The 112,067-nt window shown below is 62.2% G+C and carries 112 protein-coding genes and 1 pseudogene (2 of these 113 cut by a window edge); 57 read left to right on the forward strand and 56 right to left on the reverse strand.

The genetic code is table 11. The features are described 5' to 3' along the window. On the reverse strand, positions 1-1,409 hold the 5' portion of the coding sequence (gene hrpB / locus J3D60_RS17385; protein ID WP_253492163.1) for an ATP-dependent helicase HrpB. 1,102 nt of this gene lie to the left of the window's left edge; the window shows 1,409 of its 2,511 coding nt (coding positions 1-1,409); its start codon is at positions 1,407-1,409; the stop codon falls past the left edge of the window. A 110-nt stretch (positions 1,410-1,519) separates the two neighbouring features. Here hrpB and J3D60_RS17390 point away from each other — a divergent pair, with 110 nt between their 5' ends. Together J3D60_RS17390 and J3D60_RS17395 are read left to right on the forward strand one after the other, a co-directional pair. Next, entirely contained in the window at positions 1,520-1,939 is a 420-nt protein-coding gene (locus J3D60_RS17390) for a polyribonucleotide nucleotidyltransferase (protein WP_065938349.1), read from the forward strand. A 9-nt stretch (positions 1,940-1,948) separates the two neighbouring features. Continuing rightward, positions 1,949-2,842, forward strand: a complete 894-nt coding sequence (locus tag J3D60_RS17395) for a cation diffusion facilitator family transporter (protein WP_253492165.1) — start codon at positions 1,949-1,951, stop codon at positions 2,840-2,842. Here the strand turns inward: J3D60_RS17395 and J3D60_RS17400 are convergent. Then, entirely contained in the window at positions 2,839-3,900 is a 1,062-nt protein-coding gene (locus tag J3D60_RS17400; RefSeq protein WP_141156084.1) for a DUF6515 family protein, read from the reverse strand. The genes J3D60_RS17395 and J3D60_RS17400 overlap by 4 nt on opposite strands. Before the next feature lie 431 nt (positions 3,901-4,331). Here J3D60_RS17400 and J3D60_RS17405 point away from each other — a divergent pair, with 431 nt between their 5' ends. Together J3D60_RS17405 and J3D60_RS17410 are read left to right on the forward strand one after the other, a co-directional pair. Further along, a complete protein-coding gene (locus tag J3D60_RS17405; RefSeq protein ID WP_003194418.1) occupies positions 4,332-4,811 on the forward strand; it encodes an Lrp/AsnC family transcriptional regulator in 480 nt (159 codons plus the stop codon). Between the two features lie 227 nt (positions 4,812-5,038). Further along, a complete protein-coding gene (locus tag J3D60_RS17410; RefSeq protein ID WP_025999909.1) occupies positions 5,039-5,248 on the forward strand; it encodes a DUF2788 domain-containing protein in 210 nt (69 codons plus the stop codon). Here J3D60_RS17410 and J3D60_RS17415 read toward each other — a convergent pair. The 4 genes from J3D60_RS17415 to J3D60_RS17430 form a co-directional block, all read right to left on the reverse strand. Next, a complete protein-coding gene (locus tag J3D60_RS17415; protein ID WP_027605265.1) occupies positions 5,243-5,878 on the reverse strand; it encodes a pseudouridine synthase in 636 nt (211 codons plus the stop codon). The two genes, J3D60_RS17410 and J3D60_RS17415, sit on opposite strands and share 6 nt — an antisense overlap. A 71-nt stretch (positions 5,879-5,949) precedes the next feature. Further along, positions 5,950-7,422, reverse strand: coding sequence for an AMP nucleosidase (amn, locus tag J3D60_RS17420; RefSeq protein ID WP_024077553.1), 1,473 nt, complete (start codon positions 7,420-7,422; stop codon positions 5,950-5,952). Positions 7,423-7,617: 195 nt separating this feature from the next. Continuing rightward, complete coding sequence (locus J3D60_RS17425) at positions 7,618-9,273, reverse strand: acyl-CoA dehydrogenase family protein (protein WP_253492167.1); 1,656 nt, start codon at positions 9,271-9,273, stop codon at positions 7,618-7,620. A gap of 103 nt (positions 9,274-9,376) precedes the next feature. After that, complete coding sequence (locus tag J3D60_RS17430) at positions 9,377-11,767, reverse strand: hybrid sensor histidine kinase/response regulator (RefSeq protein WP_253492169.1); 2,391 nt, start codon at positions 11,765-11,767, stop codon at positions 9,377-9,379. Positions 11,768-12,044: 277 nt separating this feature from the next. Here J3D60_RS17430 and J3D60_RS17435 point away from each other — a divergent pair, with 277 nt between their 5' ends. The 4 genes from J3D60_RS17435 to J3D60_RS17450 all read left to right on the forward strand — a co-directional run bounded on the left by J3D60_RS17435 (position 12,045) and on the right by J3D60_RS17450 (position 15,581). Beyond that, positions 12,045-12,842, forward strand: a complete 798-nt coding sequence (locus J3D60_RS17435) for a hydroxymethylpyrimidine/phosphomethylpyrimidine kinase (RefSeq protein WP_027605261.1) — start codon at positions 12,045-12,047, stop codon at positions 12,840-12,842. Positions 12,843-12,874: 32 nt separating this feature from the next. Next, complete coding sequence (gene thiE / locus J3D60_RS17440) at positions 12,875-13,498, forward strand: thiamine phosphate synthase (protein ID WP_065938355.1); 624 nt, start codon at positions 12,875-12,877, stop codon at positions 13,496-13,498. 18 nt (positions 13,499-13,516) lie between these two features. Continuing rightward, complete coding sequence (gene hemL, locus J3D60_RS17445; RefSeq protein WP_108574253.1) at positions 13,517-14,800, forward strand: glutamate-1-semialdehyde 2,1-aminomutase; 1,284 nt, start codon at positions 13,517-13,519, stop codon at positions 14,798-14,800. Positions 14,801-15,026: 226 nt separating this feature from the next. Further along, the gene (locus J3D60_RS17450) at positions 15,027-15,581 is read left to right on the forward strand and encodes a tetratricopeptide repeat protein (RefSeq protein WP_065924979.1); all 555 of its coding nucleotides are present in this window, start codon (positions 15,027-15,029) and stop codon (positions 15,579-15,581) included. Between the two features lie 8 nt (positions 15,582-15,589). Here J3D60_RS17450 and J3D60_RS17455 read toward each other — a convergent pair whose 3' ends face one another. Next, positions 15,590-15,916 carry a DUF1820 family protein gene (locus J3D60_RS17455; RefSeq protein ID WP_003215457.1) on the reverse strand — a complete coding sequence of 109 codons (327 nt, stop codon included), beginning with the start codon at positions 15,914-15,916 and terminating at the stop codon, positions 15,590-15,592. 131 nt (positions 15,917-16,047) lie between these two features. On the opposite strand from J3D60_RS17455, the gene miaB reads away from it, so the two are divergent. After that, positions 16,048-17,376 (forward strand): tRNA (N6-isopentenyl adenosine(37)-C2)-methylthiotransferase MiaB, encoded by a 1,329-nt coding sequence (gene miaB, locus J3D60_RS17460; RefSeq protein WP_027605252.1) that lies wholly within the window; start codon positions 16,048-16,050, stop codon positions 17,374-17,376. 10 nt (positions 17,377-17,386) lie between these two features. Here miaB and J3D60_RS17465 read toward each other — a convergent pair. Continuing rightward, a pseudogene (locus tag J3D60_RS17465) lies at positions 17,387-17,473 on the reverse strand (outer membrane lipoprotein carrier protein LolA); the annotation flags it as partial. A gap of 117 nt (positions 17,474-17,590) precedes the next feature. Between J3D60_RS17465 and J3D60_RS17470 the strand changes: the two are divergent. Genes J3D60_RS17470 through lnt form a run of 4 tightly spaced genes read left to right on the forward strand, consistent with a single transcriptional unit; the run spans position 17,591 to position 21,460 of the window. Beyond that, the gene (locus J3D60_RS17470) at positions 17,591-18,595 is read left to right on the forward strand and encodes a PhoH family protein (RefSeq protein ID WP_053138073.1); all 1,005 of its coding nucleotides are present in this window, start codon (positions 17,591-17,593) and stop codon (positions 18,593-18,595) included. Next, the gene (ybeY, locus tag J3D60_RS17475; RefSeq protein WP_253492171.1) at positions 18,588-19,046 is read left to right on the forward strand and encodes an rRNA maturation RNase YbeY; all 459 of its coding nucleotides are present in this window, start codon (positions 18,588-18,590) and stop codon (positions 19,044-19,046) included. The genes J3D60_RS17470 and ybeY overlap by 8 nt, the downstream gene beginning before the upstream one ends. Before the next feature lie 42 nt (positions 19,047-19,088). After that, the gene (locus tag J3D60_RS17480) at positions 19,089-19,928 is read left to right on the forward strand and encodes an HlyC/CorC family transporter (RefSeq protein WP_005791724.1); all 840 of its coding nucleotides are present in this window, start codon (positions 19,089-19,091) and stop codon (positions 19,926-19,928) included. Between the two features lie 8 nt (positions 19,929-19,936). Then, a complete protein-coding gene (gene lnt / locus J3D60_RS17485; protein WP_253492172.1) occupies positions 19,937-21,460 on the forward strand; it encodes an apolipoprotein N-acyltransferase in 1,524 nt (507 codons plus the stop codon). A 62-nt stretch (positions 21,461-21,522) separates the two neighbouring features. Here the strand turns inward: lnt and J3D60_RS17490 are convergent, their stop codons facing one another. Then, complete coding sequence (locus J3D60_RS17490) at positions 21,523-22,284, reverse strand: YdcF family protein (RefSeq protein ID WP_141156094.1); 762 nt, start codon at positions 22,282-22,284, stop codon at positions 21,523-21,525. A gap of 97 nt (positions 22,285-22,381) precedes the next feature. Further along, entirely contained in the window at positions 22,382-22,699 is a 318-nt protein-coding gene (locus J3D60_RS17495; RefSeq protein ID WP_065924874.1) for a hypothetical protein, read from the reverse strand. 261 nt (positions 22,700-22,960) lie between these two features. Between J3D60_RS17495 and leuS the strand changes: the two genes are divergently transcribed. The 5 genes from leuS to J3D60_RS17520 all read left to right on the forward strand — a co-directional run bounded on the left by leuS (position 22,961) and on the right by J3D60_RS17520 (position 29,100). Continuing rightward, on the forward strand, positions 22,961-25,567 hold the full coding sequence (gene leuS / locus J3D60_RS17500) for a leucine--tRNA ligase (RefSeq protein WP_065938360.1): 2,607 nt from the start codon (positions 22,961-22,963) through the stop codon (positions 25,565-25,567). A gap of 88 nt (positions 25,568-25,655) precedes the next feature. Continuing rightward, complete coding sequence (gene lptE, locus J3D60_RS17505; RefSeq protein ID WP_065938361.1) at positions 25,656-26,261, forward strand: LPS assembly lipoprotein LptE; 606 nt, start codon at positions 25,656-25,658, stop codon at positions 26,259-26,261. Positions 26,262-26,300: 39 nt separating this feature from the next. Further along, positions 26,301-27,338, forward strand: coding sequence for a DNA polymerase III subunit delta (holA, locus tag J3D60_RS17510; RefSeq protein ID WP_065938362.1), 1,038 nt, complete (start codon positions 26,301-26,303; stop codon positions 27,336-27,338). Between the two features lie 210 nt (positions 27,339-27,548). Continuing rightward, entirely contained in the window at positions 27,549-27,713 is a 165-nt protein-coding gene (arfA, locus tag J3D60_RS17515; RefSeq protein WP_003176285.1) for an alternative ribosome rescue factor ArfA, read from the forward strand. A gap of 61 nt (positions 27,714-27,774) precedes the next feature. Continuing rightward, complete coding sequence (locus tag J3D60_RS17520) at positions 27,775-29,100, forward strand: lytic murein transglycosylase (RefSeq protein ID WP_065938363.1); 1,326 nt, start codon at positions 27,775-27,777, stop codon at positions 29,098-29,100. A gap of 66 nt (positions 29,101-29,166) precedes the next feature. Here the strand turns inward: J3D60_RS17520 and J3D60_RS17525 are convergent, their stop codons facing one another. The 13 genes from J3D60_RS17525 to J3D60_RS17585 form a co-directional block, all read right to left on the reverse strand. Further along, a complete protein-coding gene (locus J3D60_RS17525; RefSeq protein ID WP_065938364.1) occupies positions 29,167-30,087 on the reverse strand; it encodes an LD-carboxypeptidase in 921 nt (306 codons plus the stop codon). Between the two features lie 139 nt (positions 30,088-30,226). Further along, the gene (gene lipA, locus J3D60_RS17530) at positions 30,227-31,228 is read right to left on the reverse strand and encodes a lipoyl synthase (RefSeq protein ID WP_057444888.1); all 1,002 of its coding nucleotides are present in this window, start codon (positions 31,226-31,228) and stop codon (positions 30,227-30,229) included. A gap of 26 nt (positions 31,229-31,254) precedes the next feature. Continuing rightward, complete coding sequence (lipB, locus tag J3D60_RS17535) at positions 31,255-31,902, reverse strand: lipoyl(octanoyl) transferase LipB (protein ID WP_027605241.1); 648 nt, start codon at positions 31,900-31,902, stop codon at positions 31,255-31,257. Beyond that, positions 31,902-32,177 (reverse strand): DUF493 domain-containing protein, encoded by a 276-nt coding sequence (locus J3D60_RS17540; protein ID WP_027605240.1) that lies wholly within the window; start codon positions 32,175-32,177, stop codon positions 31,902-31,904. The genes lipB and J3D60_RS17540 overlap by 1 nt, the downstream gene beginning before the upstream one ends. 84 nt (positions 32,178-32,261) lie before the next feature. Then, positions 32,262-33,419: a D-alanyl-D-alanine carboxypeptidase family protein gene (locus J3D60_RS17545; protein ID WP_253492173.1), complete on the reverse strand. Its 1,158-nt coding sequence runs from the start codon at positions 33,417-33,419 to the stop codon at positions 32,262-32,264. 176 nt (positions 33,420-33,595) lie between these two features. Continuing rightward, entirely contained in the window at positions 33,596-34,594 is a 999-nt protein-coding gene (locus J3D60_RS17550; protein WP_027605238.1) for a septal ring lytic transglycosylase RlpA family protein, read from the reverse strand. Beyond that, a complete protein-coding gene (gene mltB, locus J3D60_RS17555) occupies positions 34,594-35,604 on the reverse strand; it encodes a lytic murein transglycosylase B (RefSeq protein WP_253492174.1) in 1,011 nt (336 codons plus the stop codon). Before mltB ends, J3D60_RS17550 begins: the two co-directional genes overlap by 1 nt. A gap of 17 nt (positions 35,605-35,621) precedes the next feature. Beyond that, entirely contained in the window at positions 35,622-36,725 is a 1,104-nt protein-coding gene (gene rodA / locus J3D60_RS17560) for a rod shape-determining protein RodA (protein WP_051429342.1), read from the reverse strand. A gap of 31 nt (positions 36,726-36,756) precedes the next feature. Continuing rightward, positions 36,757-38,655: a penicillin-binding protein 2 gene (gene mrdA, locus J3D60_RS17565; protein ID WP_027605235.1), complete on the reverse strand. Its 1,899-nt coding sequence runs from the start codon at positions 38,653-38,655 to the stop codon at positions 36,757-36,759. A 15-nt stretch (positions 38,656-38,670) separates the two neighbouring features. Continuing rightward, on the reverse strand, positions 38,671-39,138 hold the full coding sequence (gene rlmH, locus J3D60_RS17570; protein WP_003176297.1) for a 23S rRNA (pseudouridine(1915)-N(3))-methyltransferase RlmH: 468 nt from the start codon (positions 39,136-39,138) through the stop codon (positions 38,671-38,673). A gap of 9 nt (positions 39,139-39,147) precedes the next feature. Beyond that, the gene (gene rsfS, locus J3D60_RS17575; protein ID WP_065924878.1) at positions 39,148-39,642 is read right to left on the reverse strand and encodes a ribosome silencing factor; all 495 of its coding nucleotides are present in this window, start codon (positions 39,640-39,642) and stop codon (positions 39,148-39,150) included. 69 nt (positions 39,643-39,711) lie between these two features. Then, positions 39,712-40,356 (reverse strand): nicotinate-nucleotide adenylyltransferase, encoded by a 645-nt coding sequence (gene nadD / locus J3D60_RS17580; protein ID WP_065910068.1) that lies wholly within the window; start codon positions 40,354-40,356, stop codon positions 39,712-39,714. Next, positions 40,356-41,621: a glutamate-5-semialdehyde dehydrogenase gene (locus J3D60_RS17585; RefSeq protein ID WP_065938368.1), complete on the reverse strand. Its 1,266-nt coding sequence runs from the start codon at positions 41,619-41,621 to the stop codon at positions 40,356-40,358. Before J3D60_RS17585 ends, nadD begins: the two co-directional genes overlap by 1 nt. Positions 41,622-41,796: 175 nt before the next feature. Between J3D60_RS17585 and J3D60_RS17590 the strand changes: the two genes are divergently transcribed. Together J3D60_RS17590 and J3D60_RS17595 are read left to right on the forward strand one after the other, a co-directional pair. After that, on the forward strand, positions 41,797-42,480 hold the full coding sequence (locus J3D60_RS17590; RefSeq protein WP_065938369.1) for a DNA-3-methyladenine glycosylase: 684 nt from the start codon (positions 41,797-41,799) through the stop codon (positions 42,478-42,480). Positions 42,481-42,505: 25 nt separating this feature from the next. Further along, positions 42,506-43,822, forward strand: a complete 1,317-nt coding sequence (locus J3D60_RS17595; protein ID WP_253492175.1) for a bifunctional DedA family/phosphatase PAP2 family protein — start codon at positions 42,506-42,508, stop codon at positions 43,820-43,822. On the opposite strand, the gene J3D60_RS17600 is transcribed toward J3D60_RS17595, so the two are convergent. The 4 genes from J3D60_RS17600 to J3D60_RS17615 all read right to left on the reverse strand — a co-directional run bounded on the left by J3D60_RS17600 (position 43,816) and on the right by J3D60_RS17615 (position 45,810). Beyond that, on the reverse strand, positions 43,816-44,031 hold the full coding sequence (locus J3D60_RS17600) for a hypothetical protein (RefSeq protein ID WP_065938395.1): 216 nt from the start codon (positions 44,029-44,031) through the stop codon (positions 43,816-43,818). The two genes, J3D60_RS17595 and J3D60_RS17600, sit on opposite strands and share 7 nt — an antisense overlap. Before the next feature lie 100 nt (positions 44,032-44,131). Then, the gene (locus tag J3D60_RS17605; RefSeq protein ID WP_065938371.1) at positions 44,132-44,722 is read right to left on the reverse strand and encodes an LON peptidase substrate-binding domain-containing protein; all 591 of its coding nucleotides are present in this window, start codon (positions 44,720-44,722) and stop codon (positions 44,132-44,134) included. 21 nt (positions 44,723-44,743) lie between these two features. Beyond that, entirely contained in the window at positions 44,744-45,460 is a 717-nt protein-coding gene (locus J3D60_RS17610) for an LrgB family protein (protein ID WP_027605228.1), read from the reverse strand. Then, a complete protein-coding gene (locus J3D60_RS17615) occupies positions 45,457-45,810 on the reverse strand; it encodes a CidA/LrgA family protein (protein ID WP_253492178.1) in 354 nt (117 codons plus the stop codon). The genes J3D60_RS17610 and J3D60_RS17615 overlap by 4 nt, the downstream gene beginning before the upstream one ends. A gap of 165 nt (positions 45,811-45,975) precedes the next feature. Between J3D60_RS17615 and J3D60_RS17620 the strand changes: the two genes are divergently transcribed. The 3 genes from J3D60_RS17620 (at position 45,976) to J3D60_RS17630 (ending at position 48,926) form a co-directional block, all read left to right on the forward strand. Continuing rightward, positions 45,976-46,431: a MaoC family dehydratase gene (locus tag J3D60_RS17620; RefSeq protein ID WP_027605226.1), complete on the forward strand. Its 456-nt coding sequence runs from the start codon at positions 45,976-45,978 to the stop codon at positions 46,429-46,431. 105 nt (positions 46,432-46,536) lie between these two features. Beyond that, the gene (locus J3D60_RS17625; protein WP_065938372.1) at positions 46,537-48,255 is read left to right on the forward strand and encodes a C13 family peptidase; all 1,719 of its coding nucleotides are present in this window, start codon (positions 46,537-46,539) and stop codon (positions 48,253-48,255) included. 29 nt (positions 48,256-48,284) lie between these two features. After that, complete coding sequence (locus tag J3D60_RS17630; RefSeq protein WP_027605224.1) at positions 48,285-48,926, forward strand: oxidoreductase; 642 nt, start codon at positions 48,285-48,287, stop codon at positions 48,924-48,926. A 37-nt stretch (positions 48,927-48,963) separates the two neighbouring features. On the opposite strand, the gene J3D60_RS17635 is transcribed toward J3D60_RS17630, so the two are convergent. The 4 genes from J3D60_RS17635 to J3D60_RS17650 all read right to left on the reverse strand — a co-directional run bounded on the left by J3D60_RS17635 (position 48,964) and on the right by J3D60_RS17650 (position 53,185). Further along, positions 48,964-49,248 carry a YceK/YidQ family lipoprotein gene (locus J3D60_RS17635; protein ID WP_027605223.1) on the reverse strand — a complete coding sequence of 95 codons (285 nt, stop codon included), beginning with the start codon at positions 49,246-49,248 and terminating at the stop codon, positions 48,964-48,966. Then, positions 49,241-49,870 (reverse strand): flavin prenyltransferase UbiX, encoded by a 630-nt coding sequence (gene ubiX / locus J3D60_RS17640; RefSeq protein ID WP_027605222.1) that lies wholly within the window; start codon positions 49,868-49,870, stop codon positions 49,241-49,243. Before ubiX ends, J3D60_RS17635 begins: the two co-directional genes overlap by 8 nt. After that, positions 49,867-51,216, reverse strand: a complete 1,350-nt coding sequence (gene mpl / locus J3D60_RS17645; protein WP_253492180.1) for a UDP-N-acetylmuramate:L-alanyl-gamma-D-glutamyl-meso-diaminopimelate ligase — start codon at positions 51,214-51,216, stop codon at positions 49,867-49,869. Before mpl ends, ubiX begins: the two co-directional genes overlap by 4 nt. Positions 51,217-51,289: 73 nt before the next feature. Then, positions 51,290-53,185: a sigma-54-dependent Fis family transcriptional regulator gene (locus J3D60_RS17650; protein ID WP_253492182.1), complete on the reverse strand. Its 1,896-nt coding sequence runs from the start codon at positions 53,183-53,185 to the stop codon at positions 51,290-51,292. Between the two features lie 272 nt (positions 53,186-53,457). Between J3D60_RS17650 and J3D60_RS17655 the strand changes: the two genes are divergently transcribed. From J3D60_RS17655 to J3D60_RS17695, 9 genes are all read left to right on the forward strand, one after another. Next, positions 53,458-54,978, forward strand: coding sequence for an aldehyde dehydrogenase family protein (locus tag J3D60_RS17655; RefSeq protein WP_253492184.1), 1,521 nt, complete (start codon positions 53,458-53,460; stop codon positions 54,976-54,978). A 147-nt stretch (positions 54,979-55,125) separates the two neighbouring features. Then, positions 55,126-56,559, forward strand: a complete 1,434-nt coding sequence (eat, locus tag J3D60_RS17660; protein ID WP_024077594.1) for an ethanolamine permease — start codon at positions 55,126-55,128, stop codon at positions 56,557-56,559. A 57-nt stretch (positions 56,560-56,616) separates the two neighbouring features. After that, a complete protein-coding gene (locus tag J3D60_RS17665) occupies positions 56,617-58,011 on the forward strand; it encodes an ethanolamine ammonia-lyase subunit EutB (protein ID WP_253492186.1) in 1,395 nt (464 codons plus the stop codon). After that, positions 58,008-58,841 (forward strand): ethanolamine ammonia-lyase subunit EutC, encoded by an 834-nt coding sequence (gene eutC / locus J3D60_RS17670; protein WP_253492187.1) that lies wholly within the window; start codon positions 58,008-58,010, stop codon positions 58,839-58,841. The genes J3D60_RS17665 and eutC overlap by 4 nt, the downstream gene beginning before the upstream one ends. 92 nt (positions 58,842-58,933) lie before the next feature. Next, positions 58,934-59,392, forward strand: a complete 459-nt coding sequence (locus J3D60_RS17675) for an N-acetyltransferase (protein WP_053138152.1) — start codon at positions 58,934-58,936, stop codon at positions 59,390-59,392. Between the two features lie 301 nt (positions 59,393-59,693). Then, a complete protein-coding gene (locus J3D60_RS17680) occupies positions 59,694-60,350 on the forward strand; it encodes a DedA family protein (protein ID WP_027605215.1) in 657 nt (218 codons plus the stop codon). A 6-nt stretch (positions 60,351-60,356) separates the two neighbouring features. Beyond that, complete coding sequence (locus tag J3D60_RS17685; protein ID WP_253492188.1) at positions 60,357-61,172, forward strand: zinc-dependent peptidase; 816 nt, start codon at positions 60,357-60,359, stop codon at positions 61,170-61,172. Positions 61,173-61,280: 108 nt separating this feature from the next. Then, on the forward strand, positions 61,281-61,808 hold the full coding sequence (gene ppa / locus J3D60_RS17690; RefSeq protein ID WP_065924892.1) for an inorganic diphosphatase: 528 nt from the start codon (positions 61,281-61,283) through the stop codon (positions 61,806-61,808). A gap of 214 nt (positions 61,809-62,022) precedes the next feature. Then, entirely contained in the window at positions 62,023-62,796 is a 774-nt protein-coding gene (locus tag J3D60_RS17695) for a S24 family peptidase (RefSeq protein ID WP_065938378.1), read from the forward strand. Positions 62,797-63,091: 295 nt separating this feature from the next. Here J3D60_RS17695 and J3D60_RS17700 read toward each other — a convergent pair whose 3' ends face one another. After that, on the reverse strand, positions 63,092-63,319 hold the full coding sequence (locus J3D60_RS17700) for a hypothetical protein (RefSeq protein ID WP_253492189.1): 228 nt from the start codon (positions 63,317-63,319) through the stop codon (positions 63,092-63,094). A gap of 644 nt (positions 63,320-63,963) precedes the next feature. Here J3D60_RS17700 and J3D60_RS17705 point away from each other — a divergent pair. The 6 genes from J3D60_RS17705 (at position 63,964) to J3D60_RS17730 (ending at position 71,045) form a co-directional block, all read left to right on the forward strand. Further along, the gene (locus J3D60_RS17705; protein WP_253492190.1) at positions 63,964-65,295 is read left to right on the forward strand and encodes an amino acid permease; all 1,332 of its coding nucleotides are present in this window, start codon (positions 63,964-63,966) and stop codon (positions 65,293-65,295) included. Continuing rightward, positions 65,279-66,574, forward strand: coding sequence for an aspartate aminotransferase family protein (locus tag J3D60_RS17710; protein WP_253492191.1), 1,296 nt, complete (start codon positions 65,279-65,281; stop codon positions 66,572-66,574). Before J3D60_RS17705 ends, J3D60_RS17710 begins: the two co-directional genes overlap by 17 nt. Positions 66,575-66,649: 75 nt before the next feature. Further along, positions 66,650-67,378: a TetR/AcrR family transcriptional regulator C-terminal domain-containing protein gene (locus tag J3D60_RS17715; RefSeq protein ID WP_065938382.1), complete on the forward strand. Its 729-nt coding sequence runs from the start codon at positions 66,650-66,652 to the stop codon at positions 67,376-67,378. A gap of 118 nt (positions 67,379-67,496) precedes the next feature. Beyond that, positions 67,497-69,494 carry an acetoacetate--CoA ligase gene (locus J3D60_RS17720; protein ID WP_253492194.1) on the forward strand — a complete coding sequence of 666 codons (1,998 nt, stop codon included), beginning with the start codon at positions 67,497-67,499 and terminating at the stop codon, positions 69,492-69,494. Next, positions 69,491-70,669, forward strand: a complete 1,179-nt coding sequence (locus J3D60_RS17725; protein ID WP_065938383.1) for a thiolase domain-containing protein — start codon at positions 69,491-69,493, stop codon at positions 70,667-70,669. Before J3D60_RS17720 ends, J3D60_RS17725 begins: the two co-directional genes overlap by 4 nt. Position 70,670: 1 nt before the next feature. After that, positions 70,671-71,045 carry a Zn-ribbon domain-containing OB-fold protein gene (locus J3D60_RS17730; RefSeq protein WP_065938384.1) on the forward strand — a complete coding sequence of 125 codons (375 nt, stop codon included), beginning with the start codon at positions 70,671-70,673 and terminating at the stop codon, positions 71,043-71,045. A gap of 176 nt (positions 71,046-71,221) precedes the next feature. On the opposite strand, the gene J3D60_RS17735 is transcribed toward J3D60_RS17730, so the two are convergent. From J3D60_RS17735 to J3D60_RS17775, 9 genes are all read right to left on the reverse strand, one after another. After that, positions 71,222-72,379, reverse strand: coding sequence for a glutathionylspermidine synthase family protein (locus tag J3D60_RS17735; RefSeq protein ID WP_065924894.1), 1,158 nt, complete (start codon positions 72,377-72,379; stop codon positions 71,222-71,224). Between the two features lie 12 nt (positions 72,380-72,391). Further along, positions 72,392-73,102: a DUF1190 domain-containing protein gene (locus tag J3D60_RS17740; RefSeq protein WP_253492196.1), complete on the reverse strand. Its 711-nt coding sequence runs from the start codon at positions 73,100-73,102 to the stop codon at positions 72,392-72,394. Between the two features lie 18 nt (positions 73,103-73,120). Beyond that, entirely contained in the window at positions 73,121-73,549 is a 429-nt protein-coding gene (locus tag J3D60_RS17745; RefSeq protein WP_027605210.1) for a DUF350 domain-containing protein, read from the reverse strand. Positions 73,550-73,564: 15 nt separating this feature from the next. Further along, positions 73,565-74,236, reverse strand: a complete 672-nt coding sequence (locus J3D60_RS17750; RefSeq protein ID WP_108574246.1) for a DUF2491 family protein — start codon at positions 74,234-74,236, stop codon at positions 73,565-73,567. Then, complete coding sequence (locus J3D60_RS17755; RefSeq protein ID WP_065924897.1) at positions 74,223-75,257, reverse strand: ion channel; 1,035 nt, start codon at positions 75,255-75,257, stop codon at positions 74,223-74,225. The genes J3D60_RS17750 and J3D60_RS17755 overlap by 14 nt, the downstream gene beginning before the upstream one ends. Before the next feature lie 33 nt (positions 75,258-75,290). Continuing rightward, positions 75,291-75,851, reverse strand: a complete 561-nt coding sequence (locus tag J3D60_RS17760) for a rhomboid family intramembrane serine protease (protein ID WP_253492198.1) — start codon at positions 75,849-75,851, stop codon at positions 75,291-75,293. 56 nt (positions 75,852-75,907) lie between these two features. Then, complete coding sequence (locus J3D60_RS17765) at positions 75,908-76,606, reverse strand: PspA/IM30 family protein (RefSeq protein ID WP_027605206.1); 699 nt, start codon at positions 76,604-76,606, stop codon at positions 75,908-75,910. 17 nt (positions 76,607-76,623) lie between these two features. After that, positions 76,624-77,205, reverse strand: coding sequence for a YjfI family protein (locus tag J3D60_RS17770; RefSeq protein WP_027605205.1), 582 nt, complete (start codon positions 77,203-77,205; stop codon positions 76,624-76,626). 170 nt (positions 77,206-77,375) lie between these two features. After that, the gene (locus J3D60_RS17775; protein ID WP_141696507.1) at positions 77,376-77,576 is read right to left on the reverse strand and encodes a hypothetical protein; all 201 of its coding nucleotides are present in this window, start codon (positions 77,574-77,576) and stop codon (positions 77,376-77,378) included. Between J3D60_RS17775 and ycaC the strand changes: the two genes are divergently transcribed. The 6 genes from ycaC (at position 77,575) to J3D60_RS17805 (ending at position 84,886) form a co-directional block, all read left to right on the forward strand. Beyond that, positions 77,575-78,207, forward strand: coding sequence for an isochorismate family cysteine hydrolase YcaC (gene ycaC, locus J3D60_RS17780; RefSeq protein ID WP_027605204.1), 633 nt, complete (start codon positions 77,575-77,577; stop codon positions 78,205-78,207). The genes J3D60_RS17775 and ycaC overlap by 2 nt on opposite strands. A 352-nt stretch (positions 78,208-78,559) precedes the next feature. Continuing rightward, positions 78,560-79,699 carry a Fic family protein gene (locus J3D60_RS17785; RefSeq protein WP_253492200.1) on the forward strand — a complete coding sequence of 380 codons (1,140 nt, stop codon included), beginning with the start codon at positions 78,560-78,562 and terminating at the stop codon, positions 79,697-79,699. An 86-nt stretch (positions 79,700-79,785) separates the two neighbouring features. Further along, the gene (locus tag J3D60_RS17790; protein ID WP_003176346.1) at positions 79,786-80,028 is read left to right on the forward strand and encodes an exodeoxyribonuclease VII small subunit; all 243 of its coding nucleotides are present in this window, start codon (positions 79,786-79,788) and stop codon (positions 80,026-80,028) included. After that, complete coding sequence (gene ispA, locus J3D60_RS17795; RefSeq protein WP_027605202.1) at positions 80,025-80,912, forward strand: (2E,6E)-farnesyl diphosphate synthase; 888 nt, start codon at positions 80,025-80,027, stop codon at positions 80,910-80,912. The genes J3D60_RS17790 and ispA overlap by 4 nt, the downstream gene beginning before the upstream one ends. Before the next feature lie 110 nt (positions 80,913-81,022). Beyond that, entirely contained in the window at positions 81,023-82,921 is a 1,899-nt protein-coding gene (dxs, locus tag J3D60_RS17800) for a 1-deoxy-D-xylulose-5-phosphate synthase (protein WP_253492202.1), read from the forward strand. Positions 82,922-82,996: 75 nt separating this feature from the next. Further along, positions 82,997-84,886, forward strand: a complete 1,890-nt coding sequence (locus J3D60_RS17805; RefSeq protein ID WP_253492204.1) for a TonB-dependent receptor — start codon at positions 82,997-82,999, stop codon at positions 84,884-84,886. Positions 84,887-84,904: 18 nt separating this feature from the next. On the opposite strand, the gene J3D60_RS17810 is transcribed toward J3D60_RS17805, so the two are convergent. From J3D60_RS17810 to nrdR, 11 genes are all read right to left on the reverse strand, one after another. Beyond that, complete coding sequence (locus tag J3D60_RS17810; protein ID WP_253492207.1) at positions 84,905-85,693, reverse strand: cobalamin-binding protein; 789 nt, start codon at positions 85,691-85,693, stop codon at positions 84,905-84,907. After that, the gene (locus tag J3D60_RS17815; RefSeq protein ID WP_027605198.1) at positions 85,690-86,109 is read right to left on the reverse strand and encodes a hypothetical protein; all 420 of its coding nucleotides are present in this window, start codon (positions 86,107-86,109) and stop codon (positions 85,690-85,692) included. Before J3D60_RS17815 ends, J3D60_RS17810 begins: the two co-directional genes overlap by 4 nt. After that, positions 86,106-86,723, reverse strand: coding sequence for a GTP cyclohydrolase II (gene ribA / locus J3D60_RS17820; RefSeq protein ID WP_065924905.1), 618 nt, complete (start codon positions 86,721-86,723; stop codon positions 86,106-86,108). Before ribA ends, J3D60_RS17815 begins: the two co-directional genes overlap by 4 nt. 129 nt (positions 86,724-86,852) lie before the next feature. Then, entirely contained in the window at positions 86,853-87,581 is a 729-nt protein-coding gene (locus J3D60_RS17825) for an ABC transporter substrate-binding protein (protein ID WP_253492209.1), read from the reverse strand. Positions 87,582-87,645: 64 nt separating this feature from the next. Beyond that, positions 87,646-88,611, reverse strand: a complete 966-nt coding sequence (thiL, locus tag J3D60_RS17830) for a thiamine-phosphate kinase (protein WP_253492211.1) — start codon at positions 88,609-88,611, stop codon at positions 87,646-87,648. 18 nt (positions 88,612-88,629) lie between these two features. Next, positions 88,630-89,130 carry a transcription antitermination factor NusB gene (gene nusB, locus J3D60_RS17835; RefSeq protein ID WP_027605194.1) on the reverse strand — a complete coding sequence of 167 codons (501 nt, stop codon included), beginning with the start codon at positions 89,128-89,130 and terminating at the stop codon, positions 88,630-88,632. After that, a complete protein-coding gene (gene ribE, locus J3D60_RS17840) occupies positions 89,127-89,603 on the reverse strand; it encodes a 6,7-dimethyl-8-ribityllumazine synthase (RefSeq protein WP_065942242.1) in 477 nt (158 codons plus the stop codon). Before ribE ends, nusB begins: the two co-directional genes overlap by 4 nt. An 88-nt stretch (positions 89,604-89,691) precedes the next feature. Next, complete coding sequence (ribBA, locus tag J3D60_RS17845) at positions 89,692-90,783, reverse strand: bifunctional 3,4-dihydroxy-2-butanone-4-phosphate synthase/GTP cyclohydrolase II (RefSeq protein ID WP_003176357.1); 1,092 nt, start codon at positions 90,781-90,783, stop codon at positions 89,692-89,694. A gap of 15 nt (positions 90,784-90,798) precedes the next feature. Beyond that, positions 90,799-91,461: a riboflavin synthase gene (locus tag J3D60_RS17850; RefSeq protein WP_027605192.1), complete on the reverse strand. Its 663-nt coding sequence runs from the start codon at positions 91,459-91,461 to the stop codon at positions 90,799-90,801. Positions 91,462-91,509: 48 nt separating this feature from the next. Next, entirely contained in the window at positions 91,510-92,646 is a 1,137-nt protein-coding gene (ribD, locus tag J3D60_RS17855) for a bifunctional diaminohydroxyphosphoribosylaminopyrimidine deaminase/5-amino-6-(5-phosphoribosylamino)uracil reductase RibD (protein ID WP_065942243.1), read from the reverse strand. Continuing rightward, positions 92,643-93,113 (reverse strand): transcriptional regulator NrdR, encoded by a 471-nt coding sequence (gene nrdR, locus J3D60_RS17860; RefSeq protein ID WP_027605190.1) that lies wholly within the window; start codon positions 93,111-93,113, stop codon positions 92,643-92,645. Before nrdR ends, ribD begins: the two co-directional genes overlap by 4 nt. A gap of 140 nt (positions 93,114-93,253) precedes the next feature. Here nrdR and J3D60_RS17865 point away from each other — a divergent pair, with 140 nt between their 5' ends. The 3 genes from J3D60_RS17865 to trxA are packed head-to-tail and all read left to right on the forward strand — an operon-like array spanning position 93,254 to position 95,273. Then, positions 93,254-93,709: a YbaY family lipoprotein gene (locus J3D60_RS17865; RefSeq protein ID WP_253492213.1), complete on the forward strand. Its 456-nt coding sequence runs from the start codon at positions 93,254-93,256 to the stop codon at positions 93,707-93,709. Then, positions 93,706-94,368: a methyltransferase gene (locus J3D60_RS17870; RefSeq protein WP_253492215.1), complete on the forward strand. Its 663-nt coding sequence runs from the start codon at positions 93,706-93,708 to the stop codon at positions 94,366-94,368. The genes J3D60_RS17865 and J3D60_RS17870 overlap by 4 nt, the downstream gene beginning before the upstream one ends. Positions 94,369-94,400: 32 nt before the next feature. After that, the gene (gene trxA / locus J3D60_RS17875) at positions 94,401-95,273 is read left to right on the forward strand and encodes a thioredoxin (RefSeq protein WP_253492217.1); all 873 of its coding nucleotides are present in this window, start codon (positions 94,401-94,403) and stop codon (positions 95,271-95,273) included. A 101-nt stretch (positions 95,274-95,374) separates the two neighbouring features. Here the strand turns inward: trxA and J3D60_RS17880 are convergent, their stop codons facing one another. After that, positions 95,375-95,725 (reverse strand): hypothetical protein, encoded by a 351-nt coding sequence (locus J3D60_RS17880; RefSeq protein ID WP_253492220.1) that lies wholly within the window; start codon positions 95,723-95,725, stop codon positions 95,375-95,377. Between the two features lie 132 nt (positions 95,726-95,857). On the opposite strand from J3D60_RS17880, the gene J3D60_RS17885 reads away from it, so the two are divergent. The 5 genes from J3D60_RS17885 (at position 95,858) to J3D60_RS17905 (ending at position 99,770) form a co-directional block, all read left to right on the forward strand. Next, positions 95,858-96,460: a DUF2796 domain-containing protein gene (locus J3D60_RS17885; protein ID WP_253492222.1), complete on the forward strand. Its 603-nt coding sequence runs from the start codon at positions 95,858-95,860 to the stop codon at positions 96,458-96,460. Between the two features lie 6 nt (positions 96,461-96,466). Next, positions 96,467-97,177: an ABC transporter ATP-binding protein gene (locus tag J3D60_RS17890; RefSeq protein WP_253492225.1), complete on the forward strand. Its 711-nt coding sequence runs from the start codon at positions 96,467-96,469 to the stop codon at positions 97,175-97,177. A gap of 1 nt (position 97,178) precedes the next feature. Continuing rightward, a complete protein-coding gene (locus J3D60_RS17895) occupies positions 97,179-98,444 on the forward strand; it encodes an ABC transporter permease (RefSeq protein ID WP_027605183.1) in 1,266 nt (421 codons plus the stop codon). Positions 98,445-98,455: 11 nt separating this feature from the next. Further along, positions 98,456-98,977 carry a DUF3299 domain-containing protein gene (locus J3D60_RS17900; RefSeq protein WP_253492228.1) on the forward strand — a complete coding sequence of 174 codons (522 nt, stop codon included), beginning with the start codon at positions 98,456-98,458 and terminating at the stop codon, positions 98,975-98,977. Positions 98,978-99,071: 94 nt separating this feature from the next. Continuing rightward, the gene (locus J3D60_RS17905) at positions 99,072-99,770 is read left to right on the forward strand and encodes an OmpW family protein (protein ID WP_027605181.1); all 699 of its coding nucleotides are present in this window, start codon (positions 99,072-99,074) and stop codon (positions 99,768-99,770) included. A 99-nt stretch (positions 99,771-99,869) separates the two neighbouring features. Here the strand turns inward: J3D60_RS17905 and J3D60_RS17910 are convergent, their stop codons facing one another. Further along, on the reverse strand, positions 99,870-100,754 hold the full coding sequence (locus J3D60_RS17910; RefSeq protein WP_027605180.1) for a sugar nucleotide-binding protein: 885 nt from the start codon (positions 100,752-100,754) through the stop codon (positions 99,870-99,872). Between the two features lie 166 nt (positions 100,755-100,920). Between J3D60_RS17910 and J3D60_RS17915 the strand changes: the two genes are divergently transcribed. Continuing rightward, complete coding sequence (locus J3D60_RS17915; protein ID WP_253492230.1) at positions 100,921-105,168, forward strand: DEAD/DEAH box helicase; 4,248 nt, start codon at positions 100,921-100,923, stop codon at positions 105,166-105,168. 11 nt (positions 105,169-105,179) lie between these two features. Here the strand turns inward: J3D60_RS17915 and J3D60_RS17920 are convergent, their stop codons facing one another. Continuing rightward, on the reverse strand, positions 105,180-107,285 hold the full coding sequence (locus J3D60_RS17920) for a mechanosensitive ion channel family protein (RefSeq protein WP_253492232.1): 2,106 nt from the start codon (positions 107,283-107,285) through the stop codon (positions 105,180-105,182). A 242-nt stretch (positions 107,286-107,527) separates the two neighbouring features. Here J3D60_RS17920 and J3D60_RS17925 point away from each other — a divergent pair, with 242 nt between their 5' ends. From J3D60_RS17925 to J3D60_RS17940, 4 genes are read left to right on the forward strand one after another with little or no spacing between them, the layout of a single operon-like run. Next, positions 107,528-108,454 carry a DUF72 domain-containing protein gene (locus J3D60_RS17925; protein ID WP_253492234.1) on the forward strand — a complete coding sequence of 309 codons (927 nt, stop codon included), beginning with the start codon at positions 107,528-107,530 and terminating at the stop codon, positions 108,452-108,454. Further along, positions 108,451-109,227, forward strand: coding sequence for an endonuclease/exonuclease/phosphatase family protein (locus J3D60_RS17930; RefSeq protein ID WP_027605176.1), 777 nt, complete (start codon positions 108,451-108,453; stop codon positions 109,225-109,227). The genes J3D60_RS17925 and J3D60_RS17930 overlap by 4 nt, the downstream gene beginning before the upstream one ends. Continuing rightward, a complete protein-coding gene (clsB, locus tag J3D60_RS17935; protein WP_253492236.1) occupies positions 109,224-110,486 on the forward strand; it encodes a cardiolipin synthase ClsB in 1,263 nt (420 codons plus the stop codon). The genes J3D60_RS17930 and clsB overlap by 4 nt, the downstream gene beginning before the upstream one ends. Continuing rightward, complete coding sequence (locus J3D60_RS17940; protein ID WP_065942256.1) at positions 110,476-111,432, forward strand: lysylphosphatidylglycerol synthase domain-containing protein; 957 nt, start codon at positions 110,476-110,478, stop codon at positions 111,430-111,432. Before clsB ends, J3D60_RS17940 begins: the two co-directional genes overlap by 11 nt. Before the next feature lie 5 nt (positions 111,433-111,437). On the opposite strand, the gene J3D60_RS17945 is transcribed toward J3D60_RS17940, so the two are convergent. Further along, a protein-coding gene (locus J3D60_RS17945) for a S9 family peptidase (RefSeq protein ID WP_027605173.1) crosses the window boundary here: on the reverse strand, positions 111,438-112,067 show its 3' portion. It continues 126 nt past the right edge of the window; 630 of the gene's 756 nt are visible here — the last part of the coding sequence; its start codon lies off the right edge, out of view; the stop codon is at positions 111,438-111,440.

Here is a 112,067-nt window from a genome sequence, read left to right on the forward strand (position 1 = left end):
CCGGACATCAGCGCCAGGCGGCTGTGCAAATCCGCGCCGCCACCGCGCAAAATATCGCGCTCACCCAACAGTGCCGCGACATCACAGGCCGTGGCCGCCAGCCCCAGGTCCTGCCCGCGCAGCAACAAATGGGCGATACGTGGATGGGCCGGCAGCTCGGCCATCTTCTGGCCATGTGCCGTGAGTTTTTCGTCAGTCAAGGCCCCGAGGCGCACCAGCAAATCCTGGGCCTGGGCATAGGCGGCGGTGGGTGGCACATCGAGCCAGACGAGCTGCGTGGGCGTGACGCCCCAGCGCGCCAGCTGCAAGGCCAGGCCGGCGAGGTCTGCGGCGAGGATTTCCGCACTGCCGTATGCGGCCAGCCCTTCATGCTGGTCTTCGGACCACAACCGATAACACACCCCTGGCTCCAAGCGCCCGGCCCGGCCCGCGCGCTGGGTGGCGCTGGCGCGGGAGATGCGCTGAGTGTCGAGGCGGGTCATGCCGCTGCCGGGGTCGAAACGCGGCACCCGCGCCAACCCGGCATCGATCACCACACGCACGCCGTTGATGGTCAGGCTGGTCTCGGCGATGTTGGTGGCGAGCACCACTTTGCGTTTACCGGCCGGTGCCGGATCGATGGCCGCGCGCTGGGCGTTGAGGTCCAGCTCGCCATGCAGCGGGCAGAGCAACACGTCAGGGCTGTGCCCCAGGGCGTCGGCCAGTTGCTGGTTGATCCGGCGAATTTCCGCCTGGCCCGGCAGGAACACCAGCACGCTGCCGGTCTCATCGTGCAGGGCTTCGAGAATGGTTTGCACCACGCGCGGCTCGATGAATTCACCGGCGTGGTACGGCCGCCCCCAGCGCATCTGCACCGGGAACATGCGCCCCTCGCTGCGCAGGATCGGCGCATCGTCCAGCAGGCTGGCCAGGCGCTCGCCTTCAAGGGTGGCGGACATCAGCAGGATTTTCAGCGGTTGCTCGTCGCGAAATAGGTCGCGGCCGTTCAGGCTCAGGGCCAGCGCCAGGTCAGCGTCGAGGCTGCGCTCGTGGAATTCGTCGAAGATCAGCAGGCCGACACCGTCCAGTGCCGGATCGTCCTGCAAACGACGGGTGAGGATGCCTTCGGTGACCACTTCGATGCGCGTGTTGGGTCCGACCTTGCTGTCGAGACGGATGCGATAGCCGACGGTTTCACCGACTTTCTCCCCCAGTTCGCTGGCCAGGCGTTCCGCGGCGGCGCGGGCGGCCAGGCGCCGGGGTTCGAGCATCAGGATGGTCTGCCCGGCCAGCCAGGGCTCATTCAACAAGGCCAAGGGCACGCGGGTGGTTTTACCGGCGCCGGGCGGCGCTTCCAGCACGGCTTCATGGCGATTCGCCAAGGCGTCACGCAGGGCGGGTAAAACATCATCGATCGGCAACGAATTCATACTGGCTCCAAAGCAGAGCGGCGAGTATAACGGCGAACTGCCGGATGCCGACGCTGGTCTCAATGGCAGTGCTATATAGTCCCGTATCAACCGTGTTCAGGAGAGTCTCCATGCGTATCGCTTCCCGTGTCATCGGCGGTGTCCTCGCCGTCACCCTGCTGAGCCAACTCACCGCCTGCGGGTCGATTTTCTACCCCGACCGCCGTGGCCAGATCGATGGCAAGATCGACCCGACCATTGCCGTGCTCGATGCCGTGGGCCTGTTGTTCTACGTGATCCCTGGCCTGATCGCGTTCGGCGTCGACTTCGCCACGGGCGCGATCTATTTCGAACCCGGCAAGACTGCCCAGGTCGACCCGGAAAAACTCCACGAAGCCATCGGCGCCGACGGCAAGGTCGACAACGCCAAGCTGCAAAGCATCATCCAGAAGGAAACCGGCCGCACCCTGCCGCTGGACGACCCACGCATGATCCAGTTCAAGGGCAGCGTGCAACAACTTGCGCTCCTGGGCCTGAAACCCGCCGCCTAAGGAACGTTTATGACCAGCAGTCCCGAACACGCCCGGCTGTTGCGCCTGGCCACCCGCGCCTCGGTGGGCGTGGCCTGTGCGTTGATCGTCACCAAGGCGATTGCCTGGTGGCTCAGCGGCTCGGTGAGCATGCTCGCCGGGTTGACCGACTCACTGCTCGATGGCGTGACCTCGCTGCTGAACCTGCTGGCCGTGCATTACGCCCTGCGCCCGGCCGATGACGATCACCGTTACGGCCATGGCAAGGCGGAGTCGCTGGCGGGCATGGCCCAGGCGTTGTTCATTGGTGGCAGTGCGGTGTTGATCGCCTTGCAGGCCTACGAGCGCCTGCAGCATCCGGAACCGGTCGGCGCGCCGTGGCTGAGCATCGGGGTGATTGTATTTTCCCTGGTACTGACCGTGGCGCTGCTGATGCTGCAACACCGGGTTGTGCGCGAAACCGGTTCCAATGCCGTGCGGGCAGACTCGTTGCACTACCGCTCGGACCTGCTGCTCAACGGCAGCATCCTGGTGGCGCTGGTGCTGGCGGGCATGGGCTTTCATCAAGTCGACGCCTGGTTCGGCCTGGGCATCGCTGCCTACATTTTGTGGAACGCGATCCAGATCGCCAGGGAAAGCTTTGCGGTGTTGATGGACGAGGAACTGCCGCCGGACGTCAGCCAGCACATGCTGGAACTGGCGCGAGGCGTACCGGGGGTGTTGGGTGCCCATGACCTGCGCACGCGCATCTCCGGCAACCATTGGTTCGTGCAGTTGCACCTGGAACTGCCGGGGGAGTTGACGCTGTCAGTGGCCCACGGCATCAGCGACCAGGCCGCCGATGCCATTCACGCAGCCTACCCGCGGGCCGAAGTGCTGGTGCACGCCGACCCACGGGAAGTGGTCACGGGCGCCAAGGCCTAGTACTGCACCTGATACCCGCGACTGCTCAGGCAGTTGCCCTGGGCCTGGCGGTAGGTTTGCACCACCGCCGGGTCAGGGGCGTAGGTGACCGCCTGCGGGTCGAAGCCGCTTTGTTGCACTGCCCAGCGATAACAGTCGTAGCCGTCCTGCTGCACTTGCGCCGGTGACTGCCCGTTGGCGGGATAGGCCACCACGTCATAGCCATTGCCTTGGGGTGCTGGCTGCGGTGCCGGCACTTGCGTCGGCGGTTGCACCACCACGTATTGCTGGGTGCTTTGTTCGTAGGCGTAGTAGGCGCCAGCGGCCAGGAACAGCAGCGAGCCACCTACCCACACTTCACGCGCATAGTCCGGCAGGTAATGCACGCGGATGCCATACGGCGGCGCCACGACCACATAGCGTGGGCCTTGGGGGCGGTACCAGTAGCCGCCGGAGAAGAAGTAATCCTGGCCACGGTACGGCACCCGGTAGTTGCGGTCGGGGAAGCGGTCGACAACATAGCCAGGCCGATACTGGGGGCCGGGGCCCCAGCCGTTGCCATGGCCGTCGGGGCGACCTGGCCAGCGGTTATCGTTGGGATGCCCGTTGTAGCCAGGCCGCGAGCCTGGGCCGCCGGCCTCCCAATTGCGGTTGTCGTCGTTGCGTCGAGGAATGTCACGGTAGTAACCCTGACGCGGTTCCTGGGTCTGGCGCACGGTATCGGGGCGACTCTGGATCGGCAGGTTGTTCGCAGGCTGCGGGGCTGGCCGAGGCTGTTCGGCACCTTGCGGGCGACCTTGCCACTGCCCGCCACCGTGGGGCGATTGCTCGGCGCGATCAAAATGCGGGTTCTGTGGACGTGGCTGATTATTTTCCGGCCGGGGTTGATTGTTCTGGGGCTGCGGGCGCGGTTGGTTATTCTGCGGGCGCGGCTGTTCGTTACCTTGCCCTTGCCGACCGCCCTCCGGCCCTCTTTCATGCTGGCCGCCACCCTCAGGGCGCGGCTCGTCGGCCATCACTTGCGTGCCGACGGTGACCATCAGCAAACCTACACCTGCCATACGCCAGATGCGCTTCATGCTATTCCTCACTGCGGATAAGGGCCTGGAAGGTCCGGCCTCATAGATGAGACTGGAAAAGCCCCGCCCGGTTCTGAGACAGGTTATCAGTCACAGGAACAATTTTCTTAAGGCAAAAGAAAAGGGGTGACCCGTCGGCCACCCCTTGAGAACTTCGTCCATGCTCAACGCTTTTGACGTTGGCTCACCTCACGCCGTCTTGTGGACAGTGTGCAGCCTGGAGGCCGGCTCGACCCTGCTGGGGTGGCGGCCGCAGCAAGCCTGATTGGGCGAGCTGCTGTGGACTGTTGTCCAGGCGGTGATTCTGTTGATAACGATACAGGCCAGCGCCGGACAGATGATTGCGAAGATTGCGTCAATAAACAGTGCTTGCGCAATTTTTAACCCTTCATGGATAATTCACCGCAATAGTTACGACAAAGGCCAACCCAATGAGCAAGCTTGACCGATACGACCTGAGTATTTTGGCGGAATTGCAGCGCGACGCGAGGATCTCCAACCAGGAGTTGGCCGAGCGTATCGGCCTGTCGCCTTCGCCCTGCTCACGCCGCGTCAAGCAGTTAGAGGACGACGGCTACATCGCGCGCCAGGTCGCCCTGCTCGACCGCAAGATGCTCGGCCTGAGCCTCACCGCCTATGTGCTGATCGGCATGGACCGCCACACCCCCGAGCGTTTCGAGAACTTCGAAGCGGCCATCCGCACCCTGCCCCAGGTGCTGGAATGCAGCCTGGTCACCGGGATGGATGCGGACTATCAGTTGAAAGTGGTGGTGCCGGACATGGACCACTATCAGAAACTGCTGCTGGGCCACCTCACCCGGATCGAAGGCGTGACCAGCGTGCGCTCGAGCTTTGTGCTGAACCAGGTGCTCAACAGCACCGAGCTGCCGCTGACCCACCTGCGCACCTGATCCCATGAACAATGAAGATCAAATGTGGGAGGGGGCTTGCCCCCGATGGAGTATCAGTCACCAGATACACAGCCTGACACACCGCTATCGGGGGCAAGCCCCCTCCCACATTTGGCCCGTGTTTCAACAGTGAAGTCTGCGTGCGACGCACCGACGCAGGTCAATGTTGCGCCTGTGACGCTGCCGTATACTTGCCGCCTGCCCCGTTGGAAGAGCCCATGAACAACATCGACCCCGCCCTGTTCGAAGAATGGATGATGACCGGCCTGGTCACTATCCTGATCATTTTCATGGGCTTTATCGTCTGGGACCTGGCAAAGAAATCCAAGGCCGGGCGCTTTGGTTCGTTCATCCTGTTTTTCGTACTGGGCCTGGGCGTGGCCGCGTTCATCATCAAGAGCGTAGTGATCGGCCTGATCGAGTCCGGCGCTTTATAAACGCGCGGGGACTTCCTTCCATTGGCCTTGGTCCAGGCCGTCGATTGTCCAATCGCCAATACGCACCCGCACCAGGCGCAAGGTCGGCAGGCCCACGGCGGCGGTCATGCGCCGAACCTGGCGGTTACGCCCCTCTCGAATCACCAGTTCAAGCCAGTACGTCGGTAGGTTTTTGCGAAAGCGCACCGGCGGGTTGCGCGGCCATAACGCCGGCTCATCCAAACGCCGGGCCTCGGCGGGCAAGGTTTTGCCGTCGTTGAGCTCTACGCCGTCGCGCAGGCGTTGCAGCAATGCTTCGGTAGGTTCGCCCTCCACCTGCACCCAGTAGGTTTTCGCCAGCTTGTGCTTGGGGTCGGCAATACGCGCCTGCAGCTGGCCGTCGTTGGTCAGCAACAACAGACCTTCGCTGTCACGGTCCAGGCGACCTGCCGGGTAGATGCCGGGAATGTCGATAAAGTCCTTGAGCGTCGCGCGCCCGCCTTCGTCGCTGAACTGGGTCAGCACATCGAAGGGTTTATTGAACAGCACCAACTTCGGCTCGGCCGGTGGCGCCTTGGCAACACGGCGCGCGGCAGAATACGGAGGTTTCACGCCAGGGCGGCGCGAATCGGGACGGGTGGGACGGGACATGGCAAAGGAACATCTAACGGTCAGGACCGACAATGCTAGTGGCCTGACCGCTAAATGACCATCCCAACCGCTTAGCGGAACGGCGGCTCGTCGAAGCTGCGCAGTTTGCGCGAGTGCAACGAGTTGAGTTCGGTGCGCAACAGGTCCACCGCCTCGATGCCGATCTTCAAGTGCTGGCTGACCGCACGTTCGTAGAACGCGTTGGCCGAGCCCGGCAGCTTGATCTCGCTGTGCAGCGGCTTGTCCGACACACACAACAACGTGCCGTACGGTACGCGCAAGCGGTAGCCCTGGGCGGCGATGGTGCCGCTTTCCATGTCCACCGCCACGGCGCGGGACAGGTTGATCAACGGCCGTTCCTGAGCCCAGCGCAGTTCCCAGTTGCGGTCGTCGTAGGTCAGCACGGTGCCGGTACGCAGGCGTTTTTTCAGTTCTTCGCCTTTCTCACCGGTAACATTCGCCGCCGCCTGCTGCAAGGCCATCTGCACTTCGGCCAGGGCCGGGATCGGGATGTTCGGCGGTACCACCCGGTCGAGAATCCCATCGCGGCGCATATAGGCGTGGGCCAGTACGTAGTCGCCGATGGTCTGGGATTGGCGCAGGCCGCCACAGTGGCCAATCATCAGCCAGCAATGCGGACGCAGCACCGCCAGGTGGTCAGTGATGTTCTTAGCGTTGGACGGGCCGACACCGATGTTCACCAGGGTCACGCCGTGGCCATCGCTGGCCTGCAGGTGATAGGCCGGCATCTGGTAGCGGTGCCACACTACGCCGGCGGCAATCGCCGAGGCTTCGCCGTGGTCCATGCTCTTGTCGATGATCACATTGCCCGGCAGCACCATGCGGATAAAACGCGGATCGCTGCGCAGTTGTTCCAGGCCATGCAGGATGAACTGGTCGACATAGCGGTGGTAGTTGGTCAGCAGGATCCACGGCTGCACATGGCGCCAGTCGCTGCCGGTGTAATGCACCAACCGGCGCAGGGAAAAGTCCACGCGCGCCGCATCGAACAGGGCCAGGGGCAGCGGGTCGGTGTTTTCCCAGTCGTACAGGCCATCGGCGATGCCGTCGGTGGCGGCCGACAGGTCGGTGCTGGGGAACACGCGCGCCAAGGTCGCGGCGGTCACACCGGAGCCGGCCAGTTCGTCGCCCTGCTCCACCACGTACGGATAAGGAATGTTCTGCTGGCTGACGCCCACTTCCACGGTCACGGTGAAGTCGTGCATCAGCGGCACCAGTTGTTCCAGCAAATACTTACGGAACGCTGCCGGATGCGTGACGGTTACGCTGTAGGTCCCGGGTAACTGGACCTTGGCATACGCCCGGGTAGTCTGTGGGACTTCGCCGTGGCAGTGGTAAGTCAGGCGCAGTTCCGGGTAGCGAAACAGCGCGCGCTGTTCGGCGTCGGGTTCGACGCGGTCCTTGAGGTATTGCTTGAGGGCTTGATTGAGCGCGCCGGTAGCCCGCTCATGCAGGGCCGCCAGCCGATCCACGGCTTCTTCGGCGGTTTGAACGACAACAAAAGCTTCGGTCACGGTAAGCATCCTGTGTTCTGACTTGCAGGCCTTTATCTTGCCTGTATCCCTGTCAGACGCAAACCTTGAATTGGAGTGCCCTCTCAAGAGGGCTGCAATCCCTGTGGGAGGGAGCTTGATCCCGATAGCGGTGGGTCAGTTTACAGATAGGCTGACTGACACTCAGCCATCGGGAGCAAGCCCCCTCCCACATGTGGACCGTGTTTATTCAGAGACATTGGGGCTTGAGCGCGCGACGATGGCCCCGACATCGACGCCACGCGGCAAGGTGCCGTAGACGCGGCCAGACGACTGGCCCAAACGGCTGGCGATAAAACCATCGCTGACCGCCGCATGACCGTCCTCCAGCAGCAACTTGGCCTGTAGCGCCACGGCAATATCCTCGGTCAACTGCCGCGCGCGGTACTGAATGTCCTGGGTGTCCATGAACGCCGACTTCAGGTGTTCGATATGCCGTGCCAGTTGCTTATCGCCATGCCCGTCACCGAGTTCGACAAACAGCGCTTCCAGCACGCCGGGCTCCTTGGACAGTACGCGCAGCACGTCCAGGCATTGCACATTGCCGGAACCTTCCCACGTCGAATTCACCGGCGCTTCACGGTACAGGCGCGGCAGAATGCTGTCCTCCACATAGCCCGCGCCGCCCATGCACTCGGCGGCTTCGTTGATCATCGCCGGGGCGCGCTTGCAGATCCAATACTTACCCACCGCCGTTACCAGCCGAGCGAACTTGGCTTCGCGCTCATCGCCCAGGTTGTCCAGGGCGCAGCCCATGCGCATGCTCAAGGCCAGCGAGGCTTCGCTTTCCAGGGCGAGGTCGGCCAGCACGTTTTGCATCAGCGGCTGCTCGCTGAGCACACGGCCACCGACCCGGCGATGAGCACAGTGATGGCTGGCCTGGGTCAGCGCCTGGCGCATCAAGGCACTGGAACCGACCATGCAATCGAAGCGGGTCATGGCGACCATCTCGATGATGGTGGGCACGCCACGCCCCTCTTCGCCGATCATCCAGGCCAGGGCCCCACGAAACTCCACTTCACTGGACGCATTGGAGCAGTTGCCCAATTTGTTTTTCAGGCGCTGGATATAGAACTCGTTGCGGGTGTCATCCGGGCGGTGCCGGGGCAGCAGGAAACAGGTCAGGCCTTTGTCGGTCTGGGCCAGGGTCAGAAAGGCATCGCACATCGGCGCCGAGCAGAACCACTTGTGACCGACCAGCTCATAGGCTTGCCCGGGCCCGCCGGCGCCCACCGGATAGGCGCGAGTGGTGTTGGCACGCACGTCGGTGCCACCCTGTTTCTCGGTCATGGCCATGCCGATGGTTGCACCGGCCTTGTGGGCAATGCCGACATTGCGCGGGTCATAGTGGGTGCTGAGGATTTTCGGCAGCCAGGTCTGCGCCAGGTCGGGTTGCAGGCGCAGGGCCGGGACGCAGGCAAAAGTCATGGTCAGCGGGCAGCCGGTGCCGGCCTCAGCCTGACTGTGCAGGTAGGTCATGGCCGCACGCGCCACATGGGCACCGGACTGTGGATGGGCCCACGGCAGCGACGGCAGGCCATGCTCGACCGCGGTGCGCATCAGCTCGTGGTAGGCCGGGTGAAACTCCACCAGGTCGATGCGATGCCCATACCGGTCATGGCTGCTGAACACCGGTTTGTTCTGGTTGGCCAGGAACCCGGCCGCCATCAGCGGCCCGCCGGCCAACGCCCCGTACGCATCGATGCGCGCCTGCGCCCAGCCGGCGCCAAAGCGCCGCGACCAGTCTTGCAGGGGCACGTCGATGCGGTACAGGTTGGTGCCGTCCAGGGAGGGCGGCTGGTTGGTGACGTCGTGGGTTTCGGCGAACTGATGCAGGTTCATGACGGGCCTCCTGGAAAAAGGCCCTGTCGAATGCGCACCTACCCATAAAGAAAGGCGCAGATCGATTGAGGCCGGTTTTTTCAGTTAAGCACCGTCATCCGGGTTAAAAAAGTGGCATACCCGCCGAATGCCCGGCGCTTTCGCCCTCGAGCGCGCTCAACAAGCGGCGCTCCAGTACCGACTGCAGCGCCTCGAAGCGCACCGGCTTGGCCAGACGGTCGGTGATGCCGACGCCATGGCTGCGCTCGCGCTCGGACGTGTGCAGCGACGCACTCAAGGCGATCACCGGCAATTCACCGCAGCCCGGCAGTGCACGGATCTGACAACACAACGAGAAGCCGCCTTCGGGCACATCCAGCAAGACCGCGTCGAAGTTTTGCCCCTGCAAGGCCGCCAACGCCGCCGGGCCACTGTCCACGGTTTTCACCCGGTAACCCAGCTTGAGCAACATGCCGCGCACCGCCAACTGGCCCACGCTGTTGTCATCCACCAGCAATACCGCGCAATCCTGGGGCGCGCGTTGCCGGCCGGGCACCGGTTTTGCCTCGATCGGCACCGGGCTGACGTTCACGTCCAGCTGGAAGCGGCTGCCCTTGTGCGGCTCGGAATGATGGGTAAGGCGCCCGCCCAACAGCTCGATCAATTGCCGGCAGATGGCCAGGCCGATGCCCAGGCCGCCGTATTCGCGGGTCATGGAGCCATCGAGTTGGAAAAAGCGCTGGTACAAGGTCGCCTCGTCAAGGAAGGCGAAGCCGATACCGGTGTCGGTCACAATGAAGCTCAGGCGCACATCGCCGTCACTGTGAGTCACACCCACCACCCGCAGGCGCACGGAACCTTCGCGGGTGAACTTGAACGCATTGTCCAACAGGCAATCCAGGCACTGGAGCAGTTTGTCGGCGTCGCCCACCATGCGGTCCGGCAGCTCATCGGCCACATCGATGGAAAACGCCAGGCCTTTGCCTTGGGCACTGGTGGCGAATTGCTGGCGCAGGGTGTCGAGCACGCCCCGCAGGCTGAACACCCGAGGCTGGGCACTCAGGCGTCCGGCCTGCAATTCGGTGAGGGTGAGGATGCCGTTGACCATGCGCATCATGTCCCGTGCCGAACCGGCGGCCGTTTGCTGGTACTGCGCCAGGTCGTCGTCCAGCGGCACCGTTTGCATCAGCTCAAGGGAGCCGATCACACCGTTCATGGGCGTGCGCAGTTCGTGGGTCAGCGTCGCGAGGAATTCATCCTTGAGACGGTTGCTGCGGGCCAGTTGCTGGTTGAGCACTTCGAGCTTCTGGCTGGCATCGAACAGGATCTGTGCCTGTTGTTCACGCATGGCATTGATGCGGTCGGCGAGGGCCAGGGATAACAGCGCCACTTCAATTGCCGAGCCGATCTGGCTGGCGTACATGGTGAGGAACACATTGGGCAGGTAGCCCAGCACCATCAGCGTGTTCACCACCCCGCCCAGCAGGAACGCCGACCAGGCGATGATGAAATACCGCGCCACTCGCTGGCCGCAGTACCAGGCCTTGATGGCGGCGACGAAGATGGTCACGGTGAATACCAGCGCCAGGCCGGTCGCCAGGCGCAAGGCCAGGGCGTAGCTGGTCAGCAGCGCCAGCGCCATCACTACGCCGCCGCACACCGCCAGTGCCAGCAAGAGCCGGTTGAGCCAGCGGCTGTGCTGCGCGGTATGCAGGAAGCTGCGGGCGAACAGGCTGCCGAACAGCGCCGCCGAACCGATCAGCAACGGCACCGCCGCATTCGCCCACCACGGGCTGTTCGGCCAGAAGTACTGCACCGCCACGCCATTGACCGACAGTTGGTACAGGCCAAACGAGGCGATATAGAGGATGTAATACAGGTAGCTGGTGTCGCGCACGCTCAGGTAGATGAACAGGTTGTAGACCAGCATCCCCAGCAGGACGCCATAGATCACCCCCAGCACAGACAGGCGCAGCGGTTGTTGCTCCAGGTAAGCGGTGCCGGCCCAGAGCGTCAACGGCGCCTGGATCGAGCCCTCGCTTTGCAGGCGCAGGTAGAGCGTTTGCTGCTGGTCGGGCACGAAATTGAGCTTGAACAGGTAGTTGCTCTGGCTGACCTCACGGCTGGAAAAAGGCAGCGCACTGCCGGTACGGCTGGCCAGCCGATAGTTGCCGGTGCCATCGTTCTGGTACAGGTCCAGATGATTCAGCGGCGGGTAAGCCAACTCCAGGAACCAGGTGCGGGGGGCACGGGGGTCCTTGGCCACGTAATGCAGGTCGACCTTGAGCCAGAACACCGAGCGCGAATAGCCTGCGTTGAGGGTGGCTTTGTCATGGTGCTTGAATTGAGCGGCGTAGGCGGGGGAGCTTACTTCGGCGATGGTGAGGGCATCGGTGGGGTCTTCGAGCACTTGCATGGCTCGGCCCAGCGGCAGGCTTCGGGTGTCCTGGTTGAACTCGATGGCGCTGGCGAGCATCGGTAGCCCGCACAACAATAAGATCAGCAAATAGCGCATGCGAGCCCCAGCGTGGCCTGTCCGGTTATGTCAAAAGCCCCCCATTCCTTTTGAGAAGACGTACACCGGCGGTACAGTTAAGTTGTTTGAATCCACTTTAGCATAGCCGCTAAAGGCCATTGGACACCATTGAAATAATTTTTTGAAAGGCTCTAGAACAAGGCTTTCAGAGCGTTTTCGCAGCCGAGCACACGCCAAAAAAGCGGCGTTCGCGCGACAACATTCAACCATCGCCCGAAGGCCCCGCCAAAAGCGTTTGGTGGTAAGCTCGCGCACCATGAATATCTACAGCTCTCGCCCCGTTGTCCTCTGTCTCTCCGGCCATGATCCCAGTGGTGGCGCCGGCTTGCAGGCAGATATCGAAGCCCTCCTCGCCCAAGGCTGCCATGCGGCCCCGGCCGTCACTGCCCTGACCGTGCAGAATACCGTCAATGTCAGCGATTTCCGCGTACTGGACCGTGAGTGGGTAATGGCCCAGGCCAATGCCGTACTCGGTGACTCCGACGTGGCGGCGGTCAAGCTGGGCATGCTCGGCTCCACCGCGATGGTCGACACCGTGGTCGAACTGCTGCAGGCGCACCCGCACCTGCCGGTGGTGTGCGACCCGGTGCTGCGCGCCGGCGGCGGTGGCAGCCTGGGCAAGGACGAAGTCGGCTATGCCATGCGCGAGCGGCTGCTGCCGCTGTCGCTGATCGCCACGCCGAACCTGCCTGAAGCCCGCATCCTCGCCGAACTGCCCGAGGGCACCGCCGACGAATGCGCCGCGAAGCTGTTGCCGTTTATCAAGCACCTGTTGATCACCGGCGGCCATGGTGATGAGCACGAAGTGCACAACCGTCTCTACAGCCGTGATGGCACGCGCCAGACCTTTACCTGCCAGCGCCTGCCCGGCAGCTATCACGGGTCGGGCTGCACCCTGGCCAGCGCCCTGGCCGGACGGATCGCCCAAGGCGAAGGGCTGGTGAGTGCGGTGCAGTCGGCACTTAACTACACTTGGCGCACCCTGCGTGACGCCGAACAACTCGGCCAGGGCCAGTTCGTACCGCGCCGTCTGCCACTGGATTTCTGCTCGTAACTATCTGCTCTTAACAGCAAGAGGCCTGCCCGATGAAACTACGTGGCCTTTACGCCATTACCGACAGCCAACTGTTGGCCGGCAAGTTCCTCGCCTACGTCGAAGCGGCATTGGACGGTGGCGTGACCCTGCTGCAGTACCGCGACAAAAGCAGCGACGAAGCCCGGCGCCTGCGCGAAGCCGAAAAACTGCGGGAGCTGTGCTCGCGCTACAAGACCCAGCTTATTATCAATGATGACTTCGACCTGGCCGCACGCCTGGGCGTCGGCGTGCACCTGGGCCAGACCGACGGCCCACTGACACCGGCCCGTGCGTTGCTCGGTTCCAAGGCGATCATCGGCGCCACCTGCCACGGCCAGATCGAACTGGCCGAACAGGCGGCAAAAGAAGGCGCCAGCTATGTCGCCTTCGGCCGCTTCTTCAATTCCAACACCAAGCCGGGCGCTCCGGCCGCCACCGTTGAAATGCTCGCCGAGGCCCGCAAGCGCCTGCATGTGCCGATCTGCGTGATCGGCGGCATCACCCTGGAAAACGCCGCACCGCTGGTGGCCCAGGGTGCCGACCTGCTGGCCGTGGTCCACGGCCTGTTCGGTGCCGACAGTACCCAGGAAGTCACGCGCCGCGCCCGCGCCTTCAACGAACTCATCAAATCCTGAATTCAGAGAGCCCTCACCATGTCTCGTTCCGAAACCCTGTTTGCCAATGCCCAGAAACACATCCCCGGCGGTGTGAACTCCCCCGTGCGTGCGTTCAAAAGCGTGGGCGGCACGCCGTTGTTCTTCAAGCATGCCGAAGGCGCCTACGTCACCGACGAAGATGACAAGCGCTACGTGGATTACGTCGGCTCCTGGGGCCCGATGATCCTCGGCCACAGCCACCCCGACGTGCTGGACGCCGTGCGCAGGCAGCTGGAACACGGCCTGTCCTACGGCGCGCCGACCGCCATGGAAACCGAGATGGCCGATCTGGTCTGCAGCATCGTGCCGTCGATGGAGATGGTGCGCATGGTCAGCTCCGGCACCGAAGCCACCATGAGTGCGATTCGCCTGGCCCGTGGTTTCACCGGCCGCGACAGCATCATCAAGTTCGAAGGCTGCTACCACGGCCATTCCGACAGCCTGCTGGTCAAAGCCGGTTCCGGCGCGCTGACCCAAGGCGTACCCAGCTCGGCCGGCGTACCGGCAGCGTTCGCCAAACACACTCTGACCCTGCCGTTCAACGACATCGGCGCCGTCGAGCAGATGCTCAGCGAAGTCGGCCAGGATGTGGCGTGCATCATCGTCGAGCCGGTGGCCGGCAACATGAACTGTGTGCCGCCCGCCCCGGGCTTTCTGGAAGGCCTGCGCGAACAGTGCGACAAGCACGGCGTGGTGCTGATTTTCGACGAAGTGATGACCGGCTTCCGCGTTGCCCTCGGCGGCGCCCAGGCGCACTACGGCGTCACGCCGGACCTGAGCACATTCGGCAAGATCATCGGGGGCGGCATGCCCGTGGGCTGCTTCGGCGGCAAGCGTGAAATCATGCAGCACATCGCGCCGCTGGGCCCGGTGTATCAGGCCGGCACGCTCTCGGGTAACCCGCTGGCCATGGCGGCCGGCCTGACCACCCTGCGCCTGATCAGCCGCCCGGGCTTCCACGCCGAGCTGACCGACTACACCACCCGCCTGCTGGACGGCCTGCAACAGCGCGCCGATGCCGCCGGTATCCCGTTCGTGACCACGCAAGCGGGCGGCATGTTTGGCCTGTACTTCAGCGGCGCCGATGACATCGTCACCTTTGATGATGTGATGGGCAGCGATGCCGACCTGTTCAAGCGCTTCTTCCACCTGATGCTGGAGGGCGGCGTGTACCTGGCGCCGAGTGCCTTCGAAGCCGGCTTCACCTCGATCGCCCATGGCGACGCCGAGCTGAAACTGACCCTGGATGCCGCCGAACGCGCCTTCGCCGCACTGAAATAAGCCGGCGCAAAAACCTGACGTCGCGGTGGGCGGCGTCAGATTCGCTACTTTGCCTACAGGCATTTCCTTATTTTTCCGAGAATTTACCTGCAATCCGGCAGATAACTTGCCTAAGCAGCAGAAAAACGAGTAAAGACTTTGTAAGCAGAGGCCTGCTTATTTCATAATGCGCGCTTATTGGATCCCCCGAGGATCCGCGCGCCCCGTCAGAGGTAAGTCGATTCCCATGAAACGCACCGGCCGCACCCTGGTACTGGGCTGCCTGTTGCTCCTTCAGCCGCTGCTGGCACATGCCCAGGCAGGCGGCAACTCGTTGTTAATCCCAGCGATGGGTCGTTGCACCCTCAATACCCAGCCGGACAGCCAGGCCGAAGCCCTGAGCGCGTGTCAGAAACAGGCCGACGGTGGGGATGCGCAGGCGCAATACGAGTTGGGCGAGTACTACCACGACAGCAAGAACCCGGCCCGTGACCTCAACAAAGCCTTGAGCTACTTCGAGAAAGCCTCGTTGCAGGGCCACGCCCAGGCGCAATTCCAATTGGGCACCATGTTCTTCAAAGGCGAAGGCGTGCCGGCCAATAACGTCCAGGCCTATATCGTGCTGAAAATGGCCGCGGTCAACGGCGCCGAAGACGCGCTGGACACTGCCGACGAAGTCGCCGAGCACATGCAACGCGATGAATTGGAAGTGGCCACCCAAGTCCTGGGGCAGATTTTCCGCAACTACCTGCTGGAGCTGCAGAGTGCCGATGGGCGCTCGCCCTTCTCACCCCTGCCCTGACACCCCGCCTACTTTTCAGGCATCGGCATCGGAAACGGCATGACATTGCTCATGCCCCGGGCTTCGCTGATCTTCGGCGTGCCCAGGCGCTCGACTTCGTCGATGCGCACGATCGAATGCATCGGCACAAAACTACGCACCACGCCTTCGAACTGGGCCTTGAGCTTTTCCTCGCCCGGGTCGACGACCAGCTGTGTGCGCTCGCCAAAGACGAACTCTTCCACTTCCAGGAAACCCCACAGATCACTTTGATAGATCTGCTTGGCGTACATTTCGAACACCTGGCCCTGGTTGAGGAAAATCACCTTATAGATTGGAGCTTCACGTTTGGTCATGGTGGGTGAGGAACACATGGGGGATATAAAAGAGGGCGCGAACTATAGCATGGCACCCGATGCACAGTGCTAGGAACCGATGGGCATGACCCCTATAATGCGCGGTTCTTTACCACCAGTTGACGATTCCCATGGCCAAGAAGCTTTATATCGAAACCCACGGTTGCCAGATGAACGAGTACGACAGCTCGCGCATGGTCGACCTGCTGGGTGAACACCAGGCCCTGGAAGTCACCGCCCGCGCCGAAGATGCCGACGTGATCCTGCTCAATACCTGCTCGATCCGCGAGCGGGCCCAGGACCGTGTGTACTCGCAGCTGGGCCGCTGGCGCGAATTGAAACTGGCCAACCCGGACATGGTGATCGCCGTCGGCGGTTGCGTGGCCAGCCAGGAAGGCGCCGCGATCCGCGACCGTGCGCCGTATGTTGATGTGGTCTTCGGCCCGCAGACCCTGCACCGCCTGCCGGAAATGATCGACGCCGCGCGCATCACCAAGCTGCCCCAGGTCGACGTCTCGTTCCCGGAAATCGAAAAATTCGACCACTTGCCCGAACCGCGCATCGATGGGCCGAGCGCCTACGTGTCGGTGATGGAAGGCTGCAGCAAGTACTGCACCTTCTGTGTGGTGCCCTACACCCGTGGCGAAGAAGTCAGCCGGCCGTTTGACGACGTGCTCGCAGAAATCATCCACCTGGCCGAAAACGGCGTGCGCGAAGTGACCCTGCTGGGCCAGAACGTCAACGGTTATCGCGGCCTGACCCACGATGGGCGCCTGGCTGACCTGGCGGAGTTGATCCGCGTGGTCGCTGCGGTGGATGGTATCGAACGCATTCGCTACACCACCTCGCACCCGCTGGAGTTCTCCGACAGCCTGATCCAGGCCCATGCCGACGTGCCGGAACTGGTCAAGCACCTGCATTTGCCGGTGCAATCGGGCTCGGACCGCATCCTCTCGGCGATGAAACGCAACCACACCGCCCTGGAATACAAATCCAAACTGCGTAAATTGCGCGCCGCAGTGCCAGGCATCTGCATCAGTTCGGACTTTATCGTCGGCTTCCCCGGCGAAACCGAGAAAGACTTCCAGCAGACCATGAAGCTGATCGAAGACGTCGGTTTCGACTTTTCCTACTCGTTCGTCTACAGCCAGCGCCCCGGCACCCCGGCGGCGGACCTGCTGGACGAAACCCCGGAAGCACTGAAAAAAGAGCGCTTGAACGCGCTGCAACATCGCCTTAACCAGCAGGGTTTCGAGATCAGCCGACAAATGGTCGGTTCGATCCAGCGCATCCTGGTCACCGACTACTCGAAAAAAGACCCTGGCGAATTGCAGGGCCGTACCGAGAACAACCGGATCGTCAACTTCCGTTGCGATAATCCGACATTGATCGGTCAGTTTGCCGACGTGCATATCGATGCGGCGCAACCGCACTCGTTGCGCGGCTCGCTGGTGCAATAAACCAAGTTTCTGTAGGAGCGAGCTTGCTCGCGAAAAACCTGAGGGCACCGCGTATATTCAGGCTGCACGCGTTATCGTTGACGTTTTTCGCGAGCAAGCTCGCTCCTACAGAATCGCCGTCAGCCAATATGCTCCGTTTAAGTGCTTTCGCACCCGGCGTGCTGGCGTTATCCTCTCTTTCACCTAAACAGCCAAAGGGCGGCTAAAAGCAACCTTGAACGCACCCATAGCAGAACCCCATCGTTTTCTCCTCGAGCCCTTTGAGGCTCGCCGTTTCGCCAACCTGTGCGGACAGTTCGACGAGCACCTGCGCCTGATCGAACAACGCCTGAGTATCGAGATCCGCAATCGCGGCAATCAGTTCGAGCTCATTGGTGAACCCCAACACACCACGTCTGCAGAAAACCTGCTGCGCCGCCTCTACCGTGAAACCAAGGGTAGCGAGCTGTCGCCGGAAACGGTGCACCTGTACCTGCAGGAGTCCGCCGTGGAAGACCTGGCCAACAACCCGGTGGCCGAAGCCAGCGTGGCCCTGCGCACCAAAAAAGGCATGATTCGCCCGCGCGGCTTGAATCAGCAGCGCTACGTCAAGGAAATCCTCGGCAACGACATCAACTTCGGCATCGGCCCCGCCGGTACCGGCAAGACCTACCTGGCCGTGGCCTGTGCGGTCGACGCCCTGGAGCGTGAGCAAGTACGCCGTATCCTGCTGGTGCGCCCAGCGGTCGAGGCCGGTGAAAAACTCGGCTTCCTGCCCGGCGACCTGGCCCAGAAGATCGACCCGTACCTGCGCCCGCTCTACGACGCGCTGTACGAGATGCTCGGCTTTGAATACGTGGCCAAGCTGATCGAGCGCCAGGTGATCGAGATCGCTCCGCTGGCCTACATGCGCGGCCGCACCTTGAACAACAGTTTCATCATCCTCGACGAAAGCCAGAACACCACCGTCGAGCAGATGAAGATGTTCCTCACCCGGATCGGTTTCGGCTCCACCGCCGTGATCACCGGTGACGTCACCCAGGTCGACCTGCCCAAGGGCACCAAGTCCGGCCTCGCCCAGGTGATCGAGGTGCTCAAGGACGTGCCGGGTATCAGCTTCACGCACTTCATGCCCAAGGACGTGGTCCGCCACCCGCTGGTGCAGCGCATTGTCGAAGCCTACGAGCGCTTCGACCACCGCGATGACGCACCGGCCAAGGACGTTCGCCGCGATGCTTGAGCTTGACCTGCAGCTGGCCACCGAAGCGCCCGCCCCCAGCGAAGAACAGCTCCGTCAATGGTGCGCCCTGGCCCTGCGCCAGCGCAGCGCCGACTCGGAACTGACCATCCGCCTGGTGGACGAGCCCGAGGGCCGCGAGCTGAACCACACCTGGCGCCAGAAGGACTACGCGACCAACGTGCTGTCGTTTCCCGCCGACGTACCCGATGAGTTGCTGGATATCCCCCTGCTGGGCGACCTGGTGATCTGCGTCGAGGTGGTCGAGCGTGAAGCGAAGGAACAAGGCAAGGAACTTGAGGCTCACTGGGCCCATCTAGTCATCCACGGCTGCTTGCATCTCTTGGGTTACGACCATATAGACGATGAAGAAGCCGAGGAAATGGAAGCGCTGGAACGAACGTTGCTTGCAGAATTGGGTCACCCGGATCCATATGCAGACGACGAAAACTGATCAACACTCAACTGTCACATCAAAGGATTTAGAGTAATCGCTATGAGCGAAGACCGATCGAGCAACGGGCAAAAGTCATGGCTGGGTAAACTGACCCAGGCTTTTGCCCACGAGCCGAAAAACCGCCAGGAGCTGCTGGAGCTGCTGCGCGAGGCCCACCAGAACAAGTTACTGGACAGCGAAGCGCTGGCCATCGTCGAAGGCGCCATCCAGGTGGCTGACCTGCAGGTTCGGGACATCATGGTCCCGCGCTCGCAGATGATCAGCATCAAGGCGACCCAGACCCCACGGGAATTCCTCCCGGCCGTGATCGACTCGGCGCACTCGCGCTACCCGGTTATCGGCGAAAGCCATGACGACGTCATGGGTGTCCTGCTGGCCAAGGACCTGCTACCGCTGATCCTCAAGGAGAACGGTGACAGCTTCAACATCAAGGACCTGCTGCGCCCGGCCACCTTCGTGCCCGAATCCAAGCGCCTGAATGTGCTGCTGCGCGAATTTCGCGCCAACCACAATCACATGGCCATTGTGATCGACGAATACGGCGGCGTGGCGGGCCTGGTGACCATCGAAGACGTGCTGGAACAGATCGTCGGCGACATCGAGGATGAGCACGACGTCGAAGAAGACAGCTATATCAAGCCGCTGCCCAGCGGTGACTTCCTGGTCAAGGCGCTGACGCCGATCGAGAACTTCAATGAGTTTTTCGACAGCGAATTCTCCGACGACGAGTTCGACACCGTCGGTGGCCTGGTGATGAGTGCGTTCGGGCACCTGCCAAAGCGTAACGAAACCACCGAGATCGGCGCCTATCGCTTCCGCATCCTGAATGCCGACAGCCGCCGCATCCACTTGATTCGCCTGACACCTATTGCCCGCTAAGGATTGATATGCGCCGTCTGACCCGCCCCGGCTGGCCCGGTAATCTGCTGGCCGTGGTGGCCGGCGCCATCACCACCCTGGCGCTGGCGCCGTTCGACCTGTGGCCGTTTGCATTGGTTGCGGTCGGATTGTTCTATGTCGGGCTGCGGGAGCTGACGCCGCGCCAGGCCCTGGGCCGTGGCTGGTGCTTCGGGTTCGGCCTGTTTGGCGCCGGCACCAGCTGGATCTACTACAGCATCCACCACTTCGGCGGCGCTTCGGTGCTGCTGGCGGGGTTCCTGATGCTGTTGTTCACCGCCGCCATTGCCTGGTTCTTCGCCCTGCCCGCCTGGCTGTGGGCGCGCTGGCTGCGTCGCAATGAAGCGCCGTTGGCGGATGCGCTCACGTTTGCCGCCTTGTGGGTCGGCCAGGAAGCCTTTCGCGGCTGGTTCCTCACCGGATTCCCGTGGTTGTACTCCGGTTACAGCCAGCTCGACGGCCCCCTCACCGGCCTGGCGCCAGTGGGCGGGATGTGGCTGATTTCCTTTGCCCTGGCACTGACGGCGGCCCTGCTGTGCAACCTGCCACGCCTGTTGGCCGGCAAACGCAATGGGTTTATCGGCGCCGGCCTGGTGTTGCTGGTAGCGCCCTGGGCCATCGGCCTGGCGCTCAAGCATCATGCCTGGACCACGCCGTCGGGCGCGCCGCTGAGCGTTGCCGCGATCCAGGGCAACGTCGAACAAAGCATGAAGTGGGACCCGGAGCAGCTCAATGCGCAGCTCGCGCTGTACCGCGACATGAGCTTCAGCTCCAAGCCGGTCGACCTGCTGGTGTGGCCGGAAACGGCGGTGCCGGTGCTCAAGGAGTCCGTCGAGGGCTACCTGGGAATGATGGGCAAGTTTGCGGCCGACCGGCACACCGCGCTGATCACCGGCGTGCCGATTCGCCAGGAAGTGCATCACCAGAAGCGCTACTTCAACGGCATCACCGTGGTGGGTGAAGGTGACGGCACCTACCTCAAGCAGAAACTGGTGCCGTTTGGCGAGTACGTGCCGCTGCAGGATATGCTGCGCGGCCTGATTGCCTTCTTCGACCTGCCCATGTCCGACTTCGCCCGTGGCCCTGCCGATCAACCGATGCTGCAAGCCAAGGGCTATCAGATTGCGCCGTTCATTTGCTACGAAGTGGTGTACCCGGAATTCGCCGCCGGCCTTTCAGCCCAGAGCGACCTGCTGATGACCATCAGCAATGACACCTGGTTCGGCCACTCCATCGGCCCTTTGCAGCACCTGCAAATGGCGCAGATGCGTGCACTGGAGGCTGGCCGCTGGATGATCCGCGCCACCAACAATGGCGTGACCGGGTTGATCAACCCGTTTGGGCAAATCACCGTGCAGATCCCGCAGTTCGAACGCGGCATCCTCTACGGCGAAGTGGTGCCGATGCACAACCTGACGCCGTACCTGCAATGGCGCTCGTGGCCGCTGATCATCGTGAGCCTGGCGCTGTTTGGTTGGGCGTTGCTGGCAGGCCGGATGGCCAAAACCGTTTAACAGCCAACGCGAAACAAAGTGTGGGAGGGGACAAGCCCCTTCCCACATTTTGATTGGCGGCGTTATCGATAGAACAACCGGTAGCCTAGCTGCCCCACCGCTTCATTGATCAACTGCCCACTCTGCCACACCGACTTGAACTCCGGCATCCAGCCGCCCAGCGGCCGGGCGTTGTCCACACCCAGGAACCCCACCGGCGCCGGCACCACGGTGAAGCCTGCCTTTTCAAAACTCCACACCGACCGCGGCATGTGCCAGGCCTGGGTCACGACCACCACACGCTTGATGCCCTCAGGCAATAGAATCCCGGCACTCATCTGCGCGTTTTCCCAGGTGGTGCGGCTGCGTTCTTCCTTCCAGCGCACATCGACGCCGAAGTCATCCTGCATCGATACCGCCATCAACTGCGCCTCGCTGGGCGGCGTGCCGTAATGCAGGCCACCGGTCGTCAACACCGGCAGCCCGGAGGCCTTGGCCAGCCGCGCGGCATACCGCTGGCGCTCCAGGCCGATACCGGTCGGCTGATCAGAACCCCATGCCGGGTCGCCGCGCTCGCGTCCCGAGCCCAGCACCACAATGGCATCGGCGCGCTGGGCCAGGGTCGACCAGTCTTCACGGGCCAACGGTGGTTCGGTCTCCAGGGCACGTGCGCCCCACTCCACCGCCACCGGCAGGCTGATCAACCACATGCCGCCAAACCCGAGGGCAAAGCAGCAGCCGGCCAAACGGGGGCGGCTGCGACGAAACCACCAGGCAAGGGCCAGCAGCAGCAAAAGAATGCCGGGTGGCAGGAGCAGTTGTTTGATGAAATAACGAATAGGCATCGGGCATCTCCATAGATGCCCGAAGCCTAAGGTGTAACGGGGTTTAGCGACAATCTTTACAGTGACATGGCACGATGATGTGTTCCTGGGGAGTGAACTACTTGAAGCGGGCGGACCGGAGCCTTTCCGGGCCACGACCGGCCGACAAGTCCTTGAGCCACACCACCTTGGCTGAGTGCGTAGGCTCTTTGGCTGGCGGGGTTGCCACCCAAGAAGGCGCACTGCGCTTATTACGTTCCAGGTAAGCTTTGATCAGTTCCAGCTCCGCACGGCTCAAGCCGCGCAGTTCCAACTCGACGGGCCGTTCATCACGCAATCGGCCCGCGGTCCTCGCTGCATCCAATGCACGACCCAATCGGTCGATCAGTCCTTCGTAGATTTCCGGTTTCGTTGCGATTCGCTGCGATTCAACCATCCCCTCACCTCATTGAAGAAAGACTTGCTCCCCAATAAACAGCGTAGCCCCCGTGGGTGCGCCTGCCCGGCGCCGCGACAGACGGCCCTTGCCGCGCAATCAGGGTTTCCCTCGATAGAGTGGGGTCATGTATGCTACGGCGCTTCCTGTAACTCCACTTCCCGCAGGGTTTGGGCACGGACGCGCCACTTTTTGGTGTCGAACAACCTGAACGTTGCACCGAAGAGGATTAGGCCACCCCTATTCAGTTCAAAAGTAGCCATGCACGAACAATATCAGCCCCGTGAAATAGAAAATGCCGCCCAAACCTTCTGGGACGAGCAAAAGTCCTTTGAAGTCAGTGAACAGCCAGGCAAGGAGACGTTCTATTGCCTGTCGATGTTCCCTTACCCCAGCGGCAAGCTACACATGGGGCATGTGCGTAACTACACCATCGGCGACGTCATCTCCCGCTACCAGCGCATGCAAGGCAAGAACGTCCTGCAACCCATGGGTTGGGACGCCTTCGGCATGCCGGCGGAAAACGCCGCGATGAAAAACAACGTGGCCCCTGCCAAGTGGACCTACGAAAACATCGCCTACATGAAGACCCAGCTGCGCAGCCTGGGCCTGGCGGTGGACTGGTCCCGCGAAGTCACCACCTGCAAGCCGGATTACTACCGTTGGGAACAATGGCTGTTCACCCGCCTGTTCGAAAAAGGGGTGATCTACAAAAAAAGCGGCACCGTGAACTGGGACCCTGTCGACCAGACCGTCCTCGCCAACGAACAGGTGATCGACGGTCGCGGCTGGCGCTCCGGCGCGCTGATCGAAAAGCGCGAAATCCCGATGTACTACTTCAAGATCACCGCCTACGCGGATGAACTGTTGTCGAGCCTCGACGATTTGCCGGGCTGGCCTGAACAGGTCAAGACCATGCAGCGCAACTGGATCGGCAAGTCAAAGGGCATGGAAGTGCAGTTCCCGTACAACGTCGACTCCATCGGCGAAGCGGGCGCACTCAAAGTCTTCACCACCCGTCCGGACACCCTGATGGGCGCGACCTACGTCGCCGTGGCTGCCGAGCACCCGTTGGCCACCCAGGCCGCACAGAACAATCCTGAGCTGCAGGCGTTCATCGCCGAATGCAAAGGTGGCAGCGTGGCCGAAGCCGATGTCGCCACCCAGGAGAAAAAAGGCCTGCCGACCGGCCTGTTCGTCGAGCACCCGCTCACCGGCGAGAAGTTGCCGGTATGGGTCGCCAACTACGTGCTGATGCACTACGGCGATGGCGCAGTAATGGCTGTGCCGGCCCACGACGAGCGCGATTTTGAATTTGCGGTCAAATACAACCTGCCGATCAAGTCCGTGGTCCGGACCAGTTCGGGCGACACCAACCCGGCCCCATGGCAGGACGCTTACAACGAGCACGGCACGCTGATCAACTCCGGTGAGTTCGACGGCCTGGACTTCGCCGGTGCCTTCGACGCCATCGAAGTGGCACTGATCAAGAAGAACCTCGGTGCCTCGCGCACCCAGTTCCGCCTGCGCGACTGGGGCATCAGCCGCCAGCGCTACTGGGGCTGCCCGATCCCGATCATCCACTGCCAGACCTGCGGTGACGTACCGGTGCCGGAAGACCAGTTGCCGGTCGTCCTGCCGGAAGACGTGGTGCCGGACGGCGCCGGTTCGCCATTGGCGCGCATGCCCGAGTTCTACGAATGCAGTTGCCCGAAATGCGGCCAGCCTGCCAAGCGTGAAACCGACACCATGGACACCTTCGTCGAGTCCTCGTGGTACTACGCCCGCTATGCCTCGCCGCACTACGAGGGCGGCCTGGTAGAGAAATCCGCAGCCGACCACTGGTTGCCGGTGGATCAGTACATCGGCGGTATCGAACACGCCATCCTTCACCTGCTGTATGCGCGCTTCTTCCACAAGCTGATGCGCGACGAAGGCCTGGTGAGTTCCAACGAACCGTTCAAGAACCTGCTGACCCAGGGCATGGTGATCGCCGAGACCTACTATCGTCGCGAAGCCAATGGCGCCTACACCTGGTTCAACCCGGCGGACGTCGAGCTCGAGCGCGACAGCAAGGCCAAGGTCATCAGCGCCAGACTGATCGCCGACGGCCTGCCGGTGGAAATCGGCGGCACCGAGAAGATGGCCAAGTCGAAGAACAACGGCGTCGACCCTCAGTCGATGATCGACCAGTTCGGCGCCGACACCTGCCGCCTGTTCATGATGTTCGCCTCGCCGCCTGACATGAGCGCCGAATGGTCCGATTCCGGCGTCGAAGGCTCGCACCGTTTCCTCAAGCGCGTCTGGCGCCTGGCGCACGCCCATGTCAGCCAGGGCCTGCCGGCCAAGCTGGACGTGGCGTCGTTGAGCGACGAGCAGAAACTCATTCGCCGCAGCACCCACCTGGCCATCAAGCAAGCCAGCCAGGACGTGGGCCAGAACCACAAGTTCAACACCGCCATCGCCCAGGTGATGACGCTGATGAACGTGCTGGAAAAAGCCCCGCAAGCCACCGCACAGGATCGCGCACTGCTACAGGAAGGCCTGGAGACGGTCACCCTGCTGCTGGCGCCGATCACGCCGCACATCAGCCACGAACTGTGGAGCCGCCTGGGCCACACAGATGCTGTGATTGATGCGCGCTGGCCAGTACAGGATGACAGCGCCCTGGTACAGGACACGCTGCAACTGGTGATCCAGGTCAACGGTAAACTGCGCGGCCAGATCGACATGCCGGCCAGTGCCAGCCGTGAAGAAGTCGAAGCGGCCGCACGGGTCAACGAGAACGTACTGCGCTTTACCGAAGGCCTGACGATCCGCAAGGTGATCGTGGTGCCTGGCAAACTGGTCAATATCGTCGCTAGCTAATCGGATCGGGCGTGGGGCTCAAGCCCTGCGCCGAACAAAGCCTTCAGGGCCTCGATAAGGCCCACATGGTTTCAAGGGGAGCAACAAAATGATCAAACGCAATCTGCTGGTTATGGGTCTCGCCGTACTGCTGAGCGCTTGCGGCTTCCAGCTGCGCGGCACCGGCACCAATAACCTGACGATCAAGGAACTGGACCTCAGCGCTCGCGACGCCTACAGCGAAACAGTGACCCAACTGCGGCAGGTCCTGGAAAACAGCGGCGTGCACGTCTATACCGGCGCGACCTACAAGCTGTTCCTGGCTAACGAGAAAGAAACCCAGCGCAGCCTGAGCTACGCCAGCGCCGGGCGTGCGTCCGATGTCGAACTGAGCACCGTGCTCAGTTTTGAAATCCAGGGCCGCGACCACCTGCCGTTGATGAATGACAACATCCAGGTGCAGAAGATCGTCAGCCACGACGGTAACAACCTGGTGGGTTCGGACTCCGAAATCATCCAGGTACGCCAGGAAATGCGTCGCGAACTGGTGCAACGCATGATGCTGCGCCTGTCGATGCTGACTCCGCAACAACTCGAAACCTTGCAGCAACGTGCTGACGACAAGGCCAAGGCCGATGCCGACGCGCTGAAAGCAGCGAAAGAGTACGAAGACAACACGCCGAAACAATCGCCTGTTGAAGTCCCTGTCGAGTAAGCCAGACGGGGCGCCCCAGGCGCCCCGTTCACCCTGCCTATGAAACTCGCCCCCGCCCAGCTCGCCAAACACCTGCAAGGTGGTCTCGCGCCTGTCTACATCGTCAGCGGTGATGACCCGCTGTTGTGCCAGGAAGCCGCCGACGCCATCCGTACCGCCGCACGCCAGCAGGGCTTCGATGAACGCCAGGTATTCAGCGCCGACGCCAGTTTCGACTGGGGCACGCTGCTGCAAGCCGGGGCAAGCATGTCGCTGTTCGCCGAAAAACGCCTGCTGGAGCTGCGCCTGCCGTCGGGCAAGCCCGGTGATAAGGGCGCGGCTGCACTGATGGAATACTGCTCGCGGCCCGCCGAAGACACGGTGTTGCTGATCAGCCTGCCCAAGCTCGACGGCAGCGCGCAGAAGACCAAGTGGGGCAAGGCCCTGGTGGAAGGGGCGCAGACCCAGTTCATCCAGATCTGGCCAGTGGACAGCAATCAGCTGCCGCAATGGATTCGCCAACGCCTGTCACAGGCGGGACTGTCCGCAACACAGGATGCAGTGGAGCTGATCGCGGCGCGGGTCGAAGGCAACTTGCTTGCCGCCGCCCAGGAGATCGAAAAGCTCAAGCTGATGGCCGAAGACGGGCAGATTACCGTCGAGACCGTCCAGGGCGCCGTGGCAGACAGTGCACGTTTTGACGTGTTCGGGCTGGTGGATGCGATTCTCAATGGCGAGCCCGCCCATGCCCTGCGCATGCTCGAAGGCCTGCGTGGCGAAGGTGTGGAGCCACCGGTGATTCTCTGGGCCCTGGCCCGGGAACTACGGGTATTGGCCAATATTGCCCTGCAATACAGCCAGGGCACGCCGCTGGACAAGTGCTTCAGCCAGGCGCGACCACCGGTGTGGGACAAGCGCAAACCCCTGATGAGCAAAGCCCTGCAACGGCACTCGGCGCAACGCTGGGCGCAGCTGTTGCTGGAAGCGCAGCGCATTGATGCACAGATCAAGGGCCAGGCCGCGGGTTCACCGTGGATGAGCTTGAGCCGTTTATCGCTGTTGATGGCCGGACAACGCCTGGCACTTCCCGCCGAATAACCCCTCTCTTAAAAACACTGCAAAACCAATGTGGGAGGGGGCTTGCCCCCGATAGCGGCGTGTCAGCCACTGCATTGTTGACTGAGCCACAGCTATCGGGAGCAAGCCCCCTCCCACATTTTTGACTGGGTTTACAATTCATGGGCTTTACAGCGACCTGACTTCGGCAGATTATTTGCGCCGCACCTCCCCCTATCAAGAGCATCGACCATGAGCAAAAAGCCATCCAAGCATGGCCCCAACAAGGCCAAATCCATCATCGCCCAGCCACTGTTCCGCAGCCGTCAGGAACGCGCCGGCAAGGGCAAAGGCAGCTACCGCCGCGAAGCCTTCCAGTCTAATAGCTGGGAGGCTTCTTACTTTCTGGCTGCCTGAAGGCAAGCGCCCCTCTGGCATGATAAGGTCTGTGCCTGATTTGTAATTCCTGGACCTGTGCATGCCCTCTTGTCTTTCCCGTCGTTGGCACCTTCGCCAATTGATCGCTGCCTCCAGCCTCATTCTGCTTGTCGCCTGCGCGGAAAAACCCACCGCCGCCGATGCCCAACCCTTGCCGAAGCTCCAGACCGCCCCCGTGGCAGCCCCTGCCGTGGTGGCCCCACTGGCCGTGGACAATCTCGACATCCAACCGACCCAGACCTTTGCTGAATGGCAGGCCGGTTTTCGCGCGCAAGCCCTGCAAGCCGGCATCACGGCCGACGTATTCGACACCGCATTCGCCAATGTCACCCCCGATATGGCGGTGATCCGCGCCGACCGCAGCCAGCCGGAGTTTTCCCGCCCTGTGTGGGAATACCTCGACGGCGCCCTGTCGCCCGTGCGCGTACGCAATGGCCAGGCACTGCTGGTCAAGTACGCTGACATCCTGCAAAGCATCGAGCAGCGTTATGGCGTCGACCGCCAGGCGCTGGTCTCGGTATGGGGCATGGAAAGTAACTTCGGCCAGTTCCAGGGCAATAATTCGGTGATCCGCTCCCTGGCCACCCTGGCCTATGAAGGCCGTCGCCCGGCCTTTGCCCAGGCGCAATTGCTGGCGGCGTTGCAGATCATCCAGCACGGCGACATCGCCGCTGACCAGATGAAAGGCTCCTGGGCCGGGGCCATGGGCCAGACCCAGTTCATTCCGACCACTTACAACACCCACGCGGTAGACTTCGATGGCGACGGTCGTCGCGACATCTGGAACAGCCCGGCCGACGCCCTCGCATCGACCGCGCACTACCTGCAAAGCTCCGGCTGGCAGAAAGGCCAGCCGTGGGGCTTTGAAGTCAAGCAATTGCCGGCGAACTTCGACTACGCCCTGGCTGACGGCGGCGTGCGCAAGAGCATTGCCGATTGGATGAAACTGGGCATTCAGCTGCCACCGGGCGCGAGCATGCCGCCGAACGTCGACCAACTGTCCGCTGCCCTGCTGCTGCCGGCAGGCTACCGTGGCCCGGCGTTCCTGGTGCTGGATAACTTCCGTGCGATCCTCAAGTACAACAACTCGTCGTCCTACGCACTGGCGGTGGGCCTGTTGTCGGAGCGCTTTGGCGGCGGCGGTGTGATCCGTGGTGACTGGCCCAAGGATGAGCTGCCGCTGAGTCGCTCCCAGCGCATTGATCTGCAGACGGCGTTGAGTGCCAACGGTTATGACGCAGGCAACCCGGATGGGATTATCGGCGCCAACACCCGCAAGGCGATTCGGGCGGCGCAGCAGGCGTTGGGCTGGCCGGCGGACGGGTATCCAACGGTGAAGTTGCTGGAGTCGCTGCAAAACCGATAGATCCGCGTATGGCGACTGCCGCAATCGGGGCAAGCCCCGATTGCGGTTTAGCAAACGCCAGCAGATTCAGGACCTGAAGACCACATCCTGCTCCAACACCACCTGCTGCTCCCCCGCATCCAGCCGTACCAACGCACCCATCGGCAGCGTCAGGTTCGGATCGCAATGCCCGCTGCGCCAGCCGGCCAGCACCGGTATGCGCAACGGCTCGAACGTCTGCTTCAGCAAGCGCTCCAGCGCAACGTTATCCACACCCGCCACATCCCCGACCAGTACCCCGGCGACCTGGGCCAACTTGCCCGCCAGGCGCAGGTGGGTCAGCAGACGGTCGATGCGGTAGATCGGCTCGTTGACGTCTTCGATAAACAGGATGATGCCTTCTGCGTCGATTTCGTATGGTGTGCCCATGACCGCCGCAATCATCGACAGGTTACCCCCCAGCAAGCGCCCACAGGCAATGCCAGGCTCGATCGTGGTCAGCGGGTACGCCACCGGGTGCGCCAGTACGCTGCCGGCGCCCAACTGGCCGCGCAGAAGGCTGAACAATGACGACTCGGTAGGGGGTTGCTTGCCGCCGAGCAGGTCGGCGTTGAGCATCGGGCCGTGGAAGGTCACGAAACCGGCGTAACGGTTGATTGCCAGGTGCAGGGCGGTGATGTCGCTATAGCCGACGAACGGCTTGGGATTGGCACGCAGCAGGTCGAAATCCAGCGCGTCGAGCAGCCGTGGCGTGCCGTAACCACCACGCAGACACAAGATAGCGTCGATATGCGGATCGGCAAAAGCCGCGTGCAGGTCACGCAGGCGCACGGCATCGCTGCCGGCGAGGTAGCCGTCGCGCTCATAGACACCGGGAAAAATTCGCAGATCGTAGCCGCGCGTGCGCATCCATTGGCCGGCCTTTTCAACGTCCAGCACGGCGGGGCCGGCGGGGGCGATCAGGGCGATGGTGCCTTCAGAACGAAGGGCTGGAACGGCGGCAGTCATACACAACTCTCCCTAACTAACGCGGAGCGAAATGTGGGAGGGGGCTTGCCCCCGATAGCGGTGGATCAGCCAGCACATGTGGCGACTGACATACCGCAATCGGGGGCAAGCCCCCTCCCACACTGGGTCTGAACCCCGATCAGGAAACCAGGCTAGCCTTGACCAGCTTGGCCTGCTCATCGGCGTGGTACGAAGAACGTACCAGCGGGCCCGAGGCGACGTTCTTGAAGCCCATCTTGTAGCCTTCCTCGGCGAACCAGGCGAAGGTGTCCGGGTGCACGAAACGCTGCACCGGCAAGTGGCTGCGCGACGGTTGCAGGTATTGGCCCAGGGTCAGCATGTCGATGTCGTGTTCGCGCATGCGCTTCATGACTTCGATCACTTCTTCGTCGGTCTCGCCCAGGCCGAGCATCAAGCCGGATTTGGTCGGGATGTGCGGCATCATCTGCTTGAATTTCTGCAGCAGGGTCAGCGACCACTGGTAGTCCGAACCTGGACGCGCAGCCTTGTACAGGCGTGGCACGGTTTCCAGGTTGTGGTTGAACACATCCGGCGGCTCGGCAGCGGTGATTTCCAGCGCAACGTCCATGCGGCCACGGTAGTCAGGCACCAGGGTCTCGAGCATCACGTTCGGCGACAGTTTGCGGATTTCGCGGATGCAGTCGGCAAAGTGCTGGGCACCGCCGTCGCGCAGGTCATCACGGTCAACCGAGGTGATCACAACGTATTTGAGTTTCAGGTCGGCAATGGCGATGGCCAGGCTTTCCGGTTCGTTGACGTCCAGTGGCTTCGGCCGGCCATGGCCGACGTCGCAGAACGGGCAACGACGGGTACAGATGTCACCCATGATCATGAAGGTGGCGGTGCCGCCGGAGAAGCACTCGCCCAGGTTCGGGCAGGAGGCTTCTTCGCACACGCTGTGTAGCTTGTGCTTGCGCAGCAGGGCCTTGATACGGTCGACTTCCGGCGAAACCGGGATGCGCACGCGGATCCAGTCGGGCTTCTTCGGCAACTCGGTGGTCGGGATGATCTTGACCGGGATGCGTGCAACCTTCTCGGCGCCGCGCAGCTTGACGCCGGCTTCCACCTTGGCACGCGGGGCCGGGGCCGGACGCTCGGTGATGTCCAGCGTCGGGATCATGGTTTGCACTGCATCAGTAGTCATAATCAGTCGATTCCGCCCGTGAGGGTCGTCTGCTCAGCATAGTCGAGGTGTTTGACGAGCTGCGCACGCAGCCGGGCACTTACCTCGGCAAATTTAATCGGTGTGGCGTGGTCGCTCAGTTGGGTCATCGCCAGCCCGGCATAACCGCACGGGTTGATGCGCCGGAACGGTGCCAGGTCCATATCCACGTTCAGGGCCAGGCCATGAAAGGAACAACCGTGGCGAATGCGCAAACCGAGGGAGGCGATTTTCGCGCCGTCCACATACACACCGGGTGCATCGGGCTTGGCCGCGGCGCTCACGCCATAACTGGCCAACAGCTCGATCAGGCAAGCCTCCATGCGGCTCACCAGGTCGCGCACGCCAAAACCCAGCTTGCGCACGTCCAGCAGCAGATACGCCACCAGTTGACCGGGCCCATGGTAAGTCACTTGGCCACCTCGGTCGACCTGCACCACCGGAATATCCCCCGGCAGCAGCAGATGTTCGGCCTTGCCGGCCTGGCCCTGGGTGAACACCGGTGGATGTTCCACCAACCAGATTTCGTCGGGCGCCGAAGTACCGCGTTCATTCGTGAACCGCTGCATGGCGTGCCAGACGGGCTCGTAGTCCATCCGGCCGAGCTCGCGAAAGCCCAGGACCTGTGACATCACAGCACCATGTGCACGAAGCCGGTGGCCCGCAGTTCGCTATTGATGTCGTAGAGCTGGTCTTGACCGGTCGCAACGATGTGCAACTGGATCGTGGTGTACTTACCGTTGGTGCTCGAACGCTCGTCCACCCGGTTGTCATTGATCGTCGCGTGTTTACGCACGATATCCAGGATTCTGTCTTTGTTGCCTACACCGGTATCGCTGATCACCTTGACGGGATAATCCGTCACCGGGAATTCGATCTTTGGCGCCTTTACTTCTTTATCGGTCATGGCAGAACGGCCTCGTAAGCGGTAAGCCGTGGCGACGGCAAAGCCCCGCGTCGGATCAACGCGGGGCTTTGCAGGTGCACACAATCAGTTGAACAAGCCGTAGAAGAATAGACGGATGCTATCCCACACGCGGCGGAAGATACCACCTTCGTCGACGGCGTCCAGCGCGATCAGGTCGGCGCTGTGCACCACCTTGTCGTCCAGCTTGACTTCGACTTTACCGATCACGTCGCCCTTGGCGATTGGCGCAACCAATTGCGGGTTCATGGTCATGCTGGCAGCGAGCTTTTTCAGCTGGCCTTTAGGCATGGTCAGGGTCAGGTCTTCAGCCAGGCCGGCCTTGACTTGCGAGGTCGAGCCTTTCCATACCGGCGCGGTCGCCAGTTCAGCACCCTTCTGGTAGAAGGTCTGGGTTTCGAAGAAGCGGAAACCGTAGGTCAGCAGTTTTTGCGTCTCGGCCGCACGGGCCTGCTCGCTGTTGGTACCGAAGACCACGGCGATCAGGCGCTGGCCATCACGTACCGCGGACGACACCATGCAGTAGCCGGCTTCGTCGGTGTGGCCGGTTTTCAGGCCATCGACGGTCTTGTCGCGCCACAGCAACAGGTTGCGGTTAGGCTGCTTGATGTTGTTCCAGAAGAATTCCTTCTGGGAGTAGATCGCGTAGTGCACCGGGTCGACACGAATGATCGCGCGCGCCAGGATCGCCATGTCGTGAGCCGACGAGTAGTGCTCAGGGTTTGGCAGGCCGGTCGGGTTCATGAAGTGGCTGTTGGTCATGCCCAGGTCGGCCACGGTTTTGTTCATCATGTCGGCGAACGCGTCTTCGCTGCCGGCGATGTGCTCGGCCAGGGCGACGCTGGCGTCGTTACCGGACTGGATGATGATGCCGTGCAGCAGGTCGCTCACAGTGACTTGCGAGCCGACCTTGATGAACATCCGCGAACCGCCGGTACGCCAGGCGTTTTCGCTGACGGTCACCGGGTCGTTTTCGCCGATCTGGCCGCGACGGATTTCCAGGGTTGCGATGTAGGCGGTCATCAGCTTGGTCAGGCTGGCCGGTGGCAGGCGCTGGTCACCGTTGCTCTCGACCAGCACGTTGCCACTGGCGGCATCCATGAGGACCCAGGACTTGGCGGCCAGTTGCGGTGAAGCCGGTACCATTTCAACCGCCCAGGCGGCCGGGGTGATGATCAGCGAAAGAAGCAGGCACGTGCGTTTGGCTAAGGTGGTGATGTTCATCCGTCTCTCGAAATTGCTTATGGAAACTTGCCCTCGCGGGCAAAACTTATTCAGACAGCCCGCTACCAGACTGTCGCGTGTTCGGTTGCCCGCTCACCCCTTGCCCCTGGGTTTTATTGTTCAACGAGCCAACAACCAGGGTCCAGGCCCGCATGCGAGCCTCAACCATCAATTTATTATTCGGCAGTGACCACGCTGGGTTGCCCCAGGTTGGCCAGGCGCACGCTGTTCTGCACTTGCGCTACCTCGCTCGGCGAACCGATCGGGCCCATGCGCACACGGTGCAGGGTTTGCTGGTTACGCACGATGGAGCTGATGAATACCGGCGCGCTGACCATGCTGCTGAGCTTGGACCTTAACAGTTCTGCCGCATCCGGGTTGGCGAAAGCACCCACTTGCAGGTATTGCCCGCCCGCGACCGCGGCGCCCGGTGCTGCATGGGGCACGACCACCGTATCCGGTGCGTGCTGCTGCGGTGGCGGTGTCCATTGTTCGATCTTGCCGGTGGATGCCGTCACTTGCGGCTGCGCACTCTGCGGCTCGTTGAGCATCAACGGCGCGGGCTTGCCACGCTGGGCCCAGTACTGCGCCGGATCGATGCCTTCGACCTTGACCCGCGCGGTACCGGTTTCGGCATAGCCGAGTTTTTTCGCGGCGGCGTAGGACAAGTCGATAATGCGATCCGAATAGAACGGCCCACGGTCGTTGACCCGCAGGATCACCGTGCGATTGTTGTCCAGGTTGGTCACGCGGACATAGCTGGGCAGCGGCAGGGTCTTGTGGGCCGCGCTCATGCCGTACAGGTCATAGACTTCGCCGTTGGCGGTGTTCTGGCCGTGGAACTTGGTGCCATACCAGGACGCCGTGCCCGATTGCACGTAGGTCTTGGAGTCCTGCAACGGGAAGTAGGACTTGCCTAGCACCGTATAGGGGTTGGCCTTGTACGGGCCGGTGTGCAGGGTCGGAGTGGCATCCGGGATCTTCGATACGTCGACGTCCCACCACGGCGCGCCGTCTTTGTGCGCGCGGTTGATGTCCAGTCCTGGCTGGGACCGCACAGCCGTGCCGCCGGACTTCGGTACCGGGCCACGGCTGGTGGAACAACTGACGACGAGCAGGGACAACGCGGCGAACGCCACCAGCTTGAGCGGTTGATTGAACGGCGATGCCCGCATTACTTGTTGCCCCGTGCTTGGACCAGCATGTCTGACAGCTGATGCACGGCCATGGCGTACATCACACTGCGGTTATAACGCGTGATTGCGTAGAAATTCTTCAGGCCCATCCAGTATTCAGGGCCGTTTTCACCTTCGAGGCGGAATGCCGTCACCGGCATATCGTCGCGTGGCGCATTCTGACTCGACCAGCCCAGCGCCCGCAACTCCCCGACGGTCTTGGCCGGCTCGATACCCTGGGTCAGGCCTTCATCGGCGTGCTCCCCGCTGACATCGGCGCGGATCACCACCGGCTCGCCACCGACCCAGCCATGGCGCTTGAAGTAGCTGGCCACACTGCCGATCGCATCGTCCGGGTTGCTCCAGATATTGATGTGCCCGTCACCGTCGAAATCCACCGCGTAGGCGCGAAAGCTGCTCGGCATGAACTGCGGCAAGCCCATCGCCCCGGCGTAGGAGCCCTTGAGGGTCAGCGGGTCGACCTGCTCTTCACGGGCCAGCAGCAGGAACTCACGCAGTTCCTTGCGGAAGAAGTCGGCGCGCGGCGGGTAATCGAAGCCCAGGGTCGACAAAGCGTCGATCACCCGGTAACTGCCGGTATTGCGCCCGTAGAAGGTTTCAATACCAATGATCGCAACGATGACCTGGGCCGGCACGCCGTATTCCTGCTCGGCGCGGGCCAACACGGCCTCGTGCTGGCGCCAGAAGTCCACCCCCCGGGCCACCCGGGCGTCGGTGAGGAACATCGGACGGTATTCCTTCCACTGCTTCACGCGCTCGGCGGGGCGAGAAATCGCATCGAGGATCGCCTGCTTGCGCTGGGCTTCGCGGAACACGCCCATCAGCTGTTCACCGGCGAAGCCGTAGTCGCGGGTCATTTCACCGACGAATTCGGCGACCTGGGGTGAGCCATCGTAGTCACCGGCCTGCGCCTCGTGCGTTGCCCCCAGCAGCCCGATCAGGCCCATCCAGGACGCATGCCGAGTCGCCCAGCCGCGCATTACTTGCATTGACATCTTCACCTTATTCAAACCTGTGCGATCCACTTGCGATGCGTATGAATCGACATCAAAACCCCAAACGCTGACAGCAATGTCACCAGCGAAGTTCCGCCGTAGCTAATGAACGGCAACGGCACCCCAACCACCGGCAGCAGGCCACTGACCATACCGATGTTGACGAAAACGTAAACAAAAAAAGTCATGGTCAGGCTGCCGGCGAGCAATTTGCCGAACAACGTCTGCGCCTGTGCGGTAATCACCAGGCCACGACCAATCAATAGCAAATAGATCAGCAACAGCGCGCAAATGCCCACCAGGCCGAACTCTTCGCCCATCACCGCAATGATGAAGTCAGTGTGGCTCTCGGGCAGAAAGTCCAAATGCGACTGGGTGCCGAGCAGCCAGCCCTTGCCAAATACACCGCCGGAACCGATGGCCGCCTTCGACTGGATAATGTTCCAACCGGTGCCGAGCGGGTCGCTCTCGGGATCGAGGAACGTCAGGATCCGCTGCTTCTGGTAGTCGTGCATAAAGAAGAACCACATGGCCACGGCCACCGGCACTGCCGCCGCCAGCACGCTGAGGATCCAGCGCCAGCGCAACCCGCCCATGAACAGCACGAACGCACCGCCGGCCAGGATCAGCAGCGAGGTGCCGAGGTCCGGCTGGCGCACGATCAGCACAAAGGGGATGCCGATCAGGATCAGGCTGATCCCCACATGCTTGAGCTGCGGCGGCAAGGTGCGCTTGGACAGGTACCAGGCGATCGTCGCCGGCATCAGGATCTTCATGAATTCCGACGGCTGGAAGCGAATCACCCCCGGAATGTTGATCCAGCGGGTCGCGCCCATGGCGTTGTGGCCCATGACGTCCACCACCACCAGCAGCAACACCCCGGCCACATACCCCAGCGGCACCCAGCGCGCCATGAAACGCGGTTCCAGCTGGGCAATCACCACCATGGACAGCAGGCCCAGGCCAAACGACGAAGCCTGCTTGATCAGCAAGTCCCAGTTCTTGCCGCTGGCCGAATACAGCACGAACAGGCTGCCAGCCGCCAGGGTCAGCAGCAGGATCAGCAACGGGCCATCAATGTGCATGCGCTGCAACAAAGTCGCGCGGCGACGCATCACATCCTCGCTGGAGAGGATGCGGTCAAAATTACTCTTCACTGGCCGTAACCTCTGGGGTTGAAGGGGGGCCGCCATATTCGGGCTTGAGCCTGCCGTCGTCGGCCAGCAACCAGGCGTCCATCACCTGGCGCACCACAGGCGCCGCCACACCGGAGCCGGACTCGCCGTTCTCGACCATCACCGCCACCACGATTTTCGGGTCGTCGGCCGGGGCAAAGCCCACAAACAAGGCGTGGTCGCGGTGGCGTTCCTGGACCTTGGAACGGTCGTATTTCTCGCCCTGCTTGATCGCCACCACCTGGGCGGTACCACTCTTGCCGGCGATACGGTATTGCGCACCGATCGCCGCCTTGCGCGCAGTTCCGCGTGCACCGTGCATCACCTGTTGCATGCCGTGGTTGACCTTGGTCCAGTCGGACGGGTCGCGCAGTACGATGTCGGGGATCGGGTTTTCATCCACAGGCTTTTCGCCTTCAATGGTCCGGGCCAGGTGCGGGCGGTTCCAGATGCCTTTGTTGGCCACCAGCGCCGTGGCCTGGGCCAGTTGCAAAGGCGTGGCCTGCATATAGCCTTGGCCGATGCCGAGGATCAGGGTTTCGCCCGGGAACCATGCCTGGCGGCGGGTCGCACGCTTCCACTCCCGCGATGGCATCAGGCCAGGGGATTCTTCGAACATATCCAGGGAGACTTTCTGACCGAGGCCGAACTTGCCCATGTAGGCGGACAAGCGGTCGATCCCGAGCTTGTGGGCCAGGTCGTAAAAATAGGTGTCGTTGGAACGCATGATCGCGGTATCCAGATCGACATAGCCGTCACCGGTACGGTTCCAGTTGCGGTATTTGTGATCGTAGTTGGGCAGCATGTAGTAACCCGGGTCGAACACCCGGCTGGACGCCGTGACCACGCCCGCGTCCAAACCGGCAATCGCCACCGCCGGCTTGATGGTCGAACCCGGCGGGTACAGGCCGCGCAGCACGCGGTTGAACAGCGGCCGATCGATGGAGTCACGCAGCTCGGCGTAGGCCTTGAAGCTGATCCCGGTCACAAACAGGTTGGGGTCGAAACTCGGCTGGCTGACCATGGCCAAGACTTCGCCGGTCTTCGGGTCCAGCGCCACCACTGCGCCACGCCGGCCACCCAGGGCCATCTCGGCCGCTTCCTGCAGCTTGATGTCCAGGCTCAGCACAATGTCCTTGCCCGGCACCGGGTCGGTCCGCTTGAGCACCCGCAGCACACGGCCGCGAGCGTTGGTCTCGACTTCTTCGTAACCCACCTGGCCGTGCAGCTCGGGCTCGTAGAAACGCTCGATGCCGGTCTTGCCGATATGGTGGGTGCCGCTGTAATTGACGGGATCGAGGCTTTTCAGCTCTTTCTCGTTGATCCGCCCCATATAGCCGACGGAGTGAGCAAAGTGCGGCCCTTGGGGATAGTGGCGCACCAGCTGCGCCACCACTTCCACACCCGGCAGGCGGAACTGGTTCACCGCGATCCGCGCAATCTGCTCTTCGGTCAGCTCGAACAGGATCGGCACCGGTTCGAAAGGCCGACGCCCCTGTTTCATGCGTTTCTCGAAGATCACCCGGTCTTCCGGGGTCAACTGCAGCACCTCGACGATGACATCGAGGACCTGCTGCCAATCGCCGGAACGCTCACGGGTCATGCTCAGGCTGAAGCTGGGCCGGTTATCCGCCACCACCACGCCATTACGGTCGAAGATCAGCCCACGGGTCGGCGGAATCGGCTGCACATGCACGCGGTTGTTTTCCGACAACGTGGAGTGGTAGTCGTACTGGATCACCTGCAGGAAATACAGGCGCGCAATCAGCACCCCGATCAGCGCCACCACCATGATCGCGCCAAACACCACCCGCGCGCGTACCAGACGTGCGTCTTTCTCGTGGTCCTTGATGCGGATCGGCTGGGTCATCGGGAGGGGCGCAGATTATTTGTGGTAAGGGTGCCCGGACAGAACTGTCCAGGCGCGATACAGCTGTTCACCGATCAGAATCCTTACCAACGGGTGCGGCAGCGTCAGCGCCGACAGCGACCAGCGCTGGTCCGCCCGCGCGCAGACTTCCGGCGCCAGCCCTTCGGGGCCGCCGACCATGAAGTTGACGGTGCGCGAGTCCAGGCGCCAGCGATCCAGTTCCACCGCCAGTTGCTCGGTGCTCCAGGGTTTGCCGTGCACTTCCAGGGTGACGATGCGCTCGTTGGGGCCGACCTTGGCCAGCATCGCTTCGCCTTCCTGACGGATGAAGCGCGCCACGTCGGCATTCTTGCCCCGGGTGTTGAGCGGTATCTCCACCAGTTCCAGCGACAGCTCGGCGGGCAGACGCTTGGCATACTCGTGCCAGCCTTCTTCCACCCACTTGGGCATGCGTGAACCGACAGCAATCAGACGCAGGCGCACAGCCGTTCCTTATTCCTGGTCTTTGTTGAGCTTGTCGAAGTGCGCGTGGCCCACTTCCGGGCTGTGGTGCTTGCCATCGGCGGCACGGCTCTGCTCGGCGCCTTTCCACAGACGCTCCAGGTCGTAGAACTGACGGGCATTGCTGGTCATCATGTGAACGATCACGTCGTCCATGTCCAGCAGCACCCAGTCGCTGTCGCCCTTGCCTTCTTCACCCAGCGGCTTCACGCCCTGGGCTTTGACGGCTTCGCGAACCTTGTCCAGCATCGCGCCGATCTGGCGGTTGGAGGTACCGGTGGCGATGATCATGAAGTCGGTGATGCTCTGCTTGTCGCGCACGTCCAGGACCTGGATGTCTTGGGCCTTCACGTCTTCCAGGGCGGCAACGGCGACTTTCACCAGCGCTTCGCCAGCCAGTTCCGGGCCAACGTGGGCTTCAACGGGCAGCGGGGCGCTTTTGAACGTGCCTTTGCGTTTTACTTTGCTTACGTCTTTGTTCGTCATAAAAAACTCGTTTTGCTCATATGTTCGGGCGCTCGCTGCACGAGTGTTCGTGCATTCAAGCGCGCCTTTTCAGTTCGACGCACGGTAAAGCCCGTGCGCATCGATGTAGGCCAGGACCGCGTCAGGCACCAGGAAACGTACCGACTTCCCGCTGGCCAGCAGTTGACGGATCTGGGTGGCGGACACCGCAAGCGGGGTCTGCCAGACGAATGCAATATTCCCGTTCGGCCCGGTCAGGGCCAAGGGGTCACTTACCGACCGCGCGGCCAGCAGGTTGCGCAAGGCATCCGGCGGTTCGCTGTCGGCATCCGGGCGTTGCAAAACCAGGATGTGGCAGTGCTGGAGGAGTTCCTCCCAGCGATGCCAAGAGGGCAGGCCGCAAAATGCGTCCCAGCCCAAAAGCAGAAACAACTGGTCATCCGCGGCCAACTCGGCGCGCATCAGCTCCAGGGTGTCGACAGTGTAGGACGGTTTATCGCGCTTGAGCTCACGATCGTCCACCACCAGCGGCGGTATGCCCTCTACGGCCAGGCGTACCATTTCCAGGCGCTGCTGCGGCGACACCTGCGGGGTATCGCGATGGGGCGGCCGGAAGTTAGGGATCAGGCGCAGCTCATCCAGCGCCAAGGCATCCGCGACTTCCAGGGCACTGCGCAAATGGCCGATGTGCACGGGGTCGAAGGTACCGCCGAGCAGCCCGATGCGTTTAGCCATCAAGTGCGCACATGACCGTCGCCGAACACCACGTACTTCTCGCTGGTCAGGCCTTCAAGGCCAACCGGGCCGCGTGCGTGGAGCTTGTCGGTGGAGATGCCGATCTCCGCCCCCAGGCCGTACTCGAAGCCGTCGGCAAAGCGCGTCGAGGCGTTGATCATCACCGAAGCGGAGTCCACTTCGGTGAGGAAACGCCGGGCATCGCTGAAATGCTCGGAGACAATGGCGTCGGTGTGCTTGGAGCCGTACGTGTTGATGTGTTCGATGGCTTGGTCCAGATCGTCGACTATGCGGATCGACAGGATCGGCGCCGTGTACTCGGTGTACCAGTCCTGCTCGGTGGCTTCGATCACGTCCGCGCCCAACAGCGCACGGGTGCGTTCGCAACCGCGCAGCTCCACGCCCTTGTCACGGTAGATGGCAGCCAGCGGCGGCAGCACGCGCTCGGCAATGCCGACGTGCACCAGCAGGGTTTCCATGGTGTTGCACGGCGCGTAGCGGTGGGTCTTGGCGTTGTCGGCGATGCGGATCGCCTTGTCGATGTCGGCGGCGATGTCGATATACACGTGGCAGACGCCGTCCAGGTGCTTGATCACTGGCACCTTGGCATCGCGGCTGACGCGCTCGATCAGGCTCTTGCCACCGCGCGGCACGATCACGTCGACGAATTCCGGCATGGTGATCAGCGCGCCGACAGCGGCACGGTCGGTGGTTTCCACCACTTGCACCACTTCGGCCGGCAACTCGGCCACGGCCAGGCCCTGCTGGATGCAGGCGGCGATGGCGCGGTTGGAATTGATCGCCTCGGAGCCGCCACGCAGGATGGTGGCATTGCCCGACTTGAGGCACAGGCTCGCGGCGTCGATGGTCACGTTCGGGCGCGACTCATAGATGATGCCGATCACGCCCAGGGGCACGCGCATCTTGCCGACCTGGATGCCGGACGGCAGGTAACGCATATCGCGAATTTCACCGATGGGGTCAGGCAGCTTGGCCACCTGACGCAACCCTTCGATCATGTCGTCGATACGTGCCGGCGTCAGCGCCAGGCGGTCCAGCAAGGCGGGCTCGAGGCCATTGGCGCGGCCGTTGGCCAGGTCCAGTTCGTTGGCGGCAGTCAGCTCGGAGCGCGAAGCGTCCAGAGCATCGGCGGCGGCCAGCAGGGCACGGTTCTTCTGCGCGGTGCTCGCACGGGCGATCAACCGCGAGGCCTGACGGGCAGCGCGACCCAGGCGGGTCATGTAGTCAAGAACGGACTCAGTCATGGTCAGGGAGTCTTGGCAAAGAGGAAAGCGGCAGATTATAGCTGTGACGCCGCCCGACTGACAGCGGTGAGGGGCGGATGGTCGAAATGAACTGTAAAAACCTGGGGTTCAGCCGTAATTAAGGTGGGAGTTGTTATTATTCCGTCACATTTAGCCGTATTAACCTCAGGCCACCATGCCCAGTTCTTCGCCCCAACTCCCCGCCAGCGCCCTGCCCGACAGCTTCTTCGACCGTGACGCGCAAATACTCGCGCGAGATTTGCTTGGAAAAGTCATCCGCCATCGCGTCGGCGATAGCTGGCTTTCGGCGCGAATTATTGAAACCGAAGCCTATTACGTGGCCGAAAAAGGCAGCCACGCCTCACTCGGCTACACAGAAAAGCGTAAGGCTTTGTTTCTGGATGGCGGGCATATCTATATGTACTACGCCCGTGGCGGCGATTCGCTGAACTTCAGCGCGCAGGGGCCGGGCAATGCCGTGCTGATCAAATCGGCCTACCCCTGGGTCGATGAAACCTCCGGCCCCGCCAGCCTGGCGCAGATGCTGCTGAACAACCCGAATGCCGATGGCAGCCCGCGCGCGTCGCAAAAGCTGTGTGCCGGCCAGACGTTGCTGTGCAAGGCGCTGGGCCTGAAGGTGCCGATGTGGGATGCCAAGCGCTTTGATCAAGAAGGGCTCTATGTCGAAGACGTCGGCCAGACACCGATACAGATCATCCAGACCACCCGCCTGGGCATCCCCAGCGGCCGTGACGAGCACTTGATGTACCGCTTCGTCGATGCTGGCTATGCGCCCTACTGCACGCGGAACCCGCTGCGCCGGGGCCAGGTCGAAGGCCGCGACTATTTCCTGATTTGAATCTGTGGCGATGGAGTAACGATTTATGGGCCAATGGCTCGATAGCATTACCGGCTGGCTGACCCTCAACCCGCAGTGGCTGGCGGCGGCGGTGTTTATCGTCGCGTGCGTGGAATGCCTGGCCATTGCCGGGCTGATCGTGCCGGGCACGGTGCTGCTGTTTGCCATTGCGGCGATGGCTGGCAGCGGCGCCTTGTCCCTGAGTGAAACCCTGCTGCTGGGGTTCCTGGGAGGCTTGTTGGGCGACGGGGTTTCCTACTTCCTGGGCCGACACTTCCATCAGAACATCCGCCGCCTGCCCGGCCTGCGCCACCACCCGGAATGGATGAGCGGCGCGGAAACCTACTTCCACAAATACGGCATCGCCAGCCTGCTGGTGGGACGTTTCATCGGACCATTGCGGCCAATGCTGCCGATGGTGGCCGGGATGTGCGACATGCCGTTCCCGCGTTTCGCCCTGGTCAGCCTTCTGGCGGCAGCCGGTTGGTCGGTCGCCTACCTGCTACCAGGCTGGGCAACCGGCGCTGCGTTCCGCCTGCCATTGCCGGAAGGGTTCTGGCCTGAGGCGGGGGTTGTTACAGCCTGCCTGGCAGCCATGCTGGGACTGAGCCTGCACACCAGCGTGCGCGGCCATCGTCGCGCGACCTTGTGGATAGGGTGCGCCAGCCTGACATTATTGATCGCTCTGTTTATCGGCTATACCCACCTGGATGACTTTGACCAGGGCCTGAGCGCGCTGGTACAGGAACATCGCAGCCCCTGGCTGGACCACACCATGGTGATGGTGACCCAACTGGGTGAGTTCAAGAAAATGTTCTTCGCCAGCACCGTATTCACCGCGCTGCTGCTACTGGCGCGGCAATGGCGTCATGCCGTGTTTGTCGGCGCAACACTGGCCGGGGCGGCGGTGATCAATACCGGGACCAAACTGTTTTTCGCCCGTGGCCGCCCGGAAATCCTCACCGACCCATTGACCAGCTTCAGCATGCCCAGCGGCCACGCCTCCGGTGCGTTTGCGTTTTTTCTGGCGTTGGCGGTGCTGGCCGGTCGTGGACAACCCACGCGCCTGCGTCTGACCTGGATGTTGCTGGGCTGTATTCCTGCGGCCTTCATCGCACTGTCACGGGTCTACCTCGGCGCCCATTGGCCCACCGACATCCTGGCTGGCACGCTGCTGGCAATGACTGTGTGCGCATTCAGCCTTACCGTCTGCCAGTACCGCAGCCCACTGCCGCCAATGCCGCAGAAGGCCTGGTGGCTGGTATTACCCGCGGTGGTGGCGGTGCTCGGTTTCATTGCCTTTACCGGCACCCCCCACGCGCTGCTCAGGTATGCCTATTGACCCTGGGCCGGACCGAGCCAGTCAACGGGTGCGGCGCGGCGTTCAATACACCGCTCGCGTCGTTCCAGCAACATCTCATCCGCTATTTCCGCGGCGCGTTCAGCGATGTATTCCGGACCGCGCTTGGCGTCCAACCGCAGCAATTGCGCGGCAATATTGCCAAAAAAAGCGTCCCAGGCTGCCTGCTCCGATTGCGCTAGCCGAATCATGCTCATCCCCGATCATTGTTGAGTGATCGGCGACTATTTCAGCCCTCGCACCGGGAGCAACGAAGAAACGTCTGAACGAGGTGCAGGACTGATCCGAAACTCAGGTGAACAACTCCCCCTGAAGCTCATCGAGCAGCATCTGGATCGCATCCAGCCGCTGCTGCGGGTCGTCGAGTTGCAGCAGGTCGATCTTGTCGGCCTCAGTGAACGGCAAGAGATAAGCCAGTTGATTGCCCAAGGCTTGCTGGCCATCGGCGTGAGTGTCCATGTCCAGCGACGCGACCATCGGGTGTTCGGCCAGGGCCTGGAGCAAGGCCAGCAGGTCGGCATCCTCTTCTTCCAGCGCCTGGTCCGGCAGTTCTTCCAGCCATTGCACCTCGGCCACCAGCAGCTGGTCCTTCTGCACGCCGGCGTCTCGCACGCGGAAGCGCCGCCCGCCTTCGACGCGAATCCCCAGCAGGCCGTTGTCCTGCTGCTTGAAGTCGCGAATCAACGCTTCGCAGCCGATCAACGCATAGCCATCCGGGGCCATGCCCACCTCCTTGCCATCGAGGATGCACACCACGCCGAAGCTTTCGCCCTTTTTCATGCAGCGGCTGATCATGTCCAGGTAGCGCGCCTCGAACAGTTGCAGGTCGAGGATGCAGCCAGGGAACAGCACGGTATTGAGGGGAAACAGCGCCAGACTCATAAAGGCTTCCTTAAACCCGGTTTAAACAATCACTGACACGGCCAGCGGCAGGAATACCGCTGTGGCTACGCCCATCAGACTCATGGCCAGCGCCGCAAAAGCGCCACACTCTTCGCTTTCCTGCAGGGCCACCGAGGTGCCGACGGCGTGAGCAGTCATGCCCAGCGCCATACCGCGCGCCTCGGGACTGTGCACCCCAAGACGCGAGAGTAACGCCGGGCCAACCATCGCGCCCACCACCCCGGTAATCAGCACAAACACCGCCGCCAAGGCTGCCACACCGCCGATCTGTTCGGCCACCAGCATGGCAATCGGCGAGGTCACCGACTTCGGTGCCATGGTCATCAACATCCTGTGTTCGGCGCCGAACCACCAGCCCAGCAGTACGCACAGGCCGGTGGCCAACACGCCGCCTATCACCAGCGTAGTAAAAATCGGCCAGAACAATTGCCGAATCCGCCGCAGGTTCAGATAGAGCGGCACCGCCAGGGCCACTGTCGCCGGGCCCAGCAGGATCCCCATGATCTCCGTGCTCTTGCGGTACTCGGCGTAGCTCAAACCGCACGTGAGCAACACGCCGATCACCAGCAGCATGGAGACCAGCACCGGTTGCAGGAAAATCCAGCGGGTTTTCTCGAAACCCGCCAGCACCAGCTGGTAGGCGCCCAGGGTGATCCCGATACCGAACAGCGGGTGATGAATCACCGCCGTCCATGCGCCGTGCCAGTCGAAGATCATTGATCCTGCTCCTTGCGCTTGACCATGCGTTCCATCAACAGCCCGACAAAGCCCATGGCGATCACCAGCGACAACACCAGTGCACCGACGATGGCCCAGAAATCGGCGGCAATATCCCTGGCATACACCATCACCCCCACCGCCGGCGGCACCAGCAGCAACGGCAAGTAGCGCAGCAGGCTGCTGGCCGCCAGGCTCAGGGGCTCGCCGACTTCGCCACGCCACACCAGGTAACCGAGCATCAACAGCAGGCCGATGATCGGCCCCGGCAGTACCGGCAGCAGCAAATGATTGATCGCCGTGCCGATCAATTGAAACAGCACCAGCCATGTCAGACCGCGTAACAGCATCCGTCCTCTCCCCCCTCAAGACCCGCCCGCATTATAAGCATGCCCGTCCTATGCTCCGGCATTCGCCAAAAGCATGGTGGGTTGACCGGGCTGGTTGGCCATGATGATCTACATTGGTTCTCTGTACCCCATAACAACAGCACCGATGAACCAAGGAGAGACGCAATGCCCTATGTACCCGTAGCGCAGCTCAAAGATTATGTCGGCAAGGAACTGGGACGTTCCGAATGGCTCACCATCGACCAGGCACGTATCAACCTGTTCGCCGAGGCCACTGGCGATCATCAGTTCATCCACGTCGACCCGGTCAAGGCCGCGCAAACCCCGTTCGGCAGCACCATTGCCCACGGTTTCCTGTCGCTGTCGCTGATGCCCAAGCTGATGGAAGATATCCTGATCGTGCCCGAAGGCCTGAAGATGGCCGTCAACTATGGCCTGGACAGCGTGCGCTTTATCCAGCCGGTGAAAGTCAATTCCAAGGTGCGCCTGAACGTGACGCTCACCGACGTCACCGAGAAAAAGCCCGGCCAATGGCTGCTCAAGGCCACCGCCACCCTGGAAATCGATGGCCAGGAAAAACCCGCTTACGTCGCCGAGTCGTTGTCGCTCTACTTCGTGTAAGCCCATCCCTGTGGCGAGCCACTGAAACTCGCCACAGGGTATGTAAATTTATGTATGAATCTCGCAGCTGCGGCATACTCGGCGCTCAATTATCCGGATCCCGCTATGCGCCCACTCGCTCCCCTTGCCCTTGCCCTGTTGCTCACCGCTTGCGGAGACGGCGAATCGCTGTTGCCGCCCGATGCGCGCCTGCCCGATGGCGGTCGTTACCGGGGCGATGTGGTCAATGGTCTGCTGCAAGGCCAGGGCCGCGTGGATTATCCCAACGGCAGCTGGTACGCCGGGCAGTTCGACAAAGGCCAGTGGCACGGCCAGGGCGAATGGCATGGCAGCAACGGCGAAGTCTATAAAGGCCAGTTCCAGCAAGGTCTGTTCGATGGCCAGGGCAGCCTGACCACGGCCGGCAGCCACTATGTGGGCGGGTTCAAGAACGGTCGGCGCAACGGCGAAGGCACCCTCAAAGAAGGGCAGATGACCTATCGCGGCGAATTCAAGGACGACCAGTATTCCGGCCTCGGCCGCCTGGAACTGGCAGATGGCAGCCAGTATCAGGGCCAGTTCGCCCACGGCAAGCCGAACGGTGAAGGCCAGCGCAATGACGACAGCGGCAACCAATTCAGCGGCCACTTCGTCGACGGCCAGCTGGAGGGCAACGGTACGTTCAACAGCGCCGACGGCGACATCTATGTCGGCCAGTTCAAGCAGAACCAGCTCAACGGCAAGGGCCGTTATGAAAACGCCGATGGCGACGTGTGGATCGGCCAGTTCAAGGAAGGCGCACTCAGCGGCAAGGGCGAGTTGATCGGCGTCGACGGCAGCCACTACGTCGGCCAGTTCAGCGACTGGCGCTTTACCGGCGAAGGCCGCCTGAACCTGACCGACGGCAGCTTTTATATCGGCGGCTTCGACAGCGACAACTATCAAGGCCGCGGCACCCTGGTACTCACCGACGGCACCGTGCAGGCCGGTACCTGGGTCAACGGCATGCGCGTGCGTGATGCCGACGGCACGCTGTTGCCCGACCCGCTGGAAATCGGCGTACTGGCCCAGGGCCGCCTGCTGGACACCGCCCTCGCCGCCGTGCCCGCCTCCACCTCGGCCGTGGAGCTGTACACCCTGGCCGTGGCCGGCGACGGTAAACAAAGCGTGTTCCTGCGCGAAGCCGATTACGTCAGCAATATGCTCGCCACCCGCTTCGGTGCCCGTGGGCAGATCCGCCTGGTCAACCACCGCGACCATATCGCCGACCGACCACTGGCCACCCGCGAAAGCCTGCGCCGGGCCGTGCAGACCCTGGCCGAGCGCACCGGGCCGGAAGACCTGGTGTTTATCTACATGACCAGCCACGGCACCCACGAACACGAACTGGTGCTGGATCAACCGCGCATGGAATTGGCCGACCTGCCTGCCGATGAACTGGCCGCCGTGCTGGCGCCGCTGAAAAACCGCGACAAGATCGTGGTGATTTCAGCCTGCTACTCCGGCGGTTTCATCCCGGCCCTCAAAGACGAACGCACCCTGATCATGACCGCCTCGCGCGCCGACCGCGTGTCCTTCGGCTGTTCCGAAGAGGCCGACTTCACCTACTTCGGCGACGCCCTCTTCGCCCAAGCCTTCAACCAGACCGACGATTTGCAGCAAGCCTTCAAGCTGGCGCAGCTGCATGTGAGCGAACGCGAACAGGCAGACAACTTCGAAGCGTCCGAACCGCAGATCTGGGCCCCCAAAGGCGTGATCGCCCATTGGCAATTATTACGCAAACAGCAGGCACGAAAGGCGCTGGAAAGCGTCTCAATGAATAGCAAGGAAGCCAAAGGCAACTAAGCTGTAACGTGTAACGAGGGGGAAACACCATGTACCTGACACCTCAGCATATCCTGCTCGCTGGCGCCTCTGGCCTGACCGGCGAACACCTGCTCGACCGCCTGCTCAACGAACCTACCGTGACCCGCGTGCTGGCGCCCAGCCGCAAGCCGCTGGCCGAGCATCCGCACCTGGAAAACCCGGTGGGCGACCCGGCGGTGTTCCTGCCGCAACTGAGCGGCCAGGTGGATATTGCCTTCTGCTGCCTGGGTACCACCATCAAGAAAGCCGGTTCGGAAGAAGCTTTTCGTGCCGTCGACCTGGATATGGTCGTAGCCTTTGCCAAGCGCGCGCGGGAGATGGGCGCGCGGCACCTGATCGTGATCAGTGCGATTGGCGCCGATCCGAAATCCTCGGTGTTCTACAACCGGGTCAAAGGGGAAATGGAACAGGCACTCAAGGCCCAGGACTGGCCGCAACTGACCATCGTGCGACCTTCGTTGCTGCTGGGGGAACGGCTGGAGCCCCGCTTGGCCGAGCAGCTGGCCGGGCCGCTGTCACGGTTGATTCCGGGGAAATACCACGGCATTGAAGTCTGCGAACTGGCCCGGGCCATGTGGCGCCTGGCGCTGGAAGAGCAGGATGGGGTGCGGGTGGTGGAGTCGGACGAACTGCGCAAGCTCGGTAAGTAAGGCCTCCCACATTAGTTTTGTGGTGCCCAGGTCAGCGCTAGAGCCCGCCCGTGGCGTTAAATCCCACACCGAGCACCGTCAACACCGACAGCGGCAATAAAAGCGTGTCGAGCAACGCGCTGGCCGGCAGGTCTACGCCGGGATAGCTGGGCGCCTCGGCACCGAACCGGTCCTTGGCGCAGCAACCTCCGTTCATTGCATACAAATCCAATCGCGTGCCGGCATACACCACCGGCGCACCGGGCTGCGCGGCGTCCAGGGTACGCGCGGTGGCGCAGCCGGCCAATTGCAGCGCCAGTATCACCAACAGCGCCTTATTCATCGCTGCTCAAATGGTGTTCGCCCCAACGCGGCAGCATGTCCTGGGGGATATTCAGCAGGTTGAGAATGCGCGCCACCACGAAATCCACCAGGTCATCGATGGTCTGCGGCTGGTGATAGAAGCCGGGCGACGCCGGCAGGATGGTCACCCCCAGGTTCGACAGCTTGAGCATGTGCTCCAGATGAATGCTCGAGTACGGCGCCTCACGCGGCACCAGGATCAACTGGCGGCGCTCCTTCAACGTCACGTCGGCGGCGCGTTCGATCAGGTTGTTGCAAGCGCCGGTGGCAATCGCCGACAGCGTACCGGTGGAGCACGGCACCACGACCATTGCCGCCGGCGCACCGGAGCCCGAAGCCACCGGCGACATCCAGTCTTCCTTGCCGTAGACCTTGATCTGCCCCGCCGCCGCACCGGTGTACTCGGTGAGGAAGGCTTGCATCATCTGCACCTTGGCTGGCAGCGCGACATCAGTCTCGGTGGCCATCACCAACTGCGCGGCCTTGGAGATCAGAAAGTGCACCTCACGGTCTTCACGCACCAGGCAATCGAGCAGGCGCAAGCCATAGGGCGCGCCGGATGCGCCGGTCATCGCCAGGGTGACGCGCTCCGGGCCACTCATTTCAGGGCCTCGGCCAGTTTGCCGTGCAAGCCGCCGAAGCCGCCGTTGCTCATCACCACCACATGGGTGCCAGGCTTGGCCTGTTGCTTGACGAACGCAATGATGCCCTCGATGGAATCACAGACTTTCGACGGCACCGTGCACTGCGCCGCAATCGCCGGCAGGTCCCAGCCCAGGTTGGCCGGGGCATACCACACCACCTGGTCGGCATCGTTAACGCTTTCCGGCAGGCCGTCGCGGTGTGCGCCGAGCTTCATGGAGTTTGAGCGCGGCTCGACAATCGCAATGATCGGGGCATCGCCAACGCGTTTGCGCAAGCCGTCGAGGGTGGTGGCAATGGCCGTTGGGTGGTGGGCAAAGTCGTCGTAGATGGTAATCCCATTCACGTCGGCGACCTTTTCCATACGGCGCTTCACGCTTTTGAACGCACTCAACGCAGCAATGCCCATGGACGGCACCACGCCCACATGCCGCGCGGCCGCCAGGGTGACCAAGGCATTGGCGACGTTGTGCTGGCCAGTCATGTCCCACTCGACGATGCCTTGGGCCTCGCCTTCAAACAGCACTTCAAACCGGGAACCGTCTTCACTGAGCAACTTGACCTGCCATTGCCCACCCGCACCGGTGGTTTGCACCGGGGTCCAGCAGCCCATCTCGATCACGCGTTGCAAGGCTGGCTCGGTGGTCGGGTGGATGACCAGGCCTTCGCTCGGAATGGTGCGTACCAAATGGTGGAACTGCCGCTCGATGGCCGCCAGGTCGGGGAAAATATCCGCGTGATCGAACTCAAGGTTGTTGAGGATCGCCGTGCGCGGGCGGTAGTGGACGAACTTGGAACGCTTGTCGAAGAACGCACTGTCGTACTCGTCGGCTTCGATCACGAAGAACGGCGTATCACCCAGGCGCGCCGACACCGAGAAGTTCTGCGGCACGCCGCCGATCAGGAAGCCCGGGCTCATGCCCGCGTGTTCCAGCACCCAGGCGAGCATGCTGCTGGTGGTGGTCTTGCCGTGGGTGCCGGCAACGGCCAGTACCCAGCGGCCTTGCAGCACATGGTCGGCCAGCCACTGTGGGCCAGACACGTAAGGCAAGCCTTTGTTGAGCACGTATTCGACAGCCGGATTGCCCCGGGACATGGCATTGCCGATTACCACCAGGTCCGGCACCGGGTCGAATTGCGCCGGGTCGTAACCCTGGGTCAGCTCAATACCCTGGGCCTCGAGTTGCGTGCTCATGGGTGGGTAAACATTGGCATCGGAGCCCGTTACGTGATGGCCCAGTTCTTTGGCCAGAACCGCCATCGAACCCATGAAGGTGCCGCAGATACCAAGAATATGAATATGCATAGTCGACCTCGTAAACATCGAGGCAGGTTAGCGCAGGGGGGCGAAAATCGCACTCTTTAGCTGTAGGACCGATCTATGGCGCAGCCCGTGCAATACCGTGCCGGCGCAGCTTTCTATACAGCGTGTTACGGCTGACCCCCAACTGCTCCGCCGTATGGGTCATGTGCCAGCGTTGTTGCTCCAGGGCCGTGAGCAGGGCGAGTCGCTCGGCGTCGCCCAGGGGCGACTCTGCAAGCCTGGTCTCGGCCACAGCTTGCGGCCGTGCCTGGCGAATCAACGCGGGCAAATCCTCAAGGCCGACCCGCCCGTCGTCGCACAGCGCCGCCAGCGTACGCAACACCGTGCGCAGTTGCCGGACGTTGCCGGGCCAGGGGTAGGTCAGCAGCGCCGAACGCGCCGCCGGGTCGAGTTTTATGCTCTGGCCGCCCGCCTCCTGCGCCAGCAGGAAATCCAGCAACTGAGGCTTATCGCTGCGTTCACGCAACGCTGGCAAACCGACTTCCAGGCCGTTGAGCCGGTAATACAGGTCTTCCCGAAAACTTCCGTCCTGCACGCGCTCCAGCAAATTCCGGTGAGTCGCGCTGATAATTCTGACATCAACCGCCTGGGGCTCGCCACCGATGGGCACCACCATGCGGTCCTCCAGCACCCTTAACAGGCGCGTCTGCAGCGCCAACGGCATATCGCCGATTTCATCGAGGAACAGCGTACCGCCGTCGGCCTGCTGCAACTTGCCCTGCATGCCGTCCTTGCGCGCGCCGGTAAAGCTGCCGCCGCGATAGCCGAACAGTTCGCTTTCGATCAGGCTTTCCGGGATGGCGGCGCAGTTGAGGGCAACGAACGCCTTGTCGGCACGCTGGCTGGCGTGATGCACCGCCTTGGCGAAGGCCTCTTTGCCGGAGCCGGTTTCGCCGTTGATCAGCAGGGGCACATCGCGCTCGAATACCCGCAGCGCTTTGCGGAAGTCGCTCTGCAGCGCCGGGTCGCCCAGGCAGATACCGGCCAGCCGTACCGGCTCAGGCTTGGCGATGGGCGCAGGCACACTGCGCGATTGGCCACGCAAGGCCGCGAACAAGTGCCGGCCATCCCGCGTGCGCAATGGCCAACTGGCGGTGGCATTGGCACTGGCGCGACCGAGCAGTTGGTCCAGGGAGCACTCGAACAACGCCTCCACCGGCTGCCCCAACAACCCGCCACGCACCTGCCCCAGCAGATTGAGTGCGCTCTGGTTGACGGCACATATCCGACCTTCGCCGTCAAACGCCAACAACCCTTCGCTGAACAGGCCCACCGACTCGGCCTGCAGGTGAAAGCGCAGCAGCCAGTGGTTTTCGAAGTGACGCAGGAAGTAGCAACTCTCGATCATCTTCGCCGACAGGTTGACCAGCGCCATGGTGTGGAACTGGCTCTGGCGCGACACCTCCTCCCGGGCCGACGACACGTCCAGCACCGCCAACAGGTCGCCGTGGGGGTCGAACACCGGGCTCGCCGAACAGGTCAGCCCGGTGTGGCGCCCACGAAAATGTTCATCGCGATGAATGGTCAACGACTGGCGCTCCACCAGGCAGGTGCCGATGCCATTGGTGCCCTCGCACGCTTCGCTCCAATCGGCACCGAGCCACAGCCCGGCGCGTTCGAAAATCTTGCGCTCGGACGGTGCCGTGACACAGTTGAGGATCACCCCACGGGCATCGGTCAGCAGCACCGCGTGGCCAGCGCCCGACAGCTGCTGGTGCAGGCTGTTCATCTCGCTGCCGGCGATATGCAGCACCTGTTGCAGGCGCTCGCGGCTTTCCAGCAGGCGGTCGTGCTCAAGCACCGTAGGGGCGATGGTCTGGGCAGGATCGAGGTGGTAGTCCTCCAGGCAGCGCAGCCAGGAGCGGGCGATGGACGGGTCGCTCGACGGGTCGCGCCCACGCGCCACAGTGAGGACTTGCTGGGCATGGCGACTGAAATGATCGTTGTGCATGTTCTTATTATTCTCCCTGCGTGAGAGCCACCAGCATCCCCCAGGCACCCAGCCAATGCAATCCCGGACCGACCCGCCGGTCACGGCTTGTACCGTTTATGGCACAAACTGTCACAGCGCCTGTACCAGCCGTGTCACAGCAACGCCTTGCAACAAACCCCAAGCCCTTGATTTTCCTGGCCTGCAAAGCAGTGGCCCAACCTTTGCTCTACGCTTTATCAAGCGCTTGCGCGCTGCACTCCAATAAACATAAAAGCCAGGAGATACCCACCATGCGTTACGCACACCCCGGTACTGAAGGCGCGATCGTTTCGTTCAAGGCCAAGTACGGCAACTACATTGGTGGCGAATTCGTTGCCCCGGTCGATGGCAACTATTTCACCAACACCTCGCCGGTCAACGGCAAGCCTATCGCCGAATTCCCGCGCTCCACTGCCAAAGACATCGACAAGGCGCTGGACGCCGCCCACGCTGCCGCTGACGCCTGGGGCAAGACCTCGGCCCAGGACCGCTCGCTGGTGCTGCTGAAAATCGCCGACCGCATCGAACAGAACCTCGAACTGCTGGCCATCACCGAAACCTGGGACAACGGCAAGGCCGTGCGTGAAACCCTCAACGCCGACATCCCGCTGGCCGCCGACCACTTCCGCTACTTCGCCGGTTGCATCCGCGCCCAGGAAGGCACCAGCGCCGAGATCAACGAACACACCGCGTCCTATCACTTCCACGAGCCGCTGGGCGTGGTCGGCCAGATCATCCCGTGGAACTTCCCGCTGCTGATGGCCGCGTGGAAACTCGCCCCGGCCCTGGCCGCCGGCAACTGCGTGGTGCTCAAGCCTGCCGAGCAAACACCGCTGGGCATCAACGTGCTGCTGGAAGTCATCGGCGACCTACTGCCACCGGGCGTGCTGAACGTGGTGCACGGCTTCGGCAAGGAAGCCGGCGAAGCCCTGGCCACCAGCAAGCGTATCGCCAAGATCGCCTTCACCGGTTCGACCCCGGTGGGTTCGCACATCATGCATGCCGCGGCCACCAACATCATTCCGTCCACCGTCGAGCTGGGCGGCAAGTCGCCGAATATCTTCTTCGCCGACATCATGAAAGCCGAACCGTCGTTCATCGAGAAAGCCGCCGAAGGCCTGGTGCTGGCGTTCTTCAACCAGGGCGAAGTGTGCACCTGCCCATCCCGCGCGCTGGTGGAAGAGTCGATCTACGACGACTTCATGAAAGTGGTGATGAAGAAGGTCGAGCAGATCAAGCGCGGCGACCCGCTGGACACCGACACCATGGTCGGCGCCCAGGCGTCCGAGCAGCAGTTCGACAAGATCCTGTCCTACCTGGAAATTGCCAAGGGCGAAGGCGCGCAATTGCTCACCGGCGGCAAGGTCGAGCAACTCACCGGCGATATGGCTGGCGGCTATTACATCCAGCCGACCCTGCTCAAGGGCACCAATGAAATGCGCGTGTTCCAGGAAGAAATCTTCGGCCCGGTGGTGAGCATCACCACCTTCAAGGACGAAGCCGAAGCCCTGGCGATTGCCAACGACACCGAGTTCGGCCTGGGCGCCGGTGTGTGGACCCGCGACATCAACCGCGCCTACCGCATGGGCCGCGCGATCAAGGCGGGCCGCGTGTGGACCAACTGCTATCACCTGTACCCGGCGCATGCCGCGTTTGGCGGTTACAAGAAGTCCGGCGTGGGCCGTGAGACCCACAAGATGATGTTGGATCACTACCAGCAGACCAAGAACCTGCTGGTGAGCTACGACATTAATCCATTGGGCTTCTTCTAACCCACAACACCCTCCCACCTTTGAAATGCCATCAAGTGTGGGAGGGGGTTTGCCCCTCCCACACTTGGATCTCCACAAGTACTTGCCAATTGCATTCGGCACACAGAGGCCGAGTTAAAAAACAATAACAATGAAAGGTACTTTCCCATGCCTAGCGAACCGACTGGATCTTCTGTCGACTTCGAAAAAGTCGACTCCCAATACTTCCAACAACGCGAACTGAAAAAAGGCGCCGCCGGCTGGGTCCTGCTGGTTGGTCTTGGCGTTGCCTACGTCATCTCCGGCGACTACGCCGGCTGGAACTTCGGCCTGGCCCAGGGTGGCTGGGGCGGGATGTTCCTCGCCACATTGCTGATGGCCACCATGTACCTGTGCATGTGCTTTTCCCTGGCCGAACTGTCTTCCATGATCCCCACCGCCGGCGGTGGCTACGGTTTTGCCCGCAGTGCCTTCGGGCCCTGGGGCGGGTTCCTGACGGGCACCGCCATCCTGATCGAATACGCCATCGCCCCCGCCGCCATCGCGGTGTTTATCGGCGCCTATTGCGAGTCGCTGTTCGGCATCGGCGGCTGGATGATTTACCTGGCGTTCTACATCATCTTTATCGGCATCCATATCTTTGGCGTCGGCGAAGCCTTGAAGCTGATGTTCGTGATCACCGCCATCGCCGCGATTGCGCTGGGCGTGTTCCTGGTGTCGATGGTGCCGCACTTCAATGTCGCCAACCTGCTGGATATTCCGGTGACCGAGGCCAAGGGCGCCAGCACCTTCCTGCCATTTGGCTATGTTGGCGTGTGGGCGGCGATCCCCTATGCGATCTGGTTTTTCCTCGCCGTAGAAGGCGTGCCACTGGCCGCCGAAGAAACCAAGAACCCCAAGCGCGACCTGCCCCGGGGCCTGATCGGCGCTATTGTGGTGCTGACCAGCTTTGCCCTGTTGATCCTGGTGATCGCACCGGGCGGCGCGGGCACCTACGCGCTGGTCAAATCCGGTAACCCGCTGGTGGAAGCGCTGGCGCTGTCCTATGGCGGTTCGACCTGGATGGGCAGTTTCGTCAACCTGGTCGGCCTGGCCGGCTTGATCGCGAGCTTTTTCTCGATTATCTACGCCTATTCGCGGCAGATCTTCGCTTTGTCCCGTGCCGGCTACCTGCCACGCAAACTGTCCCAGACCAACAAGAGCAAGGCCCCGGTACTGGCCCTGGTGATCCCCGGGATTATCGGCTTCGGCCTGTCGCTGACCGGCCAAGGGGATTTGTTGATTCTTGTGGCCGTGTTTGGCGCGACCATTTCCTACGTGCTGATGATGGCCGCGCACATCACCCTGCGCATCCGTCGCCCCAAAATGGACCGGCCTTATCGCACGCCGGGCGGCATCTTCACCTCCGGTGTCGCCTTGGTACTGGCCTGCGTGGCCGTCGTTGCGGGCTTTTTGGTGGATCCACGGGTGGTGATTGGCGCCGCGATCATCTATGGAGTATTAATTGCTTACTTTGCTTTCTACAGCCGGCATCACTTGGTAGCAGGCACGCCCGAAGAAGAATTCGCCGCGATCCAGGCCGCAGAGGCCGCCTTGCACTAACTGCCGTAAACCTCGACGCGAGTTCCTCTCCCGCCCGCGTCGTCAAGGAGACACTGTATGGCAAGCTTTTCCCACGCGGTGGGTGCACAGACCTACCGCTTCGACAGCCTCAAGGACGTGATGGCCAAGGCCAGTCCCGCCCGCTCCGGGGACTTTCTCGCCGGCGTCGCTGCGCAGAACGACGGTGAGCGGGTCGCGGCGCAAATGGCCTTGGCCAACATTCCGCTCAAGCACTTCCTCGAAGAAGCGCTGATCCCCTATGAAAGCGATGAAGTCACCCGGCTTATCATCGACACCCACGACAAGCAGGCTTTCGCCGTGGTCAGCCACCTGACCGTCGGCGCCCTGCGCGACTGGCTGCTCAGCGACGCCGCCGATGAACAATCCCTACGCGCATTGGCGCCGGGGCTGACACCGGAAATGGCCGCGGCCGTGTCCAAAATCATGCGGGTGCAGGACCTGGTCCTGGTGGCGCAGAAGATCCGAGTGGTCACCCGGTTTCGCGGCACCCTGGGCCTGCGCGGGCGCCTGTCGACCCGCCTGCAACCCAACCACCCGACCGACGAGCCGGCGGGCATCGCTGCGAGCATTCTCGACGGCCTGCTCTACGGCAACGGCGACGCCATGATCGGCATCAACCCGGCCACCGACAGCATCGCCTCGATCTGCGCCATGCTGGAGATGCTCGACGCAATCATCCAGCGCTACGAAATCCCCACCCAGGCCTGTGTGCTGACCCACGTCACCACTTCCATCGAAGCCATCAACCGCGGCGTGCCGCTGGACCTGGTGTTCCAGTCGATTGCCGGCACCGAGGCGGCCAATGCCAGTTTCGGCATCAGCCTGAGCGTACTGCAGGAAGGTTACGAGGCGGGTTTGAGCCTGAACCGGGGCACCTTGGGCCAGAACCTGATGTATTTCGAAACCGGCCAGGGCAGTGCCTTGTCGGCCAACGCGCACTTTGGCGTCGACCAGCAAACCTGCGAAACCCGCGCCTATGCGGTGGCCCGGCACTTCAAGCCATTTTTGGTGAACACCGTGGTCGGCTTTATCGGCCCCGAGTACCTGTACAACGGCAAGCAGATCATCCGCGCCGGCCTTGAAGACCACTTCTGCGGCAAGCTGCTGGGCGTGCCCATGGGCTGCGACATCTGCTACACCAACCACGCCGAAGCCGACCAGGACGACATGGACACCCTGCTGACCCTGCTGGGTGTTGCCGGGATCAACTTCATCATGGGCATCCCCGGCTCCGACGACATCATGCTCAACTACCAGACCACCTCGTTCCACGACGCCTTGTACGCTCGCCAGACATTGGGTTTAAAGCCGGCGCCGGAGTTTGAACAGTGGCTGGCCAAAATGGGCATCTTTACGCAAGCGGACGGCAAGGTGCGCTTCGGCAACAGCCTGCCACCGGCGTTTCGCCACGCCCTGGCGCAATTGGGATGAAGGAGCCGCCTGTGCAACTCGACCTGCCTGAAAACCCGTGGCTGGAACTGCGCCGCCTGACCCCGGCGCGAATTGCCCTGGGCCGCACCGGCACCAGCATTCCCACCAACGCCCAACTTGATTTCCAATTTGCCCACGCCCAGGCACGGGACGCGGTGCACCTGCCCTTCGACCACGGCGGCCTGAGCAGTCAACTGGCCGAACGTGGGCGCGATAGCCTGTTGCTGCACAGTGCCGCAACCGACCGGCACAGCTACCTGCAACGCCCGGATCTGGGGCGGCGCCTGAGTGACGAGTCGGCCCAGCGCCTGCGGGATTACGCGGCTGCGCATCCGGGCGGCATGGACCTGGCGGTCGTGGTGGCGGACGGTCTGTCGGCGCTGGCAGTGCATAAACATACGTTGCCGTTTCTGACGCGCATGGAAGAACAGACCCACGCCGAAGGGTGGTCCTTGTCGCCGGTTATCCTGGTGGAACAGGGCCGCGTGGCGGTCGCGGATGAAATCGGGCAACTGCTCGGCGCCAAGATGGTGGTGATCCTCATCGGTGAACGGCCGGGGCTCAGTTCGCCGGACAGTTTGGGGCTGTACTTCACCTACAACCCCAAGGTCGGCCTCACCGATGCCTATCGCAACTGCATCTCCAATGTACGTTTGGAAGGCCTGAGCTATGGCATGGCGGCCCATCGCTTGCTGTACTTGATGCGAGAGGCGTGTCGCCGGCAGCTGTCGGGGGTCAACCTGAAGGACGAGGCCCAGCTTCAGACGATCGAATCCGACGACCCGGACCTGATGAAGGGCAATTTCCTGCTCAGCCCACCCACCGACTGATCCCGGCACGATTGCGCTTTTTCGCGCCTTTAGGCAGCATCAAGTCACGGCCGCTCGTGTGGTCATACCCCATTTGGAAGTTGAGGCCTGGCATGCGGATTACTCAAGCGACCCTGGAACACCTGGACCTGTTGACCCCGTTGTTCGTCAAGTACCGCGAGTTCTACGGGGCCCTGCCCTTTCCGGATTCGTCACGGGCCTTCCTGGAAAAGCGCCTGCGCCGCAAGGAGTCGGTGATCTACCTGGCCCTGGCCGATGACGACGACAAACGCCTGCTCGGGTTTTGCCAGCTTTACCCGAGCTTTTCCTCGCTGTCGCTTAAACGCGTGTGGATCCTCAACGACATCTATGTGGCCGAAGACGCGCGCCGGCAACTGGTGGCGGATAACCTGATGCGCACGGCGAAGAAAATGGCCAAGGAAACCCACGCGGTGCGGCTGCGGGTATCGACCAGCAGTGACAACCAAGTGGCGCAGAAGACGTACGAGTCCATCGGGTTTCGTGAAGACACCGAGTTCAAGAACTACACCTTGCCGATCAGCGAAGACTGACGCACTGACAGCATGGACACCTTGTGGGAGGGGGCTTGCCCCCGATAGCGGTTTGTCAGTCAGACTATTTATAACTGACCCACCGCTTTCGCGAGCAAGCCCGCTCCCACATTGAATTTCTGGCGATCTTCAGACCTCACGCCACGACATCCCCCGCTACAAAACCAACAGGCTTTTCACCTCTCAATCCGTATAATGCGGACCTTTCAGGGTTGTAAGAAACACTACATACACGTGTAGCCTTATTACCCGAGCTTCCGCACAGGCCTGCCGAGTCGGGCCGTTCACACAGGTGCCATCCATGGATTTCAACCCGCTCGACCTTATCCTGCATCTCGACGTGTACCTCGACATGCTGGTAACCAATTATGGTCCGTGGATATACGCCATTCTGTTCCTGGTCATCTTTTGCGAAACCGGCCTGGTGGTCATGCCGTTCCTGCCGGGTGATTCGCTGCTGTTTATCGCCGGCGCCGTCGCTGCGGGCGGTGGCATGGACCCGGTATTGCTGGGCGGGCTGCTGATGCTGGCGGCAATCCTCGGCGACAGTACCAATTACGTGATCGGGCGAACGGCGGGAGAACGCCTGTTCAGCAACCCGAACTCGAAAATCTTCCGCCGCGACTACCTGCAAAAAACCCACGACTTCTACGACAGGCACGGCGGCAAGACCGTGACCCTGGCGCGCTTCCTGCCGATCCTGCGCACCTTTGCACCGTTCGTTGCCGGCATCGCGAAAATGCCCTATGCACGCTTCTTCGGTTTCAGCGTGCTGGGCACCATCCTCTGGGTCGGCGGCCTGGTGACCCTGGGCTACTTCTTCGGCAACGTGCCATTTATCAAGAAAAACCTCTCGCTGCTGGTGGTGTTCATCATCCTGCTGTCGCTGGTGCCGATGATCATTGGCGTGTTCCGCAGCCGCTTTGGTCGCACGTCTTCAGAAGCCAAGTCGCAGTAACCCGGCATGTGGTCCCTCAGCGCCTGGCGGCGCCGACGCCTGCTGGCCAAGCACCCGATTGCCGATGACACCTGGCAGCGGGTGCGCCACCACCTAACCTTCCTCGACGGCATCAGCGCCGAGCAGGACCAGTGGCTGCGCGAAGCCTGCGTGGTGTTCCTCGCCGAAAAACACCTCACCGCCCTGCCCGGCGTCGAGCTGCACCAGGAACAACGCCTGCTGCTCGCCGCCCAGGCGCAACTGCCGCTGATGAACCTGGGCGACCTCGACTGGTACCAGGGTTTCCATGAAATCGTGCTGTACCCCGACGACTTCCTCAGCCCTCAACGCCATCGCGACAGCAGCGGCATCGAACACGAGTGGGACGGCGAACACAGCGGCGAGGCCTGGCAGCAAGGCCCGGTGATCCTCGCCTGGCCCGGCGTACTGGCCAGCGGTCAGTGGGAAGGCTACAACCTGGTGATCCACGAGCTGGCGCACAAGCTGGACATGCTCAACGGCGACGCCAACGGCCTGCCGCCGCTGCACCACGACATGCGCGTGCAGGAGTGGGCCAGCGTGATGCAGGGTGCTTATGACGACCTCAATCGCCAGCTGGACGCCAACCCCGATGCAGAGACGGAGATAGACCCCTACGCGGCGGAAAACCCGGCGGAGTTCTTTGCCGTCACCAGCGAATATTTTTTCAGCGCCCCGGATTTACTCGTCAACAGTTATCCACAGGTGTACGCCCAACTCAGCCGCTTTTATCGCCAGGATCCCTTGGCCCGCCTGACCCGACTGCAAGCGCACGACCCGCGTTATCAGCCACAAGACGAATGACCGTACGACGTCTGGCGCATGGCATCGCCGTCAGAATATGCCTATAATCGCCGCCACTTTTAGGCCAATCCGGCCATGTCATATGGCCAACTACGGGGGCAACGCCCAATGAGCTACAGCAAGATTCCGGCTGGCAAAGACCTGCCGAACGACATCTACGTCGCCATCGAGATTCCGGCCAACCACGCGCCGATCAAATACGAAATCGACAAAGACAGCGACTGCCTGTTCGTTGACCGTTTCATGGCCACCCCGATGTTCTACCCGGCCAACTACGGTTTTATCCCGAACACCCTGGCCGACGACGGTGACCCCCTCGACGTGCTGGTCGTAACCCCTTACCCGGTTACCCCAGGCTCGGTCATCCGCGCTCGCCCAGTCGGCATCCTGCACATGACCGACGACGGCGGTGGCGATGCCAAAGTGATCGCCGTGCCACACGACAAGCTGTCCCAGCTGTACGTGGACGTGAAGGAATACACCGACCTGCCGCCACTGCTGCTGGAACAGATCAAGCACTTCTTCGAGAACTACAAAGACCTCGAAAAAGGCAAATGGGTGAAGATCGACGGTTGGGGCAACGCAGACGCCGCCCGCGCCGAAATCATGAAGTCGGTCGCGGCCTACAAAGGCTGATACCGGCTACTCATTGCCTCGGCAATTGAAAAAGCCCCGATGATTCGGGGCTTTTTTTGTGGGAAAAACTAAACTAAAAGTTCAACACTTTAAAAACTTAGTTTAATTCAACTTAAAATCCGAAGTAACGAGCTACAACTAAGCAAAAACCTACAGACCCAACTCAACGCATGGTTTATTTGATGTATTTTTCCGGCCAGTAAACTCTGCGTTTATGAATACATCAGGTGATCGCTTAAAAGCGCTATTACGGGAAGTTCATCTTTCCGCCTCCGACTTCGCCAAGAACCGTGGTGTCACGCCTCAACACGTGAACAACTGGTTCAAACGCGGTGTACCCATGGGCCGACTCAACGAGATCGCAGAACTGCTGTGCATCTCCAGCCGTTGGCTACGCACCGGCGAAGGCCCCAAACACCCACCGGCCAACTTCCTGCTGGAAGGCCCCGGCACCAGGAAAGGACTCCTCACCCGCGAAGAAACTGGCAAATACCTCACAGGCCCCGCCTGCCGCCCGGAAAAAATCGACGTGGAAATCCCCCTCCACCCCACCTTCACCTCAACCGAACGCATCCGCGTCTCCCTGCACACCCTCGAAACCCTCAACGTCAATCCCGACCGCGCGCTGGGCGCCTACATGGTCGACAACAGCATGATCGACATCATCCAACAAGGCGCCACCCTCGCCATCGACAAAGGCCGCACCCAAATCATCGACGGCGAAATCTACGCCGTCGAACACGACGGAATGCTCCGCATCAAATACCTCTACAACCGCCCAGGGGGTGGTTTGCGCATGCGCAGCCACAATGCCGGCGAACACCCGGATGAATACCTGACCCACGAACAACGGTTTGAGCAGAACTTCCAGATTGTGGGGTGGGTGTTCTGGTGGTCCACGTTGAATAACCGTAGGCCGCCGGTGCCGCTGGATGAGCATTTATTGGGCTGGGAAGGCTCTAAATCGGATCCGGAGGTGGGCAACTGAAGTGAATGTGGGTATCATGCGCCGCACATTTGGCAGGGGGTTGCGTTGCGCTATCCACCCTGCTCGGCGATGCGGAGGATTTCCCGCGGATGCCCCTACTATTCAGCCCGACGCAATGTGGGCTGAGCGATTTGAAGGCTGCTGAGGTTTGTCAAAAACAAGCTGAGGCAGTCAGCGAGAAGCCGGCCACAAGCCGGCTTTTTAATATCTGACGGTCCCCACAATTGTCCAACAGCTATTGGACAATTGAGTAATCAAAAGCGGGTTGCTATACCCTGCCCTTCTCTCAGTCGCCTTACGCGGGCTGCAAACACTCCACAGCCAGATCCGCCACCATCTCCACCAAATGCATCACCGCTCTCTGCGGCGCACCCAATAGCTCCCCAAGCACCTGCGAAGTAGCCACCGCACACTGCAGCAACTCAGCCACACGCCCCCAGGCATCCTCAAAGCTGAATTCTTCATTCACGACAAATGGATTGGTTGCACGCGAAGACTGCGAATCTGAAATAACGTTATCCATAGCAAAACCTCTAGCGGTAAGTGATTACCACCGTCCTTTCGCGACTAAACAATCAGTGGCGGCGGCCGTACGCAGGTTAGTCGACCGGCCGCTAGGCACCGGCGCACCCGAGGGTGCCCTGCGCACAGCCACCATAAAGTGCAGGTGAGAAGACACATGTCTTTGAGATGGCGCTTGCGCCTAGCGAGGTCCGGGCGACTAAACCCGATCACTGAATAGGCAGTGACGATCCGCAGCCTAGTCACGCATTCCGCTGGTGCAATGCGCTGGGATTCTCTCGGAAACGTCCTGCAAATGAAAGCGATCCGCCCTGCTGGCCCTTGAAAATCACACCACACTCCCCGTGTTCCCCTCCCGCACACCTGTGTTCCCAGGTGACATCTTCCTGCGCTCCCCCCCATCCCATAAACCCAAAATGAAACGTCCTACATCCATATCTAAACAAGCCGTTTAACCCCTAATTCCCCACCTCCCTCCTCCGCTGGCCCAAAACCTGCTTATTGAACACCGTACAATAAATCCGGCGTCCAGCCGGTCTACCACCCACTACCGCTGCAAACGCAGCTTGAGGAATGCGGATGTCCACTATGAGGTTTCACCCATCCAACCACGGCTTGGCGCGATCACTGAAGGAGCGCCATGTCATGTTGATCGCTATCGGCGGGATTATCGGGGCCGGTTTGTTTTTGGGGTCGGGCAAGGCGATTGCCACGGCGGGACCGGCATTGTTGCTGGCGTATGCGTTGTGTGGAGGGATGATTTATTTGATTGCGCGGGCGCTGGGGGAGTTGTCGTTGTATCGGCCCAGCAGTGGGTCGTTTGCGACGTATGCGGAGGAGTTTTTAGGGCCGCGGGTGGCGTTTATCACGGGGTGGTCGTATTGGATGATCTGGATCCTGGTGGGGGTGTTGGAGGTAACGGGGATCGGTCTGTTGATGAAGTACTGGTTCCCGGAATTGCCGCAGTGGATTCCGGCGTTGGTCACCACGGGCGTGCTGATGGTGATCAATTTGTTTGCGGTGCGCACGTTTGGCGAGGTGGAGTTCTGGCTGGCGTTGATCAAGGTGTTGACGATTGTCGGGCTGATCGGCGCGGGGCTGGTGATTCTGGTGTTTGGGTTGGAGACATCGACACAGACGACACCTTCCGTCACCAACCTGTGGCGCCACGATGGCTTTTTTCCGAATGGCTGGAGTGGTTTCTGGTACGCGATTCCGGTGGCGGCGTTTACGTTTGCCGGGGTTGAGGTGATTGGCCTGGTAGCGGCGGAGACGGCCGAGCCGCAGCGTACGTTGCCACGGGCGATCAATAGCATCATTTGGCGGATGGCGATTTTCTATCTGGGGTCGACTGCGGTGATCATGGCGCTCTACCCCTGGAATCAGATTGATACGTCGCAAAGCCCGTTCGTGATGGTGTTCGACAGCATTGGCCTGGGGGTGGCGGCGGGCCTCATCAATTTCGTGGTGATCAGTGCGCTGGCGTCGTCGTGCAATACCGGGTTGTTTGCGACCAGCCGCATGCTGTTTGCTTTGTCGCACATTCAACAGGCGCCGCGCCAGCTGCAGGTGTTGAGCCCGCGACAAGTGCCAGCGCGTTGCCTGATGGTGTCGACAGCCATTCTGCTGGTGGGGGTGCTGCTGAATTACTTGATACCGGAGAGCATTTTCAGCCTGCTGATCACCGGGATACTGGGCCTGCTGATTTGGGTGTGGGCGGTGATCATCACATCGCACATGGCGTATCGGCGCAAGGTGCAACGGGGTGAAGCGCCGGAGGTGGCATATCGCTTGCCCTGGGCCCGGGTCAGCAGCGTGGTGGTGTTGGGTTTTCTTGGTGTGCTGACGGTGTTGGTGATTCGCGATCCGGAGACGCGAGCGGCGTTCTATGTGGCGTCGGCCTGGTTTGCGCTGCTGTTGCTGGTGTATCCGAAACCTTCTGCAACGACGGAGGTGAACGATGTCTTGGGCGCCTGATAGCCGTGTGCTGGACCACTGCATTGAGCGTTACATCCGTGCCAACCCAAACAGCGCACGCCAGTTGGAATGGGCGGCGCGGGTGATGCCCGGCGGCAACACGCGCTCGGTACTGTTTTATGAACCCTTTCCATTGGTGATGTCGGCTGGGAAAGGCTGCTTTCTCGACGACGTGGACGGTCATTGCTATATCGACTTTTTGGCCGAGTACACCGCAGCGCTGTATGGACACTCCCATCCGGTGATCACCCACGCGCTGACCAAGGCAATGGCGAACGGGCTTAACCTCAGTGCTCACAATGAGTTGGAGGCACGCCTGGCGACATTGATTGTGGAGCGTTTCGGCTGTATCGAGCAGACGCGCTTTACCAATTCCGGCACCGAAGCAAATTTACTCGCGCTGGCGGCGGCAAAAGCCTACACGGGACGCGAAGCAATCATAGCGTTTAACGGCGGTTATCACGGCGGCGTGCTGAGCTTCGCCGGGCCGGCCACGAAGATGAATGTGCCGCACCGGATGCACATGGCCGACTACAACGATTTGTGCAGCGTCGAGCGTTTGCTGGCAGAGCATCCGGGCGAATGCGCCGCAATCCTGGTGGAGCCGATGCTCGGCGCGGGCGGATGTATCTGCGCCGAAGACGGTTTTCTCGAGGGGTTGCGGACGTTGAGCCAGGCATACGGTGCGCTGTTGATTTTCGATGAGGTAATGACCTCGCGCCTTGCCCCCGGCGGCTTGCAGGAAAAGCTCGGCGTAACGCCCGACCTGATGACCCTGGGCAAGTACCTGGGCGGCGGCATGCCGTGTGGGATGCTGGGCGGGCGACGGGACATCATGGCGCAATTCGACCCGCGCCAGGGGAGCCTCTCCCATGCAGGCACCTTCAACAACAATGTGCTGACCATGGCGGCGGGGATCGCGGGGTTGGAGCAGGTGTATACCCGCGCCGAGGCGATAAGACTGAATGCCCGAGGCGATCTGTTGCGCGGGCAACTCAACGAGGTGCTGGCACACATGCCCATGCAATTTACCGGGCAAGGTTCGGTGATGAACCTGCATCCTACAGCCTTGCCAATTCGTCGGCCTGCAGACAGTCCAACGGATCGAAACAGCCTACGGGACTTGTTCTTTTTTCACCTGCTCGAATGTGGCATTTACAGCGCACGCCGTGGGCTGCTTGTGTTGAGCTTGCCATTGACGGAGCGGGAACTGACCCTCCTGGTGACGGCGACGCAGTCATTCGTGGACCGCTATGGAGAGGTGTTGACTGCCGACTGACGTACGTTCCGCGAGAGCGACAGCGAATCGGCGACCGGCTATCCTTTCGCCGTCGCTCAACCGGAACCCACCACCATGACCAGCAAAACCGCGAACCCGCGAGGCAGGCGTAAGAAGGCCACTGGCGAAGCGTCCGAAAACCCACTGAACAAGGACGTCATCGTCGCCGCCGCATTGGCGCTGATCGACCGCGATGGCCTGGAGAAATGCAGCCTGCGCAACCTGGCAAACGACCTGGGGGTTTATCCAACGGCCATCTATTGGTACGTCTCGTCGCGCGAATTGCTGCTGGGTGAGGTGCTGGCCAAAGTCCTGGAACATGTAGCACCGGCTCCCCAAGAGCATTGGCAGGATTATCTGCGGGCGGCGATGGTCAACTGCCACAACGCGGTGCATGAGCACCCGAATATCGCGCCGTTGCTGGGTGCGCAATTGGTGTCCAACACCCGCACCGATTTCACCTTGGTGGAAGGTGTATTGGCGGCGCTGCAACAGGCCGGTTTCAGTGGCCCGAGCTTGGCGGGCGCCTACAACACGTTTATCGCCGCGCTGGCAGGCTTCACCACTCTGGAGTTTGCGCCGCTGCCAGACAACACCGAGGCGTGGCAGTGCCAAGTGCAAGAAAGCCTGCAGTGCGTCGATGCCGAGCAACACCCTACCCTTGTGCAGAATATGGCTCAACTGAGCAATCGCGGTTTCAGCCTGCGTTGGCAAAACGGTATACACGCGGCACTGGATGAAAGCTTTGCGTTCTATGTCGATACCATCCTCTGCGGCCTGGAAACCTTGGCTGCACGTCGCTGAAAAATTACGCAACACAACCTCAAAACCACTTAATTGTACGACGTACAATTTGTCGTTACAGTCCGCCACGCATAAGCACCCATGACCCGAATAACAATAACGTCAGAGGTCTTTTATCGTGACAATTTCATTCAACGACGTGGTCCAGGGCCAACGGCTTTGGCAACCCTCCCCTGAGCATATCCAGCACACCTACCTAACCCGTTACCTGAATTGGCTCAAGCATGAGCGCGGCCTGAGTTTTGTTGACTACGCCGCGCTTTGGCAGTGGTCGGTGAACGATCTGGACGCTTTCTGGCAATCCATCTGGGATCATTTCCAGGTGCAGGCCAGCTGCCCTCCTCAGGCGGTGCTCGGCCAACGTACGATGCCGGGCGCACAGTGGTTCCCAGGTGCACGGCTGAATTTTGCCGAACACATTTTGCGCAACGAGCGGGCTGGCGACGCGCTGCTCTACCTCAGCGAGACCTGCGCCCTGCAAGGCCTGCCCTGGGCGGAGTTTGCAGGTCAGGTGCGCACGCTGGCCACGTACCTGCGCGAGCTGGGCGTGGTACCGGGCGATCGGGTGGTGGCTTACTTGCCCAACGTTCCCGAGACGATGATCGCTCTGTGCGCATGTGCCGCCATTGGCGCGATCTGGGCCAGCTGTTCGCCGGATTTCGGAGCGGAGGGCGTGCTGGATCGGGTGCGCCAGTTGGCCCCCAAAGTTCTGCTGGCGGTGGATGGCTATCGCTACGGTGGCAAGGTGTTCGACCGGCGCGAGCAGGTTCGGCGGATCCTGTGCGAGCTGGGCAGTATCGAGCATTTGATCCTGCTGCCGACCCTGTATCCCGATGAACCGATCACCCTGCCCAATGCCCTCGACTGGCACACGCTGCACCTGCGCCCTACGGTGCGTGCGGCCGATTTCCACTGCGAGCAACTGCCTTTCGATCACCCGCTCTGGGTGCTGTTTTCTTCCGGTACCACGGGGCTGCCCAAAGCCATCGTCCAAAGCCACGGCGGGATCCTGCTGGAGCAATTGAAGGCCCTGCATCTGCATCTGGATTTCCGTTCCGGCGATACGGCGCTCATCTTCACCACCACCGGTTGGATGATGTGGAACACCTTGTTCAGCGCACTGCTGTGCGGCGTGTGCCCGGTGCTCTACGACGGCCACCCGACCTGGCCGGCCAGCGATACGCTGTGGCAAATCGCGCAGGACAGCCGCGCCAGTTTCTTCGGCACCAGCCCTACCTTTATCGAACTGATGAACCGCCAGGCCATCGTGCCCGGCGAGCACTTCGACCTGAGCGCGCTGCGCACGGTGATGCTCGTTGGCTCGCCGGTTTCACCACAATGCAATGCCTGGTTTTACCGCAACCTGAAAGCCGATATGTGGGTGACCACGGGCAGCGGTGGCACCGATATCTGCTCCGGGTTGGTGAGTGGCGTGCCGACACTGCCCGTGCATGCGGGCGAAATACAGGCCCGTGCACTGGGTGTAGATGCCCATGCGTTTGATGAACACGGCCAACCGGTACTCGATCAGGTCGGCGAATTGGTAGTTACGTCGCCCATGCCATCGATGCCAGTGTACTTCTGGGATGATCCTACAGGCGAGCGTTACCGGCAGAGCTATTTCCAGCCCTGGTCCGGCGTATGGCGCCATGGGGATTTTTTCCTGCTCAATGCGCGTGGCGGCTGTCAGGTGCTGGGGCGTTCGGATGCAACCCTGAACCGCTTTGGCGTGAGGATCGGCACCGCGGAAATCTACCGCGCGCTGGAGCCGATCACGCAAATCGAGGATGCGCTGATCGTCAATCTGGACCTGCCTGAAGGTGGTTTTTTCATGCCGCTGTTCGTGCAGTTGCAACCTGGCGCCGAACTGGACGACGCGCTGCAACAACGGGTGCGCGAGTGCCTGCGCCTGTCGTGTACACCGCGACATGTACCGGACTGCATCATCGCCGTGCCACTGATTCCCATGACCCTCACCGGTAAAAAAATGGAAGTGCCGGTGCGCCGGATCATGATGGGCCACGACCCGCGAAAAGTCGCCAACCCGAGTGCCATGCGCGACCCGCACGCGCTGGCGTTTTTTATCGAGTACGCCAATCGGAGCCATCAGCCATGAGAGGCAAAGCCTTTATCGTCGGCGCTTATGAACATCCTATCCGGCATGCCGTAGACCGCTCCCTGGCGCAATTGCATGCGGACGTGGCCCGAGGCGCCCTGGCCGATGCGGGGTTGAGCCTCAGCGATGTCGACGGCTACTTCTGCGCCGGCGACGTGCCGGGTTGGGAAGCGCCGGGTGTGGGGCCGTTCTCCATGGTCGAGTACCTAGGCATACGGCCTCGGCACCTGGAGACCACAGAAAGTTGGGGATCGTCTTACCTTCACCATGTCGCCCAGGCCACGCGCGCTATCGCCGACAGGCGCTGCAGCGTGGCGTTGATCACCCAGGCCGGGCGCCCGCGAGCCGAGCACAAACGCCCGGACGCCAGTCACCGCGATCAACCACAAACGACCTGCGAAGCCCCCTTTGAAATACCCTACGGCGCCGCGGTGACCAACCTGTACGCCATGTGCGCGATGCGTCACCACTACCAGTACGGTACCAGCGCCGAGCAATTGGCCTGGATCAAAGTCGCGGCGTCGCACCATGCCCAGCACAACCCCCAGGCCATGTTGCGCCAGCGGGTGACCGTGGACGACGTACTGAACTCACCCATCATCGCCGCGCCCTTGCGACGCCTGGACTGCTGCGTGATCAGCGATGGCGGCGGCGCACTGGTGGTCGCCCACCCATCCATTGCCCGCTCGCTCAAGCGACCATTGATTACGCCCATCGGCGCAGGTTATTCGATCAACCATCTGAATGGCGGCTACTTCGACCTGCTGGCTTCCGCCGCCGTGCAATCGGGTGCCGATGCGTTCGCCCAGGCACGACTCAAGCCCGGCGATATCCGCTACGCCTCGCTGTACGACAGTTTCACCATCACGGTTTTGATCCAGCTGGAAAACCTGGGTTTCTGCGCCGCCGGTCAAGGGGGCGCCTTCGTCGCCGACGGCAAGCTGATCAGTGGTGTCGGCCCGTTGGCGGTCAACACTGACGGTGGCGGACTGTGCAACAACCATCCCGGCCATCGCGGCGGCATGGCCAGGCTGATCGAAGCAGTACGCCAACTACGCGGCGAAGCACACCCGGCGGTACAGCGGCCCGACTGCGCACTGGCGCTGGCTCACGGCACCGGCGGCCTGCTGGGATCCCGGCACGGAAGCGCCACGCTTATTCTGGAGCGATTTTGATATGCACCTGACATCACCACACATCACCGCCGAAAGCGCGCCGTTCTGGGACGCGGCCAACCACGACCAACTGCTGCTGCGCCGCTGCCTGGACACCGGCCAAGCCTACCACTACCCCCGCGACCACAGCCCGTTCACCGGCACCGCGGCCACCGACTGGATCACCGCCAGCGGCAACGCCACGTTGTACAGCTTTACCTACAGCGCGGCGCAGTGCCTGGCTTACGTGACGCTGGATGAAGGGCCGACCCTGTTGTCGCTCATCCAGTGTGAAAATCCTCGGCATCTACGCATCGGACAGCGGCTCAAGGTGGCGTTCGCACCGACCCCGAGCGGACAGAAAATCCCGGTCTTTGTATTGTCTGATTCGAGTTAACAGTAAGACTGTGCGTGGCGTTCCCGACCTTGTCGGCGCATCAGCACTGAGCCTGTCGCGGGTTTGATTGCGAGGCGGTTCCAGAATGGGACTGCTGCGCAGTCCAGCGCGAGGCAAGCTCGCTCACCACAAGTGACAGTCCCTGCCTGTTAGCCTGAGCCCCCCAGGAAGGGTTCTCAATCCAATATCAAATGCGGCAAAAACCGGCTCGAATCCTTGGTAATCAAACTATTATCCTCCCGCACCCCAATCCCCGCCGCCTGGTCCCCAATCACCCAAGACCCAATCAACGTGTAGCTGTCCCCAAACCGCGGCAACGGCGCAAATTCCTGAAGAATAAACGGCGCATCCGTATAAGGCCCGTCCTCCTTCACAATCAGCCCATCGGCCGTTTGCAGCTCGATGTTCGCCCCTTCCCGCGAGAAGAATGGCTTGCGCACCCATCCCTTCGGCACAGCTTTACCCGGTTCGGTATCCAGGTGGGCCGCGAGCAGATTCGGGTGGCCTTTGTTGAATTCCCACAGCAGCGGCAGGATGCCTTTATTGGAAATGATGGATTTCCATGCTGGCTCGAAAAACTGTGTGTCGCTCTCGGCAATCGCGGCGCCGAAGGGTTCGTGGAAGATGAATTCCCAGGCGTGCAGTTTGAACAGGTGGGGAATCCAGCGATCCTGTAGGTCGACGAAGCGGCCTTCGCTGGTCAGGCCGATGTCTTCGATGTCGATGTGGCGCGATTCGATGCCGACTTTTTCCGCGACCAGGCGCAGGTAGTCGGTGGTGCCTTTGTCTTCGACCGAATCTTTCATCGAGGCGAAGTAGAACGGCTGGTTGATCTGCAGTTGCGCGAAGGCCTGGTGCAGTTTGGTGTCGATGCTGTTGAACTGGTCGGCATGCTTGGGCAGCAGGCCGCGTTCGATGCATTGCTCGAGCCAGCCCCATTGGAACGCCGCGGCCTCGTAGAGGCTGGTCGGTGTGTCGTAGTTGAGTTCCAGCAGCTTGGCGGGGCCGGTGCCGTTGTAGGAGAAGTCCATGCGCCCGTACAGGTGCGGGTGGCCTTCGAGCCATGAGGTTTTGATCATGTCGAAGAAGGGCGCGGGGATGCTCAGGCGTTCGAGCAGTTCTTCGCTCTGGACCACGCGGGCGACGAGGTCCATGCACATGTCATGGATCTCGGTGGTCGGGTCTTCGAGGTCGTGCTCGATTTGCTTGAGCGTGAACTGGTAATAAGCGCGCTCGTCCCAGTAGGGTTCGTTGTCGATGGTATGGAACAGAAAGCCGAGGTTTTCAGCCGTCTGTTTCCAGTCATGACGCTCTGCGCAATGGATTTTCTTCATGGCCCGGTTTCCTTAACTGCTCGACCCGCCGCCGCCCCAGCCGCTGCGTGCGCTGGCCTTGCTGCCGAAGCCGCCACGGGAGGTGGCCGACGCCACGGAGCTCGACTGGCTGGAGGTGCGCAGCGTGTTGGTGTAATTGCTGCTGCCGTACCGGGCTTGATTCGAGCGGCCAAACGTCGCGCCACTGGAGACGCGCTGGTTGAGCGTGGAGTTGCCGTAGTTACCGCGATCATCGCGATAGCGGTACACCGGCTCGGAGCGGTAGCTGTTGCGATTGTTGCTCAGCATGTTGCCGATGAGCAGGCCGGTCAGCAGGCTGCTGGTGGAGAAGCCGGAGCCGCCGCTTGCCTGAGCGTTGCCCGCCTGGGCGTTGGCCGCGTCTACCTGGGATTGTGTCACCTGGCCTTCGGCGGTCAGTTCGAAACCGCCCAGCTTGGGAATGAACTGGCCATTGGAGTCCAGTTGGCACCAGCCGGCGACAAAGTCGGCATCGCAATCGGCCTGGCTGGCGTATACCGGGGCGATGCGGCGATGCTCGGCCATGGCCGTCATGTAGGCATCCGAACAGACGTCCACCGGCAGTTTTTCATCGGCGCATTGCTGCACCGACTGGAAGTTGTACTTCTTCTGCAAATCGTAGGTTTTTTCCGTCGGCCCGCAGCCGGATATCGCCATGGCGACCGACGCTGCCAGCGAAAGCTGGACGTACTTGCTTCGTTTCATCGGGAGCTCCGTGCGCAATCAGTTCTGGGTAGGTGTCATGCAGGCAGCATTCAACATGCCGACGCTGATGGCCACGGCCGCCACATAGATGCCCGCTGCGAGCTCGCCTCTCTTGATGCGCTCGGAAGTGCCTTTGAGCACGAGGCTGGTGAGCAGAAACGCCAGGAGTTGGACGACGGCTGCGATCACCGCCCAGACGACGAAGTCGAGGATGCTGATCGAATAAGCAATCACGTTGCTGGCCGGAATGGCGAAACCGACGATGGCGCCGCCCAGGGCGACTGCCGCGGAAACGTTGCCCGCCCGGATCAGCTCGAACTCCTTGTGCGGGGTGACGCGGGTGTAGATGAACTGGAACAGCGCAAACAGTACGGCAGCCCCCAGGATGTAGGTGACAAACCCGAGCACGGCGGCTTTGTTCAGGGAGATGGAGAGAGCTTCTAGCATGGACTTCTTCCTTTTTTAGAGCGCATTCAAGTCGGTTGTGTACAGCGAAATGCCCAGCGACGTGCTCAGGCTGACGGTGCCTTCAGCGTCTTCTTCGACAGAGAACAGCAGAAACTCGCGGCGATCGGTCAGGCCGGTGTCACGGGCATATAGCATCGAACGGTGCTCGACGCTGTAGGAGTCCTCGGGGTTTATCACCTGCTCGCTCATGGCCACCAATTCCGTCTGGCCAGCCTCGCTGCCCCACACGCGCGTGTATTCGACGCCGTTGTGGGTGTAGGTCGGCAACCCGATCGGGCTCTGCGGCCCCGCCAGCCGGCGCAATTCAGCTTCGCTGCTGATAGTGACGTAGCTCAGGTAGTTGAACAGGATCACAGACTCGACCTGCCCGGCGATGTCGCCCGTGGTGTGCACCTGCAGCCAGTAATCCTCGTCGTTCATGTAGTAGCGCGACAGCCAGGTCGACTGCCCGAGGTCAACGGTGCCGTTACTCCAGATTTCCTGGGAGCCGGGGATAACCACTGTGGTCTTCCCGTCGAGCAACAACTTCAGGGTCGTGTCGAATATCACGCCTTTGCCCGGCGCCAGGCCAAGCGGCCCGGTGGTCGGCAGCGGTTCGGCGGCGCCTTTCGAGTGTGTATTCGCTTGCGGGGCCTCAAGCCCCATCAACTGTTTAAACCATCCCATTGGAGATTTCCTTGAGGCGGGTGGAGGCAATGTAGAAGAGTTCGCCGCCTTCAACGCGCGTGGCGCTGGGCGGGTTGATCGACGGTTGCGGGGCACCTTTGGCGCGATAGCCGATGAGGGTGGCGTTGTGGCGCTCTTTCATCTGGGTGTACAGATCGCCGAACGTGGCTTCAAACGCCTCGGGCAATCTCATCAGGTATTGGGTGGCCCCCTGCCCCACGCACAGCAGCTCATTAATGACCACCGACGAGCCCGGGTCCTGAGAGGCGCGCACCAGCATTTCGATGGCCATGCTTGAGGTGCATTCCAGGCTGGGGGCGTAGGAACTGGCCAGTGCGGCGATCTCACTTGCATTGAAGTGGGCGACCACGTGCCCGACTGGATTCAATTGATTCACCGCCAGCACGGTGGCCAGCGTCAGATCGTCAGACGGGGTTCGCACCAGCACACGCTCGGCACCGGGCACACCGGCACGCAGCAACAGCGCTGTGGAGGACAAGCTCTCACCACGGATAAAGGCCGCCTTGCCCGGCATCGGGTTTTCTTCAAGGGTGCAATCGCAGATGACGATCAGGTTGTCGTTCGAGGTTTCGTCTTGCAGCAACAACTCGATGACCCGTTCACTGGACGCGCCCTCCCAGCCAATGAGCACGGTATGGCCGATTTTGCCGGTGAAATCGCCTTTGCCCTTCATGCCTTTTCTCCATGCATCGATGACAGTGCTGGTGGTTTTGCCGATGGCCGCCGTCAGCAGCGCAATGCCCCCGAGCATGACCCAGGTCGCCACGAACAAGCGTCCCAAAGAGGTCTGCGGCGATAGATCGCCATAGCCGACGGTCAGCGTGGTGGTGAGATAGAAGTAAACAAACGTGGCGGGCGCGGTGAGGTGTTGTTCGCCCAGAACCACCAGGCCCAGATAAGCCGTGCTCAGGTGTACCCCCAAGGCAATCACCAGGCCTGCCCAGCCGAAGCGGTGAAAGAGGGAAGCGGCGTACCTGCGCAACAAAAGAAAAATCGGCATTGCGTCCCTGACTCCCTGGGTGCTCAAGTGCGTTCAGCCGGCATTAAACCTGCTGCGTGGTTGAGAGAGAAGTACCTTGGCGGCAATAAATCCGGCGAAGGCACCAAACAGATGCCCTTCGAAGGAAACGCCTTGGCGAGGCAGGAAGCCAAGGACCAGTCCGCCATACAGTACCGCCACCACACCGGCCGTGATCAGGTTGCTCCAGCTCCTGTGGAACCAGGCGCGAGACAACAGGTAGGCCCACAACCCGAACACCCAGCCGCTGGCCCCCACGTGTATGCCCGCAAAACCGAACAGCCAGACCAGCGAACCGCCCAGCAGGAGGATGATCGCGCTGACGGTCACAAACCGATTGAGCCCTTCGATCATCACCAGGGTGCCCAGGATCACAAAGGCAATCAGGTTGGCACTCAGGTGGGCAAACGACCCGTGCAAAAACGGCGAGGTGAGGATGCCGGGCAGGCCCTGCAGCGTCCTCGGGATCAGGCCGAACGTCATCAGGCTGTAACCGGTCGCTGCATTGAGCAATTGCAGCGCGACCATGAACAGCGCCAGGCCTGCGATTGTCTTGAAACCCTTCAGGGCATCCATCCTGACCTCGACGTAAAAAAGAAGGGCAGACACTGCCCTTCCTGCGGCGACGTTGCTTACTCGGCCGATTTTTGCTTCAGACGCTCCAGAATGGCATTGGCGCTGCCTTCGTTCGGCGTGATGCCGGCGTCGCGCAGCTTGCGCTCCAGGTCGGTCCCGGTCGATGCATCTGCCAGCTCATCCTGGGCTTGCAGCTCAGCGGCGCGTTGCTGCTGCTTGGCCTGCAAGCGATTCAGCGTACCGACGGCGGTTTCCAGCTTGCCGTTGGCACCGCCGCTGGCGATGGAAGCGCTGACCTGGGCCTTCTGTACGCTGTCGCGTGCCTTGGCCATGTCCACTTGCTGGCGCAGGCTTTTGATCCGGCTTTCGGCCTTGGTGATGTCCTTGCGCATGCCTTCCGCGTAGCCACCGAACTCGGTGGCTTGCTTATGCTCGACATCCCGCTCGTTGGTCAGGGTCGAGATGGCTTCGGCCACTTCCAGGGCGAGGTCTTCACGATTGGCCTGCAGGGCAGCCACGGCCTTGGACTCCAGGTCCTTGATCTTGGCGTCGTACTCGTTGACGCGATCAGTCGCCAGTTTGTGCTTGGCCATGATGCTCACCAGCTCACGCTTGGCGTTGGCCAGCGCGGTGTCGGCATCGCGGATTTCCTGATCGAGGATGCGCAGGGCCTGTTGGTCGACGATCGATTCGCCGACTTCGTTGGCACCGCCACGCAGCGCGGTGAACAATTTGCTCCAGATGGACTGAGTCATTGGATACTCCCGAATACTTAATTGAAGAAACGTTCGAAGGCTTCGCTGGCGCGCTGCACGTTGTCGACCAGGGTTTTCACCTCGGTGACGATATTGGTCAGGCTGGAGTCGGAGCTCAATGCACCGAACATGTTGTAGACCACTTGCCCGTTAGGCATGGACTCGATGCCGATGGAGGACAGCGGGAACATTTCCCGGCTGCGCAACACCGCGTCATTGAATTTAGCGACATCGTTGATGGACTCGACATCGACCAGAACGGTGTCGACGATGATCTGCTCGCCCACCACTGCGATGTAAATCGGCAGGCCACCGAAATCGTTCATTTCCAGCTTGATGCTGGACTCGGAGCCTTGAACCAGAGAAAGCGTAATGTCCTTGGACACCACGTCATCCAGGGCCTGAAGAGCGGTGAAGAGGCGATCGATATTCCAGTTGGTACCTGCGCTCATGAAATTCTCCGACATGAATGAGCCAGCCAGAATCGGCTGGCGAAGCTGTTTCTCCATCTGCTTGAGCAAGCTTCGGTTTTCGGGAAGCACCCAAGTCTCGTGTTTCACGTAGCCGGCGGCCGCCAGGCCTGCACGCATCTGCTTCATGTAAAAGCTCGATGGCTTTTTCGCGGACGGCTTCAAGCGCTCTCCCTTGAGGCTTGCTGAATCGGTATCGGGCCCTTTAGGCGGACTCGATGGAGAGCTGCTTTCCATGGTACTGACCTCGCTGTGAAAAACTCACGCGTGAGAAAATCTACAGGCATTTTTAGCCACACTCAATAGCTCACGCGTGAGATTTTTTGACTTACTTTTTCGATCATCAAAAGGACAAATCCTGCTGACAACCCATGAATTGTCGCCTTTGAGTTGACGGTATTACCCATTCCAGCCGATTTATCCCCCAGCATCCACCCATTAATCTGTGCCCATGTTGAACGCAACGCCCAACCAACCTGAACAAAAAAGGATTCAACCATGAGCACTCCAACCTACAACCGCTTGAACAAAGACGACGCCGTAGTCCTGCTGGTCGACCACCAGACCGGCCTGATTTCCCTGGTGCAGGACTTCTCGCCCAACGAGTTCAAGAACAACGTGCTGGCCCTGGCCGACCTGGCCAAGTTCTTCAACCTGCCGACCATCCTCACCACCAGCTTCGAACAAGGCCCCAACGGCCCGCTGGTACCGGAGTTGAAAGAGATGTTCCCGGACGCGCCGTACATCGCCCGCCCCGGCCAGATCAATGCCTGGGACAACGAAGACTTCGTCAAGGCAATCAAAGCCACCGGCCGCAAGCAGATCATCATCGCCGGCGTGGTCACGGATGTATGCGTAGCGTTCCCGACCTTGTCGGCACTGGCGGAAGGTTTTGAGGTGTTTGTGGTGACCGATGCTTCCGGCACGTTCAACACCACGGTGCAGCAGGCGGCGTGGAGCCGGATGACCCAGGCCGGTGCGCAGTTGATGAACTGGTTCTCGGTAGCCTGTGAGCTGCACCGCGACTGGCGCAACGATATCGAAGGCCTGGGCAATCTGTTGTCCCAGCGCATTCCCAACTATCGCAACTTGATGAATGGGTATGCGGCGCTGACGGCTCACCAGAAGTAAGTCAGCCGAGATTCGCGATTAGCCTGCTTTGAAAAGCAGGCTTTCGTTATTCAACCGAGCTTCCAACTTAAAGAACCACAGCGCACTGCTCTTCGATCAGCATGATCGCCATTTAAAGTAGCCCCCAACTGTGATTTGGGGCTGACTATTACGCGACCTTCGTAAGCCCTTTCTGATTTTCCCCACCGTTCATCCAGCCGCTTTTTACTGCGGCAGACAAATTTCACATCACAAAAACTACAGAAAACACCGATCACCAGACTAGACCCTGAGCCAAATCCACAGCACAATCGGCTCACCAAATGAGCCGAATAACTCTCTTTATTCGGCTCACGCACCCAGGCATTCCACCATGGCTCATCCGCACTGGATCTGGCAACACGCCGACTGGCCTCACTTCCACTGGCAACCCGGTCGCCTCGCGGCTTTGCTGCGCGAGTGCGGACAAGCCCAGGGCAAGTTGTTGGGCATGCTCGGCTCCGTCAGCCAGGCAGTCAGCGCACAGAATGAACTGGATGCGCTGCTGCAAAATATCCTGACGTCCTCGGCGATTGAGGGTGAGCAGTTGAATGTCGGCTCGGTGCGCTCGTCCCTGGCAAGGCGGATGGGCCTGGAAGCGATGGAAGGCGGTCAGGTAAGCCGCCGCAGCGAAGGCCTCGCCGAGTTGATGATGGATGCCACTCAACAATTCACCCAGCCGTTTACCCTCGCCCGCCTATTGAACTGGCATCACTTATTGTTCCCGGGCCCGGAAGCGGGCTATGCCGCTCGAGCGCTCAATATTGGATCCTTGAGGGGAGATGAGCCGATGCAAGTGGTGTCGGGCCGGCTTGATCAGCCGACCGTGCATTTCGAGGCCCCGCCACGTCTGGGACTGGAGCAGGCACTGGCGGATTTCCTGGAGTGGTTCGAAACCAGCCGCGATCAGCCGGAACTGGACCCATTGGTACGCGCCGGCGTCGCGCACTTCTGGTTTGTCACACTGCACCCCTTTGATGACGGCAATGGTCGCCTGACACGGGCTATCACCGATTTGGCACTGGCCCAGGGTGAACACCAGGCCATCCGTTTCTATGCCATGTCAGCCAGCATCCTCGAAGACCGCACCGGCTACTACAACGCGCTGGAATCCAGCCAGAAGTCCTCCCTGGATATCACTGCCTGGCTGGAGTGGTTCCTTAAAACCCTGTTACGCAGCGTGCAGCAGGCCATGGCGCGGATTGACCGGGTGCTGGAAAACAGTCGCTTCTGGCAGCAACACCGCGACGTCCCTTTGTCGGCTGAACAGATCAAGGTCCTCAATCGACTGCTCGACGGTGGTGAGAAGGGCTTCGAACACGGCATCAGCGCGGCGCAGTACCAGGCGGTGGCAAAGGTATCCAAGGCGACAGCGACGCGACACCTGGCGGACCTGCTGGAAAAAAACTGCCTGGTCCGTCTCCCCGGAGGCGGCCGCAGCACGCGTTATCAGGTCAATACAGGGGGCGAGTGACACCCCACTCATTTGCCCGCTCATTTGCCCAGAATCCCCATGTCTGCTAGTGTCGCGCCGGTTTACCGTCTACCGGAATAGCCGCCATGGCCCGCAAAAAAGTTGCACTCGATTTCGAACAATCCCTCGCCGACCTGCAAACATTGGTCGAGCGTCTGGAGAACGGCGAGTTGTCGCTGGAGGACTCGCTGACGGCGTTTGAGCAAGGCATCGGCCTGACCCGTGACTGCCAGAGCGCGTTGGCGCAGGCGGAGCAGAAGGTCCAGGTATTGCTGGAGCGTGACGGAGAGTTGGCCGAAGAACCTTTCGACGCGGAACAGCCGGAATGATCGACGCGTATCAGGCCAGTAGCCAAGCCCGGGTGAATGCGGCGCTGGAGCCCTTGTTTGTTGCGCCAAGCCCGGAAATGAAGCGTCTGTATGAAGCCATGCGCTACAGCGTGATGAATGGCGGCAAGCGCGTGCGCCCGTTGCTCGCGTATGCGGCCTGTGAAGCGCTGGGCGCGCCGGCCGAACAGGCCAACGGTGCCGCCTGTGCGGTCGAGTTGATTCACGCCTATTCCCTGGTACACGACGATTTGCCGGCCATGGACGACGACGATCTGCGTCGTGGCCAGCCCACCACCCATAAGGCCTTTGATGAAGCCTATGCGATCCTCGCCGGCGATGGCTTGCAGAGCCTGGCGTTCAGCGCGTTGCTGGACCCACGCTTGAGCAGCGTCAACGCCGAGATTCGCCTGCGCATGGTCACGGCCCTGGCCCTGGCTGCCGGCCCTGCGGGCATGGTGGGCGGGCAAGCGATCGACATGGGTTCGGTCAGCGTCAAGCTGGATCAAAAAGCCCTTGAGCACATGCACCGCCACAAGACCGGCGCACTGATTGAAGCCGCCGTGCACTTGGGCGCCCTGGCCAGCGGGCGTGCCGAAACCGCGCAATTGGCGGCCCTGCAGACCTATTCCCGGGCCATTGGCCTGGCGTTCCAGGTGCAGGACGACATTCTCGACGTGGAAAGCGATACCGCCACCCTGGGCAAACGCCAGGGCGCCGATATCGCACGGGACAAACCGACTTATCCTGCACTGCTCGGGCTGCAAGCCGCCAAGGGCTACGCCGTGGAACTACGCGACCAGGCGCTGGACGCCCTGCGACCTTTCGACGCGGCAGCCGAGCCGCTGCGTGACCTGGCGCGGTATATCGTCGAACGCCGCCACTGATTACGGCGGCCATTGCAGCCGCATATCGGCCAAGTTCGGCGCTCTGCGTGGGCAGTTTGCGATGCTTGAGGTAAACTGCCGCCTCTTCTATACCTATAACGATTCGCCTGATGCCCACGACGTTTCAAGAGATTCCCCGCAAGCGCCCGTCCACGCCCCTGCTCGACCGTGCTGCCACGCCGGACGGCCTGCGTCGTCTGGGTGAAGCCGAGCTGGAAACCCTGGCCGATGAGTTGCGCCTGGAATTGCTCTACACGGTCGGCCAGACCGGTGGGCATTTCGGTGCCGGCCTGGGTGTCATCGAGCTGACCATCGCGTTGCACTACGTGTTCGACACCCCGGATGACCGGCTGGTGTGGGACGTGGGCCATCAGGCGTATCCGCACAAGATCCTCACGGGCCGCCGCGAGCGCATGGCGACTCTGCGCCAGAAGGACGGTGTTGCCGCCTTCCCGCGCCGCGCCGAAAGCGAGTACGACACCTTTGGCGTCGGCCACTCCAGCACCTCGATCAGCGCAGCGCTGGGCATGGCGATTGCCGCCCGCCTGCAAGGCAGCGACCGCAAGGCAATCGCCGTGATCGGTGATGGCGCGCTGACTGCCGGCATGGCCTTCGAAGCGCTGAACCATGCGCCGGAAGTGAACGCCAACATGCTGGTGATCCTCAACGACAACGACATGTCGATCTCGCGCAATGTCGGTGGCCTGTCCAATTACCTGGCCAAGATTCTCTCCAGCCGCACCTACGCCAGCATGCGTGAAGGCAGCAAGAAGGTGCTCTCGCGCCTGCCTGGCGCCTGGGAAATCGCCCGGCGCACCGAAGAATATGCCAAGGGCATGCTGGTCCCCGGCACGCTGTTCGAAGAGCTGGGCTGGAACTACATCGGCCCCATCGACGGCCATGACCTGCCCACGCTGATCGCCACGCTGCGCAATATGCGTGACCTCAAGGGCCCGCAGTTCCTGCATATCGTGACCAAGAAAGGCAAAGGCTTCGCGCCGGCGGAAGTCGACCCGATCGGCTACCACGCGATCACCAAGCTGGAACCCCTGGACGCCCCCGCCGCTGCGCCAAAAAAAGCCAGCGGGCCGAAGTACTCCGGTGTGTTCGGCGAATGGCTGTGTGACATGGCCGCCGTCGACCCACGCCTGGTGGGCATTACCCCGGCGATGAAGGAAGGCTCAGATCTGGTGGCGTTCAGCGAGCGTTTCCCGCTGCGCTATTTCGACGTGGCCATTGCCGAGCAGCACGCGGTGACCTTCGCCGCCGGCATGGCCTGTGAAGGCGCCAAGCCTGTCGTGGCGATCTACTCCACCTTCCTGCAGCGCGGTTATGACCAGTTGGTGCATGACGTCGCGGTGCAGAACCTCGACGTGCTATTTGCCATCGACCGCGCCGGTCTAGTCGGCGAAGACGGCCCGACTCACGCGGGCAGCTTCGACCTGTCCTACTTGCGTTGCATCCCCGGCATGCTGGTGATGACGCCGAGCGACGAAAACGAACTGCGCAAGATGCTCAGCACCGGCCACCTGTATAACGGCCCGGCCGCCGTGCGTTACCCACGGGGCAACGGCCCGAATGCGCTGATCGAGAAGGACCTGGAGCCGATCGAAATCGGCAAGGGCGTTGTGCGTCGCCAGGGCAGCAGGTCCGCGTTCCTGGTGTTTGGCGTGCAATTGGCCGAAGCGCTCAAGGTGGCCGAGAAGATCGACGCCACCGTGGTCGACATGCGCTTCGTCAAGCCGCTGGATGAAGCCCTGGTGCGCGACATCGCCGGCAGTCATGAGCTGCTGGTGACCGTCGAGGAGAACGCCATCATGGGCGGTGCCGGTGCGGCGGTCAGTGAGTTCCTGGCGCGGGAGAATATCCTCAAGTCGGTGCTGCACCTGGGCTTGCCGGATACCTACGTCGAACACGCCAAGCCGGCGCAGATGCTGGCCGAGTGCGGGCTGGATGAAGCAGGGATCGAGGCTTCGGTGCGCGAGCGCCTGGCGCTGCTGGCCCTGTAGAAACCGGGACCCAATGTGAGAGGGGCTTGCCCCTCCCACATTTGATTGGAGCCATCCTCAACGCCATGGACAGCCATGAAACACCTGTACCTTGCCCTGATGCTTCTGCCCTCCCCTGAATTGCTCGCCGACACCCGCGACAACGCCCTGAAACTCCCCGACGTCGTCATCAGCGCCAACCGCCAGGTCCAGGCACGCAACGACAGCAGCGCCGCCAACACCGTGTTCACCCGCGACGACATCGACCGCCTGCAACCCACCAGCCTCACCGACCTGCTCAGCCGTGTGCCCGGCGTACAAGTCGCGCCCTCCGGTGGCCGTGGCAGTTTGCCGGGCATCTACCTGCGGGGCACCAAGTCCGCCCAAAGCCTGGTGCTGGTAGACGGCCAGCGCATCGCCAATACGACGTCCGGCGACAGCGGCCTGCAATACCTCAACGTCGACCAGATTGAGCGAGTGGAAGTGCTGCGCGGCTCGCGCTCGGTGATCTACGGCAGCGACGCGATTGGCGGGGTGATCCAGGTATTCACCCGGCGCAATGCCGAGCAAGGCGTGCAACCGCGGGTGAAACTCGGGTTCGGCAGCCACAACACCTGGGAGCGCAGCCTTGGCCTTTCGGGTGGTGACAAACAGACGCGCTTCAACCTGGGCGCGAGCCTGGATGACACTGCCGGCATCAACTCAACCCGCCAGTCGTTCCCCAGCGACGGTGACCATGATGCTTATCGCAACCAGTCCGTGAGCCTGAACCTCAGCCACTCCTTCAGCGATGAACTGGAGGTGGGCTTCAATCTGTTGGATAACCGCGGCAAGTCGGAGTACGACAACAGCTTCGGCCACTACGACGCCGCCACCGGGCAAACCGTCGGCCAGAAACCCTACACCGACTACGCCGTGAGCAGCGCCAGCGGCTATGTCGACGCCACGCTCAATGAGCACTGGCAATCGCGCCTGGAGCTGGGCCACAGCGAGAACCGCGACACCAAGCGCGACACCCTCAGCGAGGATTTCAGTGTATTCAACACCTACCGCGACTCGGTCAACTGGCAGAACGATCTGACCCTGGATGAGCAGAACAGCCTGATCCTCGGCGGCGACTGGTACGAAGACCGCTTCCACGGCTCCACCACCTTTACCGAAAACAGCCGCTGGAACCGCGCCGCCTTTATGCAGCATCGTTTTCACAGCGAGTGGTTTTCCACCGAACTGGGCCTGCGTCACGACCAGAACCAGCAGTTCGGCAGGCAGAACAGCTGGAGCGGCACCCTGACCTTGCCGGTCAACCCCGACAATGACGTGCTGCTGAGCTACAGCGAAGGCTTCCGCGCGCCGACCTTCAACGACCTCTATTATCCGGACACGAAGTACAGCAACCCCCACCTGCAGCCCGAAACATCAAAGAGCTACGAACTGCAGTGGCGCAGCCAGTTGAGTGACAGCACGCGCCTGGAGGCCTCGCTGTACCGCACCGATTTGAGCGATGCGATCATTCTCAACCAAACCGGCAAGCCGCAGAATGTGGCGTCGGCACGCATCAACGGTGTTGAGGCGGCGCTCAAGCAGGACCTGTTCGGCTGGCAAGGTAACCTCGGGCTGTCGCTCATCGACCCCCGCGACCGCGACAGTGGCCACACCCTGGCCCGCCGGGCACGGCGTACGTTGAGCCTGGACCTCGACCGGCAATTCGACCAGATGGGCGTGGGCGCCAGTTGGCAGGCGATCAGCCACAGCTATGACAATGAAGCCAACACCCAGCGTCTGGGCGGCTATGGGTTACTCGGGCTGCGTGGCAGTTGGGCGGTGACGCGGGAGGTGGCGTTGTCGCTGAAGGTCGATAACCTGCTGGACAAGTCCTATGCACGGGCGCGCTACAGCTACAACGATCCGGCATTCGTCAACAATCAGGATTACCGTGAAGAAGGCCGGACGTGGATGTTTGGCGTGACCTGGACACCTGAAATCTGATTGTGGCCTGGACCGGCCTCAGCGGCCCGGAGCAATCACCTGACACAGCCGCGCCAGCGCTTCCAGCATCTGCCCGCTGGGCCGTTCCAGGCCTTTGTCCGGAACCAGCCGCACCCGCGCCGCCATCGCTGGCCATACCTTCCAGGCTTCCTTCTGAGCCTGATCGCCCACCAGGATCATCTCGGGATTGCGCTGCAATACCGACTCGATGCTGACCTGCGGCGCGGGCAGCTTCAGGTCGTCAAACACATTGCGCGCACCGCACACGCTCAGCGCGTCGCTGATGATCTGGCCGCCGCCCACGGTGTACAGCGGCTGGTTCCACACCTGGTAGAACACCCGCACCGGTTCGGCCCGCTGATAACGCTGGCGCAACTGCGCCAGGCGCTGGCGCAGGTGCGCAGCCAATTGCCGGCCGGCGTCGGCATGGCCCAATTGCTCGGCGATGGCCTGGACCTGGGTGGTCATTTGTTCAAGGCTATGGGGTTCGGCGACATACACCGGGATATTCAGGCGCTGCAGTTGCTCGCGCTGGGCCGGGCCGACGCTGCCGGGCCAGAGCAGGATCAGGTCGGGCTTAAGGCTGAGCAGGCGCTCCATGTCCAACTGCCCATAACGCCCAACCGACGGCACGTTCGCCAGCGCCTCTGGCCGATCACCGCCATCGAGCACGCCCACCAGCAGGTCGGCAGCACCCAGCTCAGCCACGATTTCAGAAAGTGAAGGCGCCAGACTGACGACACGTTCGACCGCCAGGCCCTGGGCACTGAATGCCAGCAGCAGAATCGCCAGCCAGCGGCGCATCATCCCAACTGACGCGGGATGCGGTAGAGGTAAAACAGCACCGTCGTCGACAGCGCCAACAGAAAAAGCGGCACCGCCTCCAGGCCGACGAATACCGCCAATGCGCCCACCCACGCCGGCACGGCCGCCACCATCAAGGCCGTGCGCCGACGCGCCGCCAGGGTGATCCAGGCAGCCGGTTCTTCAGCGGTATCGAGGGCTTTGGAGGTGGCGATCAGGGCGTGTTTATAGCCGTTGAAGTAGCGCAGGCTGAGGAACATCGACGCCACGCCGGCGATAAAGAACGGCATGGCCAGCACCGGCAACAAGGGTTCGGCCTGGCCAAACACCAGGTTGATCACGAACAGCGGGAGCAGCGCCAGGGCCAGATACTGCCACCAACTGAAGGACAGTCGCCGTTTCACCTGGCCACGGGTCACGCGCGGTCGACCTCGCCTTGATGCTCGTTGCCCATCATGTGGTCGAGCTTGCTGGCCTTGGTCGCCAGGTAGAGCTTGTTGTGCGGGTTGTGCCCGGTGTGCAGCGGTACGCGCTCGGCCACGGTGATGCCCATCTCGGTCAAGGCCTTGACCTTGCGCGGGTTGTTGGTCATCAGGCGCAGGGACTTCACGCCCAGGTGTTCCAGCATCGGCAGGCAGATCGCGTAGTCACGCTGGTCGGCGGCGAAGCCCAGGCGCTCGTTGGCCTCGACAGTATCGGCGCCGCCGTCTTGCAGCTCATAGGCGCGGATCTTGTTCAGCAGGCCAATGCCACGGCCTTCCTGACGCAAGTACAACAGCACCCCACGGCCTTCACGGGCGATGGCGCGCATCGCGGCTTCCAATTGCGAGCCGCAGTCACAGCGCTGGCTGAACAGCGCATCGCCGGTCAGGCACTCGGAGTGCACGCGACCGAGAACCGGTGCGCCATCGGCGATATCGCCGAGGCTGAGCACAACGTGCTCGCGCCCGGTGGCTTCTTCGAGAAAGCCGCTCATGGTGAACGTGGCAAAAGGGGTAGGCAGCTTGGAAGCAGCGACGAAAACGACGGGCACCGTGTGCTCCTGATTTCAGATTTCACAGAGGCGGGCATTGTAACAGCAGGTTCCTACAGACGCTTAAGCTGAATTATCGCTGATAAAGATCAATCGGTTCGATTGGCCTTCGTCCCGGTTCTATGCAGGTCAGAACGGATACGGCAGTTTCCAGCGCAGGAAAATCGGCTTCAGCTCGCCGCTTTTCACCAGGACGGCCATGCGCTGGTCAAACACGGTGCGTAATGCCCGACCACGCTCGGTATCGGCAAAACCCACGTAGAGCGGCAGGTCGATGATATGGGTGAGCCGGAACTGGGACGGGGCGTCCGCCTGACTGAGGACGTATCGGGCTTCGGTGAGCGCATCAATGTAGAAGTCGGCACGACCATGTTGCAGCATCGGCAAGATGCCATCGCGCCGCTGGATCTGATTGAAACGGCGCACATGGGGCAAATACGCCTCGTACTTGTAGCCCCGCACCCAGGCCAGGCGATAATCCCCCAGCGTCGCGGCGCTCGGTATCGGCGAGGTCGCCAGCCCAAGGGCGTAGATGGGGTCGGAATCGAAGTTCCAGTGCGGGTAGAGCACACCCTTGACTTCATCGCGGTAGGAACCGACCCAGCCATCCACTTCACCGCGCTGGGCCAGGCCGACCGAGCGGGTATAGGGCTCAATGCGGGTTTGCAAGGTGATCCCGACCGGTTCGAAGACGTGCCGCAACACATCCCAGGCCAGGCCGCTGCCGTCGGCATTGGTGTAGTCATCCCAGGCCTCGCTGGCCAGCATGACCTTGCCGGGCACCACCGGCACCTCCTGCGCCTGGGACCATGACGGAAGGGCACACAGCAGCATCAGCGCCCAGCGGCGTACATCCATGGCGATGATCTCCTGCAAATCCAGCATCCAGAACGACGTAATAGAGCGTAGCGCAGCACGCGATTCAGGGTGCCGGGCAAAAATGTTGATAGCCACGGATGGCCGGGGTGATGTCTTGCCCGAGAGCGTCAAGCAGCGTGACCCCCTGCCCCGCCTGGACCTGGCCGATAACATGCACCGGCCAACCGTCAGCCAGCAACGGCGCCAACTCGACGGGCGGCAGGGTGAACACCAGCACGTAGTCATCGCCGCCGCTCAATGCGGCGACCCGCGCCTCGTCATCACCGACAAACGCCAGCAACGCGTTGGACAGCGGCAGCTTCTGGCGCTCGATCAACAGGCTGACAGCCGAGGCCTTGGCGATATGCCCGCAATCGGCCAGAAGGCCGTCAGAAATATCCATCGCCGATGTGGCCTTGCCCCGTAGAGCCAGGCCAAGGGCCAACTGTGGCTGTGGCGACCAGTAATGGGCCAGCAGCGGGTCGGCAATCGCGGCATCGGCGCTGCGCTGCCCCAATACCAGCGGCAAGGCACCGGCGGCATTACCCAACTCGCCGCCGACACACAAGAGGTCGCCCGGCTGTGCGCCGCTGCGAGTCAACGCTTGACCGGCCGGGACACGACCAAACACGGTCAGGGTCAGGCTCAGCGGACCGCGCGTGGTGTCGCCGCCCACCAGGCCCACACCGCAGTTTTGCGCCATGGCGTTCAACCCCTGGGCATAGCGTTGCAGCCAATCGGCATCGACGGTCGGCGTAGTGAGTGCGAGGGTAAACGCGAGGGGGTGGGCGCCCATGGCGGCCAGGTCGCTGACCGCCACGGCCAGCGAGCGCTGGCCGAGCAGGAACGGGTCACAGGGGGCGGCAAAGTGCACGCCGGCCACCAAGGTATCGGTGGAAATTGCCAGTTGCTCCCCGGCGGGGAGCGCCAGCAGGGCACAGTCGTCGCCGATCCCCAGGGCAATGCCCTCGCCGCCCTGTGCGCACGGCGCGGCGGCGAAGTACTGGTGGATCAGCTCGAACTCGCCCATTCAGGACTCAAGCGCAGGTTAGCGCTTGTACGCCTTCACTTCGGCTTCACGCAGGCGCGGGGCCAGCTTGTCGAGCACGCCGTTGACGAACTTGTGACCGTCGGTCGAACCGTAGACTTTCGCCAGTTCGATGCCTTCGTTGATCACCACGCGGTACGGCACGTCAACGCGCTTGAGCAGCTCCCAGGTGGACAGGCGCAGTACGGCCAGTTCAACCGGGTCCAGCTCTTCGAGGGTCAGGTCCAGGCACGGCGTCAATGCCGCATCGATCTCGGCCAGGTTGGCCGGAACCCCGTGCAGGATGTCGTGGAAGTAGCTCTGGTCGGCAAACGTGAAGTCGTTATCGACGCGAAACTGCGCTTCGATCTCGTTCAGCGAGGTACCAGCCATGTGACGCTGGTACAGCGCCTGGGTGGCGAGCTGGCGGGCAGCACGGCGCTTTTCGCTTTTCGACGGCTTGCCGGCGTCCGCTGGACGCTCGTCGCGTGGGTTGAAGCAATCGCTCTCGTCGGAAATCACTTGGCCTCCAACTGCGACAGCAGGCTGACCATTTCCAGGGCGGATAGGGCAGCTTCAGCGCCTTTGTTGCCGGCCTTGGTGCCGGAACGCTCGATGGCTTGCTCGATGGAATCCACGGTCAGTACGCCGAACGCGACTGGCACGCCGAACTCCATGGACACCTGGGCCAGGCCCTTGGTGCATTCGCCGGCCACGTATTCGAAGTGCGGAGTACCGCCACGAATGACCGCGCCCAGGGCGATGATCGCCGCGTATTCACCCTGCTGAGCAACTTTTTGCGCAACCAGTGGAATTTCGAAGGCGCCAGGGGCGCGGATGATAGTGATGTCGCTCTCGCTCACACCGTGGCGAACCAGGGCATCCACGGCACCGCCTACCAGGCTTTCAACCACGAAGCTGTTGAAGCGGCCAACCACCAGGGCATAGCGGCCTTTGGGGGCGATGAAGGTACCTTCGATGGTCTTCAGGGTCATTCGACAAATCTCTTAAAGAGCCGGGACGCGAAAAGTGCGTCCCTCAGTGATGATTTAACCGCGAACAAGGGGCAAAAAGCGCCGGCCTTTATTCGGAGGGCACGTATTCTACAACTTCCAGATCGAATCCGGATATCGCATTAAATTTCATCGGTGCGCTCATCAAGCGCATTTTGCGCACACCGAGGTCACGCAGGATCTGCGAACCGGCGCCGACAATGCTGTAGGTGGTCGGCGTTTTCACCTGGGTCTGCTCGGCGGTTTCGCGAATATGCGCGAGCAGCACGTCGCCATCTACCGGGTTACCCAGCAGCAGCACCACACCGCTGCCGGCCTCGGACACCGCAGCCATGGCGGCGCGCAGGCTCCAGCGGCCCGGTTGCTTGACCATCAACAGGTCGCGCAACGGGTCCATGTTGTGCACGCGCACCAGGGTCGGCTCGTCGGCGCAGATGGTGCCCAGGGTCAGGGCCATGTGCACGTCGCCTTCCACCGAATCACGGTAGGTCACCAAATTGAATTGGCCCAGTTCGCTGTCCAGTGGCTGCTCGGCAATCCGCTGAACGGTACGTTCGTGGATCATCCGGTAGTGAATCAGGTCGGCAATGGTGCCGACCTTGATGTTGTGTTCGGCGGCAAAGGCTTCGAGTTCGGCACGGCGGGCCATGGTGCCGTCGTCGTTCATCACTTCGCAGATCACGCCGCTCGGCTCGAAACCGGCCATGCGCGCCAGGTCGCAGGCGGCTTCGGTGTGGCCGGCACGAGCGAGGGTGCCGCCCGGCTGGGCCATCAACGGGAAGATGTGGCCTGGGCTGACGATGTCTTCGGCCTTGGCGTCCTTGGCGGCAGCGGCTTGCACGGTGCGGGCACGGTCGGCGGCGGAAATGCCGGTGGTGACGCCGGTGGTCGCTTCAATCGATACGGTGAACTTGGTACCAAACCCTGAACCATTGCGCGGCGCCATCAACGGCAGCTTGAGCAACTCGCAGCGCTCGCGGCTCATGGGCATGCAGATCAACCCACGGGCGTGCTTGGCCATGAAGTTGATGTGCTCAGGCTTGCAGGCCTCGGCGGCCATGATGATGTCGCCTTCGTTTTCGCGGTCTTCGTCATCCATCAGGATGACCATCTTGCCTTGGCGGATGTCTTCAACCAGTTCTTCGATGCTATTGAGCGCCACAGGGCACCCCCTTGGTCAGGATTTCAGGTAGCCGTTAGCGGCCAGAAAACTTTCAGTGATGTTCCCGGCTGCAGGCTCTGCGGCCTTATCGCCCAACAGCAGGCGCTCCAGGTAACGGGCAAGCAAGTCGACTTCCAGGTTCACCCGGCGACCAGGCTGGTACGACGCCATGATGGTCTCGCTCAGGGTGTGGGGAATGATGGTCAGTTCAAATTCGGCGCCATTCACGGCGTTCACGGTCAGGCTGGTGCCGTCGACGGTGATCGAGCCTTTGTGGGCAATGTACTTGGCCAGCTCCTTGGGCGCGCGGATGCGGAATTCCACGGCGCGCGCATTTTCGCTGCGGGCCACCACTTCGCCGACGCCGTCGACGTGGCCACTGACCAGGTGGCCGCCCAGGCGAGTGGTCGGGGTCAGGGCTTTTTCCAGGTTGACCGGGCTGCCGGCCTTGAGGTCGTTCATCGCGGTGCAGTCCAGGGTTTCCCGGCTGACGTCGGCGGCAAAGCCGTTGCCCGGCAGTTCGACGACGGTCAGGCACACGCCGCTGACGGCGATGCTGTCGCCCAGCTTGACGTCGCCGAGGTCGAGCTTGCCGGTTTCAACCAGCAGGCGCACGTCGCCGCCCTTGGGGGTCATGGCGCGGATGCTGCCGATGGATTCGATAATGCCGGTGAACATGGCCTTACTCCTGGAAAACGGTGCGGGCACTTGAGCGCCCGGTCAGAATTATACGCTCGCTGCTGGCACAGGGATGGCAGTGACTCGCCAGTCGTCGCCTACAGCGCGCATTTCAGTGATCTTGAGTTGGGGCGCGTCGGCCAGCTTCTCAAGTGGCCAGTCCAGCAAAGGCCGGGCAGCGGAGCCGAGGAACTTGCCGGCGACGAAAATCACGTATTCGTCCACCAGGCCCTGCTGGGCAAACGCGCCCGCCAGGCTTGGGCCGGCCTCCACCAGTACGTCGTTTACGCCACGGGCGGCCAGCGCCACCAGCGCCGAGCGCAGGTCGACCTGGCCGTCCACGCCCGGCACCACCAGGCATTCGGGGCCACGGGGGAACTGGTTTTCCGCGGTGACGCAGGTGATGACCAACGCCGGGCCGGCCTTGAAGAACGGTGCGTTGAGCGGCACGCGCAAACGGCCGTCGATCAGCACGCGCAGCGGCGGACGCGACATAGCCAGGGCCGTGGTGGCGTCGTCCAGGCCGAGTTCGGCGGCGCGGACGGTCAGGCGTGCGCCGTCGGCCAATACGGTGTCGGCACCGGTCAGCACCACGCTGGCCTCGGCGCGCAAGCGCTGCACGGCGGCGCGGGCGGCGGGGCCGGTGATCCATTGGCTTTCGCCGCTGGCCATGGCAGTGCGGCCGTCCAAACTCATCGCCAGCTTGACCCGCACAAACGGCAGGCCATGCTCCATACGCTTGAGGAAGCCCTTATTCAGGGCCCTGGCTTCACCTTCCAGCACGCCGCTGCGCACCTCGATTCCGGCCTGGGCCAGGCGCTGCATGCCGCGCCCGGCGACTTCCGGGTTGGGGTCCTGCATCGCTGCGACCACCCGCGCCAGCCCGGCACTCACCAGCGCATCGGCGCACGGCGGGGTATGGCCGTAGTGGCTGCAGGGCTCGAGGGTTACGTACGCCGTGGCGCCGCGCGCCTTGTCACCGGCAGCCCGCAAGGCATGCACTTCCGCATGGGGCTCGCCGGTGCGCACATGCCAGCCTTCGCCGACAATCTGCCCAGCGCGGACAATCACGCAGCCCACACGCGGGTTGGGGTGGGTGGTGTACAGGCCGTTGCGCGCCAGTTCGAGGGCGCGGGCCATGTAATGGGCGTCCAGTACAGCCTGTTCAGCAGAAAGTGGGTTCATTCTTTGACCGGCTCACGGGCCAGGCGGTCGATCTCTTCGCGGAACTCGTTGAGGTCCTGGAAGCGTCGATACACCGAGGCGAAACGGATATAGGCGACTTCGTCGAGCTTTTGCAGCTCGCCCATCACCAGCTCTCCCACCACCAGGCTCTTGACCTCGCGTTCGCCGGTGGCGCGCAGCTTGTGCTTGATATGCGCCAGCGCCGCCTCCAGCCGCTCGACACTCACCGGGCGTTTTTCCAGGGCGCGCTGCATACCGGCGCGCAGTTTTTCTTCGTCGAAAGGCTGGCGGCTGCCGTCGGACTTGATCAGGCGCGGCAATACCAGTTCGGCGGTTTCGAAGGTGGTGAAACGTTCACCGCAGCCAGAGGCCAGGCATTCGCGCCGGCGACGCACTTGATCGCCCTCGGCGACCAGACGCGAGTCAATGACCTTGGTGTCGTTGGCACCGCAGAAGGGACAGTGCATGGTGGCAGGCAACAAAAAAAGGGAGGGCCATGGTAGCGCATCCCTGTGGCAAGACAAGCCATAGCCTTTACGGTATATAGGCAGGCCTATATGTTTCTTATATTTCAAGCCACGGATTTTGTCCTTTTCTGGAGCCGTACATGCAGTTACGACCACTTGTTTTGCTCACCGTGTTCAGTGTCCTGGTCGCCTGCAGCAGCGAAGCCCCCAAGCCGGCCGCCCCTCAACCGACGCCCGCACAAGAGAAAAAAGTCCCCGGCATTGAAGACCTCGGTCCCCTGCCCGCCTATCAACGCGAAATCAGCGGCAGCCTCACCAACGTACCGGCCGGCGCCGAAGTCGAGATGGCGCTGCTGGTGATCGATGACCGTTCGCGCCCGCAACAACTGTTGGCGAGCAGCGTCTTGACCGGCAACGGCAAGCCCCTGGCCTTCCGCCTGCGCTATAACCCCGAGGCGTTCCCAGTCGGTGCGCGGGTTGAATTGCGTGGCCGTGCCAGCCAATCCGGCCAGTTGATCCTGCACCTGCCTGCCGTACGCATCACCCAGGCGATCACCCAGACCACCGGCCCCCTGGAACTCGTCAAGGCACCATGATGCCGCCGCTGGACTTGCAGCGCGCCCTGAGCGCGCTGATCGGCGACGCCCAACTGGTGCCCTGCCCGCTGCCAGGTACCGCGCTTTCATTGTGGCTGCTGGATGCGGACAACATGGACCGCGCCTTCAGCCCCGAGGAAACCCGACGCATCCTGCATGAACCGCCCTACTGGAGTTTTTGCTGGGCCAGCGGTTTGGCGCTGGCGCGGTATCTGGCGGCGAACCCGCAATGGGTGAAAGGTAAGCGTGTGCTGGATTTCGGCGCGGGCTCCGGTGTGGCCGGGATTGCGGCGGTCAAAGCCGGCGCGCTGGAAGTGGTGGCCTGCGACCTGGACCCGCTGGCGTTAGCGTCCTGCCGAGCGAATGCCGAACTCAACGGTGTGGAACTGAGTTACTCGGCGGACTTTTTCGCCGAAGCCGATCGCTTCGACCTGATCCTGGTCGCCGACGTGCTCTACGACCGCGCCAACCTGCCGTTGCTCGACCACTTCCTCAGCCGAGGCCGCGAAGCGCTGGTGGCGGACTCGCGCGTGCGGGACTTCCAGCACCCGGCTTATCAACGGCTGGAGATACTCGATGCACTGACGTTGCCGGACCTGGCCGAGCCTTGGGAGTTTCGTAAGGTGAGCCTGTACCATTCGCGGCGCCAGCCCTTATAGTTGCCCCATTCCCGCTTTATTCGAGACGCCCCATGAGTGAACCCACGCCGTACATCTTCGACGTCACCAGCGCCAATTTCGACCAGGCCGTGATCCAGAATTCCTTCGAAAAACCCGTGCTCGTGGATTTCTGGGCCGAGTGGTGCGCGCCGTGCAAGGCGTTAATGCCCATGCTGGCGCAGATCGCCGAGAGCTATCAGGGTGAGCTGCTGCTGGCCAAGGTCGATTGCGAGGCGGAGCAGGACATCGTCGCGCGCTTTGGCATTCAAAGCCTGCCGACGGTGGTGCTGTTCAAGGATGGCCAGCCGGTGGATGGGTTTGCCGGGGCGCAGCCGGAGTCGGCGGTGCGGGCGATGCTGGAGCCTCACGTGAAGATGCCACCACCGGCGGCGGCTGACCCACTGGAGCAGGCCCAGGCGCTGTTTGCCGATGGCCGCATCAGCGACGCCGAGGCCGTGCTGGTGGCGCTGCTGGGTGAAGACAACAGCAACGCCGCCGCGTTGATTCTGTACGCCCGTTGCCTGGCCGAACGCGGTGAGTTGGGTGAAGCCCAAACCGTGCTCGATGCGGTGAAGAGCGATGACCACAAAGCAGCGCTCGCCGGCGCCAAGGCGCAAATCACCTTCCTGCGCCAGGCCGCCGACCTGCCGGACGCCGCCGAGTTGAAAAGCCGCCTGGCGCAAAACCCGCAGGATGACGAAGCCGCCTATCAACTGGCCATCCAGCAGCTGGCGCGCCAGCAGTACGACGCGGCGCTGGAAGGCTTGCTCAAGCTGTTTATCCGCAACCGCAGCTACAGCGAAGGCCTGCCGCACAAGACCTTGCTGCAGGTGTTCGAGCTGTTGGGCAATGATCACCCGCTGGTGACCGTGTACCGCCGCAAGTTGTTTGCCGCGCTGTACTAATCGCGCTGTAGGAGCGAGCTTGCTCGCGAAAAACTCAAGGGCGCCGCGGTCATCCAGAATGCCCGCGTTATCGTTAACGACCTTCGCGAGCAAGCTCGCTCCTACAAGGGTTCGATCCAGGTATACAGCGGCGTATCCCCGCCGCTGGCCACCTTGACCTTGGTGCTATGGCGCAGGCGCACCAACAGGCGCTTGCCCGCCGCGGCATCCCCCGCCAAACCTTCCAGTCGATCAAGCAGTTCCAGGCCGCTGAGTTGCCCGGCGTTGCGCAACAGGTCCTGGGCGTTCTGCCACAGATCATCGTTCGGCTTGACCGGCGCTGCCGGCGCGGCGGTCGCGCTTGCCACTGGCGTTGCCTGCAACTGCGCGCCGAGTCGCGCCCAATCGCCGTCGTCCAGCTCCAGGGTCAAGTCCACCGGCAGGTCGCCGATGGTTCCACGAATTCGCAACATCGTCCTTCCTCCTGCATTTTTTCTGACGAGCATGCTCCCATGCGGCTTGCGCAACGCCAAGCGGGCGGTCAAACTCTTAGCACTATTGTTATAAGATCACATAACAAAACTTTCATCTCCTGGAGCTTTCCCATGCGCCGTCTGTTGCTTGCTTTGCCGTTTGCCCTGTTGCCACTCGCCATCGCTCACGCCGCTGACGAGCATGACCACGATCACGAACACGGCAGCCTCGGCGCCCACGAACATGGCGTCGGCCGCCTTAACGCGGTACTCGACGGCCAGGCCCTGGAGCTTGAACTGGACAGCCCGGCGATGAACCTGGTGGGCTTCGAACACCTCGCCACCACTGCTGCCGACAAAGCCAAGGTCGCCGCTGCACGCAAACAGCTGGAGAACCCACTGGCGCTGTTCAACCTGCCCAAGGCCGCCGGTTGCGTGATCAGCTCCCAGGAACTCAACAGCCCGCTGTTCGGCGACAAACCGGAAGCCGACCACGACGACGACGATGATGACCACGACGCCAAAGACGGCGCCCACGAGCATCATCACGATCACAGTGAAATCCACGCCCACTACCAATTCACCTGTGCTACGCCGACCGCCCTGGGCAACCTGGACCTGACCCAGGTGTTCAAGACCTTCCCCGCCACCCAGAAAATTCAGGTACAACTGATCGGCCCGAGCGGCCAGCAAGGTGTTGAAGCGACCGCCACCGCAGCCACCCTGAAGTTCTGAGTGCCCATGACCCACCCATTGATCGAACTGTCTGACCTGGGCTTCAACTGGCCCGGTCACCCACAGCTGCTGGACATCCCCGCGTTCCGCCTGGAAGCGGGGGAAACCCTGTTTCTGAAGGGGCCGAGCGGCAGTGGCAAAACCACCTTGCTCGGCCTGCTCGGCGGTGTGCAAAAGCCCAGCCAGGGCAGCATCCGCCTGCTCGGCCAGGAGCTGACCGAACTCTCGGCCGGCGCCCGGGACCGCTTTCGTGTTGACCACACCGGCTATATCTTCCAGCAGTTCAACCTGCTGCCGTTCCTGTCGGTGCGCGAGAACGTCGAGTTGCCCTGCCACTTTTCCAAGCTGCGCGCGCAACGGGCAAAGCAGCGCCACGGCAGTGTCGACACAGCCGCCGCCACATTGCTGGCGCACCTGGGCCTGAAGGATAAGGACTTGCTGGAGCGCCGCGCCGACTCGCTGTCCATCGGCCAACAGCAACGGGTGGCCGCCGCCCGTGCGCTGATCGGCCAACCGGAGTTGGTGATCGCCGACGAGCCCACCTCGGCCCTGGACTACGACGCCCGCGAAGCCTTCATTCAACTGCTGTTCGCCGAATGCCGCGAAGCCGGCGCCAGCCTGTTGTTTGTCAGCCATGACCAGAGCCTGGCGCCGCTGTTCGACCGCAACCTGTCGCTGGCCGAACTCAATCGCACCGCCACGCCCGCAGAGGTTTGAGATGTATCTGTTTCGTCTAGCCATGGCCAGCCTGGCTAACCGCCGCTTTACCGCGATCCTCACCGCCTTCGCCATCGCCCTGTCGGTGTGCCTGCTGCTGGCGGTGGAGCGCGTGCGCGTTGAGGCGCGCAACAGTTTCGCCAGCACCATCAGCGGCACCGACCTGATCGTCGGCGCGCGCTCCGGTTCGGTCAACCTGCTGCTGTACTCGGTGTTCCGCATCGGCAACGCCACCAACAACATTCGGTGGGACAGCTACGAGCACTTCGCCGCCAGCCCCCAGGTGAAATGGGCGATCCCGATTTCCCTCGGCGACTCCCACCGCGGCTACCGCGTCATGGGCACCAACGAATCCTACTTCGAGCACTACCAGTACGGGCGCAAGCAAAACCTGGAGCTGGCCAGCGGCCGCGCCTTCGCCACCGACCCCTTCGAAGTAGTACTCGGCGCCGAAGTCGCCGATGCCCTGCACTACAAGCTCGGTGACAAGCTGGTGCTGGCCCACGGCGTGGCGGTGGTCAGCCTGGTCAAGCACGATGACAAGCCATTCACCGTGGTTGGCATCCTCAAGCGCACCGGTACGCCGGTGGACCGCACGCTGCATATCAGCCTCGGCGGCATGGAAGCGATCCATATCGACTGGCACAACGGCGTACCGGCCCAGGGCAAAGGCCGCATCAGTGCCGACCAGGCGCGCAACATGGACCTCACCCCGCAAGCCATCACGGCCTTTATGCTCGGCCTGAACAACAAGATTTCCACCTTCGCCCTGCAGCGGGAGATCAACGAATTCCGTGGCGAACCGATGCTGGCGATCCTGCCCGGCGTGGCGCTGCAAGAGCTGTGGAGCATGATGGGCACCGCCGAAAAAGCCTTGTTCGTGATCTCGCTGTTCGTGGTGCTGACCGGTTTGATCGGCATGCTCACGGCGATCCTAACCAGCCTCAACGAACGCCGCCGCGAAATGGCGATCCTGCGCTCGGTGGGCGCGCGGCCGTGGCATATCGCAACCTTGCTGATTTTCGAAGCCTTCGCCCTTGCCCTGTCCGGCGTGATCGCAGGCGTGGGCTTGCTGTATGTGTGCATCGCCGCATCGCGCGGGTATTTGCAGGCCAATTACGGCCTCGACCTGCCGATGTCGTGGCCCAGCGAATATGAATGGACCCTGCTCGCCGGTATCCTGGCTGCAGCGCTATTGATGGGCAGCGTGCCCGCGTGGCGCGCCTACCGACAATCCCTGGCCGATGGCCTGTCCATACGTTTATGAGGAAGGCTTCGATGCGTCGCGCTCTGTTTGCGTTATTGCTGCTGGTGGCCGTGCCCGCCTGGGCAGAGGACCAGCCCAAGGACTTGTCCTGGCAGGAGATGATCCCGCCGGACGCGCCGCCGGAAATCCCCAACATGAAACCGCTGCACAACCTGTCGAACATGGCCGATGCCTTGTCCGTCGAAGCGGCACCAGCGGCCAAGCAGGATCTGCCCAATGCGCCGGTGGTGCAGAGCCTCGATGGCCAGCACATCCGCCTGCCCGGGTATATCGTGCCGCTGGAAGTCAGTGAAGAAGGGCGCACCACCGAGTTCCTGCTGGTGCCGTATTTCGGCGCGTGCATCCATGTGCCGCCACCGCCATCGAACCAGATCGTGCACGTGAAAAGCGAACTCGGCGTGAAGCTCGATGAGCTCTACCAGCCGTACTGGATCGAGGGGGCGATGCAGGTCAAACCGTCCACCAGTGAACTGGCCGACGCCGGCTACCAGATGGATGCCGAGAAAATTTATATCTACGAACTGCCGGAATAACGCTGATCGCCCTTTCATTGAGCTGAGTCAAAAGACCGGACGGAACGATCTTTACCATTGGACGTACAACTTCTAAACGTCCTCTGGAGCTCCCATGAACAAGTCTCTGCTCGGCGCGTCCCTCTTCGCCCTCGCACTCGCCGCCCCTGCCGTCCACGCTCACGAAGCGGGCGACATTCTGATTCGTGCCGGTGCAATCACCGTGAACCCGAAGGCAGACAGCAGCACCGTCAAAGTTGACCAGGGCCCACTGGCCGGCGCCAACCTGGGCGGCAAGGCGACCATGAGCAGCGACACCCAGCTGGGCCTGAACTTCGCCTACATGCTCACCAGCCATGTCGGTATCGAACTGCTGGCGGCCACGCCGTTCGAGCATGACGTGAAGATCAAGGGCACCGCCCTCGGCGCCGCCAACGGCAAGCTCGGTACGCTGAAACACCTGCCACCGACCCTGAGCGTCGTGTACTACCCGCTGGACAATAAATCCCCGTTCCAACCGTACGTAGGCGCCGGTATCAACTACACCTGGATCTACGACGAACACGTCGGCAGCCGCGCCTCCGAAGCCGGCTTCAGCAACTTCAAGGCCGAGAACTCCTGGGGCTGGGCTGCGCAGATCGGCGCGGACTACATGATCAACGACAAGTGGATGATCAACGCCCAGGCGCGCTACATCGACATCAGCACCAAGGCCACCGTGGAAAACAACGCCGTGGCGCCTGGCACCCGTGCCAAGGTCAATGTGGACGTTGACCCGATGGTTTACATGGTGGGTATCGGCTACAAGTTCTAAGCAACACTGCATAACCAATGTGGGAGGGGGGTTGCTGTGGTGAGGGACAAGTCCCCATCACCACAGCAACCCCCCTCCCACATTTTGCTTTGTGTCGTGTCAGCTATGGCGGTAGAACCGGTCCAGCAATGCCGGTAACCCCGCTCGCCACGCCCGCGGCTTGATGCCGAAGGTGTGGAGGATTTTCTTGCAGGCCAGCACCGCATGCTGCGGTTCGTCTGCCGCATCCGGCCGTGCCGCGTGGGCCTGGGCGGTAGGCGCTTCGATGGCCAGCGCATGGTAGCTGCGCGCTTCGGTGAGGATCGCCTGGCCCAGCGCCAGCGGCGTGGTCGCCTCATGCCCGGCGTAGTGGTAAGTGCCCCACAGCGGCGCCGCGCAATCGAGTTGCTTGAGCACCGAGATGATCACCCGTGCGGCATCGTCCACCGGCGTCGGGTTGCCGCGGCGGTCGTCGGCCATCAACAACTCATCCGGTTTCTCGGCCCGAGCCAGGAAGCGCCCGAGGGTGCCGTCGACGCTGTCATCCAGCAGCCAGCCAAAACGCAACAGCACATGTTGCGGACACGTCGCGCGCACGCTCTGCTCGATCCGCCACAACGCCTGGCCGCGCAGGCCCAGGGGCACCGGCTCGTCCTTTTCGCTGTAGGCGGTGGCGCGGGAGCCATCGAACACGCGGTAGCTGGACGGTTGCAGCAGGGTAATGTTGTGGTGCTGGCACAGTTCGGCCAGGCGCTCGATGGCGAACTCCTGGGCGGCCAGGCGGGTTTCGCTGACGGCTTCGGCCTGGAACCAGTCGAAATAGTAGGCGAGGTTGATCAACGCATCGGGACGGGTGTCGTCGAGCAATTGGGTGAGGCTTGCGGCATCCCAGCCGTCTTGGGGCGGTTTGGGTGCGAGGAAACCAATGTCTTCCTCTGCACCGAGGCGAATCAGCGCCTGCCCGAGGGCATTCCCGCCGCCCAGTAACATAAGGCGCATTCGCATAGATTGAGCAGGCCCGGTCTGTTTGGAACGATGGTTATGGTCGGCAAGCCCGTGAGGCGTGCCGTAGGTTTATTCCAGAATCGTTGCATTTTGCGGGTTTGTAGCGCAACCGTCACGGATAAAGTGCGGGGTTGCAACTTGTTGGAGTGGGCTGCATAACTTAGGCATGAACCTTCCTGAATCAACCGACACGGTCTTGAACGGCTTCCACCCCGCCGTCAGCACCTGGTTCCGCCACACCTTCCCTTCGGTGACCAGGGCCCAGGCCCAGGCGTGGCCGCTGATCCGCCAGCGCCGCTCGACGCTGATCGCAGCGCCCACCGGCTCCGGCAAGACGCTGACGGCCTTCCTCGCGGTGCTCGATGACCTGGTTCACCAGGGCCTGGCCAACGGCGGGCAACTGCCGGACGAGACGCTGGTGGTGTATGTGTCGCCGCTCAAGGCGCTGTCCAATGACATCCAGATCAACCTGCAAACCCCGCTGGCCGGGATCACCGAGCATTTGCAGCGCCTGGGCCTGCCGCCGCTGGCGATCCGCACCGCCGTGCGCACCGGCGATACCCCGCAGAAAGACCGCGCACAGATGCGCAAGCGCCCGCCGCATATCCTCGTGACCACGCCGGAATCGCTCTACGTGCTGCTGGGCTCGGACTCCGGCCGGCAGATGCTGGCCAGCACGCGCACGGTGATCGTCGATGAAATCCACGCCATCGCCGCCAGCAAACGCGGCAGCCACCTGGCCTTGAGCCTGGAGCGCCTGCAAGGCTTGTGTGCCGAGCCACTGACCCGCATCGGTCTGTCGGCCACGCAAAAGCCTATCGAGGCGGTGTCGCGCTTTCTGGTGGGCACCGACCGGGCGTGCGACATCGTCGACATCGGCCATGCCCGCCCCCGTGACCTGGATATTGAAGTGCCCCCGGTGCCGCTGTCGGCGGTGATGGCCAACGATGTCTGGGAGCTGGTCTACGACCGCCTCGCTGCACTGGCCCGTGAGCACCGCACCACACTGATCTTCGTCAACACCCGGCGCCTGGCCGAACGCCTGGCCCGGCACCTGAGCGAGCGCCTGGGCAAGAGCGCCGTGGCCGCCCACCACGGCAGCCTGGCCAAGGAGATGCGCCTGGATGCCGAGCAACGGCTCAAGGCCGGCGAGTTGCAAGTGCTGATCGCCACCGCGTCACTGGAGCTGGGGATTGATATCGGCGATGTCGATTTGGTGTGCCAGATCGGTTCACCGGGCTCCATCAACGGTTTTCTGCAACGGGTGGGCCGCTCCGGGCATCAGGTCGGCGGCACGCCCAAGGGGCGCCTGTTCGCCACCACCCGCGACGATCTGATCGAATGCGCCGCCCTGCTCGATTGTGTGCGGCGGGGCGAACTGGACACCTTGCAGATCCCGGTGGCGCCCCTGGACGTGCTGGCCCAGCAGATCATCGCCGAGGTCAGTGCCCAGGAGTGGCCGGAGCAGGCCCTGCTCGACCTGATCCACCGCGCCGCGCCCTACGCCGCCCTGGATGAACGCCACTACCAGGCGCTGCTGCAGATGCTCGCCGACGGCTACAACGGGCGCCAGGGTATCCGCAGCGCGTACCTGCACCGCGATGCCCTGACCCGCACCCTGCGCGGCCGCCGTGGCGCCAGGCTGACCGCCGTGACCAGCGGCGGCACCATCCCCGACAACGCCGATTACAGTGTGTTGCTCGAACCCCAGAGCCTGAACATCGGCAGCGTCAACGAAGACTTCGCGGTGGAAAGTATCGCCGGGGATATCTTCCAGCTCGGTAATACGTCCTACAGGATCTTGCGGGTCGAAGCCGGCAAAGTGCGGGTCGAAGACGCCCATGGCCAGCCGCCGACCATTCCGTTCTGGCTCGGCGAAGCGCCGGGGCGCAGCAATGAGTTATCCGCCGCGGTCGCACGTTTGCAGGGGCAACTCGACACCCTGCTCAGCGCCAGCCCCGGCGACCTGCAACCGGCGCAAGACTGGCTCACCGGCACCCTTGGCCTGAACCGCGCCAGCGCCGAACAGATCCTCGACTACCTGGCCCGCGCGCGCCTGGCCCTCGGCGCGTTGCCGTCCCGGGACACGTTGATCATGGAGCGGTTTTTCGACGAATCCGGCGGCACCCAGTTGATCATCCACACGCCGTTCGGCAGCCGCATCAACCGCGCCTGGGGCCTGGCCTTGCGCAAGCGTTTTTGCCGCACCTTCAACTTTGAGCTGCAAGCGGCAGCCAGTGAAAATGCGATCGTGCTGTCGCTGTCCACCAGCCACAGTTTCGAGCTGGATGAGGTGTGGCGTTACCTCAACAGCAACAGTGCTGAACACCTGCTGATCCAGGCGGTGCTGGATGCGCCGCTGTTCGGCGTGCGCTGGCGCTGGAACGCCGGCGTGGCCCTGGCGCTGCCGCGCTTTACCGGCGGGCGCAAAGTGGCGCCGCAGCTGCAGCGTATGAAGAGCGAAGACCTGATTGCCAGTGTGTTCCCTGACCAGATCGCCTGCCTGGAAAACCTCGCCGGCGAACGCGAAGTGCCCGAGCACCCGCTGGTGGAGCAAACCCTCGATGACTGCCTGCACGAAGCCATGGACAGCGACGCCTGGCTTGCCCTGCTGCGGCGCATGGAGCGCGGCGAAGTGCGCTTGATCAGCCGCGACCTGCCGGCGCCCTCGCCCATGGCCGCCGAGATCCTCAGCGCGCGCCCCTACACCTTTCTCGACGATGCACCGCTGGAAGAACGCCGCACCCAGGCCGTGCTCAACCGCCGTTGGAGCGACCCGCAGAGCACCGACGACCTGGGCGCACTGGATGCGGACGCCATCGCCGGCGTGCGCGAAGAGGCCTGGCCGGCGCCCCATGGCGTGGATGAAATGCATGAGGCGCTGATGAGCCTGGCGTGCATCGCCAGCCACGAAGTCACGGCGCAATGGGCCGAGTGGCTGAACGCCTTGGCCAAGGCTGGCCGCGCCTTTCAGTTGTCCAATGGCCTGTGGGTCGCGGTGGAGCGCCTGGGGTGTTTGCAGGCGATCTACCCCAACAACTTGCCGTTGCTCCCCGGCTTCGATGAGCCCTGGACCTTTGACGACGTGCTGGTGGAGGTGCTGCGTGCGCGCCTGGGTGGCTTCGGCCCGCAGAGCATTATCGAGATCGCCGCGCCACTGACCTTGCCGGTGGCCGACATCACCCAGGCGCTGGCCCGCCTGGAGCAGGAAGGCTACGTGCTGCGCGGTCACTTCAGCCCCGGCGCACTCGAGGAACAATGGTGCGAACGACATCTGCTTGTACGCATTCATCGCTACACGGTCAAGCGCCTGCGCCGGGAAATCGAGCCGGTGGCACTGCAGGATTTCATGCGCTTCCTGTTCGATTGGCAGCACCTATCCGACAGCACGCGGGGCCAGAGCAGCGCCATGCTGCCGCAGATTGTCGGCCAGTTCGAAGGCTACGCCGCCGCCACATCGGCATGGGACAGTGACCTGCTCAGTGCACGGCTCAAGGATTACTCATCGACCTGGCTCGACGAGCTGTGCCGCAGCGGCAAGCTGGTGTGGACGCGCTTGAGCAACAAGTCCGGCGCCATGGCCCTGCGCAGTACGCCGGTGGTGCTATTGCCGCGCAGCCAGGTGGCATTGTGGAGCGGGCTCACCGAACCCACCGACAGCACGACGCTGTCGCCCAAGGCGCAGAAAGTCCACCTGGCCTTGCGCGAACACGGCGCGCTGTTTTTCGATGAGCTGGTGCACGAAGCCCATCTGCTGCGCAGCGAACTGGAAAGCGCGTTGCAGGAACTGGTCGGCGCCGGCCTGGTGAATGCCGACAGTTTTGCCGGGTTGCGCGCACTGACCACCCCGGCCAGCAAGCGCCAGGCGCGCAGCAGTCGGCGCGGGCGTGGGGCGTTCATCGGCGGCATGGACGATGCCGGGCGCTGGGCGCTGATTCGCCGCCCATCGACCGCCGTCGGCCCGTACTCGGCCGAAACCCTGGAACATGTGGCGATGACCTTGCTGCGCCGTTATGGCGTGGTGTTCTGGCGTTTGCTGGAGCGCGAGGCCGATTGGTTGCCGAGTTGGCGCGAACTGCTACGCACATTCCATCGGCTGGAGGCCCGGGGTGAGATTCGCGGCGGGCGGTTTGTCAGCGGGCTGGCGGGTGAGCAGTTTGCGTTGCCCGAAGCGATCCCGTTGCTGCGCGAAGTGCGGCGCAGGCCCCATGACGGGAGTTTGATCGCCGTGTGCGGGGCTGACCCGCTGAACCTGGTGGGCACACTGTTGCCGGGCAGCAAGGTGCCGGCGGTGAGTGGGAATCGAATTGTGTATCGGGATGGGTTGCCGGCGGCGGTGATGGTCGCCGGCAAGCAGCAGCTGTTGCTGGAGGTGGATCAGCAGGCGGTGCAGGAGAAGTTGATCAGGCATTGAATTTGAGGGCCTCATTGAGGCCTGGGCTGCTCCGACAACACCACCGACGCCGGCACCTCTTCGTCCGGCTCATCCACCTGGGATGTACGCTTGGGCAACAGCACCTGCTGTGGATAAGTCTGCGCGAAGTGCACCTCATCGCAGTTATCCACAAGCTTTTTCAAACGCTGGTTGAACGCACGGCTCACCGCGTATTGCCCACCGGACACGGTACGAAACTGCGCCGTGAGCACCACGCCATTAAGGTCCATCTTGTCGACGCCAAACACCTCCAGCGGCCCTTGCAGGTTGTACTTGAGGAACACATCGTCGCGAATCGACTGCCCGGCCTCGCGGATCAGTTCCACGGCCTTGTCCACATCGGTGTCGTAGGTGAACTGCACCGAGAAGAACGCATAGGCAAATTGCCGCGACTGGTTGGTGACCGCCTTGATCTGCCCGAACGGCACCGAATGCACGAACCCCTTGCCGTCGCGCAGGCGCAGGGTGCGGATGGTCAGGCCTTCGACGGTGCCGGCGTGGCCGGAGTCGAGCACCACCCAGTCGCCGATGGACAAGGTGTCTTCGATGATGATGAACAGGCCGGTGATCACGTCCTGCACCAATTGCTGGGAGCCGAAACCAATCGCCAGGCCGACCACACCGGCCCCCGCCAGCAACGGCGCGACGTTGATGCCCAGGTTGGCCATGGTGGTGATTGCGCAGATCACCACCAGGATGATTTTGATCGCATTGCGCAGCAGCGGCAGGATGGTCTTCACCCTTGTGCTGGGCTGGCGATTGGAGCGTTTGTTCACCGGCGGTTTCAGCGCTTCCTGGATCGCCGTGTCGAGTACGACCCAGAACAACCAGGTCATCAACAGGATCAGGCCGATGCTGCTGAGGGAGTCGCTGATCGCACGGCCTACCGAGTTGCGCTGGGCAAATTCGAACAGCGATACGCCCCAGATGCGCCCGAGGATTTCGATAAAGGCGATGGCCATGACGATACGCAGGATCGCATGCAAGAGGCTGAGGAAACGCTCCTTATAGGCACTGCTGCGCTGGATCGCCACTTGGCTGCGGGACTTGAACAGGTGTTGCAGCACCGTGCTCAGGAAGACCGTGCCGATCAACAGAATCGTGGTGAACAGCGCGCAGCGCAGGGCTTTCTGGTTGTCGTCTCCGGCGCCGATCAGGTTGATCGCCGAGACCAGCACCATCAACAGGATCGGCCAGTACCAAAGGCCGGAAAATACCCGCAGCGACTGCTGCAACGCCGGGTGTTTCAGGCGCTGGGCCAGCGGTCGATTACGAATCAGGTGGGCCACCGGGCGGCGCAGGCGCACCACCAGCACGCCAAAGATCACCGCCGCGAACAGGCCGGTAAACACCGCGATACTGCTGGTGATATTGCCGCCGAGCTGGCGGGCGATCTGCGGACTGGTCAGGGCGTCGCTGAGGGCGGCGAGGAAGCCGATCAGGAACAGCGGCTTGGGGCAGTAGTCGCGAATGATCTGCACCGCCGGCCGCTTATGGCCGACGTTGAACATCACAATCACGCACAGCAGCATCGACGTGGAGAAGATGCCGCTGCTGGTCGCATAGGCAAAGCACAGCGCCAGGGCGCGGCCTATGGACGTGGGCAGGAAGTGACTGACATAGAGCGTCAGCGGCAGGCAGATCAGCGCCGGGATCGTGTAGGGCACCACATAACCCAGTACGCCTTGCAGGCGCCTGCGGCGTTCGACGAACTGGCGCCGGTTCAAGCGCCGCACGATAAAGCGCCCCAGCAACGTCAACAGCGCGAAGGCGCCAATCCACACACTGGACAGCAGCAGGAAGTCGCCGGCCACGCTCCACGGCGAACGCTCCGACGTCTGGTCAACCAACCGGCCGACTTCATCCGCCGCGCGGTCCGCGCGCAGGCGCCAGGCATCAACAAGGTTCTGATTGAGGTCGAGCTTGTTCTGCACATCATCGATGCTGGAACTGATGGCACCGAGCAATCCACCCTCCACCAGCAACTCCGGTTTGGCCGGTGCCTCGGGCTCCGGCGCGGTGGCCGCGGCGTACAGTGCGCCGCTGCCGCAGAACAGCAGCGCGCCGAGCAGTAATGCAGTCTTTAGATTCAGCAAAACACCGGGCTCCTTCAGAAGGGTCTGTAAGGAACTGACGGATTTGAGCACTGATCGTTCCCCTGTTTCAGCATCTTTGCCGCTTGGCAACTATCAAATGCGGCCTGCATGCCGGGGTGAGGCGTGGTGGCCCTTTGCACAGTTTTGAACCTGCACCGTCTGTAGGACGGTGGAAACTTTCGCGCAAATTGCACGGTCATCCCAAAACGGAGGTCAATCGACCCACATCGACGGGAGTAACCATGGCGGCGATTCATATCGGCATTTCCGGCTGGCGCTACACGCCTTGGCGGGGGGATTTCTACCCCGAGGGGCTGACCCAGAAACGCGAGCTGCAGTTTGCGTCACGCGCCGTCAACAGCATCGAGATCAACGGTTCGTTCTACGCGCTGCAAACTCCCAAGCGTTACGCCGAGTGGTATGCCCAGACGCCTGAAGACTTCATGTTCAGTGTCAAGGCACCGCGCTACATCACGCATATCCTGCGCCTGCAGGATGTGCACAAGCCGATGGCGAACTTCTTCGCCTCCGGAGTGCTGGAGCTGAAAGACAAACTCGGCCCGATCCTGTGGCAGTTTCCGCCCAGCTTTAAATTCGATCCGCTGCTGTTCGAAGCCTTCCTCGCCGAATTGCCCACCGACACCCGGCAGGCCGCCACCCTCGCCCACCAGCATGAGCCGCGCCTGAACGGCAAGGCCAGCCAGCAGGCCCACGGCAAGCGCGCCCTGCGCCACGCGGTGGAGATTCGTCATAACAGTTTTGCGGTGCCGGAGTTCGTGCAGATGCTGGAAAAGCACGGCGTGGCGCTGGTGGTGGCAGACACCGCCGGCAAGTGGCCGTATCTCGAAGATGTTACCGCCAACTTCATGTACTTGCGTTTGCACGGCGACAAGCAGCTGTACGCCAGCGGTTATACCGATGAAGCCCTCAAGCGCTGGGGCGATCACATCGAACGTTGGGCCCACGGCAAGCAACCGGCCGATGCGCACCTGGCCGCCCCACAGCACAAACCGCGCGCCCGCAAACAGCGGGATGTGTTTTGCTTTTTCGACAATGACATCAAAGTGCGTGCGCCCTTCGATGCACGCCACTTGCTGCAGCGTTTCGGGCTGGACAGGCAGCTTTGCACCGAACCCGGCAAGTTGCCTGAACCGGGGGTGTTGCCATGACACATCCGGAATGGGTCCCCATTACGCCCACCGTCGCCATCACCCACTTCACGGTGCTGACGGTCAATATCCACAAGGGCTTCACCGCCTTGAACCGGCGTTTCATCCTGCCGGAACTGCGCGAAGCAGTACGCAGTGTGGGCGCTGATATGGTGTTCCTGCAGGAAATCCACGGCACCCACGAGCGCCACCCCCAGCGCTACAGCGACTGGCCGAACATGCCGCAGTACGAGTTCCTCGCCGACAGCATCTGGCCGCAGTTCGCCTACGGGCGCAACGCGGTCTACCCCCATGGCGACCATGGCAATGCGTTGCTGTCGAAATTCCAGATCGTGCGCTACGACAACCTCGATATCTCCCAAAGCGGCCATGAAAACCGTGGCCTGTTGCATTGCGTGCTGCGCTTGCCTGGCACCGGACAGGAAGTGCATGCGATCTGCATCCACCTGGGCTTGCGCGAGGTGCATCGCCAGCAGCAATTGCGCTTGTTGGAGCAGCGTATCAGCGAGATCCCGGCGGATGCGCCGTTGGTGGTTGCCGGCGATTTCAATGACTGGCGCCAACGCGCCGACCTCAGCCAGAGCGGCCTGCAGGAAGTCTTCATGCAGGCCCACGGCAAACTCGCACGCACCTTTCCCGCGCGCCTGCCGCTGCTGGCGCTGGACCGCATCTATGTGCGCAATCTAAAGATTCATAACCCCAAGGTGCTGACCACCCGCCCCTGGTCCCATCTGTCAGACCACGTGCCCCTGTCGGTGGAGATTGAACTATGAACATTGCCGTTGAGCACATTGCTACCGACCAGCCGCCGGATGAAGCCAAGGCCCGCGACGTCGATTACGGCTGGCAGCCTGACAACCGGCTCGAGTTGCTGGAGAACGGCGAGGCCTACTTTCCCAAAGTGTTCGACGCCTTGCGCCGGGCACAGCGGGAGATCCTGCTGGAGACCTTTATCCTCTTCGAAGACAAGGTCGGCCATGAGCTGCAACGCATCTTGATCGACGCGGCGCAGCGTGGGGTCAAGGTGGTGGTCAGCCTGGATGGCTTTGGCTGCGGCGAACTGAGCCCCGCTTTTCTCGGCGAATTGGCCCAGGCCGGGGTGGCCGTGCAGATGTTTGACCCGGCGTCCAAGACCCTGGGTATTCGCACCAACTGGTTTCGCCGCCTGCACCGCAAGATCGTGGTGGTGGATGCCGCCGTGGCGTTTATCGGCGGGATCAATTTTTCTGCCGATCACCTGGGGGATTTCGGCCCCGAGGCCAAGCAGGATTACGCGGTGCAGGTGATAGGCCCGGCGGTGGCCGACCTGCATCATTTCGCCCTCGCCCAAAGCGGCCGCCAGGTGCGCACACGGCGCGGTTGGCGACGGCGCCAGCAACGGCCATCGCCTTGGCCGACCGATACAGGCGACGGCCTGGTGCGCCTGATTTACCGCGACAATCTGCAGCACCGCGACGACATTGAAGAGGCCTACATCCATGCCTTGAGCAAAGCCCGGGAACGCGCGGTGATTGCCAATGCCTATTTCTTCCCCGGTTACCGCCTGCTGCGCGAGATCCGCAATGCGGCGCGCCGTGGCGTGAAGGTGCAATTGATCATGCAGGGCCAGCCCGATGTGCTGCTGGCCAAGCTGGCCGCGCGCATGCTCTACGACTACCTGCTCAAGGATGGCGTGGTGATTCATGAATATTGCCAGCGCCCGCTGCACGGCAAGGTTGCGCTGGTGGATGACGAGTGGAGCACCGTGGGTTCGAGCAACCTCGACCCGTTAAGCCTGTCGCTGAACCTGGAGGCCAACGTGCTGATTCGTGACCGGGCGTTCAATCAGCAACTGTACGAACGCCTGGACGTACTCGCCAAGGAGCATTGCCAGACCATGCCGGAAAACCGCAAGCCGCGCCTGTGGCTATGGCGATTGACCGTCGGTTTCCTGGTGTTCCATGTGATGCGCCACTTCCCCGCGCTGACCGGCTGGTTGCCGGCGCACAAGCCACGGTTGAAACCCTTCGAGGCTCGAACCCATGACATCTGAAGCCAACGGTTCCCGCTTCAAGCGCTGGAAGAAACCGCTGACCGTGGCGTTCTTCCTGTTGCTGATCGTGCTGTTCACCCTGCTCGCAAGGCGTATCGACTGGAGCGAAGTGTTCCAGACCCTGGGCGATTTCAAGCTGCGCACCCTGCTGATCGCGGGCACGCTGACGTTGTGCAGCTTTATCGTCTACGCCTGCTTCGACTTGATCGGCCGCACCTACATTCGCCAACCGCTGCGCTGGAAGCAGATCCTGCCGGTCGGGATCATCAGCTATGCGTTCAATCTGAACCTGAGTGCCTGGGTCGGCGGGATCGCCATGCGCTATCGGCTGTATTCGCGGCTGGGGGTGAGCACCGGCAATATCGCCAAGATTCTCGGGCTGAGCCTGGCGACCAATTGGTTCGGTTATATGGCATTGGCCGGGGTGGTGTTCAGCAGTGGCCTGGTGACCATGCCGCCGGGCTGGAAGCTCAGCAGCGGCGCCCTGCAGGGCGTGGGTGTGCTGTTGGTGCTGGCGAGCCTGGGCTATCTGGCGGCGTGCCAATTCTCGACAAAACGTGCATGGTCGATTCGCGGCATCGAGATCAACCTGCCGTCGCTGCGCATGGCCTGCCTGCAGTTGGCATTGGGCGCGTTGAACTGGTCGCTGATGGCGGCGGTGATTTTCACCTTGTTGCCCGCCAAGCTGGACTACCCGCTGGTGCTGGGCGTGCTGCTGATCAGCGCGATCGCCGGTGTCATCACCCATATCCCCGCCGGGCTCGGGGTACTGGAAGCGGTGTTTATCGCACTGCTGCAACATGAAGCGTCGCGGGGCAGTTTGCTGGCCGGACTGATCGCCTATCGCGCCATCTACTTTATCCTGCCGCTGCTGATCGCCCTGGTGATGTACCTCGGTGTCGAGGCCAAAGCCAAGGCACTACGGGTGAAGAAAACACCGGCATGACCGCGTTACTGGGACTGGATGATGCTCAACCGTTCCCCCACCACCATCTCGGTGATCCAGTCCACCAGGATCGAGGTGTAGGCCTGTTGTGACACTGGATCGCTCAGGGAGTGGTCGGCACCATCGATGATGCGGTGCGTCAGGGAGTGCGTGTGCTGGCACGCCGCGCGGTAGCTCATGATGGTGGCGTGGGGCACATGGTCGTCGGTTTCCGATTCGACAATCAGCACATCACCGGTAAATTGCGCGCAGGCCTGCAGCGCGCGGTTGGTTTCGGCGTGCACCAGGGTGCTGCGGTAATCCATCAGGTCGGCCTTATCGAGGTCACGCTTGGGCTTGAGCCATTCCTGGTCGCGGTACAGCGCCGGCACGCGCAGCGCCAGCCAGCGCACCGGGCGCAATGAGGTGAGAATCGCCGCCAGGTAGCCGCCATAGCTGGTGCCCACCACCGCCACCGCCGAGGTGTCGATGGCCGGGTGCGAGAGCAGTCGGTCGTAGGCCGCCAGCAGATCGCGCAGGTTGTCTTCACGGGTCACGCGGGACAACGGGATACCTGTGCCCGCGTGGCCTCGCAGATCGAACGTCAGGCACACACATCCCAGCCCGGCGATACCTTTGGCGCGCTCCAGGTCCCG

Source organism: Pseudomonas sp. S3E17, from assembly GCF_024168685.1.
GTDB classification, from domain to species: domain Bacteria; phylum Pseudomonadota; class Gammaproteobacteria; order Pseudomonadales; family Pseudomonadaceae; genus Aquipseudomonas; species Aquipseudomonas marginalis.

Excerpts from the sequence above, each read along its gene's own strand:
- J3D60_RS17390 (WP_065938349.1), top strand. The coding sequence starts at position 1,520 with ATGCGTATCGCTTCCCGTGTCATCGGCGGTGTCCTCGCCGTCACCCTG.
- J3D60_RS17395 (WP_253492165.1), top strand. The coding sequence starts at position 1,949 with ATGACCAGCAGTCCCGAACACGCCCGGCTGTTGCGCCTGGCCACCCGC.
- J3D60_RS17400 (WP_141156084.1), bottom strand. The coding sequence starts at position 3,900 with ATGAAGCGCATCTGGCGTATGGCAGGTGTAGGTTTGCTGATGGTCACC.
- J3D60_RS17405 (WP_003194418.1), top strand. The coding sequence starts at position 4,332 with ATGAGCAAGCTTGACCGATACGACCTGAGTATTTTGGCGGAATTGCAG.
- J3D60_RS17415 (WP_027605265.1), bottom strand. The coding sequence starts at position 5,878 with ATGTCCCGTCCCACCCGTCCCGATTCGCGCCGCCCTGGCGTGAAACCT.
- amn (WP_024077553.1), bottom strand. The coding sequence starts at position 7,422 with ATGCTTACCGTGACCGAAGCTTTTGTTGTCGTTCAAACCGCCGAAGAA.
- J3D60_RS17425 (WP_253492167.1), bottom strand. The coding sequence starts at position 9,273 with ATGAACCTGCATCAGTTCGCCGAAACCCACGACGTCACCAACCAGCCG.
- J3D60_RS17430 (WP_253492169.1), bottom strand. The coding sequence starts at position 11,767 with ATGCGCTATTTGCTGATCTTATTGTTGTGCGGGCTACCGATGCTCGCC.
- J3D60_RS17435 (WP_027605261.1), top strand. The coding sequence starts at position 12,045 with ATGAATATCTACAGCTCTCGCCCCGTTGTCCTCTGTCTCTCCGGCCAT.
- thiE (WP_065938355.1), top strand. The coding sequence starts at position 12,875 with ATGAAACTACGTGGCCTTTACGCCATTACCGACAGCCAACTGTTGGCC.
- hemL (WP_108574253.1), top strand. The coding sequence starts at position 13,517 with ATGTCTCGTTCCGAAACCCTGTTTGCCAATGCCCAGAAACACATCCCC.
- J3D60_RS17450 (WP_065924979.1), top strand. The coding sequence starts at position 15,027 with ATGAAACGCACCGGCCGCACCCTGGTACTGGGCTGCCTGTTGCTCCTT.
- J3D60_RS17455 (WP_003215457.1), bottom strand. The coding sequence starts at position 15,916 with ATGACCAAACGTGAAGCTCCAATCTATAAGGTGATTTTCCTCAACCAG.
- miaB (WP_027605252.1), top strand. The coding sequence starts at position 16,048 with ATGGCCAAGAAGCTTTATATCGAAACCCACGGTTGCCAGATGAACGAG.
- ybeY (WP_253492171.1), top strand. The coding sequence starts at position 18,588 with ATGCTTGAGCTTGACCTGCAGCTGGCCACCGAAGCGCCCGCCCCCAGC.
- J3D60_RS17480 (WP_005791724.1), top strand. The coding sequence starts at position 19,089 with ATGAGCGAAGACCGATCGAGCAACGGGCAAAAGTCATGGCTGGGTAAA.
- lnt (WP_253492172.1), top strand. The coding sequence starts at position 19,937 with ATGCGCCGTCTGACCCGCCCCGGCTGGCCCGGTAATCTGCTGGCCGTG.
- J3D60_RS17490 (WP_141156094.1), bottom strand. The coding sequence starts at position 22,284 with ATGCCTATTCGTTATTTCATCAAACAACTGCTCCTGCCACCCGGCATT.
- J3D60_RS17495 (WP_065924874.1), bottom strand. The coding sequence starts at position 22,699 with ATGGTTGAATCGCAGCGAATCGCAACGAAACCGGAAATCTACGAAGGA.
- leuS (WP_065938360.1), top strand. The coding sequence starts at position 22,961 with ATGCACGAACAATATCAGCCCCGTGAAATAGAAAATGCCGCCCAAACC.
- lptE (WP_065938361.1), top strand. The coding sequence starts at position 25,656 with ATGATCAAACGCAATCTGCTGGTTATGGGTCTCGCCGTACTGCTGAGC.
- holA (WP_065938362.1), top strand. The coding sequence starts at position 26,301 with ATGAAACTCGCCCCCGCCCAGCTCGCCAAACACCTGCAAGGTGGTCTC.
- arfA (WP_003176285.1), top strand. The coding sequence starts at position 27,549 with ATGAGCAAAAAGCCATCCAAGCATGGCCCCAACAAGGCCAAATCCATC.
- J3D60_RS17520 (WP_065938363.1), top strand. The coding sequence starts at position 27,775 with ATGCCCTCTTGTCTTTCCCGTCGTTGGCACCTTCGCCAATTGATCGCT.
- J3D60_RS17525 (WP_065938364.1), bottom strand. The coding sequence starts at position 30,087 with ATGACTGCCGCCGTTCCAGCCCTTCGTTCTGAAGGCACCATCGCCCTG.
- lipA (WP_057444888.1), bottom strand. The coding sequence starts at position 31,228 with ATGATCCCGACGCTGGACATCACCGAGCGTCCGGCCCCGGCCCCGCGT.
- lipB (WP_027605241.1), bottom strand. The coding sequence starts at position 31,902 with ATGTCACAGGTCCTGGGCTTTCGCGAGCTCGGCCGGATGGACTACGAG.
- J3D60_RS17540 (WP_027605240.1), bottom strand. The coding sequence starts at position 32,177 with ATGACCGATAAAGAAGTAAAGGCGCCAAAGATCGAATTCCCGGTGACG.
- J3D60_RS17545 (WP_253492173.1), bottom strand. The coding sequence starts at position 33,419 with ATGAACATCACCACCTTAGCCAAACGCACGTGCCTGCTTCTTTCGCTG.
- J3D60_RS17550 (WP_027605238.1), bottom strand. The coding sequence starts at position 34,594 with ATGCGGGCATCGCCGTTCAATCAACCGCTCAAGCTGGTGGCGTTCGCC.
- mltB (WP_253492174.1), bottom strand. The coding sequence starts at position 35,604 with ATGCAAGTAATGCGCGGCTGGGCGACTCGGCATGCGTCCTGGATGGGC.
- rodA (WP_051429342.1), bottom strand. The coding sequence starts at position 36,725 with ATGCGTCGCCGCGCGACTTTGTTGCAGCGCATGCACATTGATGGCCCG.
- mrdA (WP_027605235.1), bottom strand. The coding sequence starts at position 38,655 with ATGACCCAGCCGATCCGCATCAAGGACCACGAGAAAGACGCACGTCTG.
- rsfS (WP_065924878.1), bottom strand. The coding sequence starts at position 39,642 with ATGACGAACAAAGACGTAAGCAAAGTAAAACGCAAAGGCACGTTCAAA.
- nadD (WP_065910068.1), bottom strand. The coding sequence starts at position 40,356 with ATGGCTAAACGCATCGGGCTGCTCGGCGGTACCTTCGACCCCGTGCAC.
- J3D60_RS17585 (WP_065938368.1), bottom strand. The coding sequence starts at position 41,621 with ATGACTGAGTCCGTTCTTGACTACATGACCCGCCTGGGTCGCGCTGCC.
- J3D60_RS17590 (WP_065938369.1), top strand. The coding sequence starts at position 41,797 with ATGCCCAGTTCTTCGCCCCAACTCCCCGCCAGCGCCCTGCCCGACAGC.
- J3D60_RS17595 (WP_253492175.1), top strand. The coding sequence starts at position 42,506 with ATGGGCCAATGGCTCGATAGCATTACCGGCTGGCTGACCCTCAACCCG.
- J3D60_RS17600 (WP_065938395.1), bottom strand. The coding sequence starts at position 44,031 with ATGATTCGGCTAGCGCAATCGGAGCAGGCAGCCTGGGACGCTTTTTTT.
- J3D60_RS17605 (WP_065938371.1), bottom strand. The coding sequence starts at position 44,722 with ATGAGTCTGGCGCTGTTTCCCCTCAATACCGTGCTGTTCCCTGGCTGC.
- J3D60_RS17610 (WP_027605228.1), bottom strand. The coding sequence starts at position 45,460 with ATGATCTTCGACTGGCACGGCGCATGGACGGCGGTGATTCATCACCCG.
- J3D60_RS17615 (WP_253492178.1), bottom strand. The coding sequence starts at position 45,810 with ATGCTGTTACGCGGTCTGACATGGCTGGTGCTGTTTCAATTGATCGGC.
- J3D60_RS17620 (WP_027605226.1), top strand. The coding sequence starts at position 45,976 with ATGCCCTATGTACCCGTAGCGCAGCTCAAAGATTATGTCGGCAAGGAA.
- J3D60_RS17625 (WP_065938372.1), top strand. The coding sequence starts at position 46,537 with ATGCGCCCACTCGCTCCCCTTGCCCTTGCCCTGTTGCTCACCGCTTGC.
- J3D60_RS17630 (WP_027605224.1), top strand. The coding sequence starts at position 48,285 with ATGTACCTGACACCTCAGCATATCCTGCTCGCTGGCGCCTCTGGCCTG.
- J3D60_RS17635 (WP_027605223.1), bottom strand. The coding sequence starts at position 49,248 with ATGAATAAGGCGCTGTTGGTGATACTGGCGCTGCAATTGGCCGGCTGC.
- ubiX (WP_027605222.1), bottom strand. The coding sequence starts at position 49,870 with ATGAGTGGCCCGGAGCGCGTCACCCTGGCGATGACCGGCGCATCCGGC.
- mpl (WP_253492180.1), bottom strand. The coding sequence starts at position 51,216 with ATGCATATTCATATTCTTGGTATCTGCGGCACCTTCATGGGTTCGATG.
- J3D60_RS17650 (WP_253492182.1), bottom strand. The coding sequence starts at position 53,185 with ATGCACAACGATCATTTCAGTCGCCATGCCCAGCAAGTCCTCACTGTG.
- J3D60_RS17655 (WP_253492184.1), top strand. The coding sequence starts at position 53,458 with ATGCGTTACGCACACCCCGGTACTGAAGGCGCGATCGTTTCGTTCAAG.
- eat (WP_024077594.1), top strand. The coding sequence starts at position 55,126 with ATGCCTAGCGAACCGACTGGATCTTCTGTCGACTTCGAAAAAGTCGAC.
- J3D60_RS17665 (WP_253492186.1), top strand. The coding sequence starts at position 56,617 with ATGGCAAGCTTTTCCCACGCGGTGGGTGCACAGACCTACCGCTTCGAC.
- eutC (WP_253492187.1), top strand. The coding sequence starts at position 58,008 with ATGAAGGAGCCGCCTGTGCAACTCGACCTGCCTGAAAACCCGTGGCTG.
- J3D60_RS17675 (WP_053138152.1), top strand. The coding sequence starts at position 58,934 with ATGCGGATTACTCAAGCGACCCTGGAACACCTGGACCTGTTGACCCCG.
- J3D60_RS17680 (WP_027605215.1), top strand. The coding sequence starts at position 59,694 with ATGGATTTCAACCCGCTCGACCTTATCCTGCATCTCGACGTGTACCTC.
- J3D60_RS17685 (WP_253492188.1), top strand. The coding sequence starts at position 60,357 with ATGTGGTCCCTCAGCGCCTGGCGGCGCCGACGCCTGCTGGCCAAGCAC.
- ppa (WP_065924892.1), top strand. The coding sequence starts at position 61,281 with ATGAGCTACAGCAAGATTCCGGCTGGCAAAGACCTGCCGAACGACATC.
- J3D60_RS17695 (WP_065938378.1), top strand. The coding sequence starts at position 62,023 with ATGAATACATCAGGTGATCGCTTAAAAGCGCTATTACGGGAAGTTCAT.
- J3D60_RS17700 (WP_253492189.1), bottom strand. The coding sequence starts at position 63,319 with ATGGATAACGTTATTTCAGATTCGCAGTCTTCGCGTGCAACCAATCCA.
- J3D60_RS17705 (WP_253492190.1), top strand. The coding sequence starts at position 63,964 with ATGTTGATCGCTATCGGCGGGATTATCGGGGCCGGTTTGTTTTTGGGG.
- J3D60_RS17710 (WP_253492191.1), top strand. The coding sequence starts at position 65,279 with ATGTCTTGGGCGCCTGATAGCCGTGTGCTGGACCACTGCATTGAGCGT.
- J3D60_RS17715 (WP_065938382.1), top strand. The coding sequence starts at position 66,650 with ATGACCAGCAAAACCGCGAACCCGCGAGGCAGGCGTAAGAAGGCCACT.
- J3D60_RS17725 (WP_065938383.1), top strand. The coding sequence starts at position 69,491 with ATGAGAGGCAAAGCCTTTATCGTCGGCGCTTATGAACATCCTATCCGG.
- J3D60_RS17730 (WP_065938384.1), top strand. The coding sequence starts at position 70,671 with ATGCACCTGACATCACCACACATCACCGCCGAAAGCGCGCCGTTCTGG.
- J3D60_RS17735 (WP_065924894.1), bottom strand. The coding sequence starts at position 72,379 with ATGAAGAAAATCCATTGCGCAGAGCGTCATGACTGGAAACAGACGGCT.
- J3D60_RS17740 (WP_253492196.1), bottom strand. The coding sequence starts at position 73,102 with ATGAAACGAAGCAAGTACGTCCAGCTTTCGCTGGCAGCGTCGGTCGCC.
- J3D60_RS17745 (WP_027605210.1), bottom strand. The coding sequence starts at position 73,549 with ATGCTAGAAGCTCTCTCCATCTCCCTGAACAAAGCCGCCGTGCTCGGG.
- J3D60_RS17750 (WP_108574246.1), bottom strand. The coding sequence starts at position 74,236 with ATGGGATGGTTTAAACAGTTGATGGGGCTTGAGGCCCCGCAAGCGAAT.
- J3D60_RS17755 (WP_065924897.1), bottom strand. The coding sequence starts at position 75,257 with ATGCCGATTTTTCTTTTGTTGCGCAGGTACGCCGCTTCCCTCTTTCAC.
- J3D60_RS17760 (WP_253492198.1), bottom strand. The coding sequence starts at position 75,851 with ATGGATGCCCTGAAGGGTTTCAAGACAATCGCAGGCCTGGCGCTGTTC.
- J3D60_RS17765 (WP_027605206.1), bottom strand. The coding sequence starts at position 76,606 with ATGACTCAGTCCATCTGGAGCAAATTGTTCACCGCGCTGCGTGGCGGT.
- J3D60_RS17770 (WP_027605205.1), bottom strand. The coding sequence starts at position 77,205 with ATGAAGCAGATGCGTGCAGGCCTGGCGGCCGCCGGCTACGTGAAACAC.
- ycaC (WP_027605204.1), top strand. The coding sequence starts at position 77,575 with ATGAGCACTCCAACCTACAACCGCTTGAACAAAGACGACGCCGTAGTC.
- J3D60_RS17775 (WP_141696507.1), bottom strand. The coding sequence starts at position 77,576 with ATGGTTGAATCCTTTTTTGTTCAGGTTGGTTGGGCGTTGCGTTCAACA.
- J3D60_RS17785 (WP_253492200.1), top strand. The coding sequence starts at position 78,560 with ATGGCTCATCCGCACTGGATCTGGCAACACGCCGACTGGCCTCACTTC.
- J3D60_RS17790 (WP_003176346.1), top strand. The coding sequence starts at position 79,786 with ATGGCCCGCAAAAAAGTTGCACTCGATTTCGAACAATCCCTCGCCGAC.
- ispA (WP_027605202.1), top strand. The coding sequence starts at position 80,025 with ATGATCGACGCGTATCAGGCCAGTAGCCAAGCCCGGGTGAATGCGGCG.
- dxs (WP_253492202.1), top strand. The coding sequence starts at position 81,023 with ATGCCCACGACGTTTCAAGAGATTCCCCGCAAGCGCCCGTCCACGCCC.
- J3D60_RS17805 (WP_253492204.1), top strand. The coding sequence starts at position 82,997 with ATGAAACACCTGTACCTTGCCCTGATGCTTCTGCCCTCCCCTGAATTG.
- J3D60_RS17810 (WP_253492207.1), bottom strand. The coding sequence starts at position 85,693 with ATGATGCGCCGCTGGCTGGCGATTCTGCTGCTGGCATTCAGTGCCCAG.
- J3D60_RS17825 (WP_253492209.1), bottom strand. The coding sequence starts at position 87,581 with ATGGATGTACGCCGCTGGGCGCTGATGCTGCTGTGTGCCCTTCCGTCA.
- thiL (WP_253492211.1), bottom strand. The coding sequence starts at position 88,611 with ATGGGCGAGTTCGAGCTGATCCACCAGTACTTCGCCGCCGCGCCGTGC.
- ribE (WP_065942242.1), bottom strand. The coding sequence starts at position 89,603 with ATGACCCTGAAGACCATCGAAGGTACCTTCATCGCCCCCAAAGGCCGC.
- J3D60_RS17850 (WP_027605192.1), bottom strand. The coding sequence starts at position 91,461 with ATGTTCACCGGCATTATCGAATCCATCGGCAGCATCCGCGCCATGACC.
- ribD (WP_065942243.1), bottom strand. The coding sequence starts at position 92,646 with ATGAACCCACTTTCTGCTGAACAGGCTGTACTGGACGCCCATTACATG.
- nrdR (WP_027605190.1), bottom strand. The coding sequence starts at position 93,113 with ATGCACTGTCCCTTCTGCGGTGCCAACGACACCAAGGTCATTGACTCG.
- J3D60_RS17865 (WP_253492213.1), top strand. The coding sequence starts at position 93,254 with ATGCAGTTACGACCACTTGTTTTGCTCACCGTGTTCAGTGTCCTGGTC.
- J3D60_RS17870 (WP_253492215.1), top strand. The coding sequence starts at position 93,706 with ATGATGCCGCCGCTGGACTTGCAGCGCGCCCTGAGCGCGCTGATCGGC.
- trxA (WP_253492217.1), top strand. The coding sequence starts at position 94,401 with ATGAGTGAACCCACGCCGTACATCTTCGACGTCACCAGCGCCAATTTC.
- J3D60_RS17880 (WP_253492220.1), bottom strand. The coding sequence starts at position 95,725 with ATGTTGCGAATTCGTGGAACCATCGGCGACCTGCCGGTGGACTTGACC.
- J3D60_RS17885 (WP_253492222.1), top strand. The coding sequence starts at position 95,858 with ATGCGCCGTCTGTTGCTTGCTTTGCCGTTTGCCCTGTTGCCACTCGCC.
- J3D60_RS17890 (WP_253492225.1), top strand. The coding sequence starts at position 96,467 with ATGACCCACCCATTGATCGAACTGTCTGACCTGGGCTTCAACTGGCCC.
- J3D60_RS17895 (WP_027605183.1), top strand. The coding sequence starts at position 97,179 with ATGTATCTGTTTCGTCTAGCCATGGCCAGCCTGGCTAACCGCCGCTTT.
- J3D60_RS17900 (WP_253492228.1), top strand. The coding sequence starts at position 98,456 with ATGCGTCGCGCTCTGTTTGCGTTATTGCTGCTGGTGGCCGTGCCCGCC.
- J3D60_RS17905 (WP_027605181.1), top strand. The coding sequence starts at position 99,072 with ATGAACAAGTCTCTGCTCGGCGCGTCCCTCTTCGCCCTCGCACTCGCC.
- J3D60_RS17910 (WP_027605180.1), bottom strand. The coding sequence starts at position 100,754 with ATGCGAATGCGCCTTATGTTACTGGGCGGCGGGAATGCCCTCGGGCAG.
- J3D60_RS17915 (WP_253492230.1), top strand. The coding sequence starts at position 100,921 with ATGAACCTTCCTGAATCAACCGACACGGTCTTGAACGGCTTCCACCCC.
- J3D60_RS17925 (WP_253492234.1), top strand. The coding sequence starts at position 107,528 with ATGGCGGCGATTCATATCGGCATTTCCGGCTGGCGCTACACGCCTTGG.
- J3D60_RS17930 (WP_027605176.1), top strand. The coding sequence starts at position 108,451 with ATGACACATCCGGAATGGGTCCCCATTACGCCCACCGTCGCCATCACC.
- clsB (WP_253492236.1), top strand. The coding sequence starts at position 109,224 with ATGAACATTGCCGTTGAGCACATTGCTACCGACCAGCCGCCGGATGAA.
- J3D60_RS17940 (WP_065942256.1), top strand. The coding sequence starts at position 110,476 with ATGACATCTGAAGCCAACGGTTCCCGCTTCAAGCGCTGGAAGAAACCG.